The organism is Streptomyces sp. NPDC101234, assembly GCF_044767525.1.
Classification (GTDB): domain Bacteria; phylum Actinomycetota; class Actinomycetes; order Streptomycetales; family Streptomycetaceae; genus Streptomyces; species Streptomyces sasae.
The window spans coordinates 1-113,517 of sequence record NZ_JBIWOA010000025.1; the positions used below are offsets into that span (position 1 = coordinate 1).

Annotated in this window: 95 protein-coding genes and 9 pseudogenes (1 of these 104 only partly in view); 47 read left to right on the top strand and 57 right to left on the bottom strand. The window is 70.5% G+C overall.

Features of this window, described 5'->3' with window-relative positions:
* Positions 1-131: 131 nt before the first annotated feature.
* The 6 genes from ACIRR9_RS36420 to ACIRR9_RS36445 all read right to left on the bottom strand — a co-directional run bounded on the left by ACIRR9_RS36420 (position 132) and on the right by ACIRR9_RS36445 (position 6,947).
* Positions 132-566 carry a hypothetical protein gene (locus tag ACIRR9_RS36420; protein ID WP_123972527.1) on the bottom strand — a complete coding sequence of 145 codons (435 nt, stop codon included), beginning with the start codon at positions 564-566 and terminating at the stop codon, positions 132-134.
* Between the two features lie 30 nt (positions 567-596).
* Entirely contained in the window at positions 597-1,091 is a 495-nt protein-coding gene (locus tag ACIRR9_RS36425; protein ID WP_403760968.1) for an SHOCT domain-containing protein, read from the bottom strand.
* A 172-nt stretch (positions 1,092-1,263) separates the two neighbouring features.
* Complete coding sequence (locus ACIRR9_RS36430) at positions 1,264-1,461, bottom strand: hypothetical protein (RefSeq protein WP_123972529.1); 198 nt, start codon at positions 1,459-1,461, stop codon at positions 1,264-1,266.
* A 125-nt stretch (positions 1,462-1,586) separates the two neighbouring features.
* Positions 1,587-4,259: a LuxR C-terminal-related transcriptional regulator gene (locus ACIRR9_RS36435; RefSeq protein WP_403760971.1), complete on the bottom strand. Its 2,673-nt coding sequence runs from the start codon at positions 4,257-4,259 to the stop codon at positions 1,587-1,589.
* A 331-nt stretch (positions 4,260-4,590) separates the two neighbouring features.
* On the bottom strand, positions 4,591-5,925 hold the full coding sequence (locus tag ACIRR9_RS36440; protein ID WP_403760973.1) for a hypothetical protein: 1,335 nt from the start codon (positions 5,923-5,925) through the stop codon (positions 4,591-4,593).
* A gap of 98 nt (positions 5,926-6,023) precedes the next feature.
* Entirely contained in the window at positions 6,024-6,947 is a 924-nt protein-coding gene (locus ACIRR9_RS36445; RefSeq protein ID WP_403760976.1) for a YhjD/YihY/BrkB family envelope integrity protein, read from the bottom strand.
* Between the two features lie 154 nt (positions 6,948-7,101).
* Here ACIRR9_RS36445 and ACIRR9_RS36450 point away from each other — a divergent pair, with 154 nt between their 5' ends.
* The 3 genes from ACIRR9_RS36450 to ACIRR9_RS36460 all read left to right on the top strand — a co-directional run bounded on the left by ACIRR9_RS36450 (position 7,102) and on the right by ACIRR9_RS36460 (position 8,761).
* Positions 7,102-7,800, top strand: coding sequence for a GAP family protein (locus ACIRR9_RS36450; protein WP_403760978.1), 699 nt, complete (start codon positions 7,102-7,104; stop codon positions 7,798-7,800).
* A 164-nt stretch (positions 7,801-7,964) separates the two neighbouring features.
* Positions 7,965-8,426, top strand: coding sequence for a DUF6325 family protein (locus ACIRR9_RS36455; RefSeq protein ID WP_365347008.1), 462 nt, complete (start codon positions 7,965-7,967; stop codon positions 8,424-8,426).
* Positions 8,427-8,473: 47 nt separating this feature from the next.
* Positions 8,474-8,761, top strand: a complete 288-nt coding sequence (locus ACIRR9_RS36460) for an SHOCT domain-containing protein (protein ID WP_403760981.1) — start codon at positions 8,474-8,476, stop codon at positions 8,759-8,761.
* 21 nt (positions 8,762-8,782) lie between these two features.
* On the opposite strand, the gene ACIRR9_RS36465 is transcribed toward ACIRR9_RS36460, so the two are convergent.
* From ACIRR9_RS36465 to ACIRR9_RS36480, 4 genes are all read right to left on the bottom strand, one after another.
* A complete protein-coding gene (locus tag ACIRR9_RS36465; RefSeq protein ID WP_403760984.1) occupies positions 8,783-9,292 on the bottom strand; it encodes an O-acetyl-ADP-ribose deacetylase in 510 nt (169 codons plus the stop codon).
* Positions 9,289-10,698, bottom strand: coding sequence for a phytoene desaturase family protein (locus ACIRR9_RS36470; protein ID WP_403760986.1), 1,410 nt, complete (start codon positions 10,696-10,698; stop codon positions 9,289-9,291). The genes ACIRR9_RS36465 and ACIRR9_RS36470 overlap by 4 nt, the downstream gene beginning before the upstream one ends.
* An 85-nt stretch (positions 10,699-10,783) precedes the next feature.
* Complete coding sequence (locus ACIRR9_RS36475) at positions 10,784-11,632, bottom strand: inositol monophosphatase family protein (RefSeq protein WP_403760989.1); 849 nt, start codon at positions 11,630-11,632, stop codon at positions 10,784-10,786.
* An 86-nt stretch (positions 11,633-11,718) separates the two neighbouring features.
* Positions 11,719-13,515, bottom strand: a complete 1,797-nt coding sequence (locus ACIRR9_RS36480) for a gamma-glutamyltransferase family protein (protein ID WP_403760992.1) — start codon at positions 13,513-13,515, stop codon at positions 11,719-11,721.
* A gap of 181 nt (positions 13,516-13,696) precedes the next feature.
* Between ACIRR9_RS36480 and ACIRR9_RS36485 the strand changes: the two genes are divergently transcribed.
* From ACIRR9_RS36485 to ACIRR9_RS36495, 3 genes are all read left to right on the top strand, one after another.
* Positions 13,697-15,196: an MDR family MFS transporter gene (locus ACIRR9_RS36485; protein WP_403760995.1), complete on the top strand. Its 1,500-nt coding sequence runs from the start codon at positions 13,697-13,699 to the stop codon at positions 15,194-15,196.
* 62 nt (positions 15,197-15,258) lie between these two features.
* Positions 15,259-16,422: an FAD-dependent oxidoreductase gene (locus ACIRR9_RS36490; RefSeq protein ID WP_403760997.1), complete on the top strand. Its 1,164-nt coding sequence runs from the start codon at positions 15,259-15,261 to the stop codon at positions 16,420-16,422.
* Positions 16,423-16,484: 62 nt separating this feature from the next.
* Positions 16,485-17,099 (top strand): TetR/AcrR family transcriptional regulator, encoded by a 615-nt coding sequence (locus ACIRR9_RS36495; protein WP_403761000.1) that lies wholly within the window; start codon positions 16,485-16,487, stop codon positions 17,097-17,099.
* 224 nt (positions 17,100-17,323) lie between these two features.
* Here the strand turns inward: ACIRR9_RS36495 and ACIRR9_RS36500 are convergent, their stop codons facing one another.
* Positions 17,324-17,932, bottom strand: coding sequence for a flavodoxin family protein (locus tag ACIRR9_RS36500; protein WP_403761003.1), 609 nt, complete (start codon positions 17,930-17,932; stop codon positions 17,324-17,326).
* 94 nt (positions 17,933-18,026) lie between these two features.
* On the opposite strand from ACIRR9_RS36500, the gene ACIRR9_RS36505 reads away from it, so the two are divergent.
* Positions 18,027-18,437, top strand: coding sequence for a winged helix-turn-helix transcriptional regulator (locus ACIRR9_RS36505; protein WP_403761006.1), 411 nt, complete (start codon positions 18,027-18,029; stop codon positions 18,435-18,437).
* A gap of 252 nt (positions 18,438-18,689) precedes the next feature.
* Here the strand turns inward: ACIRR9_RS36505 and ACIRR9_RS36510 are convergent, their stop codons facing one another.
* A complete protein-coding gene (locus ACIRR9_RS36510; RefSeq protein ID WP_403761009.1) occupies positions 18,690-20,390 on the bottom strand; it encodes an LCP family protein in 1,701 nt (566 codons plus the stop codon).
* A gap of 229 nt (positions 20,391-20,619) precedes the next feature.
* The gene (locus tag ACIRR9_RS36515; RefSeq protein WP_403761012.1) at positions 20,620-20,982 is read right to left on the bottom strand and encodes an ArsR/SmtB family transcription factor; all 363 of its coding nucleotides are present in this window, start codon (positions 20,980-20,982) and stop codon (positions 20,620-20,622) included.
* Between the two features lie 250 nt (positions 20,983-21,232).
* Between ACIRR9_RS36515 and ACIRR9_RS36520 the strand changes: the two genes are divergently transcribed.
* Positions 21,233-21,499: a GlsB/YeaQ/YmgE family stress response membrane protein gene (locus tag ACIRR9_RS36520; protein ID WP_365352873.1), complete on the top strand. Its 267-nt coding sequence runs from the start codon at positions 21,233-21,235 to the stop codon at positions 21,497-21,499.
* On the opposite strand, the gene ACIRR9_RS36525 is transcribed toward ACIRR9_RS36520, so the two are convergent.
* A complete protein-coding gene (locus tag ACIRR9_RS36525; protein ID WP_403761016.1) occupies positions 21,488-22,342 on the bottom strand; it encodes a class I SAM-dependent methyltransferase in 855 nt (284 codons plus the stop codon). The genes ACIRR9_RS36520 and ACIRR9_RS36525 overlap by 12 nt on opposite strands.
* A 305-nt stretch (positions 22,343-22,647) precedes the next feature.
* Here ACIRR9_RS36525 and ACIRR9_RS36530 point away from each other — a divergent pair, with 305 nt between their 5' ends.
* Entirely contained in the window at positions 22,648-23,331 is a 684-nt protein-coding gene (locus ACIRR9_RS36530) for a hypothetical protein (protein ID WP_403761019.1), read from the top strand.
* Positions 23,332-23,371: 40 nt separating this feature from the next.
* Here ACIRR9_RS36530 and ACIRR9_RS36535 read toward each other — a convergent pair whose 3' ends face one another.
* The 9 genes from ACIRR9_RS36535 to ACIRR9_RS36575 form a co-directional block, all read right to left on the bottom strand.
* Positions 23,372-24,892 carry an NCS1 family nucleobase:cation symporter-1 gene (locus ACIRR9_RS36535; RefSeq protein WP_384562789.1) on the bottom strand — a complete coding sequence of 507 codons (1,521 nt, stop codon included), beginning with the start codon at positions 24,890-24,892 and terminating at the stop codon, positions 23,372-23,374.
* 134 nt (positions 24,893-25,026) lie between these two features.
* Positions 25,027-26,046, bottom strand: a complete 1,020-nt coding sequence (locus ACIRR9_RS36540) for a TIGR03842 family LLM class F420-dependent oxidoreductase (RefSeq protein WP_403761021.1) — start codon at positions 26,044-26,046, stop codon at positions 25,027-25,029.
* Positions 26,047-26,057: 11 nt separating this feature from the next.
* Complete coding sequence (gene hydA / locus ACIRR9_RS36545; RefSeq protein WP_403761024.1) at positions 26,058-27,461, bottom strand: dihydropyrimidinase; 1,404 nt, start codon at positions 27,459-27,461, stop codon at positions 26,058-26,060.
* Positions 27,462-27,579: 118 nt separating this feature from the next.
* Positions 27,580-28,422, bottom strand: coding sequence for a nitrilase-related carbon-nitrogen hydrolase (locus ACIRR9_RS36550; protein ID WP_384562797.1), 843 nt, complete (start codon positions 28,420-28,422; stop codon positions 27,580-27,582).
* Positions 28,423-28,592: 170 nt separating this feature from the next.
* Positions 28,593-30,173: a PucR family transcriptional regulator gene (locus tag ACIRR9_RS36555; RefSeq protein WP_403761027.1), complete on the bottom strand. Its 1,581-nt coding sequence runs from the start codon at positions 30,171-30,173 to the stop codon at positions 28,593-28,595.
* A gap of 217 nt (positions 30,174-30,390) precedes the next feature.
* Positions 30,391-31,674: an aspartate aminotransferase family protein gene (locus tag ACIRR9_RS36560; protein ID WP_403761030.1), complete on the bottom strand. Its 1,284-nt coding sequence runs from the start codon at positions 31,672-31,674 to the stop codon at positions 30,391-30,393.
* Positions 31,671-32,513: a nitrilase-related carbon-nitrogen hydrolase gene (locus ACIRR9_RS36565; RefSeq protein ID WP_403761033.1), complete on the bottom strand. Its 843-nt coding sequence runs from the start codon at positions 32,511-32,513 to the stop codon at positions 31,671-31,673. The genes ACIRR9_RS36560 and ACIRR9_RS36565 overlap by 4 nt, the downstream gene beginning before the upstream one ends.
* Positions 32,514-32,762: 249 nt before the next feature.
* Complete coding sequence (locus tag ACIRR9_RS36570) at positions 32,763-34,442, bottom strand: hypothetical protein (RefSeq protein WP_403761036.1); 1,680 nt, start codon at positions 34,440-34,442, stop codon at positions 32,763-32,765.
* Positions 34,443-34,577: 135 nt separating this feature from the next.
* Positions 34,578-34,829 carry a helix-turn-helix domain-containing protein gene (locus ACIRR9_RS36575; RefSeq protein WP_403761039.1) on the bottom strand — a complete coding sequence of 84 codons (252 nt, stop codon included), beginning with the start codon at positions 34,827-34,829 and terminating at the stop codon, positions 34,578-34,580.
* Between the two features lie 44 nt (positions 34,830-34,873).
* Here ACIRR9_RS36575 and map point away from each other — a divergent pair, with 44 nt between their 5' ends.
* From map to ACIRR9_RS36600, 5 genes and pseudogenes are all read left to right on the top strand, one after another.
* Positions 34,874-35,653: a type I methionyl aminopeptidase gene (gene map / locus ACIRR9_RS36580; protein WP_365351782.1), complete on the top strand. Its 780-nt coding sequence runs from the start codon at positions 34,874-34,876 to the stop codon at positions 35,651-35,653.
* 365 nt (positions 35,654-36,018) lie between these two features.
* Positions 36,019-36,648: pseudogene (locus tag ACIRR9_RS36585) on the top strand (ABC transporter transmembrane domain-containing protein); the annotation flags it as partial.
* Positions 36,649-36,737: 89 nt separating this feature from the next.
* Positions 36,738-36,809: pseudogene (locus ACIRR9_RS36590) on the top strand (hypothetical protein); the annotation flags it as partial.
* A gap of 87 nt (positions 36,810-36,896) precedes the next feature.
* Positions 36,897-37,055: a hypothetical protein gene (locus tag ACIRR9_RS36595; protein ID WP_385682105.1), complete on the top strand. Its 159-nt coding sequence runs from the start codon at positions 36,897-36,899 to the stop codon at positions 37,053-37,055.
* Between the two features lie 92 nt (positions 37,056-37,147).
* Positions 37,148-39,691 carry an ATP-dependent Clp protease ATP-binding subunit gene (locus ACIRR9_RS36600; protein WP_403761042.1) on the top strand — a complete coding sequence of 848 codons (2,544 nt, stop codon included), beginning with the start codon at positions 37,148-37,150 and terminating at the stop codon, positions 39,689-39,691.
* Positions 39,692-39,739: 48 nt separating this feature from the next.
* On the opposite strand, the gene ggt is transcribed toward ACIRR9_RS36600, so the two are convergent.
* Complete coding sequence (gene ggt / locus ACIRR9_RS36605) at positions 39,740-41,536, bottom strand: gamma-glutamyltransferase (protein WP_403761045.1); 1,797 nt, start codon at positions 41,534-41,536, stop codon at positions 39,740-39,742.
* A 143-nt stretch (positions 41,537-41,679) separates the two neighbouring features.
* On the opposite strand from ggt, the gene ACIRR9_RS36610 reads away from it, so the two are divergent.
* Together ACIRR9_RS36610 and ACIRR9_RS36615 are read left to right on the top strand one after the other, a co-directional pair.
* Positions 41,680-42,444 (top strand): hypothetical protein, encoded by a 765-nt coding sequence (locus ACIRR9_RS36610; RefSeq protein ID WP_403761047.1) that lies wholly within the window; start codon positions 41,680-41,682, stop codon positions 42,442-42,444.
* A gap of 116 nt (positions 42,445-42,560) precedes the next feature.
* A complete protein-coding gene (locus ACIRR9_RS36615) occupies positions 42,561-44,132 on the top strand; it encodes a CocE/NonD family hydrolase (protein WP_403761050.1) in 1,572 nt (523 codons plus the stop codon).
* 42 nt (positions 44,133-44,174) lie between these two features.
* Here the strand turns inward: ACIRR9_RS36615 and ACIRR9_RS36620 are convergent, their stop codons facing one another.
* From ACIRR9_RS36620 to ACIRR9_RS36660, 9 genes are all read right to left on the bottom strand, one after another.
* On the bottom strand, positions 44,175-45,056 hold the full coding sequence (locus tag ACIRR9_RS36620; protein WP_403761053.1) for an amino acid ABC transporter permease: 882 nt from the start codon (positions 45,054-45,056) through the stop codon (positions 44,175-44,177).
* Complete coding sequence (locus ACIRR9_RS36625) at positions 45,053-45,697, bottom strand: amino acid ABC transporter permease (protein WP_403761056.1); 645 nt, start codon at positions 45,695-45,697, stop codon at positions 45,053-45,055. The genes ACIRR9_RS36620 and ACIRR9_RS36625 overlap by 4 nt, the downstream gene beginning before the upstream one ends.
* Positions 45,698-45,708: 11 nt before the next feature.
* Entirely contained in the window at positions 45,709-46,638 is a 930-nt protein-coding gene (locus tag ACIRR9_RS36630) for a glutamate ABC transporter substrate-binding protein (protein ID WP_403761059.1), read from the bottom strand.
* A 16-nt stretch (positions 46,639-46,654) separates the two neighbouring features.
* Positions 46,655-47,398, bottom strand: a complete 744-nt coding sequence (locus ACIRR9_RS36635) for an amino acid ABC transporter ATP-binding protein (RefSeq protein ID WP_403761062.1) — start codon at positions 47,396-47,398, stop codon at positions 46,655-46,657.
* Between the two features lie 147 nt (positions 47,399-47,545).
* Entirely contained in the window at positions 47,546-47,953 is a 408-nt protein-coding gene (locus ACIRR9_RS36640) for a DUF6278 family protein (RefSeq protein ID WP_403761065.1), read from the bottom strand.
* A gap of 16 nt (positions 47,954-47,969) precedes the next feature.
* Positions 47,970-48,749: an exodeoxyribonuclease III gene (locus tag ACIRR9_RS36645; protein WP_365351799.1), complete on the bottom strand. Its 780-nt coding sequence runs from the start codon at positions 48,747-48,749 to the stop codon at positions 47,970-47,972.
* Positions 48,750-48,785: 36 nt separating this feature from the next.
* The gene (locus ACIRR9_RS36650; protein ID WP_403761068.1) at positions 48,786-49,421 is read right to left on the bottom strand and encodes an MBL fold metallo-hydrolase; all 636 of its coding nucleotides are present in this window, start codon (positions 49,419-49,421) and stop codon (positions 48,786-48,788) included.
* A 66-nt stretch (positions 49,422-49,487) separates the two neighbouring features.
* Positions 49,488-50,825, bottom strand: coding sequence for a 4-carboxymuconolactone decarboxylase (gene pcaC / locus ACIRR9_RS36655; protein WP_403761071.1), 1,338 nt, complete (start codon positions 50,823-50,825; stop codon positions 49,488-49,490).
* 8 nt (positions 50,826-50,833) lie between these two features.
* A complete protein-coding gene (locus ACIRR9_RS36660) occupies positions 50,834-52,030 on the bottom strand; it encodes a tyrosine-type recombinase/integrase (protein WP_403761074.1) in 1,197 nt (398 codons plus the stop codon).
* Positions 52,031-52,528: 498 nt separating this feature from the next.
* On the opposite strand from ACIRR9_RS36660, the gene ACIRR9_RS36665 reads away from it, so the two are divergent.
* Positions 52,529-52,678 (top strand): hypothetical protein, encoded by a 150-nt coding sequence (locus ACIRR9_RS36665; protein ID WP_403761076.1) that lies wholly within the window; start codon positions 52,529-52,531, stop codon positions 52,676-52,678.
* 466 nt (positions 52,679-53,144) lie between these two features.
* Here the strand turns inward: ACIRR9_RS36665 and ACIRR9_RS36670 are convergent, their stop codons facing one another.
* Positions 53,145-55,451 carry a SpoIIE family protein phosphatase gene (locus ACIRR9_RS36670; protein WP_403761078.1) on the bottom strand — a complete coding sequence of 769 codons (2,307 nt, stop codon included), beginning with the start codon at positions 55,449-55,451 and terminating at the stop codon, positions 53,145-53,147.
* 625 nt (positions 55,452-56,076) lie between these two features.
* Between ACIRR9_RS36670 and ACIRR9_RS36675 the strand changes: the two genes are divergently transcribed.
* On the top strand, positions 56,077-56,505 hold the full coding sequence (locus ACIRR9_RS36675; RefSeq protein WP_403761079.1) for a DUF2267 domain-containing protein: 429 nt from the start codon (positions 56,077-56,079) through the stop codon (positions 56,503-56,505).
* 623 nt (positions 56,506-57,128) lie between these two features.
* Here ACIRR9_RS36675 and ACIRR9_RS36680 read toward each other — a convergent pair.
* From ACIRR9_RS36680 to ACIRR9_RS36690, 3 genes and pseudogenes are all read right to left on the bottom strand, one after another.
* On the bottom strand, positions 57,129-59,306 hold the full coding sequence (locus ACIRR9_RS36680; RefSeq protein WP_403761080.1) for an FUSC family protein: 2,178 nt from the start codon (positions 59,304-59,306) through the stop codon (positions 57,129-57,131).
* 271 nt (positions 59,307-59,577) lie between these two features.
* The gene (locus tag ACIRR9_RS36685) at positions 59,578-60,753 is read right to left on the bottom strand and encodes a glutathione-independent formaldehyde dehydrogenase (RefSeq protein ID WP_403761083.1); all 1,176 of its coding nucleotides are present in this window, start codon (positions 60,751-60,753) and stop codon (positions 59,578-59,580) included.
* Positions 60,754-61,063: 310 nt separating this feature from the next.
* Positions 61,064-62,035: pseudogene (locus tag ACIRR9_RS36690) on the bottom strand (hypothetical protein).
* A 760-nt stretch (positions 62,036-62,795) separates the two neighbouring features.
* On the opposite strand from ACIRR9_RS36690, the pseudogene uvrA reads away from it, so the two are divergent.
* A pseudogene (gene uvrA / locus ACIRR9_RS36695) lies at positions 62,796-65,266 on the top strand (excinuclease ABC subunit UvrA).
* 127 nt (positions 65,267-65,393) lie between these two features.
* Here the strand turns inward: uvrA and ACIRR9_RS36700 are convergent.
* The 4 genes from ACIRR9_RS36700 to ACIRR9_RS36715 all read right to left on the bottom strand — a co-directional run bounded on the left by ACIRR9_RS36700 (position 65,394) and on the right by ACIRR9_RS36715 (position 69,178).
* Positions 65,394-65,957, bottom strand: a complete 564-nt coding sequence (locus ACIRR9_RS36700) for a type 1 glutamine amidotransferase domain-containing protein (RefSeq protein WP_403761086.1) — start codon at positions 65,955-65,957, stop codon at positions 65,394-65,396.
* A 326-nt stretch (positions 65,958-66,283) separates the two neighbouring features.
* Entirely contained in the window at positions 66,284-66,733 is a 450-nt protein-coding gene (locus ACIRR9_RS36705; protein ID WP_403761088.1) for a DUF1931 family protein, read from the bottom strand.
* 303 nt (positions 66,734-67,036) lie between these two features.
* The gene (locus ACIRR9_RS36710; protein ID WP_403761091.1) at positions 67,037-67,882 is read right to left on the bottom strand and encodes an aldo/keto reductase; all 846 of its coding nucleotides are present in this window, start codon (positions 67,880-67,882) and stop codon (positions 67,037-67,039) included.
* A 102-nt stretch (positions 67,883-67,984) separates the two neighbouring features.
* Positions 67,985-69,178 (bottom strand): MFS transporter, encoded by a 1,194-nt coding sequence (locus ACIRR9_RS36715; protein ID WP_403761094.1) that lies wholly within the window; start codon positions 69,176-69,178, stop codon positions 67,985-67,987.
* A 260-nt stretch (positions 69,179-69,438) separates the two neighbouring features.
* On the opposite strand from ACIRR9_RS36715, the gene ACIRR9_RS36720 reads away from it, so the two are divergent.
* On the top strand, positions 69,439-70,338 hold the full coding sequence (locus tag ACIRR9_RS36720; protein ID WP_403761097.1) for a LysR family transcriptional regulator: 900 nt from the start codon (positions 69,439-69,441) through the stop codon (positions 70,336-70,338).
* A gap of 320 nt (positions 70,339-70,658) precedes the next feature.
* On the opposite strand, the gene ACIRR9_RS36725 is transcribed toward ACIRR9_RS36720, so the two are convergent.
* On the bottom strand, positions 70,659-72,452 hold the full coding sequence (locus ACIRR9_RS36725; RefSeq protein WP_403761100.1) for a PucR family transcriptional regulator: 1,794 nt from the start codon (positions 72,450-72,452) through the stop codon (positions 70,659-70,661).
* A gap of 284 nt (positions 72,453-72,736) precedes the next feature.
* Here ACIRR9_RS36725 and dnaK point away from each other — a divergent pair, with 284 nt between their 5' ends.
* From dnaK to ACIRR9_RS36765, 8 genes are read left to right on the top strand one after another with little or no spacing between them, the layout of a single operon-like run.
* Complete coding sequence (dnaK, locus tag ACIRR9_RS36730; protein WP_403761102.1) at positions 72,737-74,638, top strand: molecular chaperone DnaK; 1,902 nt, start codon at positions 72,737-72,739, stop codon at positions 74,636-74,638.
* A gap of 8 nt (positions 74,639-74,646) precedes the next feature.
* Complete coding sequence (locus ACIRR9_RS36735) at positions 74,647-75,255, top strand: nucleotide exchange factor GrpE (RefSeq protein ID WP_403761107.1); 609 nt, start codon at positions 74,647-74,649, stop codon at positions 75,253-75,255.
* 6 nt (positions 75,256-75,261) lie between these two features.
* Positions 75,262-76,212 carry a DnaJ C-terminal domain-containing protein gene (locus tag ACIRR9_RS36740; RefSeq protein WP_403761110.1) on the top strand — a complete coding sequence of 317 codons (951 nt, stop codon included), beginning with the start codon at positions 75,262-75,264 and terminating at the stop codon, positions 76,210-76,212.
* Complete coding sequence (locus tag ACIRR9_RS36745; RefSeq protein ID WP_403761113.1) at positions 76,212-76,619, top strand: chaperone modulator CbpM; 408 nt, start codon at positions 76,212-76,214, stop codon at positions 76,617-76,619. The genes ACIRR9_RS36740 and ACIRR9_RS36745 overlap by 1 nt, the downstream gene beginning before the upstream one ends.
* Complete coding sequence (gene clpB, locus ACIRR9_RS36750; RefSeq protein ID WP_403761116.1) at positions 76,610-79,249, top strand: ATP-dependent chaperone ClpB; 2,640 nt, start codon at positions 76,610-76,612, stop codon at positions 79,247-79,249. The genes ACIRR9_RS36745 and clpB overlap by 10 nt, the downstream gene beginning before the upstream one ends.
* Positions 79,246-79,692 carry a thioredoxin gene (trxA, locus tag ACIRR9_RS36755; RefSeq protein WP_403761118.1) on the top strand — a complete coding sequence of 149 codons (447 nt, stop codon included), beginning with the start codon at positions 79,246-79,248 and terminating at the stop codon, positions 79,690-79,692. The genes clpB and trxA overlap by 4 nt, the downstream gene beginning before the upstream one ends.
* Positions 79,693-79,697: 5 nt before the next feature.
* Complete coding sequence (locus ACIRR9_RS36760; RefSeq protein ID WP_403761120.1) at positions 79,698-79,961, top strand: UBP-type zinc finger domain-containing protein; 264 nt, start codon at positions 79,698-79,700, stop codon at positions 79,959-79,961.
* Positions 79,961-81,748 carry an FAD-dependent oxidoreductase gene (locus ACIRR9_RS36765; protein WP_403761122.1) on the top strand — a complete coding sequence of 596 codons (1,788 nt, stop codon included), beginning with the start codon at positions 79,961-79,963 and terminating at the stop codon, positions 81,746-81,748. The genes ACIRR9_RS36760 and ACIRR9_RS36765 overlap by 1 nt, the downstream gene beginning before the upstream one ends.
* 225 nt (positions 81,749-81,973) lie before the next feature.
* Here the strand turns inward: ACIRR9_RS36765 and ACIRR9_RS36770 are convergent, their stop codons facing one another.
* On the bottom strand, positions 81,974-82,177 hold the full coding sequence (locus tag ACIRR9_RS36770) for a cold-shock protein (RefSeq protein ID WP_030052720.1): 204 nt from the start codon (positions 82,175-82,177) through the stop codon (positions 81,974-81,976).
* A gap of 241 nt (positions 82,178-82,418) precedes the next feature.
* Entirely contained in the window at positions 82,419-82,757 is a 339-nt protein-coding gene (locus tag ACIRR9_RS36775; RefSeq protein WP_403761125.1) for a MerR family transcriptional regulator, read from the bottom strand.
* 719 nt (positions 82,758-83,476) lie between these two features.
* Here ACIRR9_RS36775 and ACIRR9_RS36780 point away from each other — a divergent pair.
* Positions 83,477-83,818: a hypothetical protein gene (locus tag ACIRR9_RS36780; RefSeq protein WP_403761392.1), complete on the top strand. Its 342-nt coding sequence runs from the start codon at positions 83,477-83,479 to the stop codon at positions 83,816-83,818.
* Between the two features lie 95 nt (positions 83,819-83,913).
* Here ACIRR9_RS36780 and ACIRR9_RS36785 read toward each other — a convergent pair whose 3' ends face one another.
* The 5 genes from ACIRR9_RS36785 to ACIRR9_RS36805 form a co-directional block, all read right to left on the bottom strand.
* Entirely contained in the window at positions 83,914-84,222 is a 309-nt protein-coding gene (locus ACIRR9_RS36785; protein ID WP_403761127.1) for an SCO5918 family protein, read from the bottom strand.
* 50 nt (positions 84,223-84,272) lie between these two features.
* Entirely contained in the window at positions 84,273-84,677 is a 405-nt protein-coding gene (locus ACIRR9_RS36790; RefSeq protein ID WP_403761130.1) for a CBS domain-containing protein, read from the bottom strand.
* Between the two features lie 35 nt (positions 84,678-84,712).
* The gene (locus ACIRR9_RS36795; protein WP_403761133.1) at positions 84,713-86,215 is read right to left on the bottom strand and encodes a DEAD/DEAH box helicase; all 1,503 of its coding nucleotides are present in this window, start codon (positions 86,213-86,215) and stop codon (positions 84,713-84,715) included.
* A gap of 341 nt (positions 86,216-86,556) precedes the next feature.
* Positions 86,557-86,760: a cold-shock protein gene (locus tag ACIRR9_RS36800; RefSeq protein WP_403761136.1), complete on the bottom strand. Its 204-nt coding sequence runs from the start codon at positions 86,758-86,760 to the stop codon at positions 86,557-86,559.
* A 775-nt stretch (positions 86,761-87,535) separates the two neighbouring features.
* On the bottom strand, positions 87,536-88,651 hold the full coding sequence (locus ACIRR9_RS36805) for an IS110 family transposase (RefSeq protein WP_403761139.1): 1,116 nt from the start codon (positions 88,649-88,651) through the stop codon (positions 87,536-87,538).
* A 384-nt stretch (positions 88,652-89,035) separates the two neighbouring features.
* On the opposite strand from ACIRR9_RS36805, the pseudogene ACIRR9_RS36810 reads away from it, so the two are divergent.
* Positions 89,036-89,463 (top strand): annotated as a pseudogene (locus tag ACIRR9_RS36810) (transposase); the annotation flags it as partial.
* A gap of 301 nt (positions 89,464-89,764) precedes the next feature.
* On the opposite strand, the pseudogene ACIRR9_RS36815 reads toward ACIRR9_RS36810, so the two are convergent.
* Both ACIRR9_RS36815 and ACIRR9_RS36820 read right to left on the bottom strand, forming a co-directional pair.
* Positions 89,765-90,059 (bottom strand): annotated as a pseudogene (locus ACIRR9_RS36815) (ISL3 family transposase); the annotation flags it as partial.
* 42 nt (positions 90,060-90,101) lie between these two features.
* Positions 90,102-91,823, bottom strand: coding sequence for a SpoIIE family protein phosphatase (locus ACIRR9_RS36820; protein ID WP_403761142.1), 1,722 nt, complete (start codon positions 91,821-91,823; stop codon positions 90,102-90,104).
* A gap of 357 nt (positions 91,824-92,180) precedes the next feature.
* On the opposite strand from ACIRR9_RS36820, the gene ACIRR9_RS36825 reads away from it, so the two are divergent.
* The 5 genes and pseudogenes from ACIRR9_RS36825 to ACIRR9_RS36845 all read left to right on the top strand — a co-directional run.
* Positions 92,181-92,408 (top strand): DUF5133 domain-containing protein, encoded by a 228-nt coding sequence (locus ACIRR9_RS36825; protein WP_403761145.1) that lies wholly within the window; start codon positions 92,181-92,183, stop codon positions 92,406-92,408.
* Between the two features lie 146 nt (positions 92,409-92,554).
* Positions 92,555-92,794, top strand: a pseudogene (locus tag ACIRR9_RS36830) (aldehyde dehydrogenase); the annotation flags it as partial.
* A 139-nt stretch (positions 92,795-92,933) separates the two neighbouring features.
* Positions 92,934-93,461, top strand: coding sequence for a hypothetical protein (locus tag ACIRR9_RS36835; RefSeq protein ID WP_403761148.1), 528 nt, complete (start codon positions 92,934-92,936; stop codon positions 93,459-93,461).
* A 223-nt stretch (positions 93,462-93,684) separates the two neighbouring features.
* Positions 93,685-94,011 (top strand): plasmid stabilization protein, encoded by a 327-nt coding sequence (locus ACIRR9_RS36840; protein ID WP_403761151.1) that lies wholly within the window; start codon positions 93,685-93,687, stop codon positions 94,009-94,011.
* An 11-nt stretch (positions 94,012-94,022) separates the two neighbouring features.
* A pseudogene (locus ACIRR9_RS36845) lies at positions 94,023-94,558 on the top strand (molybdopterin-dependent oxidoreductase); the annotation flags it as partial.
* Positions 94,559-94,824: 266 nt separating this feature from the next.
* Here ACIRR9_RS36845 and ACIRR9_RS36850 read toward each other — a convergent pair.
* Entirely contained in the window at positions 94,825-95,514 is a 690-nt protein-coding gene (locus ACIRR9_RS36850; protein WP_403761154.1) for a GAF and ANTAR domain-containing protein, read from the bottom strand.
* Between the two features lie 973 nt (positions 95,515-96,487).
* Between ACIRR9_RS36850 and ACIRR9_RS36855 the strand changes: the two genes are divergently transcribed.
* From ACIRR9_RS36855 to ACIRR9_RS36875, 5 genes are all read left to right on the top strand, one after another.
* Positions 96,488-96,862, top strand: coding sequence for an STAS domain-containing protein (locus tag ACIRR9_RS36855; RefSeq protein WP_403761157.1), 375 nt, complete (start codon positions 96,488-96,490; stop codon positions 96,860-96,862).
* 53 nt (positions 96,863-96,915) lie between these two features.
* Positions 96,916-98,130 (top strand): PP2C family protein-serine/threonine phosphatase, encoded by a 1,215-nt coding sequence (locus ACIRR9_RS36860; protein ID WP_403761160.1) that lies wholly within the window; start codon positions 96,916-96,918, stop codon positions 98,128-98,130.
* Between the two features lie 135 nt (positions 98,131-98,265).
* Positions 98,266-98,439, top strand: coding sequence for a hypothetical protein (locus ACIRR9_RS36865; RefSeq protein ID WP_403761162.1), 174 nt, complete (start codon positions 98,266-98,268; stop codon positions 98,437-98,439).
* Positions 98,440-98,659: 220 nt separating this feature from the next.
* A complete protein-coding gene (locus tag ACIRR9_RS36870; protein WP_403761165.1) occupies positions 98,660-99,220 on the top strand; it encodes a hemerythrin domain-containing protein in 561 nt (186 codons plus the stop codon).
* Positions 99,221-99,428: 208 nt separating this feature from the next.
* Positions 99,429-99,938, top strand: a complete 510-nt coding sequence (locus ACIRR9_RS36875) for a hypothetical protein (protein ID WP_403761167.1) — start codon at positions 99,429-99,431, stop codon at positions 99,936-99,938.
* 2 nt (positions 99,939-99,940) lie between these two features.
* Here the strand turns inward: ACIRR9_RS36875 and ACIRR9_RS36880 are convergent, their stop codons facing one another.
* Together ACIRR9_RS36880 and ACIRR9_RS36885 are read right to left on the bottom strand one after the other, a co-directional pair.
* Entirely contained in the window at positions 99,941-100,165 is a 225-nt protein-coding gene (locus ACIRR9_RS36880) for a DUF5133 domain-containing protein (RefSeq protein WP_403761169.1), read from the bottom strand.
* Positions 100,166-100,303: 138 nt separating this feature from the next.
* Positions 100,304-100,693, bottom strand: a complete 390-nt coding sequence (locus ACIRR9_RS36885; protein ID WP_403761171.1) for a hypothetical protein — start codon at positions 100,691-100,693, stop codon at positions 100,304-100,306.
* A gap of 194 nt (positions 100,694-100,887) precedes the next feature.
* Between ACIRR9_RS36885 and ACIRR9_RS36890 the strand changes: the two genes are divergently transcribed.
* Positions 100,888-101,133, top strand: coding sequence for a hypothetical protein (locus tag ACIRR9_RS36890; protein WP_403761174.1), 246 nt, complete (start codon positions 100,888-100,890; stop codon positions 101,131-101,133).
* A gap of 15 nt (positions 101,134-101,148) precedes the next feature.
* On the opposite strand, the gene ACIRR9_RS36895 is transcribed toward ACIRR9_RS36890, so the two are convergent.
* Positions 101,149-101,421, bottom strand: a complete 273-nt coding sequence (locus tag ACIRR9_RS36895; protein ID WP_403761176.1) for a hypothetical protein — start codon at positions 101,419-101,421, stop codon at positions 101,149-101,151.
* A 201-nt stretch (positions 101,422-101,622) separates the two neighbouring features.
* Here ACIRR9_RS36895 and ACIRR9_RS36900 point away from each other — a divergent pair, with 201 nt between their 5' ends.
* The 5 genes from ACIRR9_RS36900 to ACIRR9_RS36920 are packed head-to-tail and all read left to right on the top strand — an operon-like array spanning position 101,623 to position 110,466.
* Complete coding sequence (locus ACIRR9_RS36900; RefSeq protein ID WP_403761178.1) at positions 101,623-104,700, top strand: FAD-binding and (Fe-S)-binding domain-containing protein; 3,078 nt, start codon at positions 101,623-101,625, stop codon at positions 104,698-104,700.
* A gap of 48 nt (positions 104,701-104,748) precedes the next feature.
* Entirely contained in the window at positions 104,749-106,581 is a 1,833-nt protein-coding gene (locus ACIRR9_RS36905; RefSeq protein WP_403761181.1) for a thiamine pyrophosphate-requiring protein, read from the top strand.
* A complete protein-coding gene (locus ACIRR9_RS36910; protein ID WP_403761184.1) occupies positions 106,578-107,687 on the top strand; it encodes an enolase C-terminal domain-like protein in 1,110 nt (369 codons plus the stop codon). Before ACIRR9_RS36905 ends, ACIRR9_RS36910 begins: the two co-directional genes overlap by 4 nt.
* 19 nt (positions 107,688-107,706) lie before the next feature.
* The gene (locus ACIRR9_RS36915; RefSeq protein WP_403761187.1) at positions 107,707-109,443 is read left to right on the top strand and encodes a glycoside hydrolase family 15 protein; all 1,737 of its coding nucleotides are present in this window, start codon (positions 107,707-107,709) and stop codon (positions 109,441-109,443) included.
* Positions 109,444-109,455: 12 nt separating this feature from the next.
* Positions 109,456-110,466, top strand: coding sequence for an SDR family oxidoreductase (locus ACIRR9_RS36920; protein WP_403761190.1), 1,011 nt, complete (start codon positions 109,456-109,458; stop codon positions 110,464-110,466).
* 154 nt (positions 110,467-110,620) lie between these two features.
* Here ACIRR9_RS36920 and ACIRR9_RS36925 read toward each other — a convergent pair.
* Together ACIRR9_RS36925 and ACIRR9_RS36930 are read right to left on the bottom strand one after the other, a co-directional pair.
* A pseudogene (locus ACIRR9_RS36925) lies at positions 110,621-111,546 on the bottom strand (LLM class F420-dependent oxidoreductase).
* 426 nt (positions 111,547-111,972) lie between these two features.
* Entirely contained in the window at positions 111,973-112,341 is a 369-nt protein-coding gene (locus ACIRR9_RS36930; RefSeq protein WP_403761193.1) for a DUF6479 family protein, read from the bottom strand.
* A 213-nt stretch (positions 112,342-112,554) separates the two neighbouring features.
* On the opposite strand from ACIRR9_RS36930, the gene ACIRR9_RS36935 reads away from it, so the two are divergent.
* A protein-coding gene (locus ACIRR9_RS36935) for an IS630 family transposase (RefSeq protein WP_403761196.1) crosses the window boundary here: on the top strand, positions 112,555-113,517 show its 5' portion. It continues 159 nt past the right edge of the window; 963 of the gene's 1,122 nt are visible here — the first part of the coding sequence; it begins with the start codon at positions 112,555-112,557; the stop codon falls past the right edge of the window.

A 113,517-nucleotide genomic window follows, 5' to 3' on the forward strand; every position in this document is an offset into this window, starting at 1 on the left:
CGGCCCTGCCCCCGGGGGCCCGCCACGCGCCCCACCCCCACCGGCGCCCCCCCGCCCCCGCCCGCTCACGGGCCGCCACCCCCACCGGGGTGGCCGCCGGCGGCGCCAACCCCTGTGGCGTTCGCGGACCGTCAGACCCGCTCCTCGGAGTCGTCGCGCTGCACCACGCACAGCGCCCAGATGATGAATCCGGACAGTGCGATCATCACGACGGACCAGACGGGGTAGTACGGCAGGGACAGGAAGTTGGCGATGATCACCAGCGCGGCGATGGCCACACCCGCGCCGCGTGCCCACGCGGCCGGCTGGAACAGGCCGATGCTGACGGCCACCGCGATCACGCCCAGTACCAGGTGGATCCAGCCCCAGCTGGTGAGGTCGAACTTGAACACGTAGTTGGGCGTGGTGACGAAGACGTCGTCCTGGGCGATCGCCATGATGCCCCGGAAGACCGCGAGCAGTCCGGCGATCATGAGCATCACGGCTGCGAAGGCCGTCAGTCCGCCGGCCCACTGCATCCGGGCGGTGTGTGCGTGCGGGTGCTGCGCGGGGTGTGTCGCTGTCATACGACTGCCTCGATTCGTTCTCTGAGGGGCTCAGCGCCTCGGTGCACCGGCCACGGTCCCGGGGGCACCGGCCACGGTGCCGGGGCGGCCGGCGGCCGGCCCGAGGTCACTCAGGACCAGTTCCTTGGCCCTGCGGAACTCGTCGTCCGAGATGTCGCCGCGGGCCTTCATCTCGGAGAGCTTGGTCAGCTCGTCGACGCTGCTGGTCCCGCCGGTGCCGCCCCTGGCGGTCTCCCGGACGTAGGACTCGAACGCCTTCTGCTGGTCGCGGGCCTGGGCGATCTCCCGCTGCCCCATGCCCTTGCCACGGGCGATCACGTAGACGAGGACGCCCAGGAACGGGACCACGATGCAGAGGGCCAGCCAGCCGGCCTTGGCCCAGCCGCCCATCGAGTCGTCGCGGAAGATGTCCAGGACGACCCGGAACAGCAGGACCAGCCACATGATCCACAGGAAGAGCCACAGCATGGTCCAGAAGGCGCTCAGCAACGGATAGTCGTACGCGAGGTAGGTCTGCGCGCTCATTTGTGTCCTCCGTCCACGGCACCGGCTGTCGAGCCGGGCTCAGGTTGTCAGCGTGCGCACCGCACCCGGTGGAAGGCCTCACCCCGTGCGGGTGATCGTGGGCCCGGGAACGGCCGGTGGCACCGGGCGCTCCCGGACCGCCCCGACCGGGTCGGCGTGGTGCTGGCGGTTGTCACTCGGGCACCGGCCTCATCTCGACGACCCGCAGTCCGAGCGACAGGCAGCGGTTCAGGAGCCCGTAGAGGTGCGCCTCGTCGACGACATGGCCGAACAGGATCGTCTGACCGGACATCATCACGTGATCCATTTCGGGGAATGCCTTGGTCAGCGTCTCCGACATGATCCCTTCGAGGCGGATCTCGTAGCGCATGGGACGTCTCCCGCCGCGGGGCTGCTGCGGTCCATCCATCGAGCCTGCGCCGCGCGACGGCGTCCGGCCTCACCCGGCAGAGGTGAACCGTCGCCGAGCCGGCGTTCCGGTGGGCAGGGGGCGGGTCACAGCAGGCCGCGGTCGCGGGCCCGGCGTACCGCGTCGCCGCGCCGGCCCACGCCGAGTTTCCGGTAGACGCCCTTGAGGTGCGTCTTGACCGTGTTCACGGAGACATACAGATCGGCGGCGATCTCCTGCGTGGACATCAGCTGGGCCAGCCGGGTGAGCACCTCGCGCTCGCGGGCGCTCAGCTCCTCCACCACCGGTACCGGCGGCTCCTCGCCCGCTCCCCGTCCGCCGCCGGGCGCGCAGCCGTCGCCGAGGAGCCAGCCCGCGGTCAGGCCGTGCAGCGGCGGGGCCTCCAGCAGGCGCCGGATCCGCGGTCCGGCGTCCAGGAACGGGCGCCGCAACCGGTCCCGGCGGGCGTCCAGGAGCGCCCTGGCGAGCAGTTTGCCGGCGGCACCGGTGTCCCCCACCTCCGCCGCGGCGCGGGCGCGCACCAGCGTGGCCCGGACCGTCACTCCGGGTCCGGCCCGGTCCGTGGTGCCCAGCCGCTCGGCCGCCGCGACGGCCTCCTCCTGGCGGCCGGCGGCGAACCGGGCCCATGCCAGTTCCGCGGCGTACCCGGGCTCGTCCTGGCAGGGCAGGTCGTCCAGCGCCTTGGCGGCCGTCTCCGGCCTGCCCTCGGCGAGGTGGGCGGCCGAGGCGGCCAGGGCCGTGTGGGCCTCGGCCCAGGGCGAGGGCGTCAGGGCCGGTACGGCAGGGCCGGCGGCGGTCGCCGCGGCCCGCGGGTCGCCGAGCGCCAGCAGGAGCCGTGCGGTCGCCAGGGCCCGGGCCGCCTCGGTCACCGGGTCGGGCAGGCCGGAGCCGGGTCCGGCCACCTCGTCGAGCAGGCTCCGGGCCCGCTCCGGCTCGTCGCGGTCGACGGCGACGGCGGCCAGCACCAGCTGCGCGAGCCCGGCGCCGGGGGCGTGCTCCCCGCCGGGACAGCGTGCCGCGGCCGCCGCCAGCGCCTGGCTCTCCGCCCTGCCGATCCAGCCGCCTAGATAGTCGATCAGGGCGAGATGGGCGAGGGCGTCCTCCCGGGGCAGGGCCGACGCCGTGTCGCAGGGGGTGGCGAGCACCTCGGTCAGCACCGCGCGCGCGTCGTCGAAACGTCCGGCCCATACCCGCGCCGAGCCCACATGGCAGAGCAGCAGGGCGGTGAGTTCGGGGTGCTTCGCCAGCAGCTGGGCGGGCACCTCGCGGCGCAGCCGCAGAGCCGCGGACATCGCCTGCTCGGCCCGGCCGGGGGAACCGGTCAGCCGGGCCGCCAGGGCCTCCAGCAGCGCTCCGCTCAGGCGACGCGCGGCGGACGTCCCGTCGGACAGGTTCTCCTCGGCGTGCCCCAGGTGGGCCAGGCCGAGACCGAGATCGGGCCCGGACAGCTCGCGAGCCGCGCGCACCAGGTCCGCCGCCGCGCCCGTGGCGGCGGAGTCCATACGGGAGAACAACTCGGTGACGTCGTCCGCGGGCAGGCCGGCGATGAGCCGGCCGAGCGCCAGGTCGTCCACGAGCGCGCCGGCGGTGAACTCCCAGTCACCCGCCGCCGCGCCGTGTGCCAGTGCCTCCGGTATCGCGCCGGAGTCCCGCAGCCAGCGGGCGGCCCGCAGATGGAGTTCCGGTTCGAGTCCCGGGGAGCGTGCCCGCAGATGGACCCGGAGGATCTCCGCGAACAGCGGGTGCAGCCGGTACCAGGAGTGTCCGAGGTCCTCGACGAACGCGTTCTGGCCGTGCAGCTCGGCCAGCCGGGCCTCGACACCGCCGCAGTCCGCCAGCGCCTCCGCGAGTCCGGGGCAGAAGCAGTCCAGCACGCTGACGCGCAGCAGCAGGTCCTGGGTCTCGGCCGGCTGGGCCTTCAGCACCTCGGCGAGCAGGAACTCGGCGACCATGCTGTGGCCGGCCTCGAACTCCTTCAGGTACGTCTCCGGGTCCGCGTTCTGCTGGGCGGCCAGGGCGCACAGGCGCAGCCCGGCCGCCCAGCCCCCGGTGCGTTCGACCAGGCCCCGCACCGCCTCCGTGGGCAGCCGCAGTCCGTGCCGCGCCAGCAGCTCGGCCGCCTCCTCGGTGGTGAAGGCCAGCTCGGCGTTCCTGATCTCGGTGACGGCGCCCGCGCTCCGGTAGCGGTGCAGGGGCAGCAGGGGCTCGGAACGGGTGACCAGGACCAGCCGCAGCCCGTCCCCGGCGTGGTGCAGGACGAACTCCAGCTGCTCGGCCGCATCGGGGGCGGCCAGCCGGTCGAAATCGTCGAGCACGAGGATCGCGGGGCGCTCCCGCCGGTTCAGGGTGTCGGCGATGCGGGTCAGCAGCCGGTGGTCGACCCGGGCCGCGTCCCCGGGGCCGGAGACTCCGGCGGGCAGCGGTGTCCCGGTCTCGTGGAGGGCGTGCAGCACATAGGCCCAGAACCTGCCCGAGCCCTGGTCCGCGGCCTCCACGGTGAGCCAGGCGACGGGCTGCCCGAGTCCGGCGGCCCAGTCGGCGACCAGCAGGGTCTTGCCGGCGCCCGCGGCACCGTCGACGATCGTCAGCGGCCGGTCGAGGGCCTGGTCCAGGTGGTCGGCGAGCCGGGGGCGGCGCAGGAAGGTGGGCGGCCTGGCCGGCACGGCGAACCGCGTCCGCAGAAACGGCTCGGCCAGCGGACCGGCCGGTACGGCGACCGGTCGGCGCGGGAACTCGTTCTCGACGGCCACAGAGATCACCGCCCCTGTCGGTCAGGGCGCTGTCGGCGCTTCACACCTTCAGAATCCCAGCCTTGCCGCCACCCCGCAGACCACGACCGACCACCCCCACCACAGCCCCACCACCCGCGCACGGACGACTGGAGCCCGCACCCATCACAGCCCCGCCCCTCACACACAACGCACCGTCGACGACCTGACCCACCACACCCCCGCCACCCAGCCACAGCCGACCGCCGACCACACCCACCATGGCCCCGCCACCCAGCCACAGCACACAACCGACCCGCCCCACGACAGCCCCACCGCCCACGCACCGGGCGCGGTCCGTCGAGGGTGGCCGGGCGTGGGGTCATGTCCGGTCGCCGGGGTGGGCCGGGGCGGCTGCCGGGGGCGTGTCGGCGTCGACGCGGCCGGCGGCCGCCAGCAGGCAGAGCACCGCGAGGACGGCCAGCAGCACGAGCACCAGCAGCAGGACCGTGAGCACGGTGGGATGGTTCCAGAGCGCGAAGACCAGAGCGATGATCAGCAGTGCGGCAAGGGTGATCCACCGCCGGTACGCGAGCGCCCAGGTGCCGGCCCGTCCGGTGCGGACGTGGTGCCCGGCCGCCCAGCGGGCGGCCGAGTCCGCCGTACGTTCCGACGTGCCCCGGACAGCCACCGGGAGGCGTCCCGGCCCGATGAAGTACGCGCCGAGGGCGATGACCACGCCCAGGACGACGGCCGTACGCAGGCTGACCCGCAGGAAGCGCACCAGCGTGTCGAAGACGGCTGCGGCCGCCGCCTTGGACTGCACCTGGGACGGCAGGTGGTCCAGGTAGTAGCGGCGGGCGACGACCAGGCCGACGGCGACCACCAGGCAGGCGAAGGCGGCGCCCAGCGCGGTGCGCGCCAGGGCCCGGCGCCGGCCGCGGGCGAGGAGGACACCGGCCGCGCCGAAGAGCACGACGAGGACCGGGAACCAGTTCCCGACGATGTCGAGCAGGCGGGCGCCCTTGCGGAACTTCGCCAGCTCGTCGGACTGGAACAGCACCAGCTGCTTGTTCACCTGGGGGATCTTGTCGGCGGGTTTCAGGCCCGCGTCGACCAGGTCCTGCTTGACGCGGTCGACGGCGGTGCCCACGTCCAGGGTGACCGTACCTTCGCTGACCCCGATGGCGCCGCGGCCCTTGCCGGTCAGGGCGTGCACGACGGCCTGGTGGGCGGCACGGTTGGCGGTGCGCCAGAGACCGGCGAAGGCATCGCTGCGTACCACGCGGGTGGCGGCCTTGGTCACCGTCTGGTCGACGGCGTTGTCGATCTGCGGCCCCAGTCCTCTGAGCGCGTCGGCGGCCCGGGGCGGCAGTCCCTGCGACTGCAGCCAGCCGGCGATGTCCCCGGCGACCTGGGGACCGTCCACGTGGGCGCCCACGGCCTCGGTGATCCGGTGCACGGCCGCGTCCTGGACGGCGGGCTCCGTCGCGAGGGGAGCGACGGTGGACACGTACCGGTCGGTGTCGAGGACGATGTCGTGCACCCAGGTCGCCAGCAGGGCGACGGGCACCAGGATGCAGGTCAGCACGATGAGGACGGCCGAGGAGGTGCTGCGCGCGATCCGGCCGGCGGCGCCGGCCGGGTGACCGTTCGGCCCGGCCCCGCTCCCGGTGGTGTCCGGGTCCGGGGGCTGTGGAGGGGGCGGTTCGGCCACGGGACCTCCGGCGTGCTGGGAGTCTGATCACCCCATTGCCTCAGTCCTGCCGCCCCGTCGCCCGCCCGGGCGGGCCGAACGGGCGACGGGTACCGCCGTCAGATCGTCCCCGCGTCCCGGTCCCGGCTCGGTGGCGGGCTGCCGAGCCGGTCGGCGAGGAACGGTTCCTGGGCGAGGACCGCGCCGCAGCTGACGCTGACGGTGGCGGCCAGGCAGACCACGATCAGCCAGGACAGGAGCACGAAGACCGATCCCAGGGCGCCGTATCCGGCCAGGGCTCGGTTGAGTGCCCTCGGCATGTAGAAGCGCGCGGTGGCCGTCAGGGCGGTGAGGGTGATCGCCGTGATCAGAGCACCGGGAAGCAGGGGTTTCCAGGCGACACAGCCACCGAGCAACAGGTGCTGGGTCCACCACCACAGGCCCACCTCGGCGACGAGGGTGACCGGGACGCCCAGCCAGGCTCCCAGGCCGAAGCCGTCGTGCAACGAGCCCTGCAGGACCAGCGCGGTGATCCACAAGGCGAGCCAGGCCACCCAGCGCCACGGAGCGACCCGGCCGCCCCGGGGGATCTCCCAGGAGCGTTTGCACAGCCGTTGCACGGCCCGGCTGACGGCGGTGGCCGAGATCAGCACCATGAGCACGCCGATCACGCCGGTGGTCTGCCGCAGACTCTCCCCCTGGGGCTGCATCAGCTGCTGGATCTCGGCGTCGGCCGGACCGGTCAGCCCGAACACCGAGCGCATGGAACGGATCAGCTGGTCCCGGATGGCCGGCGGGGCGTAGGCGGCGAAGACGAAGAGCAGCGGAACGGCGGCCAGGAAGCACAGGGAGGCCAGTCGGGTGGCGGTGTCGAAGATGTTCACGGACACCATGCGGTCCGCGAGGTGGATGACGACCGGGTACCGGACCTCCGCCCGCCGGTGCACCTCCTGTGCCCAGGCGACCAGCCGCGCGGTCCGCGCGCGCCACCTGGACGGAACGGGCCGGGAGCCGGTGCTCGGCACCCGCCCGCTGGTCTGCATGGCATCGCTCCTTCCTGCGTCCAGAGTGCGGGGCGGTCGCCCCGGCGGCACTCCGGAGGGCTTCGCCGGGAACCGCCCCGGATGTCGTACGGACAACTCCTGCCTACGCTCGTGGTGTCCGAGACGCCGGGGGTCGCCGACGCTGGGGGTCGCCATGGTGCTCGATCTGGTGCTCATCGGCCTGGCGATCACCCTCGAACCGCTGCCTCTCATGGCCTTCGTCCTGGTGGTGGCGTCGGCGAGGGGGGTGTGGAAGGGCCTGGTCTTCATCCTGAGCTGGCTGGCGTGCCTGACCCTGGTGATCGCGATCGTCCTGGTGGTGACCGGCGGCGAGCCGCCACCGCCGAGGTCCCCGCCCTCCACCGCCGTCCTCGCGGCGAAGCTGTTCATCGGGGTGTCGCTCATCCTGTACGGCGAGCACCGGCGCCGGCGGCGCGGCGGTCTCCGCGGCCGACGGCCCGGGAGCGGGCCGACCGGGCCCGAGCAGTCGCCGTCCGCGTCGCCGTCCGCGTCCCTGACCTCGCACATGGATCACAGCACGGTCTGGAGCGCGGCCGGCCTGGCCGTCCTGCTGCAGCCCTGGGGGCTGGTCGCGGCCGGGGCGACGACGGTGGTGGAGGCGGACACCTCGCACTTCACGACCTGGCTCACCCTGGTCGGTTTCTGTGTCCTGGCCACCGCGAGCCTGCTCGCCGTCGAGTTGTACGTGGTGTTCGCCCCGACCGCGGCACGGGCCCGCCTGCTGCGGCTGCGGGCCTGGCTGGCAGCTCACCAGGAGCAGGCGCTGGTGACGCTGTGTCTGCTCCTGGGTTTCTGGCTGGTGGGCAGGAGCCTTTACCAGCTGACCAGCTGACGAACCGACGAACCGACGACCGAGCGGGGACGGTGGCCACGCCACGGACGGTGGCCGAGCCGGCCCGCTGGAGTGCGGTGATCCGGTGCCGGTGCTGGAATGGAGCGTGCGGCCTGACGACCGCACCGCCCCGCACACTCCCGCGTCGCACAGGAGGAGTGGCCATGGACAGCGTCGAGGACATGGGCCCCGTCGACTACCTGGTGATCGAGTTCCCGGGCAACCGCCTGACGGGCGAGGCCCTGCCCCTGCTGGTCGATCTCGCCGACCGCCGCGTCGTACGGATCCTCGACCTCGCCTTTCTGCGCAAGGACGCCGACGGCTCGGTCTCCGCGCTGGAGTTGCGGGATCTCGGCGACGAGGAGGCCGATCTCACCGTCTTCGAGGGGGCCTCGTCCGGGCTGCTGGACGAGGGTGACCTCGCCGAGGCGGGCAACGCCCTGGAGCCCGGCAACTCCGCCGCGGTCCTGGTGTACGAGAACCTGTGGGCCGCTCCCCTGGCACGCGCACTGCGGCGCAGCGGGGCCGAGTTGGTCGCGAGCGGCCGGATTCCCGTGCAGGCCCTGCTGGCTTCGCTCGACGCCGTCGAGGAGCCGACGCCGCCCGACGGATCCGCCGCCGCCTGAGGGATCCGCCGCCTGAGGGATCCGCCGTCCGAGGGGAGATGAGGGACATGCCCGGACTGCTGCGGGGAATCGCCCGCACCGCTGTCGTCGCCGGCACCGCCACAGCGGTGTCCAACCGGGTCTCGCGACGCCAAGCGGGCCGCTGGGCCCAGCAGGACTACGAACAGCAGGAGCCGCAACCGCAGGCCGCGTATCAGCCACCGCCGTCGACGCAGCCCGTCGAGGACGAGATGACGGCTCGGATCGGCCAGCTCAAGGAGCTGGCCGAGCTGAAGGCGCAGGGCGTTCTGACCGACGAGGAGTTCGCGGCCCAGAAGCGCCGGCTCCTGGGCTGACGCGGGTGTTCCCTCGGTCTCTCAGGGGAGCTGCGCGGCGAAGGCCTCGTACGCCTGTTCGTCGAAGAGTACGAAGCGGACCTCCTCGACGGCCGTGTCCGCCTCCCGGACCGTCGCCACGGCGATCCGGGCACCGTCGTCCATCGGCCAGCCGTAGATACCGGTGGAGACCGCCGGGAACGCGACCGTGCGGGCGCCGACTTCGTCGGCGCGTTTCAGGGACTCGCGGTAGCAGGAGGCCAGCAGGTCGGAGCGGTCCTCGCTCGTGGAGTGGACGGGGCCGACCGTGTGGATGACCCAGCTCGCGTCGAGTTCCCCGGCCGTGGTGGCGACCGCCTGGCCGGTGGGCAGGCCCTTGCCGTAGTGCCCGGCGCGCAGTTTCCGGCAGTCCTCCAGGATCGCGGGGCCGCCGCGCCGGTGGATGGCGCCGTCGACGCCTCCGCCGCCGAGCAGGGAGGAGTTGGCCGCGTTGACGATCGCGTCGGCGGTCTGCCGGGTGATGTCGCCCCGGACGAGCGTGATGCGGGTCATGACTGTCTCAGCCTCCTCCACACGGCCTTCGCCGCGTTGTGCCCCGACATGCCGTGCACACCCGGGCCCGGCGGGGTGGCCGACGAGCAGATGAAGACGGCGGGGTGCGGGGTGCCGTACGGGAACAGCGAGAGCTTGGGGCGCAGCAGGATCTGCAGGCCTGAGACCGCGCCGGTGCCGATGTCACCGCCGACGTAGTTGGCGTTGCGGGCGGCGAGTTCGGCCGGGCCGGCGGTGGCGCGGGCCAGCACGCGGTCGCGGAACCCCGGGGCGAAGCGCTCCAGTTGACGCTCCATCACCTCGGTGAGGTCGCCGGTCCAGCCGCTGGGGACGTGGGCGTACGCCCAGAACACCTGCTTGCCCTCGGGGGCGCGGGACGGGTCCACGACACTGGGCTGCACGGTGATCATGAACGGCCGGTCGGGGGCGCGGCCCTCGCGCGAGGCGGCACGCAGGGCGGTGCCGATCTCCGCGCTGTCCGCGCCGATCTGCACGGTCCCGGCGCGGCGGGCCTCGGAGGCCGTCCACGGGACCGGGCCGTCCAGCGCGTAATCGATCTTGAAGACGCCCGGGCCGTAACGGTAGTCCCGGTAGTAGTCGCCGAAGCCGGCGATACGGGCGAGCGCGGTGGGCGAGGTGTCGAAGATGTACGACCGTGCGGGCGGCAGGTCGTCGAGACGCTTGACCTGGTAGTCGGTGTGGATCGCGCCGCCGAGGTCCTTCAGATAGGCGGCGAGGGCGTCGGAGATGGCCTGGGAACCGCCCCTGGCGACCGGCCAGCCGCGGGCGTGCGCGGCGAGGGCGAAGACCATGCCGATGGCGCCGGTCGCGAACCCGCTGAGCGGGGCCATGACATGGGCGACGAGACCGGCGAAGAGGGTTCTGGCCCGCTCGTCGCGGAAGCGGCGCAGCAGCAGGGAGGAGGGCGGCAGCCCGACCAGGCCGAAACGGGCGAGGGTGACCGGGTCACGCGGCAGCGCGGTCAGCGGCAGGGACATGAAGTCCCTGGCGAGGGTGTCCCACTTGGGCAGGAACGGCTCGACCAGCCTGCGGTACGTGCCCGCGTCGCGTGGTCCGAACGAGGCCGCCGTCTCCGCGACGGAGCGGGCCAGTACGGCGGCGCGGCCGTCGGGGAAGGGGTGCGCCATCGGCAGTTCGGCGTGCAGCCACTCCAGGCCGTAGCGCTCCAGCGGCAGGGCGCGGAACGCGGGCGAGTTGATGCCGAGCGGGTGCGCGGCGGAGCACGGGTCGTGCCGGAAGCCGGGAAGTGTCAGCTCCTCGGTGCGGGCGCCGCCGCCGACGGTCTCCTTCGCCTCGAAGAGCGCGACCGAGAAACCGCGGCGGGCCAGCTCCACGGCGGCCGTCAGTCCGTTCGGCCCCGCACCCACCACGACCGCATCGAGCATCGACGGCACCTTCGGACCCCTTCGTCAGCCGATGGCCACTCGGCTTCAGGATATGCCGGAGGACTGACACTCTCCTCGCTCGGGGTTACCAGTGCGGGTTCTGCAGCAGGTCCACCACGCGTCGGGCGGTGGCCGCGTCGCGGGCCGCGGTGAACGGCAGGGTGTTGCCGCCGGTGATGCGGAACGGTTCGCCGTCGAGGGTGAGGTGGGCGCCGCCCGCCTCCTCGACCAGCAGCAGCCCGGCCGCGTGATCCCAGGCCGCCTCCCAGGAGAAGGCTGTGGCATCCAACTCGCCCCGGGCGATGGCGAGATACTCCAGACCCGCCGAGCCGCAGGCGCGCGGGGCGATGCCGTCGGCCCACAGGGCGTGCAGCGCGCGCTTCTGCGCGTCGGTCGTGTAGTCCGGGTGGGAGGTGGCGATTTCGAGGTCCCGGCCCTCGGCGGGCGACCCGGCGAGCAGCCGTACGCCGTCGAGGAAGGCGCCCTTCCCCCGTACCGCCGTGGCCAGTTGCTCGCGGGCCGGGGCGTAGGTCCAGGAGGCGAGCAGGACACCGCGGTGGGCGAGCGCGACCAGGGTGCAGAAGCCGTCCTCGCCGCGCACGAACTGGCGGGTGCCGTCGACCGGGTCGACGATCCACACCGGCGCGTCGCCCTGGATCGCCTCGTAGGTGTACGGGTCCGCGTGCACCGCTTCCTCGCCGACCACGACGGAGCCGGGCAGCAGGGCGCCGAGCGCCCCGGTGAGGTACTTCTCGGCCAGCCGGTCGGCGTCCGTCACCAGATCGTGCGGCCCGGCCTTCTGGTCGATCTCGTCGTCGGCGAGCCGCCGCCAGCGGGGCAGGATCTCGGTGCGCGCGGCCTTGCGGACGGCATCCTCGACGTCACCGGCGTGCTGAAGGAGAAACTCGTCGATGGTCTCCGTTGCTTCGATCATGCCCCCATGAGAGCACGCGCCACTGACAATCCCCGCCGCCCGGGTGTACTACCGATGGAATCCGGCCGAACAGACAGTGCCGACGATCAACGTCCCACCGCGTACCCCTGCATCCCGCGTGGATTCGCCGCTGCCGACAGCACGCCGGTCTCCGGGTCCCGTGCCACGGCGCACAGCCGTCCCTCCGACCAGTCCGGCGCGACCGTCACGTCATGGCCGCGCCGCCGCAGCTCCTCCACCACCCGGGGGTCCGTCCGCGATTCGACGGTCACGCTCCCGGGTCGGCGCCCGCGCGGGTAGAAGGAGCTGGGGAAGCTGTCGTTGTGCCAGTTCGGGGCATCGATCGCGCCCTGGAGGTCGAGGCCGCCGCGGACCCGGTCGCGCAGGACGGCGGCCAGGAAGAAGTGCAGCTGCCACTGGTCCTGCTGGTCGCCACCGGGCGTGCCGAAGGCCAGCACCGGAACCCCGCCGCGCAGCGCGATCGACGGGGTGAGCGTGGTGCGGGGGCGCCGGCCGGGCGTGAGGGAGTTCGGCAGGCCCTCCTCCAGCCAGGCCATCTGGAGCCGGGTGCCGAGCGGGAAGCCCAGCTCGGGGACGACCGGGTTGGACTGGAGCCAGCCGCCGCTGGGGGTGGCCGCGACCATGTTGCCCCAGCGGTCGACGACGTCCAGGTGGCAGGTGTCGCCCCGGGTGGTGCCGTCGGCGGCGACCTGCGCGACCGTCGGCTCACCGGCGCCCAGCGGGTCGAAGGCGGTGCTCCTCCCGGCCTCCACGCGCGCGTACCCGGGCAGTCGCGGCTCGCGTCCGCCGGGGCTGCCGGGGCGTAGCTCCTCGGAGGCCTTGGCGCCGATCAGGTCCCGCCGTCCGGCGTTGTAGGCGTCGGAGAGCAGCTCGGCCAGCGGCACCTCGGCCGCGTCCCCGTACCAGGCCTCGCGGTCGGCCATGGCGAGCTTGCAGCCCTCGACCAGGAGGTGGACGTAGTCCGCGGAGCCGTAGGCGGGCAGTTCGGGCGGCAGCAGGGCGAGCTGCTGGAGGAGGACGGGGCCCTGGCTCCAGGGGCCCGCCTTGCACACGGTCCAGCCGTTCCAGTCGTACGACACCGGGCGCTCGTAGGCCGCGGACCAGCCGGCCAGGTCGGCGGCGGTGAGGGTGCCGGTGTGCCGCTCCCCGCTGGTGTCCATGGTGGGGCGGGCGGCCTGCCGGACCAGGGCCTCGGCGATGAAGCCCGAGCGCCACACCTCGCGGGCCGCGTCGATCCGTGCCTCCCGGTCCCCGGCGCCCGCGGTCTCGGCGAGCAGCCGCTTCCAGGTCGCGGCGAGGGCGGGGTTGCGGAACAGCTCGCCGGGGCGGGGCGGCCGTCCGCCGCGCAGGTAGAGCTCCGCCGACGAGGTCCACTCCGTCTCGAACAGCTCCCGGACGCTGTCCACCGTCGCGCCGACGTTCTCCACCGGCGCGTGTCCGTGCTCGGCGTATCCGACGGCGTACTTCAGGACCTCGTCGAGCGGCTTGGTGCCGTGGTCGCGCAGGAGGAGCAGCCAGGCGTCGAAGGCGCCGGGGACGGCGGCGGCCAGCGGGCCGGTGCCGGGGACGAGGTCCAGGCCGAGCCCCCGGTAGTGGGCGACGGTGGCGCCGGCCGGGGCCACGCCCTGTCCGCACAGCACCCGCACCTCGCCGCCGGCCGGGGCGAGCAGGATCGGCACCTCGCCGGCGGGCCCGTTGAGGTGGGGTTCGACGACGTGCAGCACGAACGCTCCCGCGACGGCGGCGTCGTACGCGTTACCGCCGGCCTCCAGGACCGCCATCGCCGACTGGGAGGCCAGCCAGTGCGTGGACGACACCATGCCGAAGGTGCCCTGAAGGGTGGGACGGGTAGTGAACAGCATCTCTCACCTCGGCGTTCGCGTTCGTCGGCCAACCTCCCCAGGACACTACCGCAGGTTGTACGACTTCAAAAGTGCATCGGTTGCACTTATTTAGTCGTTGTGCTCTTCTGGAGTGGCGGTCGCGGATCGCCGCCTCCGTCCTCCTTCCTCGCTCCTCCCCTTCAGAAAGGGGTGATCAGCCATGTCCGCCGTCGTAGCGAAGAACGTGCGCCGGGTCCTGCTCGGCGTGATGCTCGCGATGCTGCTCTCCATGCTCGACAACATGGTCGTGAGCACGGCGATGCCGACGATCGTCGGCGACCTGGGCGGCCTGGAGCACATCTCCTGGGTCGTCACCGCCTACGCCCTGGTCACCGCCGTCACCACCCCGGTCTGGGGCAAGCTCGGCGACCTGGTCGGCCGCAAGCCCATGTATCTGGCGTCGATCGCCGTGTTCATCGTCGGTTCGGCGCTGTGCGGCGCCGCTCGGTCCATGCCCCAGCTGATCGCCTTCCGTGTCGTGCAGGGCGTCGGCGCGGGCGGCATCGGCGCGGGCGCCCTCGCCCTGATCGGCGCTCTCGTGCCGCCGCGCGAACGCGGCAGGTACCAGGGCATGACCGCGTCCGTCATGGCGATCGGCACGATCGGCGGCCCGCTGCTGGGCGGCTTCGTCACCGGCCACTTCAGCTGGCGCTGGGCCTTCTACCTCAATCTGCCGCTCGGCCTGCTGTCCCTGGTGTGGCTGTGGCTGATGCTGGACGTGCCCGTCAAGCGCATCGAGGCGAGGATCGACTGGGCGGGCATCGCCCTGCTGACCGTCTCCATCAGCGCGATCGTGCTGGCCGCCACCTGGGCGGGCACCACCTACGCCTGGGGCTCCTGGCAGATCTTCGCGCTCGGCGCGGTGACCGTGCTCGGGCTGCGCGCGTTCATCGCCGTGGAGCGGCGGGCCGACGAGCCGCTGCTGCCGCTGAGCGTGTTCACGAACCACCGCAACTACCCGCTCGCGATGGTGCTGATCCTCGTCGCCGGTGTCGTCATGTTCGGCGCGGGCCTGTATCTGCCGCTGTTCCAGCAGACCGTGCAGGGCGCCTCCGCGACCAACTCCGGGCTGCTCATGCTGCCCATGATGATCCCCGTCGTCATCGTCTCGACCATCGCCGGCAAGATCATGTCGACCACCGGGAAGTACCGGATCCTCCCGGTCGTCGGGGCCCTGTTCCTCACCGCCGGCCTCGGCCTCCTGGCCACCATGGACACCGCCACCTCACACCTGCTGACCAGCCTGTACATGGTCCTCGTCGGCATCGGTCCGGGCTTCACCCTGCAGATGTCCGGGACCATCGCGCAGAACAGCGTGTCGCTGCGCGACATGGGCGCCGCGATGAGTTCGGTCAACCTCTTCCGCACCCTCGGTGGATCCCTCGGCGTCGCGGTCTTCGGCTCGCTGTTCACCCGCGCCGTCCGGTCCGCGCTGCCCGCCGGCGGCGAGGCCGACCCCAACGCCCTGCACGAGCTGCCCGCCGCGGCCAGGAACGCCTACCTCGACGCGGTCACGACCGGCACCGGCCACATCTTCCTGACCGCCGCCGTCCTGTGCGCCCTGGCCTTCCTCGCCGCGCTGTTCGTCATCGAAGTCCCCCTGAAGAAGGCCGGCCCGCCCGCCCCCGCGGCCGACACCCCCGCCCACGCGACCAGTTGATCCCCTCTCCCGCATACAGCGCACCGCACGGCGTTGCCGTGCCTCACGAACGGAGCACCACCATGACCGTCACCCACACCCCGCGCATCGCGATCATCGGCGCCGGCCCCGGCGGCCTCACCTGCGCCCGCATCCTGCAGCAGTACGGCATCAGCGCCACCGTCTACGACCACGAAGCCGGCCCCGACATGCGCAACCAGGGCGGCACCCTCGACCTGCACGAGGACAACGGCCAGATCGCCCTGCGCGAAGCCGGGCTGCTGGAGGACTTCTTCCGGCTCTCCCGCCCCGAGGGCCAGGAGATGCGCCAGATGGACCCCGCAGGCACCGTCCTCCTCCACCACACCCCCGAAGAAGGCGAGAGCTTCAAGCCGGAGATCGACCGCGGACAGCTGCGCGACCTCCTGCTGAACTCGCTCCGGCCCGGCACCGTGCGCTGGAGCCACACGCTGAGCTCCGTCGAAGGACCCGCCGCCGGCCCCCGGCAGCTGTACTTCGCCGACGGCACCATCATCGAGGCCGACCTCGTCATCGGCGCCGACGGAGCCTGGTCCAAGGTCCGCCGCGCCGTCTCCGACGCCACCCCCCGCTACACCGGCGTCAGCTTCCTCGAAGCCTGGTTCGACGACGTCGAGAACGAACACCCCGAGATCGCCGCACTCGTCGGCCAGGGCAGCGCCGCGGCAGCCGACGGCGACCGCGGCCTGTTCGCCCAGCGCAGCAGCGGCGATCACATCCGCGTCTACATCATCCAGCGCGTCCCCGCCGACTGGATCGCCGCCGCCGGCCTGACCGTCCAGGACACCGACGGCATCCGCACCCTGCTCCTGGACCGCTACCGCGACTGGTCACCGAACCTGCGCCGACAGCTGACCGACAACGACGGCCGCTACGTCGACCGTCCCATCCACGCCCTGCCCGTCCCCCACACCTGGGAGCACAACCCCACGGTCACCCTGCTGGGAGACGCCGCCCACCTCATGCCCCCGGTCGGCGTGGGCGTCAACCTCGCCATGCTGGACGCCTGCGAACTCGCCCTCGCCCTCGTGAACAACAACACCGTCGCCGACGCCGTCCTCGCCTACGAGAAGACCATGCTGCCCCGCGCCGCCCAGATGCAGCAGCTGCTCGAGAACGGGGCCGAGGGACTGCTGTCCACCGAACTGCCGGACTTCGACCACGGCGACGACGCCGACGCCGACGCCGACGACCGCAACGACCACTGACACCAGATAAGTGCAACAGCTCAACTTCCGAAGTTGAACAACCAAGGGAGTAGGGTCATGTCATGACCGACATCCAGGCCTCCGCCGCGCCGGCGCCCACGGGACGCCGTGAACGCAAGAAGGCCGCCACCCGGCAGGCCATCGCCGACGCCGCACTGCGTCTGTTCCTGGAGCGCGGCTACGACGACGTGGGCATCCGTGAGATCGCGGATGCCGCGGACGTGTCCACGACCACGCTGTTCAAGCACTTCCCGGTCAAGGAGGCGCTCGTCTTCGACCAGGACGCCGACCAGGAGGCCCGGCTCCTGGCCGCGGTCCGCGAACGGCCGACGGGACAGTCGATCCCCGAGGCGCTCCGCGAGCACGCGCTGCGCCACCGCCTCGGTGCGGCGCGCCGGGACCCCGCCTTCGTCGCCTTCTTCGAGCTGGTGAACAGCACCCCGGCCCTGCGCGACTACCAGCAGGCCATGTGGCTGCGCCACTCGTCCGCGCTGGCCGGCGTCATCGCCGAGGAGAGCGGCCTGCCCGCCGACGATCCCGCCTGCGCGGCGCTGGCCCACTTCGCCCTCGAAGCCCCCCGCGTGGCGCACGACCGGGCCGACTTCCGCCAGGCCGTCACCCGCGCCTTCGAGCTGCTGGAGAACGGCTGGACCACGCTCGCCTCCCCCGGCCACTGAAACCCGGCCCGTCCCGCGGTCCAGGTTCACCGCCCACCCCAACGCCGGTGAGGAACACCATAGTCGAGCCGCGACCCGTCGCCCTGACGGCTCCGGCGGTCCAGTCGGTCTCGGACCGGCCGGCACCGACAGCGGTCACCGCGAGGCGGGCGGTGAAGTCCCGGACCGGACTGGACTGGACCGGACTGGACCGGACTGGACCGGTTCACGGGACCGTGTGGACGTCATCGACGGGCGAGGGCGTTCTTGCCCGCGATGTTGATCTCGGCCTGCCGGGCGACTCGTGCGCCGAGGTGCTCTGCGGTGGCGATGTCGGCGGCGTGGACGGTGTCGATGCCGCCGTCCTGGGGGGGGGGCGAGGCGGCGACACCGATCCAGAAAACCGGGCGGTCGAGGTCGTCCTCGGCTGCGGTCAGGGCGTTCCAGCCGGGAGGCAGGCCCAGGCCGACCCAGATCATGTGGTGCTGGGCGGCGAGCGCGGCCATGAAGTTGAGGGAGTAGAGCTTGTCGCCGCTCTTGGAGGCGGAGTTGGTGAAGCCGGCGGCGATCTTGTCGGCCCAGGCGTTCCCGAGGTAGCGGCCGCTGGTGGCCTCGGCGAAGGCGTGGAAGGCCGCGGAGGCGCCACCCATGTAGGTGGGGGCGCCGAAGATGATCGCGTCGGCCTCGTCCAGCCGCTGCCAGTCGGCGTCGGTGATGGCGTCCACCGGGATGAAGGCGACCTCGGCTCCGGCCTTCTCGGCACCGCGCCTGCCCCCTTCGGCCAGCACAGCGGTGTGTCCGTAGCCGGAGTGGTAGGCGACGGCGACCAGGGGGCGCTTGACGGTCTCGCTCACGGGTGTACTCCTTCGGCAGGTCTTGGCTCGAATACAGGCCAGCCCTCTAAAAGAGGTCAACCTCCTGAAGGAGTGCTGGTGTAGTCTCAGGGGTATGCCAGAACAGGAGCAGCCACCGCTCGGCATCGATCCCGAGCGGCCGATGGACATCCTCGACGCGGCCTGCCCCAGCCGTGATGTGTTCGTGGACCTGGCCGACAAATGGGCCCTGCTGATGCTGCTGAGCCTGCGCGAGCGCGACGTCCAGCGGTTCTCCGAACTGCAGCGCTCCATCGGCGGAATCAGCCGCAAGATGTTCTCGCAGACCCTGCGCACCCTGGAACGCGACGGACTCGTCTCCAGGACGGTGGACCCCAACGCCACCCCGCCCCTGGTCCACTACGGGCTCACCGGCCTCGGCACCGAGATCGCCGAGGAGGCCCGCGTCCTGTGCACCTGGACCGCCGACCGCGCCGCCCAGGTCTACGCCGCCCGCGCCGCCTACGACCAGCGCACCACCGCCTGACCGGCCCCCAGTCGAAGGGGGCCGGGCCGATGCGGATCCACGCCGACGGTCAGACGGCGTGCGGATCACGTTCTGTTGCGGCAGGCGATCCGAGGAAGGTCGGGTCCGCCATGTCCGGTAGCACGCCGCCTGGGCATCGCGGTCATCACGGCAACAGCCCGGAAGGCGGCGGACGCCGTGGCCGGCGATGCGCTCGCCGGCCACGGCGTCCGTGAGCCCCCTCCGCGACCATCGTCGCGGAGGGGGCTCACCTCACTTGTCCGAGTCGGGCTTGCTGCTCGCCGCCGCGTAGGCCTGGCCCGGGGTCATCGGCACCCCGTTGAGGCTGACCGTCTTGTACTGGCTGACCTTGGCGCAGGTCTTGGCGTCGCTGGCGGTCGAGGCGTTGGCGTTGGAGACCGCGGCCTTGGTGTCGCCGGAGCTGGCCGGGTAGGAGCTGCCGCTCGTCCAGTCGCTCCCGATCACCAGGACCACACCGGTTCCGGAGCCCGACTTGATGTGCGAGCTGGGGATGTCCAGGGCCTTGGCGACGGTCTGGGCCTCGCCCTTGTCACCGCTGCCGTAGGTCAGGGTGGTCGAGGTCGCCGAGGTCGGGGCGTTGGCCGTGCTGGTGCCGGTGCTGAAGCCCTGCGAGATCAGGGAGTTCGCGATGACGGAGGCACGGCCGGTGACGTCGGTGCCGTTCTCGACCGTCACGGCGATCTGGGCCGCGGGGACGGCCGCGACGGTGGGCGTCGGCTTCGCGGTCGCCGAGGCGGCCGACGACTTCTTGCCCGAACTGGTGGTCAGCGACTGGTCGTTCGCCATGGTGGCGAAGAGGTCCTTGGCGCCGGCGCCCACGACCACGCGGTTGCTGTTGGTGGGGTCGGGGGCGGTCTGCATGGTGGTGAAGGTCATCCGCTTGGTGGGGACCTTGTTCACGTCCGCCGCCAGCGAGATCAGCTTCTTCACGGTGCCGAGGTCGTCGTCCACGGTGAGCGCCTTGGTGGCGGCGTCGGCCAGGCTGTAGACGGCGGTGGGGTCGGTGAGCGTGCCCGCGCTCTTGAACTTGCGGATCATCGCGCTGAGGAAGAGGTGCTGGGAGACCGTACGGCCCAGGTCGCTGCCGTCGCCGAAGCCGTGCCGGGAGCGGACGAACTCCAGCGCCGCCTCACCCTTGAGGGTGTGGGTGCCCTTGGACAGCTTCAGATGCGAGTAGGTGTCGTACACATTGCCGTTGACGCACACGGAGACACCGCCGACCGCGTCGGACATCTTGACCACACCGGAGAAGTCCAGCTTCACGAAGTGGTCGATGGTGATACCGGTGAGCTGGTGGATCGTGGACACCTGGCAGGCCGGACCGTACTGGAGGGCACTGTTGACCTGCCCGTAGTAGCCGGACGTGGACTGGCCGCTCTTGGCGTCCTTGCAGGCGGGGACGTTGACCATGGTGTCCCGGGGGATGCTCATCACCGTCGCGTTGGAACGGTCGGCGGATATGTGGACGACCATCTCCACGTCCGCGTTGCCGTTGCCGGTCTGTACACCGGTCGTCCTGCAGCCGCCGCCGAGTTTGCAGTCCGCCGAGCTGGTCCGGCCGTCCGAGCCGATCACCAGGATGTTGATCGGGGTCCGGCCGAACGCGTCGGCCTTCTCCGTGCCGCCCTTGCCGTCGAGGGAGACGCTGTTGATGTTGCCGTTCAGGTGCTCGTAGAACCACCAGCCCGCACCGGCCGTGACAAGCACCATCACAGCCGTGACCAGGCCGAAGACCTTCAGGAACCGTTTGCCGCGGCCCACCGGTCTGGCCCGCCGGGACCGTCTGCCACCGTGCGACTTGGCCGCCTGCCGGGCCGCGGCCCGGCCACCGGTCGGCCCGGCCCCGTCGGGCAGGGCACCACGCTGTCCCGGCACCCGGTCGGTGCGGCTACGCGTGGCCTGGCCCCCCGGGCCGTCCCACGGGTCGGTCATCTTCCACTCCCATGAACGGTCGGGCCCCCAGGCGATACGGCCGGCCCGTACTCGGCGGGGTACGGGCAGGCGTGTGGTGGACCCACTTAGGTTGCGTGATTGCGCAATCTAACAAACCCACAGCCCCGGCAGCACAGACCCCACCCGAATTCACAGGTGAGGCATGTCATGTGAACCTCCGGCGCGCTCCCGCCATCTAAGCACCGCGCGCGTGCCAGGCCCAGCGTCTTCAGACTCCGACCCCGCGCAACCGGCCCGCCGGTGCGGGCACTTCGTGCGAGCGTGCGGTCAGCTGGCCGACGGTCGCCCGCACCACGGTCACGATGTCCGGATCGTCCACGTAGTAGATCTGCCGCCGCCCCTCCCGGCGGGAGCTCACCAGACCCGCCAGCTTGAGCTTGGCCAGGTGCTGGCTGACGGCGGGCAGGGCGCCGCCGACCCGGTCGGCGAGCCGCGTCACATCGCTCTCGCCCCGGGACAGCGCCCACACCAGGTGCAGCCGGGCCGGCGAAGCCAGCAGCCCGAACACCGCGGCCGCCTCCGCCAGTACCCCGTCGGAGGGGTCCGCGAAGTCTTCGGCACTCTCCCCCACAGCCTGCTCCCTCCCATCACAGTCGCCGCACAGATGCCCACTCAGTGTAGGCGTGCGGTCACCGGGCCCCGCACGGCCTCCGACCACTTCCTCCCGCCGTTTCCTCCACGTCTTGCCCGCATTGTCATGAACGGGTGACAGATCATCGACGGCTCGACGTCAGCCGCCGCCGAAGGCCGCCGTCGTTCATAAGCTTGCGCAACAAGGCAACTCAGCTTGGCAACACCCCCGTACCAGGAGGACAACGAACGTGGGCATCATCGGCTGGATCATCCTCGGCCTCCTCGCCGGAGGCATCGCCAAGATCCTGCTGCCCGGCCGCGACCCGGGTGGCCTGATCGGCACCACCCTCATCGGTATCGCCGGCGCCTTCGTCGGCGGCTGGCTCTCCGCCCGCTTCCTCGACCGCCCGGTGCAGAGCCATTTCTTCGACCTGTACACCTGGGGTGCCGCGATCGCCGGCTCCCTGGTCCTCCTCGTCGGCTACCGGGTGCTGTTCGGCAACTCACGCGACTGAGCGTCCCGCGGTCAGCAGATGGCCGCTGGCGCCGAGCAGCGACGGCTCGGACTCGATACGCCGGGTGGCCGCGAGGACGGCCGCCCGGCGCTCGGGGTCGGCCAGCCACTCCTCCACCCCGCCCATGAGCCAGGCGATGCCCTCGACGCCGTACTGCCCGTCGACGGCGAGACCGGCCTCGGCGAACTCCGCCGGGGTCTCGGCCGGCTGGGCCAGATAGGCGGTGGTGAAGAGGCTGCCGTCCCACTGGGAGGCGAGCCTGCCGTCCTCGGACACGGCGTCGGCGACGGCCCGCTGGCCCGGCTCGAAGTAACGCTCCTCGTGGAGGAGGTCGTGCAGCGCCGCGTACCGGTTGATGGTGGCCGCGACGACCACTCCTTGGGGCCGCACCGCCCGCCGCGCCTCGGTCAGCGCCCTTACCCGGTCGGCCCGCTCGGGCAGGTGGTAGAGCGGCCCCAACAGCAGTACGACGTCGTAGGCGGCGTCGCCGACGGGCAGCTCCCGGGCGTCCCCCGGCCGGGCCGTGACGCCGGGCAGCCGGGCCGCCTGGGCCACGTGCAGCGGCACCGGGTCCACGAGGTCGACGGCATACCCGTCCGCGGCCAGCCACTCGGCGTGCACCCCGCTGCCGCCGCCCACGTCCAGCACCCGCGCGGGTGCCGCCGGCAGCAGCCGTCGCAGCACGTCCTGGGTGCGCCAGAACTCCAGGAGTCCGACGCCGTCCCGCAACCGGGCGTCCTCCTTGCCCTCGTTGTAGTAGGCGAGGACGTCCTCGCGCAGTGTGGTGGCGGACTCGTCCCCGGCGGTCGACACGGGCTCTTCGGGCGTTGACGTCGCGGTCATACGAAAAGGCTGGCGGCCGGAAAATCGGGTGCGCAAACGACTTTGCCGGCCCCCGGCGGGCTCGACGGTGACACACGTCACCTTCGGGGGTCGGCTGCAGTCACGACATTCCGGATGTACAGGGACCGCGGACGCACGACATTCCGGATGTAGAGGGACGGCCCGCGACGAGGGTCGACCCGGCGCACCCCCTGCCTCACAGGCAAGGCGCCGATTCCACTTCCGCCCCACAGGGTCTCGTGTGAAACTGGCGTCCCGTCCGCAGTGCGGACTCCTCCGCACACCGCCCCCACGAGAAGTGCGACTTGCGACGCTCCCTGCCACTGCCGCTCGCCCTCACCGCGCGCCTGACGCCGGTCGCCGTGCTCGCCTGTGCGGGCTGGGCCATGGCGTCCGGTCCGGACAAGACGTCCGAGACCGCCTCGGGCAACACCTCGTCCCAGCAGACGACCACCCAGGCCTCCGGCGGCGCCCCGTCGTCGTCCTCGTCGACGGACGCCGCCACGAAGACGTACTCCGCCTCGCCCGCCCCCTGCGGCAGCATCCCCGTGGCCACCGTCAAGTCGCTGGTGCCCGGCGCGAAGACGGCCGGCAAGGAGATCCCCTCCACGGACACCAAGCTGCGCCGCACCTGCTCCTGGAACGCGCTCAAGGGGTACGACTACCGCTGGCTCGACGTCTCCTTCGAGATCATGGACACGGACGCGGCGGCGGCGAAGGAGTACAAGGACCGGGTCGCGGAGAAGAGCGGCGGCGGGGCCGTACCGGGGCTCGGTGACAACGGCTACTCGGTCGTGAACCTCACCACCGAGGACAAGCAGCAGACCCGCGAGGGCGTGGTCATGGCCCAGGTCTCCAACGCGCTGGTGGTCGTCACCTACAACGGCAGCGACTTCGAGACCAAGAAGGCGCCCAGCACGGACGTGATCAACAAGGGTGCCATCCAGGCGGCGAAGGCCGCGGTGACCGCGCTGAAGGGCAGCCAGTAGCCGTACCGGCTGCCCTTCGTACGCGCGCCGCGCCTCCTGCTCAGGCCTCCTTGGGCCGTACCAGCGTCGTCAGCCCCAGGTACAGCACCAGGGACGTGCCGAGGCCGACCGCCCAGCCGTAGTCGGCGAGCGAGGACAGGGCCGGGATGGGCCGGCCGTCGATCAGCGGTTTGAAGCTGGCGCCGCCGATCGCGAGGACGCCGCCGGTGAGGAAGGCGACGACCGCCCGCCAGTTCCAGCCGCCGTCGTACCAGTAGCGGCCGCCCGTGCGGTACAGGTCGGTCAGGTCGAGGCGGGTGCGGCGCAGGATCCAGTAGTCGGCGATGAGGATGCCGGCGACCGTGCCGAGCAGACCGCCGACCAGGCCGAGCCAGGTGAAGATGTAGCCCTGCGGGTCGGAGTACAGCTTCCACGGGAAGATCAGCACCGCGAGGACCGAGGTGATCAGGGCGCCGGTGCGGAAACTGATCTTCCGGGGCGCGATGTTGGAGAAGTCGAAGGCGGGCGAGACCAGGTTGGCCGCGATGTTCACGGACAGGGTCGCGACGAGCACGGTGACCAGGGCGTAGAGCAGGCCGACCACGTTGTCCGTCTTGGCGGCGAGCTGGACCGGGTCCCAGACCGGCTGTCCGTAGACGGCCTGCGAGCCGGAGGTCACCAGGACGGAGAGGAACGCGAAGAGCGTCATGGTGGTCGGCAGACCGAGCGCCTGCCCCCATGTCTGGGCCTTCTGGCTCTTCCCGTACCGGGTGAAGTCGGGGATGTTCAGCGACAGCGTCGACCAGAAGCCGATCATGCCCATCAGGGAGGGCCAGAAGATCTTCCAGAAGCCGCCGCCCCAGCCGAGCTTGGAGGGCTGGTCGAAGAGCGGGCCGAGACCCCCGGCCTTGTTGCTCATCCAGACCAGCATCACGATCGCGCCGACCAGGACGAAGGGCGCGGCCCAGTTCTCGAAGCGGCGGATCGTCTCCATGCCCCGGTAGATGATCGCGACCTGGAGCACCCAGAAGAGCGCGAACGACAGCCACATGGTCCAGGCGTAGCCGCCGATGTGCGAGGCGTTCGCCCAGCTGTCGCCGATCAGCTTGCCGGCGAGGAAGAAGATCGCCTCACCGCCGATCCAGGTCTGGATGCCGAACCAGCCGCAGGCCACCAACGCCCGTACGACCGCGGGGAGGTTGGCGCCGCGCACGCCGAAGGAGGCGCGGGCGAAGACCGGGAAGGGGATGCCGTACTTGGGTCCGGCGTGCCCGGTGAGCAGCATCGGGACGAGGACGATCAGGTTGGCCAGGGCGATGGTGAACACGGCCTGTTTCCAGTCCATGCCGACCGCGATCAGCCCGGAGGCCAGGGTCCAGGACGCCGTGTTGTGGGCCATGCCGACCCAGAGGGCGGAGAAGTTGTACGTGGTCCAGGTGCGCTTGGCGACGGGGACCGGGAGCAGGTCCTCGTTGGCGTACGGACCGCTCGGCGGCGGGGAGCCCGGGGTGAGCTCGACGCGCCCGTCGGGGAGGGCGACTTGACCGGACAGAGGTATGGCTGAGGGAGCGGTGTCGGTCATGGGCAGGCCAATCGGGATGAGGTGGGACGGGAGAGAGGCCGTGCGGGGGGCTTGGGGGGGGGTACGCGAGTGGGGTGCGCCCTGACCCCCTTCCCGGGACGGCGGGAAGGGGGAGACCAACTGCGGAATGGGGGCTAACCGTTGACGGCCGGGATGACCTTCGTCCCGTACGCGTCGATGGTGGCCTCCTGCGCGTCGTGCATGTCGTAGACCGCGAACTGGTCGACGCCCAGCTCACGCAGCGCGTTCAGCTTCTCGATGTGCTTCTCGGCCGGGCCGATGACACAGAAGCGGTCGACGATCTCATCGGGCACGAACTCGGTGTCGGGGTTGCCGCTGCGCCCGTGGTGCGAGTAGTCGTACCCCTCGCGGGCCTTGATGTAGTCGGTGAGTTCGTCGGGTACGGCGGCCGAGTGCTCGCCGTACTTGGAGACGAGGTCGGCGACGTGGTTGCCGACCATGCCGCCGAACCAGCGGCACTGGTCGCGGGCGTGCGCGAGGGCCTCGGGCGAGTCGTCCTCGGTGACATAGGCGGGGGCGGCGACGCAGATGGTCACCTCGGACGGGTCGCGTCCGGCGGCCGCGGCCGCGTCCTTCACCGCCTTGACCATGTACTCGGTGAGGTAGAGGTCGGAGAGCTGGAGGATGAAGCCGTCCGCCTCCTCGCCGGTCATCTTCAGGGCCTTCGGGCCGTACGCGGCCATCCAGACGGGGAGTTCGGCGCCGGGCTTGATCCACGGGAACCTGACGACGGTACCGCCGAGGTCGGCCTCGTCGCCCCGGCCGAGGGCGCGGATGACCTTCATGGCCTCGCTGATCCGGGCGAGGGTGTTGGGCTTGCGGCCGGCCACCCGCATCGCGGAGTCGCCGCGGCCGATGCCACAGACGGTCCGGTTGCCGAACATGTCGTTGAGGGTGGCGAAGGTGGAGGCGGTGACCTCCCAGGTGCGGGTGCCCGGGTTGGTGACCATCGGGCCGACCGTCAGCTTCGTTGTGTTGGACAGAATCTGACTGTAGATCACGAACGGCTCCTGCCAGAGCACGGCGGAGTCGAAGGTCCAGCCGTACGAGAAGTCGTTGCGTTCGGCCCGTTTCATCAGGCTGATGACCCGGGAGGCGGGCGGGTCGGTTTGCAGGACGAGTCCGAAGTCCATCGGCGCCACTCCTAGTTGAGGTACTGACAGGTGGAGCGCGGGGTGTAGACGCCGTGCCCGGCGTGTCCGGTGTACTCCCGCTCGGTGATGACGGGTTCGCCGCGCGAGAGGACCGTGTCCACCCGGCCGGTGAGGCGCTTGCCCTCGTACGCCGAGTAGTCGACGTTCATGTGGTGGGTCTCGGCGGAGACGACCTGCTCGGCGTGCGGGTCGTAGATGACGATGTCGGCGTCGGCACCCGGGGTGATGGTGCCCTTCTTCGGATACATGCCGAACATCCGCGCCGGGGTGGCGCAGGCGATCTCGATCCAGCGGCGGCGGGAGATGTGCCCGTCCACGACGGCCTGGTGGAGCAGGTCCATCCGGTTCTCGACGCCGGGCAGGCCGTTGGGGATCTTCGAGAAGTCGCCGCGGCCGAGCTCCTTCTGGCCGACGAAGCAGAAGGGGCAGTGGTCGGTGGAGACGACCTGGAGGTCGTTCGTCCGCAGGCCCTGCCAGAGCTTGGCCTGGTGCTCCTTGGGGCGCAGAGGGGTGCTGCACACGTACTTCGAGCCCTCGAAGTCCGGTTCGGCGAGGTTGTCCGTCGACAGGAAGAGGTACTGCGGACAGGTCTCGCCGAAGACGGGAAGCCCCTCGTCACGGGCCCGCGCCAGCTCCGCCACCGCCTCCATCGCCGAGACGTGCACGACGTACAGCGGCGCGCCGGCGACCTGGGCGAGCCTGATGGCCCGGTGCGTGGCCTCCGCTTCGAGCAGCGCCTTGCGCACCTCGCCGTGGTACCTCGGGTCCGTCTCCCCGCGCGCCAGCGCCTGTTCCACCAGCACGTCGATGGCGATGCCGTTCTCGGCGTGCATCATGATCAGGCCGCCGTTCTCGGCGGAGCGCTGCATGGCGCGCAGGATCTGGCCGTCGTCGGAGTAGAAGACGCCGGGGTAGGCCATGAACTGCTTGAAGGAGGTCACTCCTTCCTCGACCAGCAGGTCCATCTCCTTGAGCGTCTCCTGGTTCACATCGGAGACGATCATGTGGAAGCCGTAGTCGATGGCGCAGTTGCTCTCGGCCTTGGCGTGCCAGGCGTCGAGACCCTCGCGCAGGCTGTGCCCGACGCTCTGCACGGCGAAGTCGACGATGGTCGTCGTACCGCCCCAGGCGGCGGCCCGGGTGCCGGTCTCGAAGGTGTCGGAGGCGAAGGTGCCGCCGAACGGCAGCTCCATGTGGGTGTGGGCGTCCACGCCGCCCGGGATGACGTACTTGCCGGTGGCGTCGATGGTCCGCTCGGCGGTGAAGGCCTCGGCGGCCGGGGTGCCGGAGGCGGCGAGGGCGGCGACACGGCCGTCCTCGATCAGGACGTCGGCGTGGATCTCGTCGGACGCGGTGATGACGAGTCCGCCGCGGATTACTGTACGGCCGGTCATGGGGTCCTCTCGTTCGTGGTCACGTGCGGGTCCGACGTGGCTGGTCGCGCAGTTCCTCCCCCAGCCTTCGGCCGGGGGTACCCCCAGCGCCCCTGACGGGGTGCTGTGAACGCCGGTTCTACGGTGCGGTCAGCGGGCCGTACGCGTCGGGGCGGCGGTCCCGGAAGAACTGCCAGCGGTCGCGGACCTCGCGCAGCTTGTTCAGGTCCAGGTCGCGGACGACGAGTTCGGTCTCCTTGTCGGAGGCCACCTCGCCGGCGAACTGGCCCTCCGGATCCACGAAGTACGAGGTCCCGTAGAAGTCGTTGTCGCCCAGGTCCTCCACACCGACCCGGTTGATCGCACCGACGAAGTACTCGTTGGCGACGGCCGCCGCCGGCTGCTCCAACTGCCAGAGGTAGCGGGAGAGTCCGCGCGAGGTGGCCGACGGGTTGAAGACGATCTCGGCACCGGCGAGGCCCAACGCCCGCCAGCCCTCGGGGAAGTGGCGGTCGTAGCAGATGTAGACGCCGATCTTCCCGACGGCGGTGTCGAAGACCGGCCAGCCGGCGTTGCCCGGACGGAAGTAGAACTTCTCCCAGAAGCCGGGGACCTGGGGGATGTGGTGCTTGCGGTACTTGCCGAGGTACGAGCCGTCGGCGTCGATCACGGCCGCGGTGTTGTAGAGGACGCCGGGCTGCTCCTCCTCGTACACCGGCAGGATCAGGACGAGGCCCAGTTCGCGGGCGAGGGCCTGGAAGCGCTGGACGATCGGTCCGTCCGGGACCTGCTCGGCGTACTCGTAGAACGCCTTGTCCTGGACCTGGCAGAAGTAGGGCCCGTAGAACAGCTCCTGGAAGCACAGGACCTGGGCACCCTGCGCGGCCGCGTCGCGGGCCGCCTGCTCGTGGACCTGGATCATGGATTCCTTGTCGCCGGTCCAGGCGGTCTGGAAGAGGGCGGCACGAATCACTCGGCTCATCGGGACCTCCGGTCGCTCGGGCGTGTGTCGCTCGATGTGCGAGGAGCTTAGGAAGTCCGAAAGCGGGCTTCGATTGCCACGGTGTCACGTCTGCGGGCGCCCGGCGTGCCACCGTGTCACGCTGCCGATGGCCCATGTTTCACCGCCGTTTTCCCAGCTCGTCGCATGTTTCACCCCTGTTGCGCGTCATGCGCGAGGAGCGCGATGTGCACGGAGGCCGCCTGCTCGAAGTCGTCGAGGTCGACACCGAGCCGGGCCTGTATCGCCTCCAGACGCCGGTACAGGGCGGGCCGGGAGACGTGGTGGAGCTGGGCGGTGCGGGACTTGTTGCGGCCGGTGGCGAGGTAGGTCCGCAGGACGCCCAGCAGATCGTGGTCGGTGCCCGTCCCGCAGAGCAGCCCGTCCAGCTCGCGCTCGGCGAAGGACTGGACGTGCGGGTCGTCGCGGAGCAGCCGGATCAGGCCGCGCAGGTGTACGTCCCTGAGCCGTACGACGACCGGCAGGTCGAGGGCGGCGGTCGTGTCGGCGACCGCGTCGGCGACATGCTGGGCCTCCCGCAGCCCGGCGGGCACGTCGTCCCAGGCGGTGCGGGGGCCCGCGGCGGCGACCACGGCCCGGGACCCCGCCGACTCGCCGTGCAGCCGGGCGGCGAAGTGCGCGGCGAGGGCGTCGGCGTCCTGGTCGCGGGCGAGGCTGAGGAGGACGGCCGTGGTGCGCTCGGTGAGTTCGGCGACGAGTCCGGGCAGGCCCAACAGGCGCAGGACTCTCTCCAGTTGGGTCGGCTCGATGTCCCGTACGACGAGGGGTACGAAGGTCCGCCGGTTGACCGGCAGCCCGGCCGCCCGCGCCCTGGGCAGCAGTTGGCGTGCCGGTACGACCCCGGAGACCAGGTCGGTCAGCAGGCTCTGCGCGGACTGCTCCTCCCAGGTGTGGGCGGAGCCGCCGCCGAGCATGCGGTGCAGTACCAGGGCCTCGGCGGCGCGGTCCGCGAGGAGCCGTCCGGTGGCGGTGTCGCCGCGGTACCCGCACAGCATGATCTGGCCCCAGCGCTCGCCGCGGCCGCCCAGTTCGGCGCGGGTCCAGCCGTCGCCCTCGCGGCCGCCGGCCTGCCGGGCGATGCGTTCCCAGTCGCGCAGCACGTCGTCGACGGCCGACCGCTCCCCCGCGGTGGCGAGGACCCGGTGGGCGAGGTTGGTGACGACGACCGGGCAGGCGCTGTGCACGGCGACCTCGTCGAGGAGGCGTTGGAGGGGGGCGCCGGCCGTGATGAGGCCGGTGAGGGCGGTACGGACCGACTCGGAGAGGCTGACGGCGGCGAACTTGCTGCGGACCAGCCGGGACTGGACCTCCTCCGTCAGCTCGGCGAAGGGGAAGGGGCGGTGCAGGACCACCAGGGGGAGGCCGCAGCGGTCCGCCGCGCGGCGCATGGCGTCGGGCGGTGTCGGGAAGGCGCGGCCGAGACCGAGGACGACCGCGGCGGCCTCGGCCCGGTGCAGGGACTGGATGTACTCGGCCTGTTTGCCGTCGTCTCCGGCGAGCAGCACGCCGGTGGTGAGGACCATTTCGCCGCCGGTGAGCATGACGCCGACGTCGGGGGCCTCGGCGACGTGCACCCAGCGGACCGGGCGGTCGAGGTGGGCGGCGCCGGCGACCACCTCGGGGTCGCCGGCGAGGACCCGTTCCAGGGACAGGATCTGACGGACCGACAGTATGGGGTCGGTGGACTTCGGGGGATCCCAAGTGGCGGTCATCTTGCGTGGTCCCTTGGTCTGGATCGGTGCGTTCGGAGCTGCGGGCCCGGTGGAGGCTTGTCGCGCAGTTCCCCGCGCCCCTTACGGGGCCTCAGGCAGCGCCCCTTCAGGGGCGCTGGGGGTACCCCCGGCCGAAGGCTGGGGGAGGAACTGCGCGACCGGCCACGACGGCGCCGCAGTCGACACACGGCAGGCCGCGGCGCTTCCTGCAGAGCGCCTAGTAGGCGCTCCTCAAGGCCTGTTCGAGAATCGTCGCGCCCTCCTCCGCCTCCGCCACCGTCAGGGACAGCGGCGGCGCGATGCGCAACGCGCTCGTGTTGTGGCCGCCGCCCTTGCCGATCAGGAGGCCGGCCTCCCTGGCCGCTTCCAGGACGGCGGACGCGGACTTGGGGTCGGCCTCGTCCGTGCCGGGCTTGACCAGTTCGATGCCGATCATCAGGCCGCGTCCCCGGACCTCCCGCACGCCGGGCAGTTGGGCGGCGACGGCGCGGAGGCGTTCGATGAGGAGGCCTCCGACGCGGCGGGCGTTGCCCTGGAGGTCGTGTTCCAGGAGGTACGACAGGTTGGCGAGGCCGGCCGCCATGGTGATCTGGGTGCCGCCGAACGTCGAGATGCTGTTGGAGTCCAGGCAGTTCATGATCTCGGCGCGGGCCACCACACCGCCGATGGAACTGCCGTTGCCGATGCCCTTGGCGAAGGTGAGGATGTCCGGCGGGCCGCTCTGGCCGTGCGCCTGCCAGCCCCAGAAATGCTCGCCGGTGCGGCCCCAGCCGGTCTGCACCTCGTCGGCGATCCAGAGGATGCCCTGCTCCTGGAGGACCTTGCGGAAGGCCGCGTACAGCCCGTCGGGCGGGGAGGTGAAGCCGCCGACGCCCTGGATGGGCTCGGCGATCAGCGCGGCCGGCGCACGGGTGTGGCCGAGGAGGTCGCGCAGGTCGTCGACGCAGGCGGCGATGAAGTCACGGTCGTTCAGCTCGGCGAACGGGCCGCGGGTGCGGACGCCGCCGTGGACGTACAGCGTCTGGAGCGGGGACAGGGAGGTCGGGGACCAGCCCTTGTTGCCGGTGATGCCGACCGAGCTGAAGGAGCGGCCGTGGTAGCTGTTGCGCATCGCCAGGATCGTGTTGGTCCTGCGGTACGTCGTCGCGAGCAGCAGCGCCGTGTCGTTGGCCTCGGTACCGGAGGTGGTGAAGAAGACCCGGGCGTCCGGGATGCCACTCAACTGGGCGATGCGCTCTGCTAGTTCGACCATCGGGCGGTTGAGGTAGAGCGTGGAGGAGTGGAGGATCCGGCCGGCCTGCTCGGTCACCGCCTTCGTCACCTCGGGGAGCGCGTGCGCGGTCATCGTGGTGAGGATGCCGCCGAAGAAGTCCAGGTAGCGGTTGCCCTCCGCGTCCCAGACGTGCCGGCCCTCGCCGTGCGTGATCTCCAGCGGCTCGTCGTAGTAGAGCGCCAGCCAGTCGGGCAGGACCTGGCGGTGGCGGGCGAAGAGGTCGTTCACGGCTGTACCAGCCCTTCGTAGGCATCGGGACGGCGGTCGCGGTAGAAGGCCCACTGTTGCCGCACTTCTTCGATCAGATCGAAGTCGAGGTCGCGAACGACGAGTTCCTCGCCCTTGTCGCTCGCCACCTCCCCCACGAACTGCCCACGTGGATCAACGAAATAGCTTGTCCCGTAGAAATCGTTGTCCCCGTACTCCTCCTGACCCACCCGGTTGATGGCGGCGATGAAGTACTCGTTGGCGACGGCGGCGGCCGGCTGCTCCAGCTGCCAGAGGTAGGCCGACAGACCGCGCGAGGTGGCCGACGGGTTGTAGACCAGCTGGGCGCCGTTGAGGCCGAGTTGGCGCCAGCCCTCCGGGAAGTGGCGGTCGTAGCAGATGTACACGCCGACCTTGCCGACGGCGGTGTCGAAGACCGGCCACCCGACGTTGCCGGGCTTGAAGTAGTACTTCTCCCAGAAGCCCTTGACCTGCGGGATGTGGTGCTTGCGGTATTTGCCGAGGAAGGTGCCGTCGGCGTCGATCACGGCGGCGGTGTTGTAGTAGAAGCCTGACTGCTCGACCTCGAAGACCGGCACGACGACCACCATGCCGGTCTCGCGGGCCAGTTCCTGCATACGGCCGACCGTCGGACCGTCCGGGACCGGCTCGGCCCAGCGGTAGTGCTCGGGTTCCTGGACCTGGCAGAAGTAGGGGGCGTTGAAGACTTCCTGAAATCCGATGATCTTCGCACCCTGGCGGGCCGCCTCGCGGGCGTACACCTCGTGTTTCGCCACCATGGACTCGGTGTCACCGGTCCAGGTGGCCTGGACCAGAGCGGCGCGTACGACGTTGGCCATGAGCTGCTCCTTCTACGCCCGTAGAGGGTCGAACGTAAGCCTCCTCGGAGTCCTTGCCAAGACCATCGTCGTTAAGCCGCCGAGTCGATCGCGTTTCCTACCCTGGTGGAGGAGTCAGAGGTCTGCGCCGTGGGGCTTCAAGACGCCGGCCGGATGCGGGTACGCCGTGGTTGATCGCGCAGTTCCTCCCCCAGCCTTCGGCCGGGGGTACCCCCGGCGCCCCTGGAGGGGCGCCCGAGCCCAAGCCCCTCAAGAGGCGAAGCCCGCCACCCTGAGCGCGTGCAGCAGGTCCCAGTGGCGTTGCTCCGAGATCGTCTGTGCCGAGTCGAGGAGCAGCGGGACCAGACGGTGCGGGTCCGGCTCCGCACAGTGGGCCGCCTCCTCCGGGGTGCGGACCTGGACGTAGGCGTCCAGCAGAGCCCGGGCCTCGCGGTGGCGGCCCTCCGTGTCCAGGGCGAGGACCGCCTCGCCCATCTCCGTGGCGGGGCGGACCACGCCCTGACGCAGTATCTGGCTGCCGTCGGCGGTCCGGCCCGCGGCGGACAGGGCGTCGGCGACCGCCACCAGCCGGGCGGGCGGCAGCGAGGCCGCCTCCCACAGCAGCGTGGCCCAGTCGGCGCCGAGTCCGGCCCGCCGAAGGGCGTCCGCGAGCCGCGGGAGCCGGGCGGCGGGCCACTGCGCGACCTCGGCCAGGAGTGCGTGCGCCTCGCCGGTGCGGCCCTCCGCACGCAGCCGTACCAGCTGCTCCACGGCCTCGGCCACGGCCTGCCCCGCCTCCTGGTCGGGCCGCTCGACCACGGGCTCCGGCTGCACCGGCGCCTCGGCGGCCCCTGCGAACCTGGCCCCGCGCGGGGTGCGGCGGCCGGTGGGGGCGGTGGGCACGGGCACTTCGGGGGTCTGCGGTACGGCCGAGGGCTCGGCCTCGTCCGTCGCCATACCCGCGAACCGGGCGCTGCCCCGCCGCCGCTTGCGCTGCTTGGCGGGAGCGGGGGCAGGGACGGGGGCCGATGCGGGTGTGCCGTCGTCAGCGGTGGGCTCGACCCGACGGCCGTACCTCGTGGCGCCGGTCCCGGACGCCGCCGCCGAGTGGCCGGCCGCCGGTTCGGCTGCGGCGAAGTCGGCCCGCGGATCGTAGGACGCGTGGCCGGGGGCAGCGGGCCCACGCGGCGGAGAGCCGAACACGGTGGCCTCGTCCGCCATGGACTCGAACGCGAGCGATCCACCGGCCGCGGAATCATCGGCCACCGACCGGTTCGCCGCGGCCCCGAACACCGACGCCCCATCCGGCACGGGCTCGCCGGCCGCCGCTCCGCTCACCGGAGTCACGCTCGTCGGGAACTCGTCGTCGGCGCGGAGTACGGCCCTGCCTGCTCGGCCCTGAGGTAGCCGCGGCGCGCTCCCCCGCAGGTCCCCGACGTCGGCCCGTGTGTCCAGTCGCTCCAGCCGCGCCCGGAGTTCGGCGCACCGGGCGGAGGCCCGTTCGTGGTCGTCGCGGGCCCAGGCGAGGTCGACGGTGAGGGCCTCGGCCGCCTCGTGGGAGTGCGCGGAGCCGAGCGCGCGGCCGAGCCGGTCCAGCCGTTCGGCGGCGTACCGCTGTTCGCGGAGCGTGCCGTCGAGGCGGTCGCTCAGGTCCTCCCGGGCGCCGGGTCGGGCGTCGTGTGCGGTGAGGGCGCTCGCGTGCAGCGGCCGGGCCTGTTCGGCCTCGTGTGCGGCGGCCTCGGTGCCGTAGGCGATCGCGAGGTCCTGGAGGAGCGCCTCCACGACGTCCCAGGGCGGCACCTCACGCCCGCCGAGGCAGGCCTGCATACCGTCCGGGTCGCGCTGCCAGAACACCGCGCACCAGCCGCCGCCCTGGTCCAGGCGCGCCAGCAGGCCGTTCAGGTAGTTCGCGAACTCCCTTATTCTGCCCGGGAGCTGATTCACCGCCATCGCTCACCTCCCGCAACTCCCGCCGGCCCGGAACACTCCGGCTCCGTAGGCAACACCAGTCGTGTTACGGGGCTGCTACGGGGAGTTTTCAGCGGGCGTGCAGAGCCCTCATTGCGGGATCTTGACCGATGCGCGTCAGGCGGCGACCAGGGCGCAGCGCCGGACCAGCTCGTCCATGGACAGGCCGAGGGCGCGGGCCAGTGCGGCGACGGTGAAGAACGCCGGGGTCGGCGCCCGGCCGGTCTCGATCTTGCGGAGGGTCTCGGCCGAGATGCCGGCCTCGGCCGCCACCTCCGTCATGCTCCGGCCACCGCGCGCCTCGCGCAGCAACCGCCCGAGCCGTTCGCCGCGTTCACGCTCTTCCGGGGTGAGAGGGGTGCGTACCATGCCGTCATTCTAACCCGGTCGAGTAAGCCGGTATATTAATTGGCATGGTGGAACTGAAGACAGACACATCGATCGACGCCATGTACGAGGCCGGGCAGGTGGTCGGGCGGGCCCTGACGGCCGTGCGGGAGGCCGCCGACGTCGGCGTCTCCCTGCTCGAACTGGACGAGGTGGCCCGGGAGGTGCTGCGTACGGCCGGAGCCTCCTCCCCCTTCCTCGGCTACCGGCCCTCCTTCGCGCCCACCCCGTTCCCGGCGGTCATCTGCGCCTCCGTGAACGACGCGATCGTGCACGGCATCCCGACCGCGTACCGGCTGCGCGACGGCGACCTGGTCTCCATCGACTGCGGCGCGGTACTGGACGGCTGGGCAGGCGACTCGGCGATCAGCTTCACGGTCGGCAGACCGCGCCCCGCGGACGTCCGGCTGATCGAGACGGCCGAGCGGGCGCTGGCGGCGGGCATCGCGGCGGCGGTCGTCGGCAACCGCATCGGCGACATCGCGCACGCGATCGGCCGGGTGTGCCGGGAGGCCGGCTACGGCATCCCGCAGGACTTCGGCGGACACGGCATCGGCCGCCGTATGCACGAGGACCCGGGGGTACCGAACGAGGGCCGCCCCGGCCGCGGTCTCCCGCTCCGCCAGGGCCTGGTCATCGCGATCGAGCCCATGCTGATCGGCAGCGGCCGCGACGGCTACCACGCGGCCCCCGACGGCTGGACACTGCGCACGGACGACGGCTCCCGCGCCGCCCACGCCGAGCACACGGTGGCGGTCACGGAGGCCGGGCCGCGGGTCCTCACCGAGCGGAATTCAAAGGCGTGACACAGCCCGTCCCCGAGCGTCTCCAATAACCGCGTGCCGACCCATGAATTCCCTATGTCACCGAGCAGCCGCCGTAATGCGCCCGTATACATATCCGTGGCGGGCGGAGAAAAGGCCGCCCAAATCAGCGAAGGAGTTCTCATGGAAAACGTGCGCATGCGAGTACCGGTCCCCCGGCCCACGCGGCGGCGCCCGGTACCTCCGCCGCCTCCGCCCCAGGGTCAGCGGCCGCCCCGGCCGAATACCAACGGCCGCTGATCTCCTGACGTAACACCGTCCGTGGCAGGCTGACCGGCGGAGGAACACTCTCCTCCGCCGGTCCGTGCCCGAGGCGACTCGGGGTGACCCGGGGTGGAAGGAAGGCGATGTTCCGGCGGCACGCGAAGATCTCCCCGGCCACCGCATTTCGCAGACTGTGGCCGCTCACCCGGCCCGAAAGAATTCACCTCCGGACCGCCGTACCGTGCCAGACGATTTCCGTCGCATGTGGCACGGCGGCCATTCAGGTTTTCTCCTATCTCACCGACAAAGTACTCACCTCGGCCGATCCGACGAAATTCTGGAGACCGGCCGGGCTGTGGCTCACGGTGGCCCTGCTGGGCGCGGCCGTGACATTCGCGGCCCATCAGCTGACCACCCGTGCCGAGGAGGGGTTCCGGCTCCGCTGCCGCGACGAGGTGTTCCAGCACGCCCAGCGGCTGCCCCCGCACTACTACGAGAACAATCCGCCGGGCGACCTGCTGGCCCGGTTCACCGGGGACATCGACGAGGCGGAGCACGTGGTCGCCTCCGGCCCGGTAAAGCTGCTCAACACCGCCGTCAGCCTGCTCTTCTTCGCCGGAGCCGCGCTGTGGCTGCGCTGGGAGCTGGCCCTGCTCACCTTCGCCGCGGCCCCGGTGCTGTGGCTGGGCACGCGCCGGCTGTCCCGGCCGATCCGGACGCTGTCGCGCGCGGAGCGCGACCGGTACGGGGAACTGGTCGACGCGCTCGACGAGAACCTCGCGAACATGCCCGTCGTCCAGGCGTACAACCGGCACGACACCGAACGCGACCGGGTGCCGACGTGGCCGGCTTCGCCCACCGTATGCCCGACGGCTACGACACCGCCGTGGGCCCCGGCGGACGGCAGCTGTCCGGCGGCCAGCAGCGGCGGGTGGCCATCGCGCGGGCGCTGGTGCGCGACACCCCGGTCCTCGTCCTGGACGAGCCGACGACGGGCCTGGACGCCGAGTCCGCCCGCCGTGTGATGGAGCCGCTGCGCCGGCTGATGGCGTCCCGCACCACGTTCCTCATCACGCACGACCCGCAACTCGCCGTCCAGGCCGATGCCGTCCTGCCCGTCGGGCCGCTGCCCGAACTGCTGGACGTGCCCCCCTCCGGCGGGCGTGCGAAGGTGGTGTGACCGAGCCCTGCAGGGGCACCCGCGTGGGCCGGCACGTCGACCAGCGAGCGCGTCCCCCAAGGCGCCGGGACGCCGGAACGGAACGAACGCTCATGACCAGCGGCTACCCCGGACCGGGCGACTACGGACAGGACCCCTTCGGCGACTTCCTCGCACGCTTCTTCGGCGGCGGCGGAGCACGGCAGGGTCCCCGCCAGATCGACATCGGCAGGCTGCTGAGCCAGCCGGCCAGGGAACTGGTCAAAGGCGCCGCCCAGTACGCCGCCGAGCACGGCAGCCGGGACCTCGACACCGAGCATCTGCTGCGCGCGGCCCTCTCCGCGGAGCCGACCCGCTCCCTGCTGAGCAGGTCCGGCGCGGATCCGGACTCGCTGGCGACGGAGATCGACGACCGCGCGGGGCCGGTCCAGCACTCGCCCGGCCAGGCTCCCCCGCCGACCTCCCTCTCGCTGACCCCCGCCGTGAAGCGGGCGCTGCTGGACGCGCACGAATTGGCCCGGGCCAGCGGCACCGGGTACATCGGCCCCGAGCACGTGCTGGGCGCGCTCGCCGCGAACCCCGACTCGGCCGCCGGGCACATCCTGAACGCCGCCCGCTACGCCGCAGGGCTGCCGCAGGACACCGCGGAGACCGACCGTGCCCTGCCCGGAACGGACCATCGGCGCCGTACGAACACGCCGACGCTCGACAAGTACGGCCGCGACCTGACCGAGCAGGCCGGGCAGGGCCGGATCGACCCGGTCATCGGCCGCGACGACGAGATCGAGCAGACCATCGAGGTGCTCTCCCGGCGCGGCAAGAACAACCCGGTGCTGATCGGCGACGCGGGCGTCGGCAAGACGGCGATCGTCGAGGGGCTGGCCCAGCGGATCGCCGACGGGGACGTGCCGGACGTGCTGTCGTGCCGCCGGGTGGTCGCCCTCGACCTGCCGGCCGTGGTCGCGGGCACCCGCTTCCGGGGCGACTTCGAGGAACGGCTCACCAACATCGTGACCGAGATCCGCACCCACTCCGACCAGCTGATCGTCTTCATCGACGAACTGCACACCGTGGTCGGCGCCGGGGGCGGTGGCGAGGGCGGCGCGATGGACGCGGGCAACATCCTCAAGCCTGCCCTCGCCCGGGGCGAGCTGCACATCGTGGGCGCGACCACACTGGAGGAGTTCCGCAAGATCGAGAAGGACGCGGCACTGGCCCGCCGCTTCCAGCCGATCCTGGTGCCCGAACCCACGGTCCCGGACGCCATCGAGATCCTGCGCGGCCTGCGCGACCGCTACGAGGCCCACCACCAGGTCCGCTACACGGACGAGGCGCTGGTCGCCGCCGTGGAGCTCTCCGACCGCTACCTCACCGACCGCCGGCTGCCCGACAAGGCGATCGACCTGATCGACCAGGCGGGCGCCCGGGTCCGGCTGGGCGCCCGTACCAAGGGCAGCGACGTACGGACGATGGAGCGCGAGATCGAGCAGCTCACCCGGGACAAGGACCAGGCGGTCGCGGACGAGCAGTACGAGCGCGCCACCCAACTGCGCGACCGCATCGGCGGGCTGAAGGCCCGCATCACCGAGGCCTCCGGCGAGGACGAGGCGGACGAGGGCCAGCACCTGGAGGTGACGGCCGAGGCGATCGCCGAGGTGGTGTCCCGCCAGACCGGTATCCCGGTCAGCAGCCTCACCCAGGAGGAGAAGGAACGGCTGCTCGGCCTGGAGGCACATCTGCACCAGCGGGTCGTCGGCCAGAACGAGGCGGTCGGCGTCGTCTCCGAGGCGGTCATGCGCTCCCGCGCCGGGCTCGCGAGCCCGAACCGGCCGATCGGCAGCTTCCTCTTCCTGGGCCCGACCGGCGTCGGCAAGACCGAACTGGCCCGCGCGCTCGCCGAGGTGCTGTTCGGCAGCGAGGACCGCATGGTCCGCCTGGACATGAGCGAGTACCAGGAGCGCCACACGGTCTCCCGCCTGGTCGGCGCCCCGCCCGGCTACGTCGGCCACGAGGAGGCGGGCCAGCTCACCGAGGTCGTCCGCCGCCACCCCTACTCGCTCCTCCTCCTCGACGAGGTCGAGAAGGCCCACCCGGACGTCTTCAACATCCTGCTCCAGGTCCTGGACGACGGCCGCCTCACCGACTCCCAGGGCCGCACGGTGGACTTCACCAACACGGTCATCGTGATGACGAGCAACCTGGGCTCGGACGCGATCACCAGGCGCGGCGCCGGTATCGGCTTCGGCCCCGGCGGGGAGGAGGCGACGGAGGAGGCCCGCCGCGAACAGGTCCTGCGCCCGCTCCGCGAACACTTCCGCCCGGAGTTCCTGAACCGGATCGACGAGATCGTCGTCTTCCGCCAGCTCACCAGCGACCAGCTGCGCCAGATCACCGAACTCCTGCTGGAACACACCCGCCGCATGCTGCACGCCCAGGGCATCACCGCACACTTCACGGACAAGGCGGTCAACTGGCTGGCGGAACACGGCTACCAGCCGGAGTACGGCGCCCGCCCCCTGCGCCGCACCATCCAACGGGAGGTCGACAACCAGCTGTCGCGCCTCCTCCTGGACGGCACGATCACGGAAGGCAGCCAGGTGACGGTGGAGGAATCAAGCGGCCACTTGGAGTTCCGCCCGGCGAAAGCGCCCCTTTAGGGGCGCGGGGAACTGCGCGACCAGCCCCCACGCACCCGCAGTCGGCAACTACGGCGCGGGATCCACCACCTGCGCCGACCCTCCACCCCGCCGCACAGCCTCAGCAGCCGCCAGCCACTTCCCACCAGGCAACCGCTGCACTCCCGTAGCAGCACCGATCTCCGGATTCAGGCTGAACGAGTGCCCAATCGCCTCCAACTTCCCCCTCAACACGGGGTCGTTGTACAGCGCCGGCTCAAGCTCGGTCTTGGCAGCGTTCCGCTGCGATGCACGGGGCGCCGCGATCGCGTCCACCAACGGCAGATGCCGGTCGATGAACTCGGTCAGCACCTGGAGCACGGTGGTGATGATGGTCGCCCCACCGGGCGAACCCACGGCCACCACGGGCCGGTTCGCCTTGTCCAGCACGATCGTCGGCGAGATGGAAGACCGCGGCCGCTTCCCGGGCCCGGGCAGGTTCGGGTCGTGCACCGCGGGGTTCGCCGGGGTGAACGAGAAGTCGGTCAGCTCGTTGTTGAGCAGGAACCCCCGCCCGGGAACGGTGATCGCGCTGCCGCCGGTCTGCTCGATGGTGAGCGTGTAGGAGACGACGTTCCCCCACTTGTCGGCGACGGTGAGGTGGGTCGTGTTCTCCCCCTCGTACGTGGTCGGCGCCGCCGTACCGGTCGAGCCCGGGTCATTGGGGTCGCCCGGTGCGACCGGACTCGTCAGCACCGAGTCGTCGTGGATGAGCGCCGCCCGCTCGTCGGCGTACCGCTGCGACAGCAGCCCCTTCGTCGGCACGTCCTCGAACGCGGGGTCGCCCACCCAGCGCCCGCGGTCGGCGAAGGAGATCCGGCTCGCCTCGATGTAGTGGTGCAGATACTGCACCTCGCTGGCCTTGGAGAGGTCGGTGTTCTCAAGGATGTTGAGCGCTTCCCCGACCGTCGTGCCACCCGACGACGAGGGCGCTATCGAGTACACCTTGAGCCCGCGGTACGCGGTCTCGGTGGGCGCCTGCAGCTTCGCCCGGTAGGCGGCCAGATCCTTCGCGGACAGCTTGCCCGCACGTGCCTTCCACCCCGAACTCGGGTCCACCGGTGGATTGTTGACCGTGGAGAGGATGTCCTTGCCCAGGTCGCCCCGGTAGATCGCCCCGATCCCCTTCTTCCCCAGCTCCTCATAGGTGCGGGCGAGATCGGGGTTCTTGAAGGTGGAACCGACCGCCGGCAGCTGGCCGCCCGGCAGGAACAGCTTCGCGGTGTCCGGGAAGTACCGGAACCGTGTCTCGTTCGCGGCGGTCTGCGATCGGAACGTGTCGTCGACGACGAAGCCGTTGCGGGCGATCCGCTCGGCCGGCTTCAGCACCGTACCGAGCCGTTCGCTGCCCCACTGGTCCAGCGCCGTCTGCCAGGTGGCGGGTGTTCCGGGTGTCCCGACGCTCAGCCCGCTGCTGACCGCGTCCGCGAAGGCCAGCGGCCGGCCGTTCTCCACGAACAGGTTGGAGTCGGCCGTGAGGGGTGCCGTCTCACGGCCGTCGATCGTGTGCACCGTACGGGACTTGGCGTCGTAGTAGACGAAGTAGCCGCCTCCGCCGACGCCGGAGGAGTAGGGCTCGGTGACGCCGAGCGCGGCGGCGGTCGCGACGGCCGCGTCGACCGCGTTGCCGCCCTTGCGCAGTACCTCTATACCGGCCGCGGAGGCGTCCTGGTCGACGCTGGCGACCGCACCTCCGTAGCCGACGGCCACCGGGACCTTCGCGGCGGTCGCACCGCCGGAGGCGGCAGGCGGTGCCGCCGCCCCCACCGACACCACGGCGGCCGAGACCGCCAGGACCGTCAGTTTCCGCGCGACAGGGCGACGCATCCGCACCTCCAGTTCACGAATGTCAGCGCAGCGTATCCATAGGGCCGGGGCCTCGACAGGCGCATTCAGGGCACTGTCATATGACTGCCACACTTCGAACACGGGTACGTTCCGGCCACCTGTGCCCGCTAGCATGCGCGCCCATGAATGACGACCTGCGCAACATTGTCCTCGGTGTGGTGGCCGCCGGCATCAGCGCCGCTCTCGGCTGGCTGGCCCGCACCTACATCTGGCGGCGGAAGCTGCGCCGCAAGCAGGCCTTCTTCGGGCTGCCGGAGAACTCGGAGTCGCTGCTGGTCGTCAACCGCGATCCGGCCACCTCCGAACCGGCGGTCCACCGTTTCGACGTGTTCGCGCTCCTGGAACTGGCCGCGCTGATCAAGGACTGCGGGGCGAACCTGCAGATGGTGACGCAGGACAACGTCCAGCAGGGCTTCGGCGAGCGCACCGAGTTCTGTGTGGGCGGTCCCGGGTCGAACCGCCGCATGCTCGCGCACATGTCGGCGATGCTGCCCGGTGTACGCGTCAACATCGACCCGGAGCCGGGCCCGGACCGCGGCGCCTTCCAGATCGGCTCCGAGCGCTACCGTCTGGATCCGGGCATCACCGAGTACGTACTGCTCGCGCGGCTCACCGTCGGCCAACGACCCGACGCCCGCCCGGTGTTCCTCTTCTGCGGGCAGCGGGCGATCACCAACCAGGCGGCCACCCGCTATCTCGCCCGCAACCACGAGCGGCTCGCCCGCAAGCACGGCAACCACTCCTTTGTGCTACTCCTCAAGGTCGTCAACTCGCAGGCGTACGGCCCTGACGTGGTCGAACTCGTCGCGGACGTCACCCGGGCAGCCCAGGCACCGCTGCCGGCGGCGGCGACCGAAACCGCACCCTCCTCGCACCGCGCCTCCTGAATGCCTGCACGCTTCAACAATCTTTACCGGCACGTAACTTACCGACGGGTTACTTACGGTAAGGCGTCGAGGTTACCGTCTGGTCACTTTGCACTGACACGAGTGAGGAGTGGCCGATGGGACACGGTCGTCGCACCACCGCTTTGCGTAACTCCGCCGTAGGAGCCGCCGCCGCGGCCCTGATCGCCGGTTCCGTCGTCGGCCTGGCTCCGGCCGCACAGGCCGCCGCCCCGGTCCGCTTCGTCGACATCACCGGCTACGGCGGCACGGTGCTGAAGGCGAACGTCGCCGCACCCGCGGACGCCGACGCCACGCACCGCTACCCGCTGATCGTGCTGCCCACGAGCTGGTCGCTGCCCCAGGTCGAGTATCTGGCCCAGGCCCAGAAGCTCGCCGACTCCGGCTACATCGTGGTCAGTTACAACGTGCGCGGGTTCTATCAGTCCGGCGGGCAGATAGAAGTGGCCGGTCCGCCGGACGTGGCGGACGTATCCAAGGTCATCGACTGGGCCCTCGCCAACACCGGCGCCGATCCCCGGCACATCGGCATCGCGGGGGTGTCGTACGGCGCCGGGATCAGCCTGCTGGCCGCCGCGCACGACAAGCGGATCAAGGCGGTCGGCGCGCTCAGCGGCTGGGCGGACCTGATCGACTCGATCTACTCGGGCCGTACCCAGCACGTCGAGGCGACCGCGCTCCTGGACGGCACGGCGACCCTGACCGGCCGCGAGAGCCCGGAGGCCAAGCAGGTCTTCAAGGACTTCTACGCCTCGAACCTGGACCGGGAACAGGCCATGATCGACTGGGGGGAGAAACGTTCCCCCGCGACCTATCTCGACCAGCTGAACAAGAACGGCGCGGCCGTCTTCATGGCCAACGCCTGGAGCGACTCCATCTTCCCGGCCAACCAGTACGCCGACTTCTACGACAGGCTGACGGTCCCGAAGCGCCTGGAGCTGCGCCCCGGCGACCACGCCACCGCCGAGCTGTCCGGCCTGCTCGGGCTGCCCAACGACGTGTGGACCGACACCGAGCGCTGGTTCGACCACTATCTCAAGGGCGCGGACAACGGCATCGACCGCGAGCAGCCGGTGCAGCTCAAGTCCCGTACCAGCGGCGGCTACGAGGGCTACCCGGACTGGAAGTCGGTGGGCGCCACCCGGAAGAAGCTCGCCCTCGCCGGTGCGACGACCATCCACGCCAACGTCGACTCGGGCGCGGACGGCGGGGTGGTGCTTCTCTCCGGCCTCCTCGACCAGGTCGCCCAGCTGCCGCCGGTCGCCTCGATCCCGCTGCTGCCCCGCCGCTGGGCCGCAGTCTGGCAGTCCGAGCGGTACGGCAGTACACAGCAGGTGCGCGGCACCGCCCGGCTGCACACCACCCTCACCCCGACGAAGGAGAGCGGCACCCTCGTCGCCTACCTCTACGACGTGGGCCCGCTCGGCCTCGGCAAGCTGGTCACCCACGCGCCGTACACCTGGTACGACCGCACGCCCGGCAAGGCGTTCGACGTGGACCTCGACCTGTTCTCCACCGCCTACGACGTACCGGCCGGGCACCGGCTCGCGCTGGTGATCGACACGGTCGACCCGCTCTACATCGAGCACAACCCGTCCGGCGCGCAGCTGACCTTCTCCTCGCCGGTGGACGACCCGTCGTACGTGTCCGTCCCGCTGCGCGAGCAGTGATCTCCGGCTGCCGCCGGCCGGGCCTGGCCCTGGCTGCTGCTCCTACGGTCGAGGGGCCGTGGGGGCACCCCCACCGGGCAGCAGCGTCCCTGGTTCGGCCGGGGCCGCCTCGACGGCCTCGGTCTTGGGACTGCGCTGCTCCCGTCGGGCCACCCAGCCGGCGGACCACGAGAGCAACATGCACATCCCGATGTAGATCGGCGAGATCACCATCACCACAGGGATGAACGGCAAATCGTAGTCGAGGTTCGACGCGATCAGTTTCCCGGCATGGAGGAACTCCTCGTAGGTGATGAGATAGCCGAGCGAGGTGTCCTTCAGGGCCACCACCAGCTGGCTGATGATGGCGGGCAGCATGGCCCGGACGGCCTGGGGCACCAGGACATGGGCCATGACCTGGGACTTGCGCATGCCGAGCGCGAACGCGGCCTCCCGCTGGCCGCGTTCGACGCTCTCGACGCCGGAGCGGAAGACCTCGGCGAGCACCGAGCCGTTGTAGAGGGTGAGTCCGGCGACCAGGGCGGGCAGCGGCTGGACCTTCAGCGCCACGAAGATGAAGAAGATCATCACGAGGACGGGCATGGCGCGGAAGAACTCCACGACGACGGTGGCCGCCCAGCGCACCGGACGGTGCTCCGAGAGCCGTCCGGTGGCCAGCAGGCCGCCCAGGGCGAGGGAGAGGACGGCCGCCACGGCGAAGGCCTTGAGCGTGTTGCCGAGGCCTCGCAGGAGGAGTTCCTGGATCCCCTTGTACTCGAAGGGCATCCACTTCGTGTAGGTGAACTGCTCGGTGTCGAACAGGAGATAAAGGATCCAGGCGAGCAGGACGAGGATCAGGACGGTGGCCAGGACTCCGTAGAGGCGGTGCCGTCGGCGGGTCCTGGGGCCGGGGACGTCGTAGAGCGCGGCGGCGGCCCCGGTCACCGGGCGACTCCCCACTCGCGCTCCATCAGATGGAACAGGGCGCTGATCGCGAGGGTGATGACGAGGTAGCCGACGGCGATCCAGACGAACGTCCAGACGACGTTGTAGCCGAGCTCGCCCAACGTCTTGTAGGTGCCGAGGAGTTCGGTGACGCTGAAGGCGCCCGCGATGGCGGAGTTCTTGGCGAGCGCGATGAGGGTGGAGCCGATCGGCGGGATGACCGAGCGGAACGCCTGGGGCAGGATCACCAGGTTGAGTGTCTGTCCGAAGGTCATGCCGAGGCTGCGGGCCGCCTCGCCCTGTCCTCTGGGCACGGTGTTGATGCCGGAGCGCAGGGCCTCGCAGATGAACGCGGAGGTGTAGCAGCCGAGCGCGATGACCGCGAACACCTTGAAGGGCAGCACCAGTCCGAACCGGGGCAGGCCGAGCAGGACCGCGAAGAACAGCAGGGTGAGCGGGGTGTTGCGGAGCACGGTGACCCAGGCGGTGCCGAAGACGCGGAGGGAGCCGACGGGTGCGACCCGGAAGGAGGCCATCGGGAAGCCCAGGACGAGGGCCAGCACCGAGGAGTAGACGGTGAGTTCGACGGTGCCGAGGAAACCCTCGGCGTAGGTGTGGAAGTTCTCTGTGAGTACGTTCATGCCGTCCTCGCTCAGCTCGCGGGATAGCGGTCGATCGGGGGCGGCTCGGGTGCGGGTACGCCGGACAGGCCCAGCGTCGCCTCGTACGCCCTCTTCCAGTCGCCGTTCTTCTGACGGGCCTCCAGTGCGTCGTTCATCGCGAAGCGCAAGGCGTTGTCGTCCCGGGGGACACCGATGCCGTACGGCTCCTTCGAGAAGGGTCTGCCGACGACCTTGAGTTCGCCGGGGGCCTTCGCCGCGTAGCCGATGAGGATGGCGTCGTCGGTGGTGACGGCGTCGACCTGGTAGGTGAGCAGGTTGTCGACGCAGACGGAGTAGGTGTCGTAGGCGACCAGGATCGCCTTCGGATAGTCGGCCTTGATCCGCTGGTACGGCGTCGAACCGGCCGCCGAGCAGACGCGTTTGCCGTCGAGGTCCTCGGGGCCGTGGATGTCGTTCTCGTCCCGGCGCACCAGCAGGGACTGGCCGGCCATGTAGTACGGGCCGGCGAAGCCGACGAGTTTCTTGCGGTTGTCGTTGATGGTGTAGGTGCCGACGTAGTAGTCGATCTGGCCGTTCTGCAGTGCGGTCTCGCGGTTGGCGGAGGCGATGGTCTTGAAACGGATCGTCTTCGGGTCGAGGCCGAGGGAGGCGGAGATCATCTTGGCGATCTCGATGTCGAAGCCCGAGTAGACGCCGGTGGCCGGGTCCCTCTCCCCCAGGTAGGGCTGGTCCTCCTTGGCGCCGACGACGAAGTAGCCGCGCTTCTTCGCCCGGGTCCAGGTCGGTGAGTCGGGCAGCCGGAAGCCCTGCGCGACCTGGTAGGTGGGGAGCTTGTCGGCCGCCGGGCCCTTGCCGGGCGGGCTGCCCTCCTTCCCGCAGCCGGTGAGGCCCGCGCCCACGACGGTTAGCAGCGCGGTGAGCAGGGCCGGGGCGGCGGGCACACGGGGGGTACGGAACATGGTCGGCGCTCCCCGCTCAGTGCTTGAGGATCTTGGAGAGGAAGTCCTTGGCGCGCTCGCTGCGCGGGTTGGTGAAGAACTCCTCCGGGGCCCGGTCCTCGACGATCCGGCCGTCGGCCATGAAGACGACACGGTTGGCCGCGGAGCGGGCGAAGCCCATCTCATGGGTGACGACGATCATGGTCATGCCGTCCCGGGCGAGCTGCCGCATGACTTCGAGGACCTCGTTGATCATCTCGGGGTCGAGGGCGGAGGTGGGCTCGTCGAAGAGAAGGACCTTGGGTTCCATGGCGAGGGCGCGGGCGATGGCCACGCGCTGCTGCTGGCCGCCGGAGAGCTGTGCGGGGTACTTCCCGGCGTGCGCCGACAGGCCGACCCGGTCGAGGAGCTCACGCGAGCGCTGGTCGGCCTCGTCCCTCTTGCGCCTGCGGACCTTGACCTGGGCGAGGGAGACGTTCTGCAGGACCGTCTTGTGGGCGAACAGGTTGAAGGACTGGAAGACCATGCCGACCTCGGCGCGGAGCCTCGCGAGGGCCTTGCCCTCCTGGGGAAGCGGCTGCCCGTCGAGCACGATCGTCCCGGACTCGACGGTCTCCAGGCGGTTGATGGCCCGGCACAGCGTCGACTTTCCCGACCCCGAGGGGCCGATGACCACGACCACCTCTCCCCTGCCGACGGTGAGATCGATGTCGCGCAGGACATGGAGCTGTCCGTAGTGCTTGTTGACGTTCCGCAGTTCGATCAGAGGATCGACGGCCATACGCAGCCCTACCCACTCTCAGCCGTGTCGTGGTCGCCGCAAACTATCCAGCCCTGAGAGGACTCATGGCACGACACGCACTTTTCGGGCATTAGCCGTATTTACACCGCATATGCGGCTGCTTCACGCCGTATGCGAGGCCGCCGATCAGGCCTCGGCGACCTCGGCATAGAGCTGTGAGAGCTCGGGGGCGCCGCTGGCGGCCCAGTCCTGGCCGGATGCGACGACCTCGAACTCCCGCCCCGACGCCAGTCGCACCACCGGCTCGCCGTCCGGCCGGATCTCCCATTCCGCACCCGGCACGGTCCGGATCAGCACGGTGCCCAGATACAGGCCCGCGTCGGTGCCCAGCCAGGTCAGGGTCTCCTCGTCGTCGCGCCAGCGCGGCAGCAGCTGGTCGAGGGCCTCCAGCGAGGCCGGGGAGTCGTCGAGCGCGACGCCCTCCTCGGCCGCCTGGGCACGCAGCAGCTCGCACTCGGCGAGCAGATCGGGGTCGGCGGTGTGGGGGGCGTCTCCGGTCCTGCCGTGCCTGTTACCCAGAAATGGGATGTTCATGGACCCAGACTGACACTCACACGTCCAGGTCCACCACCACCGGCGCGTGATCGGACGCACCCTTGCCCTTGCGCTCCTCACGGTCGACGTAGGCGTCCTGGACGGCCTTGGCGAACGGCTCGTTGCCGTACACCAGGTCGATGCGCATGCCTCGGTTCTTGGGGAAGGCGAGCTGGCGGTAGTCCCAGTAGGTGTACGGGTGGTCGTACTTCAGCGGGCGCGGGACGACGTCGGACAGGCCGGTCTCGCGCAGGGCGGTCAGCGCGGCACGCTCGGCCGGGGTGACATGGGTGAGGCCCTCGAAGGCAGCCGTGTCGAAGACGTCGTCGTCGGTCGGCGCCACGTTGTAGTCACCGAGGACCGCGAACGGACGGCTGCCGCCCGCGTCGCCGGCGACGGCGGCCTTCAGCGCCTCGAACCACTGGAGCTTGTAGGCGTAGTGCGGGTGGTCCACCTCGCGGCCGTTGGGCACGTACACCGACCAGACGCGGACCGGGCCGCAGGTCGCCGAGATCGCGCGGGGCTCCTGGGCCCCGTCGTAGCCGGGGTCGCCGGGCAGGCCCTTGACGACGTCCTGAAGGCCGACCTTCGACAGCACCGCCACGCCGTTCCACCGCCCGGTCGCGTTCACCGCGGCCTCGTAGCCCAGCTCGCGCAGCGGCTCGAACGGGAACTGCTCCTCGGCGAGCTTGGCCTCCTGGAGGCAGAGCACGTCGGTGCCGCTGCTCTCCAGCCAGGCCAGGAGCCTCGGCAGGCGGGCGGTGATCGAGTTCACGTTCCAGGTCGCGATGCGCATGCCTCACAACCTACCGGGCCCCTCTGACAACCTGCTTCAGACGTCCGCCGAGCCTCCCGCGGCCAGCCGCAGGTGTTCCGCGCCGCCCAGGGCGCCGATCTGGCGGTCGTAGATCGGGCGCGCGAGGTCGGTGAGGAGAGCGTCGTGGATGTCGTAGGCGCGCCGCGGCTTCACCTCGCGGACGTAGTCGATGACCTCGGAGATCTTGTTCCAGGGGGCCATCACCGGGAGCATCAGCGTCTCGACCGGGTGGTCGGGGACGGTGAGGGCGTCGCCGGGGTGGAAGACCTTGCCGCCGTCGATCAGGTAGCCGACGTTGGTGATGCGCGGGATGTCCGGGTGGATCACCGCGTGCAGCTCTCCGTGCACCTGGACGTCGAAGCCGGCCGCGGTGAACGTGTCGCCGTGGCCGACGGTGTGCACCCGGCCCGGGAAGGCCGCCGCGAGCTGGTCGGCGACGGCCTTCAGGGTCCAGATCTCGGTGGCCGGGTCGGCCTCCATGGCGGCCCGCAGCCGCCCCTCGTCGAAGTGGTCGCCGTGCTCGTGCGTGACCAGGATGGCGTCCGCGCCGACGGCCGCGTCCGCCTCGCTGAACCCTCCGGGGTCGAGGACGAGCGTGCGCCCGTCCTTCTCCAGGCGCACGCACGAGTGGGACTTCTTGGTGAGCTTCATGGTCACCATCCTGCCCTCGGAGGCGGACCCGGCGCGTGCCGAAGCCTGGTGCTGCACGTACCCGGCTCACTCCTCGGGAGTGGTCTCCTCCCGGATGATCTGCTGGGCGACCCGGAACGCGCTGTTCGCCGCCGGCACCCCGCAGTAGACCGCCGTCTGCAGCAGCACTTCCTTGATCTCGTCCGGGGTGAGGCCGTTGCGCAGGGCCGCCCGGACATGGAAGCCGAGCTCCTCCAGGTGGCCGCCCGCGACCAGCGCGGTGATCGTGACACAGCTGCGCGAGCGCCGGTCGAGTCCGGGCCGGTCCCAGATCTCGCCCCAGGCGTAGCGGGTGATGAACTCCTGGAAGTCCCCGGAGAAGTCGTCGGCCTGCGCAAGTGCCCGGTCCACATGCGCGTCCCCGAGCACCTCCCGGCGGACCTTGAGCCCCGTGTCGTACGGGTCGGGCCGGCCGAGCGGCTGCGGTGGTACGACGGCCGGAGCGATCTCGGCGATCGGCGTGACCTGGGGAGCGACCTGCGGCACGGCGAGGGGCGCGGCCGGCAGGACCGGCTTGACCGGGGCGGCCGGGATGGCCATCTGGCCGGTGGTCGAGTCGTAGGCGGGCTGCCAGGCGGTGGAGAAGTGCCGGACCAGGAGGTCGGTGACGGCGGCGGGCTGTTCGACGGGGACCAGGTGGGAGGCGCCGGGTACCACCGCGAGCCGGGCGTCCGGGATCCCGGCGACCAGGGTGCGGGCCTCGGCGGGGCCGGTGACCTGGTCGTCGGAGCCGACGAGGACGAGCGTCGGGACGCCGACCATGGCCAGTTCGTGCCGTACGTCGAAGCCGGCCAGGGCCTCGCAGGCGGCGATGTAGCAACCGGGGTCGGTGGTGCGGACCATCTGGACGGCCCACTCGGTGATCGCGGGCTGTGCAGCGGCGAACCCACTGGTGAACCAGCGGTCGGGCGAGGTTCTGGCGATCGGGTCGAGGCCGTTGCTCCGCACGATCACCCCGCGCTGGCGGAACTCGTCCGCCGTCCCGAACCGGGGCGAGGCGGCGACCAGCGCGAGGGAGGCGATCCGTTCCGGGTGCCGCAGCGCCAGTTCCATGCCGACGGCACCGCCGAGCGCGCAGCCCGCGTAGCCGAAGCGCTGCACGCCGAAGGAGTCGAGCGTGAGCAGCAGCCGGGCGGTCAGCTCGGCCACGGAACCGGCCGGATGCGCCGGGGCGCCGCCGTGCCCCGGCAGGTCGTAGCGGAAGACCCGCCACTGCTGGATCAGCTCCGGGATCTGCCGGTCCCACATGTGCCATGTAGCACCGAGGGAGGTTCCCATGACCAGGACCGGAGCGTCTTCTGGCCCGTCAAAGCGGTATTGCAGGGTTTCGGCGTTCTTCTCACTCACGCACTCACGCTCCCACATCTCACACTCTATGCAGGAGCGGGGGTGGAGACGCTCGCCAGACCTCCCCAGGTATCCGCTGCCTTACGAAGATCCTCCACGTCCGGCTTCACATACCAGCACTTCGTGGTCTTGACGTTGGTGTGCCCGGCCCAGCGGGCCAGGAGGTGATCCGGCACCCCGTTGTTCGCGAGGTACGTGAAGCAACTCGCGCGAGCGTCGTACAAGCGGACCCGCCGCAGCCCGTGCTCGTCCATGACCCTGTACACCCGCTCACGCAACTGCCGCCCGTTGAGTACCCTGCCGAGTTCGTCGACGAGCACATACCCGCTGTCCTCATACCTCTCCCCCGCCGCCAGCTTCTCGGCCACCTGCATGGCCCTGAAACACGTCAGCGCCTCCCTGACCAGATCGGGCAGGGGAAGCTGCCGCTCAGCGGCGAGAGACTTCGTGTCCTTCTCCACCACGGTCCTGTTCCCCATCAGGGTCCGCGTGTTGGAAACGGCCAGGGCGGCCCTGCCCAGGTCGACATCGGCCCAGCGCATGCCGCAGATCTCAGCCGGCCGCAGACCCATCAGGGAAAGAAGGAAAGCGCCATAGAGTCGGTTGTCCTTCACCACGCGCACGAAGGCATGAATCTCCTCGACATTCCAGGGCTGCACCATTGCCTTGGCCCTGCGCTCCGCCTTTCGTACGTTCCGAGGGATCGCGACCTCCTGGGCAACGTTCACGGCGACCAGGCGCCGGGCCACCGCCCGGTTCAGTGCCTCCTTCAGCCGCGCCAGGGACATCTCAACCGAGGTCACCCCCAGCCCCGTGCCCGCCTTGCCACCACGAACGCGGCCCTCCCCAAGCGCCCACCTCATCCACGCCTCGACGTGGTCCTCGGTCAGTTCCTGAAGCCGGATGTGCCCAAGCTTCCCCCGGACACGACCCAGGGTCATCGTGTAGCTGTAGACGGTGCTCTCCTCCAGGTCCCCCGCCTTCCTGTCGAGCCACTGGTCGAGCCACTCGTCCACCGTGATCTTGTTGGGCTCGACGAACCTCCCCTCGTAGCGACGGTTCGTGATGCAGGCGTACTCGACCTTCGCTTCCCTCAGCGTGCCGAAGGTACGGGTCAACTGCTTGCGCTTCCCGGTAGCGGGATCGCTCCCTACATCGACCACAAACCGATACCGGACCTGCCCCTTCGCATTCGGGGGGAGCTTCTTGATCGGAACGGACAAAATCTCTCACTCTCCTTGAGGGCGTGGAACACTTCCGCGCAGGCATGGGCGCCGCTGCGTTTCGGCGAAGGGCGCCGCGGTCATCAGGCCAGCAGGCGACAGGACCGTTCGCTTCTCCCATGGGCCCGCGGCTCTGTCCACCCTGTCCGGTACGCCTCCCCCGCCGAGCTCAGCCGAATGCGAACACCTTCAATGGTCGTCACCATCGCCGGTTTGGCCAACCGGCGATCATGGTCTATGTTCCGCTCGCCGCCGGCTGGGATCCGGTCTCACCATCCCCGATGTGACCTCGATCGCCAGCCCACCCCGGAGGACGGAAATACAGCGTCACGCCATCGGGGACGAGCACCGACACCCATCCCGTGAGGCAGCCGAGGTTGCGGGCACCGTGCACCAACGAGGAAGTACGGCGCGGTCACCGGAGACCGTGTCGCCCGTACCCCTCGTGGCGTCTACGGCGTCACCTAGGGGGCGCCAAACCACTGGAGACAGCACCCCGTGCTGATTACTCAGCGTCCGGCCCTGGCCGAAGAGGTCGTCGACGAGTTCGGTGCCGCGGTGGACGGCGCTCTAGTCGCCCGGGGCACGCTGACAGGTACGAATGTCAAGGTCGTCGGCGACGCAGGCGCTGACGGCCTCGTTTCCTGAGTTCAGCGAGGCTCCGATGACGGCGGCAGAAGCGAACAGGACCACGGCGCGACGACGCCCAGTGCTGCTTTCGGCGTAAGCCCTCCGGTGGCCGGGCGGCTGGGAGGGCGCGGCGCGCGGATCCGATGGAGGCGGCCGTGCTGGTGCGGGGACAACCGGCGCGGGCAGGGGGCGGTGCTCTGCGGCTCGGCGAGGGCTGGAGTCTGCTGCGGCGCATGGAGCCAGTTGGCTGCCTGCTCGGCGCTGAGTCGGTGCGGGGGGGCCTTGGCAAGCAGGTGCAGCAGGTAGCAGGAGAGAGGCTGGGGGTCTGGGGCGCAGTTGGGCGGGCGGCAGCGGGACGGCGTTGAAGTGCTGTTGCACGACGGCGATCGAGGAAGTGCCTCGGAACGGGGGTCGGCCGGTGAGCAGTTCGTACAGAACCTTGCGGTCATGCCAAAGCCGCGCTGGGTTGGCAGCCTGGGTCCTGTCAGGACAGTGCCCCCATGGGCGTCCTCCCTTTTGGTTGCTCTGCCCAGACGGTCTTCCCCTGATCCCAGTAGCGGGTACCCCACTGCTCCGCGAGGGTGGCGACGATGAACAGTCCTCGGCCAGTCTCGTCGACGGTGCGGGCGTGTTTCACGTGTGGAGCGCAGGTCGAGGCGTCACTGACCTCGCTGGTCAGCATCTCGTCAAGGATCAGGCGTAGTTGCAGGGGCGGAGCGCCGTGGCGGACCGCGTTGCCTACGAGTTCGCTGACGATGAGCTCATTGGTGAACGCAATCTCCTCGTCCACACCCCAGGCATCCAGTTGGCACCGGGCAGCCGCACGGGCGATCGGGGCGGCTTCGGGGCCCGGCGGCAGGGAGAGGGCCCGTACCTGGTCCGAGGGCAGCGCTTTCGTACGGGCGAGCAGCATCAGTGTCTCGTCGGTCGGGTGGCCGTGGGTGAGCGCATGCGTGATGTCCTCACGCAGCTCGGGAAGACTCCGCATGCTGCCGCGGTCCAGGAGCGGGCGCAGTGGACCTGCCAGGACCTTGTCTGCGAGTGGGGCCGTGGCCATGGCCAGGGTGGTGCCTTCGGGGAGGCTGACCGTGGTCGCGGGAAACGGGGCGCGGCCCGCTCCGGCGAGCAGGGGGCCTGGAGGCACGGCCACGGTGGACGAACTGCCGTCGGGGAGGAGAACGACTGGCTCCGGGAGACCGGCACGGGCAAGGGTGCACGTGAGAGTGACCGGGTCGTAGATCGCGATGGCGCAGCCGGCAGTGAGCGGCTCATGGCGCAGGGGATCCCCACGGGGCAGTGCGGCCCGTTCGGCTGCGAGACGGATCGCGGTGTCGCTCAACCGGGCCAGTAGCTCGTCGGGCCCCAGGTCAAGTGGGGCCAGCGAGTGGAGGGCCGTCCGAAGCTGTCCCATGGTGGCCGCCGCGGCGACGCCTCGTCCGGCGACGTCGCCGACGACCAGCGCGGTCCGTGCGCCGGGCAGCGCGATCGCGTCGAACCATACGCCGCCGCCCTCGGGACCGGGAAAGTGCAGGTGGCAGACCTCCACGGAGCTTGGCGTGGCTGGATGCTGGGGCAGAAGCCTGCGCTGGAGAGTCGCTGCGATGGTCCGCTCGCGGGTGTACCGGCGGGCGTTGTCGATGCACAGAGCGGCGTGCGCGCATACGTCGGACGCGAGCCGGAGGTCCTCCTCCTCGAAGGGATCTTCTTGCTGGTGGCGGTAGAAGCTGACTGCGCCCAGGGCATGTCCGCGCAATGCCAGCGGTGCCACGATCAGAGAGTGGACATCGGACCGCCTGATGGAGTCCGCTCGGGCTGGGTCGGCGGCGAGCCACGCGCTGTCGGCGTCGATCGGGACGAGCCGCGGGCGGAGGTCGGACAGTACGCGCGAGTAGGGGGTGCCGGACGGCAGCGGGCACACGTCTCCGACCGGGTATGCCGAGATCCGTCCCCGGAAGGCTGTTCGGCGTAGGGGAACGTCCTGGTGGACGGGGACCGGTGGAGGGTCCTCACCGCGGACGACGTCGTCGATGACTTCGACGACGGCGATGCCGGTGAAGGCAGGCACTACGGCGTCCACCAGTTCTCGGCACACAGCCAGCACGTCCAGCCGCCGCCCCACCCGCGCGCGGACCGCGTCCAGGAGGGCCAGGCGTTTCAGCGCGTTCTCACGCTCGGTGACGTCGACCGCGGACGCCAGCAGACCGAGCACGTCCCCGCGGCCGCTCTCCAAGCGGGCGAAGGAGACGGAGTAGATGCGGCGTCTGTGCAGGCCAGGCGCCTCGCCGGCCCGGACGAGCAGGTTCAGTACCGGCACTCCGCTCTCCAAGACCCTGCGAGCCACCGCGAGCGTTTCGTCAGGGTCTTCGAGTTCGAACGCCTCGGTGAACCGCTTGCCGAGCAGGTCTGCCACGGGCGTGTCGCGCAGCCAACGGGTGCCGGTGTTCATGCGGACCACGCGGAGTTGGCTGTCCAGGACGTGCAGTCCCACCGGGGACTGGGTGAACATGGCCTTCAAGACCGCCACGTCCTGCTGGGAAACGGCGTCCGCTGCAGCACGTACCTGCCAGACAACGGAAGTGCCGCGCAGCTCCGGCGTGACCAGTACCGGGGCTCCGCCGAAGAGGCTGCCTCGGCGCCCTTCGTCCCCCGCGCTGATCTCGCGCATCAGCGCGAGGACGGACTGGCCGACGGCCTCCTCGGCGGACCATCCGAACAGCTCCTCAGCGAGACGCCGCCACTCGATCACCCGCCCGTCCTCAGCGATGATCATGAGCACGTCGCGGTCGGGCACCGAAAACACCTCCCGCTCTCATCCCGGGTCCATGCACCCCCGATCTGCGCAGTGCACCCCTCCACCAGTTCAAGCGCGTGGCGGTCCCCCAGCAACCCGACCCGGGTGTTTCAAACTGTCACGACAAGCTGATCGAACTCCTGAAGAGGATGCCGCGAAAGCCGCCCTCCCCTGCTCCGCAGACGCCGGACGCACTGCGTCAGCAGGTGCGGCGTGCAGACGCTGCCGCACGGGCGCTGCCTTGGGCTTCGACCCGCGAGGCGCCGGCACACCGCCCGCTCTTGGCCACGGTCCAGCAAGCTCCATGTGCACGGCGACCGCGTTGTTCTCGTTCAAGCTCCGCTCAGCTCCCGCCCACCGCTGATCCACTGGCTACCGGGCACGTTGGGGGTATCAAGCCGACCGACCGTTCAGCTCACCCAGGACACCCGGACGGCGGCGGAGCTTACGCTGTGGCGAAAAGGACTTGGGCAAGGCCGGTCAGCCTGCTGGCTGCGGCCAGCCTCATCGTCGACTACGTCCTCACCGTCGCCGTCAGTCTCGCCGCCGGCGCCGCGAGCCTCGCACCTGGTCGGCGAGGTGCGCGCCCAGCTCGCGGCGCGGCTGCCGAAGGAAACCACAGCAAGTGTTCCCCGACCCGCGCATCCCGCTGCAGCCTGCGCCCGCGACGTCGTACGAACAGGTGGTGGTGAACGTCCGCTACGAAGGCGCCTATCCCACCCGCGAGCGGGCCGAGGAGGCCATCCGTCTGGTCGTCGCAGGACCCGGGCGCCAGCTGACGGGCGACGAGCGCGCCGCCCGTCTGCCCCTCGAAGCCGCACGCCTCCTCACCGCTCAGATCCCCGACACCCGGCCCTTGACCGGCTGGGCCTTCATCAAGGACCTCACCGCACGCGCCGAAGCCTCCCTGGCCACCACCCGCTGGGACACCGGAGCCGTCTTCGCCGCCATCGCCGCCCTGGCCGGCCCCGACCTCCTCACCCGCATCCTGCACCAGCTCCCTTCCGGGTTCGCGCTGTTGTTCGGCCGCGCCGAACTCACCCCCGCCGCCTGAGCGCACCGTGCCCATCCGGCGCCGGGCGCGTTCGTCACGGTGACGCGTACACGGGTTGCAAAGACCCCACGGGACTCGTGCCACGGGCGCCGGGGCCGCGGATACCCGTTCCCCCTTCCTGGCCGTCGATCAAGGCCCTGGTCCGCCCTGGCCCAGGGCTTCGTGCCGCCCCCGCGCCGCTGGGACGCGGTGTGGGCAGGCCGGGTGCGGACGTGACACTGCCGGGCCGGCGGCAGCCCGGGACGCGGCGCCCGCACCGCCCGGTCAGCGACCAGGCCAGGGATGACCGCTCGCAAGGATCGCCCACTCCTCATCCGGCCGGCCCGGTACGAGACGGCCATCCGTCTCCCACCGCAGGGCGAGTTCGGTGAAGGTCGGCCTTCGACACGATGAACCTGACAGGAAACGCATCCGGTCCACGACACCACCCACGCGATCCGCGCATCACAGACCCTGCGTATCGAGCGCGTCCACGAAGCCGGAACGTCGAGGGCATCGAACTGCTCATCCTGGCGGGTCTGATCCTCGTGAGGGCGACAGCGGCCCACGTGTTGCGGCGCTCGACGCGGCCGGGAGGCTATTTCCCGCGCCAGGAGGCGCGGCGCTCCCCGTCGCCGGAGCCGTCACCCGCCCCGGTGCGCGGTGCCTGATCCGTCACCTTCCGCCGCCACGGCAGCCCGCACCCGCTGCTCCTCGCGAGCAGAGCCGACGTCCCGTTCCAGGGGGGTGCGGCTCACGGCCGTCGCGAGGTCTTCCAAGGCCCGCTTCTGCAGTTCCGCCTCGCGCCGCCCGACCTGGCTGCGGTCCTCGGCGGTGGCGTCCTCCCACGCGTGGAGCGCCTCCTCCACGCGCCCCCAGTCCGGATTCCTGTGCTCGCGCACATCGACTGCCGCCTGCGCGGTGTCCGCCTCCAGGGCCTCGGCGAGCCGCTCCGCCTCGGGGACGAGACGGCTGTCAGCCTGCGGGACGTGGCTCTCCATGAGCATCGCCGCCCGGCCGAAACCCTTGAGCGCCTCCTGCGCCTCCTCCGCCTCGCGTGACGTCAGACCCCTGGGGCGGACCGGTTCCCGCCTCGCCCGGTCGTATGCCTCCTGCCAGGCGGCACGTGCCTCCCTGCTCGCCAGCAGTGCCCTGCGCATGTCGGCGTGATGCTCCCGGGTCGGTTCGGCGTAGTTGCGGAGCACCGCGGCCGCGTAGCGGCCGTTGGCGGCGAGCCAGTCCGCGAGCCGGCCCGGCAGCCGGGGCGTCTCCCATGCGGGGAACACCACGTACGCCAGCATGGCCAGGGCCCCGCCGAGCAGGGTGAGCACCACCCGCTCCGGGACCGTCTGCTCCCATGCCTGGCCGCCCATGCCGAGCAGGAAGACGACGTACGCGGCGGTGAAGCACTGGGAGTAGGCGTAGCCGGTACGGTTCAGCGTGTACGACAGGCCCGCCGAGACCACCGCCAGGGCGCCGAATACATGGGCGTCCGGGCCCAGGGCCCGCACCATCCCGGTGGCGAGTGCGACCCCCGCCAGGGTCCCGGCGAGACGGGCCACCGCACGGGCGTACGTCCGGTGGAAGTCCGGCCGCATCACCATCACCGAGGCGATGGGCGCCCAGTAGCCGTGGCCCAGGGGCAGCCGGGCGGCGATCAGATAGCCGAGCGTGGCCACCGCCGCCAGGCGGACGGCGTGCCGGAACACGGGCGAGTCCCGGCGGAGCTCACGGCGGACCGCCCGGACGGCGACCGGGACCAGCCGGAACATGGTCGGGCGCACCAGGAACTGGGCGCCCGCCGGGCCGGGCGGCATGGGCGTCATCCCGCGCGCGCCACCGCACCCGGCGATCTCCAACGCCTCGCCGAGCAGTTCCACGAGCCGCTCGGCGGTCTGTCGCGCGGGGCCCTCCAGCACCTCGTGCTCCTCGTCGACGCGCAGGACGTCCGTGCTCCCGGGCCGCACTTCGGCGGGAGTGCCGCGGCGGATCGAACGAGCGGCCGCGTCCAGGACGTCGGCGGCCGCGTCGAGCAGCTCCCGCGCGCGGTCCCGCCCGGGTCCCTCCGCCGGGGCGCCGACGTCCGGGTCGGCGAGCGCGGCGACGACCGGCCGAATGCGCTCGGCGAGGCCCCGGGGGCCGTGGAGGACGGGGGGACGGGTGCGGGCCTGTGACGGCGTCACGGCGGCCGCGTCCCGGGCCGTCATCAGCGGCTCCGGGTCGAACGGGGCGGTCGGGTCGTGCCGCAACCGGCGGGCGTAGTCCGCCACGGCGGCAAGGGCGTCGGCAAGCGCGTCACGATGCGCCCCCCAACGCCGGATCGGGAACAGCAGGATCAGCACGGCCTGTGTCACGCCCCCGAGCGCGATGACCCCGGCGTGCTCCAGGGCCCGCCCGACGCTCGTGGGTAGGGTGATGGTCACCAGCATGCTGCCGACCGTCGTCCCTGCGACGATCCCGGCGGTGGATCCGACGGCCCACGCCATCCCCGCCACAAAGGCCCATACGGCCAGCAGAGGGAGGAACGTCACGAGTCGCCCCGCCGCCAGGTAGCCCACGAAGGTGCTGAGCGCCAGACCCGCGCCCGCGCCGAGCGCGACCACCTTGCGTGGACGCCAGGTGCGTTGGAAGGTGGCCCCACCCGCGGAGTAGGCACCGAGGGCGGCGGACGCGGCATACGCAGGGGAGACCAGCCACAGCGCTGGCCCGACGACGATCGCCACCCCAGCGGCCGTGCGCAGCGCGAGCAGGGGCTCCAGCCGCGTCTCCTCGATCGTGAGCCCGGATCGCACGACCTCCCCGAAGGCCCGCAGCCACGTCACGGGTGTGAGCCTAGCCGGAACACTCTGCGGGGTCGCGTCGGCCTGGTCGAGGTGCGACAGCCGTCGGGAAGGGAAGCCCCCGCACGCCCCGCGAACATGCCGGAGGCCGCAGCCGCTGGACGGGGTGCAGCCACTGCGGACACCACTGGGCGTCCGCCGTCCGTCCTACCGGGCCGGAGCGCGGGCGATCGCCGCTGGATCAGGTCCGACCGGAGCGCGGGCGACTGCCCCTGGCCCCGGCCGGAAAAGGCGGGACGGCGGCCCGGGTCGCCTACCGCTTGTGGCCGTTCCCGTGTCCGTTGGGATGCAGGACCACCTTGGTCCAGCCCTCGTCACGGGCGTCGAAGTGCTCGTAGGCGGTGGGGGCCTCGTCCAGGCTGAGTTCGTGGGAGACGACGAAGCTCGGCTTCGCCTTCTCGCCGGCGATCAGATCCCGCAGCGCCCGGTTGTACCTCTTCACCGGCGCCTGCCCGGTGCCCATGTGCTGGCCCTTGAACCACATCATGCCGAAGTCGATCGGGACCTTGCCCTGTGCCTCCAGCTCGCCCTGGGCCTCCGCGCCGCCGGGGTCCTGGGGCAGGAACACGCCCACCACGCCGATGTCGCCGGTGAACCTGACCGAGTCGATCAGGCCGTTGAGCGTGAGGCTGGCGTCCTCGTGTCCCTCGGGGTCGTGCGCCTGATAGCCGACGCACTCACAGCCGTTGTCGGCGCCCAGACCGAGGGTGGCCTCCTTGACGACCTCCGCCGGCTTCTGCTCGGCGGTGTTGATCGGGATGGCCCCGATCTGCTCCGCCTTGCGCAGTCGGTCGGGCTGGTAGTCGGCCACCCAGACGCGCCCGGCGCCCTTGAGGAGGGCGGAGTAGGCCGCCATCAGTCCGACGGGGCCGGCCCCGAAGACGATCGTCTGGTCACCTGGTTTGACGTGGGCCATCTCGGTGGCGTGATAGCCGGTGGGGAAGATGTCGGAGAGCATCACGTAGTCGGTCTGCCGCTCGGCGGCGTCCTGACTCAGACGCAGCGCGTTGAAGTCGCCGTAGGGCACGCGCAGCAGTTCCGCCTGGCCGCCCTGGTAGGGGCCCATGTCGGCGAATCCGTAGGCGGCTCCGGCGAGGGCCGGTTCCGGCTGCATGGTCAGGCAGTAGTTGGTCAAACCCCGCTCGCACTGCTTGCAGAAGCCGCAGGCGATGTTGAAGGGCAGAACCACATACTCGCCGACCTGGACCTTGCGGACGGCCGAGCCGACCTCCACGACCTGGCCCATGTTCTCGTGTCCCAGGGTGCGGCCGGACTCGAACGAGGTGCGGCCCTCGTACATGTGCAGGTCCGAACCGCAGATGTTGGTAGTGGTGATCTTGACGATGATGTCGCAGGGGTGTTCTATCTTCGCGTCCGGTACGTCCTTCACGGTCACCGTTCGCGGGCCTTCGTATACCGCTGCTTTCATGATCGCTTCCTTCGGTGCCGCGGCATGACCGCAGCACGGGTGCGATGGAGACGGCGTACCGAGTCTGACTCCGGGAGTTGGTGCGACGACGTCCATGGCTCCGGCACGCCGCTGTAGGCCGTTCACCCGGTTCAGGTGGAACGGTGGTGCCGCCACGGTCCTGCCCGTCAGAGCTTCGGCGCTCAGGCGGCGTACCGTCCGGGTCCCCGTCGGCCCCCGACGCGAAACAGCCCGCACCGATCGATCAGCGAAATCTTCATACGTGGACCACCACCGGCCACCGATCACCAACCACCGACGAATCTTTGGCTCAGGTCGCCAGCTGGTCACCGTCGTCGTCCTGGAGCATGTGGCGGCGTTCCTGTTCCCGTTTGGAGTAGGCGGCTGCCCGGACCGCCTCGTCGCTCTCCAGGCCCGTTCCCAGCGCGCCACCCACCGTGGCGACCGAAGCGACGAACCAGGACAACGTCCAGTATTCCGCGGCGTGAAGCGGGTTTCGTGTCGTGGAGGCGAAGACTTGGCCGTTGAGGATGAACAGGGCCCACACCAAGTTGATGACGATCAACCCAGGTAGCAGACAAGCACCCCGATACCCACCGTCACGACCGTCGAGGCGTTGTAGAGCCTCGCCTTCTGCCTCGCCTCCCGCGAGACCTCTGCTGATCGATGCCACAGCTTCGCGTCCACGATCAGCCAGCCGATCATGAGCGCGACGGACCCGACCGTGGCGATCACGAGACGTGGCGTGCTCAGGGACTCGGCCAGGTTCCAGATGGTGGAGTTCACGGTGGCGACCGCTCCCGTGGCCAGTGCGGCCGCCAGGGCTTTCGACAGACCCGGCACCAACCGCCACGGCCGGTTGGCACGGACCATACCGACGAGCACCCTCAGGTAACCGCGCGGCCCGCTGACGACATACCGAAGATCAGCGGTCTCCTCCTCACCGACCGGGCCCGGGTGAATAGGCGCGAGACGACTGACGAAGGGCTCCAGTAGCGGCTGACCCTGCGGAGGCCCCTCAGCCAAGGTCGGTGAGGGCCACGACGATGTCCCACCTCTCCGCTCTTCCGCGGTCCATGATCGGGCGCATCAAGGTGGGCGGATCCTCGGTCCCTGAGGTGAAGGGCTCACTGACCACCTCGACGACGAACCGTCGGCCCTGGCCTGACTTGTCGGCGAGCCGAGAGGGAAGTATCCGGGCCATCCGCTGCGCGATCTCCGTGGGCGCGTCGGGATCCGCCAGGAGAGCCACGACCGTAACGTCCTGGGACGACACCCGCATGACTCCTTCTCGTCTGCTGCCCCGCGATCGCCCGTGCCACAGGATGCCCCGAGGTACCGCCGACGTCGCGTGACACGCTGGCCCCTGCCGGCAGGTGGCGGAACGGTTGCGTGCGCCACCGCGAACATCCGCTCCGCGCCACCCCGGTCGGCACCGCACGCCGCGCCACCAGCCACCCCGCTTCGGTGTCCGGCCAGGAGTGACGGCTCGGTCCGCGCCCACGGCGCATCGGTCAACGGCGCGCCCGGACCAGCGATGCGATGATCCGAACGAAGCGGCTAGCCTCAATGTAGGTCGTGGCCTTGGGCTTTCGCCTGGTCGAGGCGGTTTTGGACGCGGGAACGATAGTGACGGCATCGGCCGGGGGCGGCGGGCTGCGACCTGGGGGTGAGCCGCCGGGGCGAGTGCGCCACCGGGAGGCGAACCATGGCGTTCGCCGAAGGGCGCCGGCAAGGGGCAGACGAAGGCCCCGACTGGTTCGGGGGGATCCCCAGCCGGGGCCGATCGAGAGTGGGCACGAAGGGCGGTCGCCTCGCGGCGGGGGCTCCATAAGGCTTCAGCCGAACGATCGTCCTCATGGGCAAAGGGTGAGGCCCGGGGACACAGTTCCCTTCACGCCCACGTATGCGTCAACGGTGAAGCACCCTCGAATGTTCCCTGGAAGTGGCTCATACCGGGATTCTCCGGATGCTCGTGTGAGCGGGGCCCGGTGACGGCGCCTGATCGCGCGGTTCCCGGCGCGATCAGGTAATCAGGAACGGTGGACAAGGACGCGACCGACCCCTTCGTGCATGTCCGGGGCGCCAGTGAGAACAACCTGCGGAACATCGATGTCGACGTTCCGCGGGACGCGATGGTCGCCTTCACCGGCGTCTCCGGTTCGGGCAAGTCCTCGCTCGCTTTCGGTACGCTCTACGCGGAGGCCCAGCGGCGCTACTTCGAGTCAGTGGCACCGTACGCCCGGAGGCTGTTGCAACAGGTCGGCGCACCGCACGTGCAGGAAATCACGGGACTGCCACCGGCCGTGGCCCTGCAGCAGCGACGCGGGTCGCCCAGCTCGCGCTCGACGGTCGGCACCCTCACCACGCTGTCCAATCTGCTGCGCATGCTGTACTCCCGCGCCGGCACCTATCCGCCCCGGGCCGCACGGCTGGAGGCCGAGTCGTTCTCACCCAACACCGCGGCCGGCGCCTGCCCGGAGTGCCACGGGCTGGGCGTCGTGCACGACGTCGCCGAGGACCTGCTCGTCCCGGACCCCTCGCTGAGTATCCGCGAGGGGGCGATCGCCGCGTGGCCGGGCGCCTGGCAGGGCGCCAACCTGCGCAGTGTCGTGAGCGGCCTGGGGATCGACACCGACCGGCCGTGGCGCAGGCTCAGGAAGAAGGACCGGGACTGGCTGCTGTACACGGACGAGCAGCCCTCCGTGTACATCGAGCCGGAGGAGGACCGCGTCGACTACGGCTACCAGGGCACGTTCTGGAGCGCCCGCAAGCACGTCATGCACGTCCTCGCCGACTCCAAGAGCGAGAAGATGCGCGAACGGGCGCTCCGGTTCGTCAGGAGTGTGCCCTGCCCCGCCTGTCACGGCAGCGGACTGCGGCCCGAGGCGCTCGCCGTGACCTTCGCCGGACGTTCCATCGCCGAGATCAACGCGATGCCGCTCACCGAGGTCGTGGCGCTGCTGCGGCCCGTCGCGGGGCGGTCCGAGGCCGACGCCACCACCTCGACCGCCCGATCCGGGGAGACCACCGAGGTCGCGGTCCGGATCTGCGGCGATCTGGTCGCGCGGATCGACGTACTGCTCGACCTGGGCCTCGGATATCTCAGCCTCGGGCGCCGCTCGACGACCCTGTCGCCGGGCGAGGCGCAGCGTCTGCGGATCGCCACCCAGCTGCGCTCGGGGCTGTTCGGCGTCGTCTACGTCCTCGACGAACCCTCCGCGGGCCTGCACCCGGCTGACGCGGAACCGCTGCTGGAGGTGCTGGACCGCCTCAAGGCGGCGGGCAACTCGCTGTTCGTCGTGGAGCACGACATGGACGTCGTACGGCGGGCGGACTGGGTGGTCGACATCGGCCCCGGTGCGGGCGAGGGCGGCGGACGCGTACTGTACAGCGGCCCGGTCGCCGGTCTCGAGCGGGTCGGGGAGTCGGCCACGAGCCAGTACCTGTTCGGGCGCGCCCAGCCGCTCGATCACCGCCCGCGCACACCGCACGGCTGGCTGCACCTGCGCGGCGTCTCCCGCCACAATCTGCACGACGTGTCCGTCGACGTACCACTCTGTGTACTGACGGCGGTCACGGGCGTGTCCGGTTCCGGGAAGTCGACGCTGGTGACGCAGGTGCTCGCCGAGGTCGTCCGCGGCCACCTCGGACTCGTACCCGAGGAGCCGGACGAGGCGCAGCTGGAGGTCGACGTCCAGGACGCCTCGGGGGTCGAGTCGTTCGACCGGCTGGTCCGGGTCGACCAACGGCCCATCGGCCGAACTCCCCGGTCCAACCTGGCCACGTATACGGGGATGTTCGACGCGGTGCGCAAGCTGTACGCGGCGACGGACGAGGCCCGGGCACGCGGCTACTCGGCCGGGCGGTTCTCCTTCAACGTGCCCGAGGGGCGGTGCGAGACCTGTCAGGGGGAGGGATTCGTCGCGGTGGAACTGCTGTTCCTGCCCGGCACCTACGCGCCGTGCCCGACCTGCCAGGGCGCCCGGTACAACGCCGAAACGCTGGAAGTCACCTACCGCGGCAAGAACATCGCGGACGTGCTGGCGCTGTCCGTCGACGCCGCCGCCGAGTTCCTGTCCGCCGTCCCGGCGGCCTCCCGCAGTCTGGAGACGTTGCGCGAGGTGGGACTCGGGTACCTGCGGCTGGGCCAGCCCGCGACGGAACTCAGCGGGGGTGAGGCGCAACGCATCAAAAACTGGCCACCGAACTGCAGCGAGCCCGCCGCGGGCACGCGCTCTACCTGCTCGACGAGCCGACGGCGGGGCTGCACCCCTCGGACATCGCGCTGCTGCTGCGACAGCTGCACCGGCTCGTCGACGCCGGCAACACGGTCGTCCTCGTCGAGCACGACCTGGACACGATCGCCACCGCCGACTGGGTCATCGACCTCGGGCCGGGAGGCGGCGACGCGGGCGGGCGGGTGGTCGCGGCCGGGCCGCCGGCCAAGGTGGCGAGGGCCCGCCGCAGCGCCACCGCGCCCTATCTCGCGGCCCGGCTCGCTCGCTCCTGACGACGACGCGAAGGGCTGAGCACGTCAGCCGGGTTCGGGGCGCAGGGTCGCGCGCGACGCCATGCTGCATTCCAGTTTGTGGCGGACATTGCTCGCGAGGTGTCCCGTCCGGGCCCATTCCGCCGGGTCAGCCGGGCACGGGGTGGTGTGCCCGGGCGAACTGTTCCACAATGGCGGCGCAGAAGGCGGGCAGGTCGGCCGGGCTGCGGCTGGTGACCAGCTGCCCGTCGACGACCACCTCCTGGTCGACGACCTCCGCGCCGGCGTTGCGCAGGTCGGTGCGGATGCTGGGCCAGGACGTCAGACGGCGGCCGCGCACGGCGTCGGCTTCCGCTAGGGTCCACGGGCCGTGGCAGATCGATGCGACCGGTTTCCCGCTGGCCATGAAGTCCTTGACGAACCGCACCGCGTCGCGGTCCATGCGCAGCTGGTCGGGGTTCATGGTACCGCCGGGCAGGAGCAGCGCGTGGTAGTCGTCGACGGAGGCATCGGCGACCAGGCGGTCCACGGGGAAGGTTCCGGCCGCGTTGAGGTCGAACTGGCGGGCTTGGATCTCGCCGGGGTGGAGCGAGACGATCTCGGTCTTCGCCCCTGCGCCCTGCAGCGCACCGCGCGGCTGGTCGAGTTCCACGCGCTCGACGCCGTCGGTGGCCAGAATCCCCACCCGCATCCCCTGGAGTTCCTGTGTCATGGTTCGGCTCCCTTCACGAGTCGCTGTCCGCACCCCTCTTTCCGGACCGGCGACTGCCAGGCCCGGCCGAAGGCGCCCCGACTTTCCCTCGGGTCAGAGCATCGCGGGACGAGACGGACCCTCGAAACCTTCCGAGTCAGGGGCCGTTACGTGAAGGCGAGGGGTGTGATTTTCCTGGCCGGGCGACCAGCCGCGCTGAAACCGCGATCGCGCATCCCCGAGCACGTGCGGCGCGCCCTGAGCCTCGGCGAAGGATCCCGGTCTCCACCTTCCGCCCCCGTCCGGCATGTCGGTTCAGTCCGCCGACATGCACAGGGGCGCGACTGCTACAGCAGCCGGTCGAACACCGCGGTCACGCCCTCCCAGTGATTGGTCTGGGGATTCTTGACATCCGGATACATGATTTTGAACGTCTCGGCAAGGGCCACGCTGAGACCGCCGATGATCTCGGGGAAGCGGTCTTCGGCCTCCTGGGTGGGTGTCCTGTCGAGGGGAGGGCGCGCGGCGAGCTGTTCCAGGATCGGCTTCAGCTCGACCTCCTCGTCGAGCCGCCGGAACCGGTGGATGCTCTCCTGGAGGCCCTTGGTGATCGGTAGGTCCCACGGTTCGACGGTATCCCTGCCGTTGGCCTTGGCCGACGCCTGGCCTACGACCAGAAGGTCGTAGAGCTTGGCGTCGACGAAGTCGCCGTACCGCTTGAGGTCGTTCCTGTCCACGTCGAGGCTCGCGGCGGCGCGGAAGAACCTCTCGAACTTCGACACACCCATCACGGTCATGCCTCTCGCCTCCTCACGGGGAACGGACGGCGTCGTTCCCTCGCGCCCGCGCCGCCATCGGCTGTTACCCGGTCGAGATTCGCAGAGCCCCCTGCTGAGCGCCTCCGCACCCCAGGCCGAAAAAGGCCACCCCCTCTTCCCCTGGCAGAGCAGCATGAAGTGCGCAGGCATCCCTTGGCCAGCCGTACGGCCAGCCGTCCGTCCGCAGGACGGCTTGCACGCCGTTGCAACGCCGTGAACGAGAATTGCTGACCGGACGAGACGACCAGCTCGGGGAAGCGGGACTGTATGGGGGCACCCCTCTCAGAGCATCTCCAGGGGCGTGGGCCCGCTGGGCGGCGGGAACGCCTCGTCGAGAGCGTCGAGCGCCTCGGTGGGAAGGTGGAGGTCCAACGCGCCGCGGTTCTCCCGAACGTGGTCGGGTGATCCGGAACGCGGGATCGCGGTCACCCCCTGTGCCAGCACCCAGGCGAGTGCCACCTGGGCCGGCGTAGCTCCGAGGGCCCGGGCCACGGCGCCCAAAGCCTCCACCATCATCAGCCGCCCCTGCTCGATCGGGGAGTAGGACATGACCGTCACCCCGGCCTCGCGGCACCACGGGAGCAGATCCCACTCGATGCCGCGCCGGGAGAGGTTGTACAGCACCTGGTCGACGGCCACGGCGTCGCCGCCGGGGAAGGCGGTCAGCTCGACCATGTCGGCGACGTCCAGGTTGCTCACGCCCCAGTAACGGATCTTCCCCGCCTCCATCAGGTCGGTGAATCCCGCAAGGGTCTCCTCGAGTGGCCACCGTCCCCGCCAGTGCAGCAGGTAGAGGTCCAGCCGTTCCGCACGGAGCCGCCGCAGACTGCCCTCGCAGGCGGCGACGGTGCCCTTCCGGTCGGCGTGGCCGGGCAGCACCTTGCTGACGAGGAAGACCTCCTCCCGGCGTCCCCGGAGGGCCTCCCCGACGAGCTCCTCGGCTGCGCCGTCGCCGTACATCTCCGCCGTGTCGACGACGGTCATGCCCAGGTCCACGCCCAGCCGCAGCGCGGCGATCTCCTGTTCACGCCGGGCCGGATCCTCGCCCAGGTACCAGGTGCCCTGTCCGAGCGCCGCGATCTCCTCACCGGAGGGGAGCGCGATCGTTCTGGCCGATTCCGTAGACATCTCGGGCCTCCCGCCCGCCGTGGATCCGTGTCACGCGCGCCCGCACCGAGTGCCCAGGTCCGCGCCTCCCAGACAACCGGTGCCGCATGCGCCGCAGGGAGGTCAGGAGGGACGAGCGGACTGCGCCGAGCGCGTGCCGGGACCGGGTGCGCGATCGCGCAACGCGACGGCGACCGACACGACGGCGCCGCAGGAGAGGACCGCCGCGAAGCCGATCATCGCGGTCTGCACGGCGAAGTGCCGCAAGGCGATGCTGAACAGGACGGAGGGCAGGCCCATTCCGAGGTACGCGACGACGAAGAAGACGGCGAGGACCCCCGCGCGTGAGGCGGGCTCGGCCACCGAAACGGCACGTTCGACGCCTCCCTTGAACAGCAGCCCGGAGCCGGCTCCCGACAGGGACACGGCGACCAGGTAGAGCCAGAGCGCCGGGTGGTAGAGGGCGACGGCGCACAGGACCAGGCCGAGCGGGAAGACCACTGCTCCCACGGTCAGGACCCGGGGCAGTGGGAGGCGGCCCAGCACCAGCTGGGCGGCCGCCGCGGAACCGAACATGAGGAAGGCCGCCAGGCCTACCAGGAGGTGTGAGTCGGTGTGCAGGGTGCCGTGGAGCACGCTCGCCCCGAGGGAGGAGATCAGGCCGAGGATCGCGAAGGCGAAGGCGCCCAGCGCGCCGGCCGCGCCGAAAGCCCGCCGGCCGCCGGGGCGCAGGACGAACCTGCTGGGCGGTTCGGCCGCGGGCAGCTCCAGGTCCACGGTCTCCGGGGTGGACAGCACCAGCACCAGGCACACCGCCATGGCGAGCGTGAAGATCGCCTGGGTGGTGATCAGGGGCATGGGAAGCCACTCGGCGGCGGCTCCGGCGACCAGGGGGCCTGAGGCCAGGCCGCCGAGGTTGGCGGCGGTGGCCACGATGCCGGGCAGCACCGAACCCGTCCGTTCCGGACGGGCCTCGTGGTGGAGGTCGTGCAGGTACGTCGTCGCGGTCGAGGCCATCAGCCCCAGCCCGACGCCGTTCAGGATCCTGCCCACGATCAGCCCCGGCAGGTCCCGCCACGCGATCAGTACGACCGACGCGACGATGCCGACCAGCAGCGCCGGGACGATGATGCGCCGCCGGCCGAACCGGTCCGACAGGTGTCCCAGTCCGAGGAAGGCGGCCGCCGCGCCCACGACCATCGAGGCGTACGCGACCGTGACCGTGGTCACGCCGAAGTTGTCCCGCGCCTCGTACAGCGGCCACAGCGGGGTCGGCGCGGTGCCGAAGGCCATCAGCACGGTGAAGGCCACCGCCACGAACCAGAAGCCGGTCGTGTGCGAGGCACGGCGCCGGGCGGGGGCGCGGGGCGGCAGGTCGGCGGGAGCGGGTGCTGGGATCCGGTGGGTCGGGTCGCCGGGAGTGCCAGCTGTGGGACGGCTCAGCGGCTTGGGAACGGCAGGCAGGGATACCCCTCCTCGGGCGGAATCGGATGGTGCTTTCCATCCTCCTCACCAGCCTGGATCAAAGCCAACGAATGTTTCTGCTGGGCTCGAGCAATGAGAGAGATACTTCTCGTGTGGAGCTACGTCAGCTGGAGCACTTCATCGCCGTCGCCGAGGAGCTCAGTTTCACGCGTGCCGCACGTCGGCTGCACATGGTGCAGTCGGGCGTGTCCGCCGCGATCCGCTCCCTGGAGCGCGAGCTCGGCTGCGCGCTGTTCGAGCGCACATCGCAGCAGGTCCGGCTCACCGGGGCGGGCGCGGCGCTGCTGCCGGAGGCGCGGGCCACCCTGCACGCCGCCCAGGCGGCGCAGGACGTCGTGCGCGAGGCACAGGACACGCTGCGCGGCACGGTGAACGTGGGCGCCATGGCCTCGGTCGAGGTGGTGGACCTGCCTGCGCTCCTCGGGCAGCTGCACGCGCGGCATCCGGCGATCGACGTCCGGCTGCGGCTGGCGACGACCGGATCGGCGGGACTGGCGCACGCGTTGCTCAGCGGGGACCTGGACGTGGCCTTCCTGTCGCTGCCCGAGCACAAACCCGCCGGGATCGACGCACGGGAGCTGGCCACCGTGCCGCTCCTCCTGGTGGTGAGCGCCGCCCATCCGCTCGCGCAGCGGGGGGAGGCGGCACTTGCGGACCTCGCGGGCGAGCCATTCGTCGACTTCCCGCCGGGCTACGGCAACCGCGAGGTGGTCGACCGGGCGTTCGCGGTGGCGGGCGTCGCACGCCGGGTGGCCCTGGAAGTGCCCGACATCGACATGGGGGCGGCACTGGTCCGGCACGGTCTGGGCATCGCCTTCCTGCCCGCCTTCGCCGTTGCCCGCACTCCCGGCCTGCACGTCCTGGACGTCCTGGACGTCCACGGCACCACGCTCCGCTGGAGCATGCATCTCGGCACGTCGTCGGCCCGGCGGCCCAGCTCGGCCCTGCGAGCGCTGCTCGACCTGGTCGACCTCCACGTCATCGCCCTGTGACGCCCGGGCGTCTCCCGGCGGTGGTGTCCGGCCCCCTGCGTAGGCTCCGGCCGCGACATCTGCCGCAGCATCCGCTGACGCTCAGGCGCCGTCGTCCACAGGCGGCGTCGGACACCTTCTCGGCCCCGTCGAGGCTGGTGCCGAAAGCCCCCGCCGATCGTCGCGATGGCGGTGATGAACCAAGGCGCCCGTCTTCTGGCGCGACGCGCCCTCCCTGGATCAACCGAAGAACGGCCACCCACCCAGCAACTTCAGCTCTGTGACGGAGCAGCAGGCCCAACTGCTGCTCACGGCGATCACACGAAAGCACCAGCGAGGCATCAGCCGGGGCCGCCCAGCACGATCTTCCACACTCGGGTCGCCACCTGGAGGTTCAGCCGGTCCTCGACGTTCGCGAGGTCGTTGCCGCTGATGTCGCGGATGCGCTGGAGACGATAGCGCAGCGTGCTGCGGTGGATCGCGAGGGATTCCGCGGTCTCGTCGTAGTTGCCGCCGCAGTCGAAGTACCGGGAGAGGGTCTCCACCATGGCCGTTTGGTGCCGGGAGTCGTAGTCGATGAGCTGCCCGAGCCACTCGTGGACGAACGTCTCCAGTTCCTGGTAATCGTTGCCGGGTCCCAGGATGCGGTAGAGGCCGAGTTCGTCGAAGAACGTCGTGCCGTAGTGCTCGCGGGAGTGGCGGCGCACTTCCAGGGCACGCTGCGCCTCCTGGTAGTGGTGGGGGATGTCGGTCAGGGAGTCGCAGGGGGCGCTCACCCCGATCGTCCCGGACCGTGTCCCGGTCTCCCGGGCGAGCGTCTCATACAACGCGCGGGCGTGCGGCCTGTCGTCGGCGACCAGGACCACGTGGTCGGAACGTCGGGTCAGCAGCGAGCGCATGCCCACGGCAGAGGCCGCCCGTCCCACGGTCTGCGCGAAGGAGTCGTCCGCAGTCCGGTTCGGCCACTGCACCACGACGATGTAGTGGCTTCGGTGCAGGTCGTGTCCGACTGCCTCGGACCGGGCGTAGGCGCTCGCCTCGTCCGTCCCCGTCAGGAGGTCGTCGACCAGCTCGCGGTGCAGCCTCAGCTCCACTTCGGCCAGATTGCGCAGATGCGTCAGCTCCGGGGCGAGCAACGCGGCGGCGTGTTCCAGCGCGAGCACGGTGTGCTCGTCGGCCTCGCCCCGGGCATCGACCAGGGCCAGGACGCCCAGGATCTCGCCGTGCGGGCGGACCAGGGTGATCAGCCGGTCCTTTATCCGCACCGGTCCGGCCTGACGGGCGACGGCGTGCAGCATTTCGTCCTGGCGCACGGGGTCCGGTTCGGGATAGGGGTCGGGGCGGCTGGGGCCGGTCCAGGACCTCAGCCGACCGAAGCGGTCCTCGACCAGCGCGGGGAGTCCGGTGAGCCTGTGCAGTGCGCGGGTGATGGCTTCCTCGCCGCCGCTCGAGGCAGCGACGTCGGCCATGAGTCCCTGAACGGCTCGCTGGTATCCCAGCTCGGCAAGGACGGAGATCAGCTGCCGCTGGAGGGCTGTGCGTTCGTCTCTCAGCCGGTGCAGCTCCAGCGCGTCCTCGCGTAGGCGGCGATGCACGAAGGCGACTGACAGTGCGGCAGCGGTGTGCCGGACGAGCGTGGCGAGCAGGAATCGCTCGGGCTCGGTGGGCTGGGAGCGGGATGTCACCACGAGGTAGCCGTGGAGTCTCCCGAGTCCGCGTAGCCCCAGGGCCCTGCCCCAGGGCCTGCCGGGTACGGTCAAAGGGCCGTCCTGCCCGGCCAGCTCCCGCACCCTCCGGCCCACGGCCAGAGCGTGCGGCTGCCCGTTCCTCGGGCTGGGGACCAGGTCGGCGTCCATCTTGAGGTATCCGGCCTCGGCGCGGTATGGCCCCGCGGCGGTTATGTAGTCCATAGCCAGGCGCAGGATCTCGTCTTCGTCCGGGGTGTCGAACAGGGTGCCGGAGAGCACCATCAGGTCGCGGGGGCCGTGGTCGGCCGGAGTGCGAGCGCGTGGGCGGGGGCGGGGGCGGGGCTGTCTGCGCGCGGCAGTCGAGTGCCCTCGGGCGCTGCCCCGCGAAAGGCCGCCCACCCGGTCGGGGCAGCGGTGGTACAGGCTGTGCGTCCGACTGCCGGCCATGGGATCACTCCGTTCTCCCCGAGCCTTCAGGGAGGCGAGTGGTATTTCGCGTACCCGCTCCGGGGTGACTTATCCGAGATGTCCGGATTCTTTCTCTCGTACTCGTGGGGCGACCGGGTCCGTGCACTCCTGACCCGCCAGGCGCAGGCGTGGAGCCACCCGGTTCCGCACCCTGGGGAGTGCTCGAGACCCTCCGTGCGCACCGGTGGGCGGAGGTGCCACCCCTACTTGAACGAACGTGATCCGGAGAGTCGACGCAGGCGCCGCACCGGGAGGAGTTCCTCATGGCCAAGGCAGTGGGCATCGACCTGGGCACCACCAACTCGGTGATCGCCGTGTGGGAGGGCGGCGAGCCGTCCGTCGTGCCCAACAGCGAGGGCAACCGCACGACACCGTCCGTGGTGGCCTTCACCGACACCGGGGAACGTCTGGTGGGCCAACTGGCCCGGCGCCAGGCGATCCTCAACCCGAAGGGCACCATCTACTCGGCCAAGCGGTTCATCGGCCGGCACTTCGACGAGATCTCCGAGGAGGCCAGGGCGGTCGCGTACGACGTCGTCGAGGGCGACGGCGGGGCGGCTCGCTTCAAGGTGCGCGACAAGCTCTACGCGCCTGAGGAGATCAGCGCACAGGTGCTGCGCAAACTCGCCGACGACGCCTCCAAGCAACTGGGGGAACGGGTCACGGAGGCGGTCATCACGGTGCCCGCCTACTTCAACGACGCTCAGCGCACCGCCACCAAGGACGCCGGACGGATCGCGGGACTGGAGGTGCTGCGGATCATCAACGAGCCGACGGCGGCCGCCCTCGCGTACGGCATGGACAAGAAGCAGCACGAGACCGTCCTCGTCTTCGACCTGGGCGGCGGCACCTTCGACGTGAGCATCCTCGACGTCGGCGACGGCGTGGTGGAGGTGCGCTCCACCGCCGGCGACAGCCACCTGGGCGGCGACGACTTCGACCGGCGTCTGGTGGATTACCTCGCGGACGACTTCCAGAAGGCGAACGGCATCGACCTGCGCAAGGACCCGCAGGCGCTGCAACGACTGTTCGAGGCGGCGGAGAAGGCCAAGACCGAGCTCAGTTCGGTGACGCAGACGCAGGTCAGCCTGCCGTTCATCACCGCCGACGCCTCGGGCCCCAAGCACCTCACCGACTCGATCATGCGGTCCACGTTCGAGCAGATCACCGGCGACCTGGTGGAGCGCTGCCTGGAACCGGTCCAGCAGGCGATGGCCGACGCCAAGGTCGGCGAGAGCGACATCGACGAGGTCATCCTCGTCGGCGGTTCCACGCGTATCCCGGCGGTCCAGTCTCTGGTCCGCCGACTGACCGGCGGCAAGGAACCCAACATGAGCGTCAACCCCGACGAGGTCGTGGCCCTGGGCGCCGCGATCCAGGCCGGGGTGCTCAAGGGCGAGGTCAAGGACGTCCTGCTGCTCGACGTCACACCCTTGTCGCTGGGCGTGGAGACGCGCGGCGGAGTGATGACGAAGATCGTCGAGCGGAACACCACCATCCCCGTGCGCCGCGCCGAGACCTTCTCCACCGCCGAGGACAACCAGCCGGCCGTCGATGTGGTGGTCCTCCAGGGCGAGCGCGAGCGGGCCGCCGACAACCGCGCGCTGGGCCGGTTCCAGCTCACCGACATCCGGCCGGCGCCCCGGGGCGAACCCCAGGTCGAGGTCACCTTCGACATCGACGCCAACGGCATCCTCAACGTCAAGGCCCGCGACCGGGACACCGGCAAGGAACAGGGCATCACCATCAGCGAGAGCTCCAACCTGGACCGCAGTGAGGTCGAACGCATGGTCCAGGAGGCCGAGCGCAACCAGGGCCAGGACCATGCACTCCGCGAGGCCGTCGACGCCCGCAACGAACTCGACGCCGTCGCGTACCAGGTCGAGAAGCGCCTCGCCGAACTGGGCGACGCGGCGCCGGCGCACGAGAAGGCACGCGCCGAGATGCTCGTGTCCGACGCCCGGGCGGCGGTCAAGGAGGAGGCGGGCGTGGAGCGCGTGCGGCCTCTGACCTCCGAACTCCAGCAGGTGCTCGCCGGGCTGGCGGCCCATCAGGGCGCCGCCACCGCGGATGGCGGGCCCGGCCAGGACGCCGCCACCGGTGGTCCCACGAGTGGCGGTGGCGGTGACGATGATGTCATCGACGCCGAGTTCGACAAGGGCTGAGGCGCGCCATGCCCACCTACCCCCAGGAACCCGGCCGGGCCGCGTCGGATCCGGTCGAACCGGTCTCGGACGGCACCGGAAGCCCTCCTCGCGGGGATCTGCCCCAACCGGACTCGCCCCGGCCGGTAGCGGCGAACGGCGAACCGGGACCCGACGCCGCCGGCCCCGCGACTGCCGAGGACGAGTACACGACCGCGATCCAGGAACTGGAGGACCGCTGGCGGCGCGCACTCGCCGACCTCGACAACCTTCGCAAGCGTCACGCCAGGGAACTGGAGCGCGAACGGGCGGTCGAGCGGTCCCGCACAGCGTCCGCCTTCCTGCCCGTCCTCGACAACCTCGAACTCGCCCTGACTCATGCCGGCGCCGATCAGGGCGCGATCGTGGAGGGCATCCGGGCCGTACGTGACCAGGCGGTGAACGTCCTCGAACTGCTCGGCTACCCGCGGCACGCGGAGACCGGCGTCGCCTTCGACCCGGCCCGGCACGAGGTGGTCGGCGTCGTCCAGGACCCCGACGCCCCACCGGGCACGGTCGTCGAGGTGCTGCGCCCCGGCTACGGGGACGGCGAGCGGCAGCTGCGGCCGGCCGCCGTGACCGTCGCCAAGCGGGAGTGACCGGCGATGGCACGGGACTTCTACGAGGTACTGGGTGTGTCGCGGAGCGCGAGCCAGGACGAGATCCAGCAGGCGTATCGCAAACTCGCCCGCAGGTACCACCCCGACGTCAACAAGGACCCCGAGGCGGAGGAGCGTTTCAAGGACCTCAACGAGGCATACAGCGTCCTGTCCGATCCCAAGACCCGGGCCCGCTACGACCGCTTCGGCGAGGACTTCCGCAAGATCCCCGAGGACTTCGACGAACGGGTCGCGGCCGGAGCGGGCGGCGGCTTCCGCGGTCGGAGGACCGCGGGAGCGGGCGGCCCTCGCGTCCGGTACACCACCGGCTTCGGAGACGACTTCGGCGCGGAGGGCATCGACATCGAGGACCTGCTCGGCTCCATGTTCGGAGCCGGCGCCGCCCCGGGCGGCGTCCCTGGAGCGGACCAGGAGGCCGAACTGCCGCTCACCGTCGAGGAGGCGTACCGAGGCGGCCGGCGCACCGTCACGCTCGCCGGCCCCACCGGGCAGCCGCGGCGATACGAGGTGGACGTGCCGCCGGGCGTCACCGACGGGCAGCGCATCCGGCTGGCGGGTGAGGGCGGCCGGGGCAGTGGTGACGCCGCCGCGGGCGACCTGTACCTGCGGGTGCGTATCCGGCCCCACCCCCGGTTCCGGCTGGACGGCCGTGACGTGCACGTCCAGGTCCCGGTCGCCCCCTGGGAGGCGGCCCTGGGTGCGACCGTGCCGGTGCCCACGCCCGGCGGCGGCACGGCGAAGGTCACGGTGCCCGCGGGTTCGTCCAGCGGCCGGCGGCTGCGGCTGCGTGGCGAGGGCATGCCGAACCCGCGGGGTGCGAACGGCGACCTGTACGCCGAACTCCGCATCCTGGTGCCACCCACCCTCGGCGAGCGGGAGCGCGAACTGTTCGAGGATCTCGCCGCCACTTCCTCGTTCGACCCCAGGAGGACGTGATGACCGACCGACCCGTGGGAGCGGCAGGCATCGGCCGGGCCGGCGGGGGCGCCCGTCCGGTACGAACGGGCGCCGACATCACCGCCTCGACGGCTGTCCGGTACGCGCTCGTGCCCGCCCCGAGGCTCTCCCTCGACGCCGTGGCCCGTCGCTCGGGCCTCCACCCCGACCTGATTCGCCGGTTCGTCGCCCTCGGCCTTGTCGACGCCGAACGCGACGCCGCGGGACACCTGGTGTTCGACCCCACGGCCCCGGCGGTTCTCGCCCGCATCCAGCGGCTGCGCACCGGACTCTGCCTCAACTACGCATCCATCGGCCTGGTGCTCGACCTGCTCGACCGCATCAGCCTGCTCGAAGCCGCCCTGCGCGGCCGCGGCCTGAGGAGTGAAACACCCCCATGGACATGAACCGTCTCACCCAGAAGTCCCAGGAAGCCCTCCAGGAGGCCCAGACCGCGGCCGTCGGCATGGGGCACACCGAGGTCGACGGGGAACACCTGCTGCTCGCACTCCTCGATCAGGAGGACGGTCTGATCCCGCGGCTGCTGCAACAGGCCGGCACCGAGCCGAGGCAACTGCGCGCGGCCGTGGGCGAGGAACTCTCCCGCCGTCCGAAGGTCACCGGCCCCGGCGCGGCACCCGGCCAGGTCTTCGTCACACAGCGCCTCACCCGCCTGCTCGACGCCGCCGAACGGGAGGCCAGACGCCTCAAGGACGAGTACGTGTCCGTGGAGCACCTCCTGCTCGCCCTGGCCGAGGAGAGCTCTTCGACCGCCGCCGGACGCCTGCTCAAACAGGCCGGCGTCACCAGGGACTCGTTCCTGAGCGCGCTCACCCAGGTCCGCGGCAACCAGCGCGTCACCTCCGCCAACCCCGAAGCGGCCTACGAGGCTCTGGAGAAGTACGGCCGCGACCTGGTCCTCGAGGCCCGGTCCGGGCGGCTGGACCCGGTCATCGGCCGTGACGCGGAGATCCGCCGCGTCACCCAGATCCTCAGCCGCAAGACCAAGAACAACCCCGTCCTCATCGGCGACCCCGGCGTCGGCAAGACCGCCATCGTCGAGGGCCTGGCCCAGCGCATCGTTCGCGGCGACGTCCCCGAGGGGCTGCGCGACAAGACGGTGTTCGCCCTCGACATGGGCTCCCTGGTCGCCGGCGCCAAGTACCGCGGCGAGTTCGAGGAACGCCTCAAGGCCGTGCTGTCCGAGGTGAAGGCCGCCCAGGGGCGCATCCTGCTCTTCGTCGACGAACTCCACACCGTCGTAGGAGCGGGCGCCGCCGAAGGGGCCATGGACGCGGGCAACATGCTCAAGCCGATGCTCGCCCGCGGCGAACTCCACATGATCGGCGCCACCACCCTCGACGAGTACCGCAAGCACATCGAGAAGGACGCCGCCCTCGAACGCCGCTTCCAGCAGGTGCTGGTCGACGAGCCGAGCGTGGAGGACACCATCTCCATCCTGCGCGGACTGCGCGAACGCCTGGAGGTCTTCCACGGCGTGAAGATCCAGGACACGGCGCTGGTCTCCGCGGCCACCCTCAGCCACCGCTACATCACCGACCGGTTCCTGCCCGACAAGGCCATCGACCTCGTCGACGAGGCGTGCGCCCGGCTGCGTACCGAGATCGACTCGATGCCCGCCGAACTCGACGAGATCACCCGCCGCGTCACCCGCTTGGAAATCGAGGAAGCGGCCCTGTCCAAGGAGACCGACCCCGCCAGCAGAACCCGCCTGGAGGAACTGCGCAGGGAACTGGCCGACCTACGCGGCGAGGCGGATGCCAAACACGCCCAATGGGAGGCCGAACGGCAGGCGATCCGCCGCGTGCAGGAACTGCGCAAGGAACTGGAGCAGGTCCGCCACGAGGCGGAGGAGGCCGAACATGCCTACGACCTCAACCGCGCCGCCGAACTCCGCTACGGCCGCCTCCAGGAGCTGGAGCGCCGACTCGCCGCAGAGGAGGAGCAACTGGCCACCAAGCAAGGGCAGAACCGGCTGCTGCGCGAGGTCGTCACCGAAGAGGAGATCGCTGAGATCGTCGCCGCCTGGACCGGCATCCCCGTCGCCCGCCTCCAAGAGGGCGAGCGCGAGAAACTGCTGCGCCTCGACGAGATCCTGCGCGAACGCGTCATCGGCCAGGACGAGGCCGTCAAGCTCGTCGCCGACGCCATCATCCGCGCCCGCTCCGGCATCCGCGACCCTCGCCGCCCCATCGGCTCGTTCATCTTCCTCGGCCCCACCGGCGTCGGAAAGACCGAGCTCGCCAAAACCCTCGCCCGGACCCTGTTCGACACCGAGGAGAACATGGTCCGCCTCGACATGAGTGAGTACCAGGAGCGGCACACCGTCAGCCGGCTCATGGGCGCACCACCCGGATACGTCGGCTACGAGGAAGGCGGCCAGCTCACCGAGGCCGTACGCCGCAAGCCGTACTCGGTCGTGCTGTTCGACGAGATCGAGAAGGCGCACACCGATGTCTTCAACACCCTGCTGCAGATCCTCGACGACGGCCGCATCACCGATGCTCAGGGCCGCACCGTCGACTTCCGCAACACCGTGATCATCATGACGTCCAATATCGGCTCCGAGCACCTCCTCGACGGCGCCACCGCCGAAGGTGAGATCAAGCCCGACGCCCGTGCCCTGGTGATGGGCGAGCTGCGCGGGCACTTCCGCCCGGAGTTCCTCAACCGCGTCGACGACATCGTGCTGTTCAAACCGCTCGGCGAGCAGCAGATCGAGCGGATCGTGGAGCTGCAGTTCGACGAACTGAGGCGGCGGCTCGCCGAACGCCGCATCACCGTCGAACTCACCGACGCCGCCAGGGAAGCGATCGCCCACCAGGGCTACGACCCCGTGTACGGGGCCCGGCCACTGCGCCGCTACATCTCCCACGAGGTCGAGACGATGGTCGGACGCGCCCTCCTGCGCGGCGACGTCCAGGACGGCGCGACGGTCCGCGTCGACGCCGAACACGGAGAGCTGGTAGTCACCTACGACCAGCCCGAGGACATCAAGGGAGCGCGAGCGGCATGAGCACAATGCAGGCGACGACCGTCAGATGTCCCCACTGCGGGCGCACCAACCGGGTGCCCGTGGCCGCGGAGGGCCGCCCTAAGTGCGGCCACTGCAAGCAGCCCCTACCGTGGATGGTGGACGCGGGCGACGACGACTTCAGCGAGGTCGCCGAGCGGTCCGACGTCCCCGTCGTGGTCGACCTGTGGGCCACCTGGTGCGGCCCCTGCCGCATGGTAAGCCCCGCACTGGAGAAGGTCGCCACCGATCTCGCCGGCCGAATCAAACTCGTCAAGGTCGACGTCGACAAGAACCCGCGCCTGTCGCAGCGTTTCGAGGTCCAGGCCGTACCGACACTGCTGATCCTCGACCGGGGCGAGACAGTCGCCCGGCAGGCGGGGGCGGCACCCGCCCCCGCTCTGCGCCGATGGGTGGAGCAGTCGATCACCGCCCGGAAAGGGTGATCCGGATGACCCTGCACGCAGACCCCCACCTCGCGCTTGTCCGGCCGGTCCGGCCACTGACCCCGGAAGGGTGTCAGGAGTGTCTGCTGCTCGGCGCCCCGTGGGTCCACCTGAGGCTCTGCCTGACCTGCGGGCACGTCGGGTGCTGCGACTCCTCGCCGAACAAGCACGCGCGCAGGCACGCGGCTGCCGACGCCCATCCGATCGTGCAGTCGTTCCAGCCCGGTGAGGACTGGCGCTGGTGCTACGTTCACGAGGCGTTCGTCTGATGTCCGGCGACCAGCCGCTGCCGGGCGAAGAACCGGTGCCGGAGGAAGCGGACGAGGCCGCCTTCTGGGAGACCCAGGACATCTACGGTGCGTATCCGCGCCTTGCGGAGGACCAGATAGCACGTCTGGCGGAGCACGGGCAACGCCGGACCATGGCTCCGAACGACGTGCTGATCCGGGAGGGGGAGCGCTGCGAGACGTTCTTCGTCGTCCTCAGCGGTACCGTCGCCGTCGTCGAGGGACACGGCACCGAGGAGGAGCACGTGCTGCGCGTGCACGGTCCCGGTCGCTTCATCGGCGAACTCGGCCTGCTGTACGGGCAGGTGGCCTTCTACACCGCTGTCGCCAGGGAGCCGGGCGAGGTCCTCGTCGTCTCCTTGGACCGATTGCGCCACCTGGTGTCCCAGGACTCGGCCATCGGGGACGTCGTGCTGCGCGCCTGTCTGGGCCGTCGTGCGCTGCTCGTCGGACAGGGCGCCGGCTTCCGCATCATCGGCTCGCGCTACTCGCCCGACACCCGGCGGCTGCGCGAGTTCGCCATCCGCAACCGGCTGCCGCACCGCTGGATCGACCTGGAGACCGACGAGGAGGCCGAGGACCTGCTGCGCCGCTTCGGCGTCGGCCCGGAGCAGACACCACTCGTCATCTGGCGGGACACCAACCTGTTTCGCAACCCCAGCAACGCCGAACTGGCCCGGCTCATCGGCCTGCCGTCACTGCCCGCCGGAAACCGCCACGGCGACGTCCTCATCGTCGGCTCCGGACCCGCCGGCCTCGCTGCCGCCGTGTACGCCGCCTCCGAGGGCCTGAGTACCACGGTGGTGGAGGCGATGGCCACCGGCGGCCAGGCCGGCACGTCGTCCCGCATCGAGAATCTGCTCGGCTTCCCCGCCGGCATCTCAGGCGCCGAACTCACCGAACGCGCACTGCTCCAGGCCGACAAGTTCGGCGCCAGGATCAGCCTTCCGCTGGAGGCGACCGGTCTCCACCCCAAGGACGAGGACCACTACGTGGTGGCGTTCGCCGACGGCAGCGAGATCGCCGCCCGCGCCGTCGTCCTGGCCACGGGTGCCCGCTACCGCCGGCTCCAGGTGCCCGGCATCGAACGCCTGGAGGGAACGAGCGTGCACTACTCGGCGACCGTCTACGAGGCCCAGCAGTGCCGCACCGACCCGGTGGCCGTCGTCGGCGGAGGCAACTCGGCAGGCCAGGCGGTGCTGTTCCTCGCCGGGCACGCACCGAAGGTGCACCTGCTGGTCCGAGGACCCAGCCTTGAGGCCGGCATGTCCCGCTACCTGGTCGACCAGGTCGAGCGACATCCGCGGGTGGAGGTCATGCTGCACACCGAGGTCACCGAGGTCATCGGCCAGGAAGTGCTGGAGGAACTCGACCTGGTCGACAACCGCACGGGCGGGCACCGCCGACTCGCGGTACGGAGCCTGTTCGTCTTCACCGGCGCCGACCCCCACACCGAGTGGCTCGCCGACACCATCGCCCTCGACTCCCGCGGCTTCGTCCTCACCGGCCCGGAGGCCCAGGAAGCCTGCGCCTGCCCCGAGGTGTGGCAAGGCCGCGGGCGCTCGTGCATGACCCTGGAGACCAGCCTGCCCGGGGTCTTCGCGGTAGGGGACGTCCGCAGCGGCTCGGTGAAACGGGTAGCCTCCGCGGCCGGTGAGGGCGCGATGAGCATCCACTTCGTGCACCGCTACCTGGGCCGCACAGCCGCGCAAGGCGGCACCGACAGCTCACCGCACACCCGTCCGAAGGAGTCCGCTTGGCTCGCATGACGCCCAGGAGATGCGGGACCTGCGGGAACTGACGCGGCCACGGACAACGATGACGCGGGAACGGGCTCGGACGACCCAGGGACTGAGCTCAGGAAGTTCCGGGCCGAAGTCGCGCCACCCCGGGCCTCCACAGATCGGGCGACTTCGTCCAGGCGGGCGGCAGGGCCCGCACGGGTGGAGGCCACCGGACGCGGCGTGCGCGCTCCCTCGGACAGGTCTGCTAGGTCAGGCCAGGTTGATGTTCTCGGCCTGTGGACCCTTCTGGCCCTGGGTAACGTCGAACGTCACGGCCTGGCCCTCCTGGAGCTCACGAAAGCCTGTGGAGTTGATCGCTGAGTAGTGCGCGAAGACATCCGGGCCGCCGCCGTCCTGGGCGATGAAGCCGAAGCCCTTCTCCGCGTTGAACCACTTCACGGTTCCCGTAGCCATGGTCATGCCTTCCAGTCGATGAACGCCTCCCACTCCGTGTGGCAGACGGAGGTGATCGCCCTGGTCCCTGCGGCACAGCACAGCAAAACGCCCACACCAGAGGCGTGAGCAAGAGGGAATTCCGAACCACGACAGCTGACGCAGATGCTACACACCCACACGCCGCGTCACCAGATGAAATGATCACGCCGCACACGAGACCGTGCGTGCGTGCCCGCCGACGCTGACGGGCACGCTCATCTCATGTTGTTGACGTTGGGTTCGCTGATTCGGCAGCACGGCGATATTCGGCGTTGAGGCGCTGGGCTTCCTCCAGCTGGTCTTCGAGGATGACGATGCGGCAGGCGGCCTCGATGGGGGTGCCGTGGTCGACGAGTTCCCGGGCGCGGGCTGCGATGCGCAGCTGGTAGCGGGAGTAGCGGCGGTGGCCGCCCGCGGAGCGCAGCGGGGTGATGAGGCGGGCTTCGCCGATGGCGCGGAGGAAACCCTGTGTGGTGCCGAGAATCTCGGCGGCCCGGCCCATGGTGTAGGCGGGGTAGTCGTCGTCATCGAGACGGCCGAACGTGTCGTCTGCTGTCATTGCACCTCTCTGTGGAACGCGTGGAGGGGCCCTGGCGCCGTACTGGCACCAGGGCCCCGAAGGAACTACTACACCATCTGCCGGCCCTGATACTGCACCGGCCCTCTGTTTCCGCAGACCCAACCGACATGCTGTCGGGGGCGCGGGGATCGCGATTTCTTGACCGGAGACCACCTCACTATCGATGTCCTGCGGTACCCGGGTCCAAGACCTTTACCCGGGCGATCCTGATGGCGCTCGGCTCCTCCGTTCTTCCCTCTTGATCAACTACTCACTGACGGAACTGCGAACTGCTGGCGGCCTCGAACAGCGCCACTCCTCGGCAGCAGGCCCTGTCGCCCGTCGTGCGTCTGCTCGGGCTTGGAACCCCACTGCCGAACCTCCCGGTGCGCGCGTCCGCAGCTGACGCCTTCACCGAGGTACTGCGCACTGACTTCACTGCGGGGTACTGCGAACTGCAACTGCGTGCACTGCTGCCCGGCAGTTCATCTCTGCCGCGCTCGCTCGATCTCGGCTACGAGAGAAACCATAACCACACCGCCACCCAATGTCTACTTCAGCTGGCACAGATTTCCGCGCGCTCAAAGATGAGGTAATCCGTTTGGACCTGCCCGCTCGACCGGTCCTTGGATGGTTCAAGCAGCTCAGAGTCTCAGTCCGGCACTCGCAGTGACGCACCGCCGCGCAGCACGTCGGGTTTCAGGCCGAAGCCTGACAAGCTGCTCGTTGACGTCGCCGCCCTGGTGGAGTGCGCGCAGAGCAACCAGATGTCCCTGACCGTGGTCATCGGTGGCGCTGTCATCACCGGCCGCCTGGCTCCCGAAGCGTTGTGGAGGCAGAGAGTGTCGGAGGTGCTGACGGATTCCGCCCGCTTGGGCGAGTTCGCCGCCGTCTTCGGCGCCCCAGGAAGGAGGACGGGCCGCCCACGCATCTGGCACTTCCATGCCGCCCGGATCCTGCAGGGCACGGTCGGGATCCCGGAGACAGGCGGGATGTACCGGGTTGCGATCGAGGACGTCAGGGCCTGGACCATGGGCGACTTCAGCTATTCCGACCACTGAGCGACGACGACAGGAACCGGCCGCACGCAGTGTGGGCCCGACCGGCGTACCGGTAGGGCCCACAGTGCTGTTCAGAGTTCGTGCTGTTCCCCGAGTCAGACGGGAACGGGGGTGCCGAGCATCAAGGAGGCGTGCTGCATCGGGCTGAGAACGCCCAGGGGCGCGGCCTTGGGTACGGCGTGGCAGGTGAAACCGAGCTGAGTCATGGCCCGGAGGACTTCGAGGGCGCTGAAGTCACGGCGGTCCTGGCGGGTGATGACCTGGCCGACTTGCTTGACGGGGTAGTGACGACGGCCAATGATCACGGATTCGCCGGTGACCGGTTCGGGCTTGATGCCCTTCATCGATTCCAGCACGCCGTTCTTGGTGAGCTCGAAGGGGAAGCGGGCGATGACGCAGCGCATGGGGCCTCACAAGGGAGAAGGGGAGAACGGTCCGACCAGGGTGCGGCGGTTCAACGGGAGAGGGCGAGGACGCCCAGGGCGCTGTCTTGCCCGTCGACCACCGGCAGGACACCGAGCCCACGGGTGCGCGTCGAGTGCTCGGCTTCGGCCATCGTGGTCACGGGTGAGGTGAACGAGCCGTGGTCGCCGAGGATGTCGCGCAGGCGGACGCGGTCCGTGTAGGCGGAGCTGTCGCGGACGGTGGTGAGGTCGGTCCGGGTGACCAGGCCGGTGCGCTGGTCGTCCTGGTCGCAGACGACCAGTCGGCTCGTGCGGGCTGCGGCCATGACGGACAGCGCAACCTCGACGCTCATGTCGTCACAGACCTGTGGTCCGGCCGCGTCCATGACCTCTTCCGCCGTCCTGTGCACGGGGCCGGCGCTCGCCGGGCGGGGCTGCATCTGAACCAGCGTCAAAAGGTGCCTCCTGCAGAGATAGGTCAGCTTCTTGATCACGAAGGTCTAGGCCGCCGCGCCGAGACGGACTTGCGTGCGGGCGCGCGCCGGGTTGCCGAAGCGGGGCGGCGCCGGCCTCGGGAGGTGGCGCTGCGCTTGGGGCGTTCGACGACCGGTGCGGTGATGACGACCGGGATGCCGGAGGGGGCCTGGGCACCGGTGATCCGGCGCAGGGCCTCGTCGCCCGAGTGGATCTGGGTGGTCTGCGGCCGGATCCCGGCGTCCGACATGAGGCGCACCATATCGCGGCGCTGGTTCGGTGTGACGAGGGTGACGACACTGCCGGACTCGCCGGCGCGGGCGGTACGGCCGCCGCGATGGAGGTAGTCCTTGTGGTCGGTCGGCGGGTCCACGTTGACGACGAGGTCGAGGTTGTCGACGTGGATGCCGCGCGCCGCGACGTCGGTCGCTACCAGCACGCTGACGTGCCCCGTCTTGAACTGCGCCAGCGTGCGGGTGCGCTGCGGCTGCGACTTGCCACCGTGGAGCGCGGCGGCCCGTACCCCGCTGTTGAGGAGGTCCTGGGTCAGCCGGTCGACGGCATGCTTGGTGTCCAGGAACATGATCACCCGACCGTCGCGAGCGGCGATCTCGGTCGTGGCGGCATGCTTGTCAGCGCCGTGGACGTGCAGGACGTGGTGCTCCATCGTCGTGACCGCACCGGCCGAGGGATCGACCGAATGCACGACAGGGTCGGTCAGATAGCGGCGCACCAGCAGGTCGACGTTGCGGTCCAAGGTGGCGGAGAACAGCATCCGCTGCCCCTCCGGACACACCTGGTCGAGCAGCGCGGTGACCTGCGGCATGAAACCCATGTCGGCCATCTGGTCGGCCTCGTCCAGCACCGTGACGTCCACCTGGTTCAGCCGGCAGTCGCCACGGTCGATGAGGTCCTTGAGCCGGCCAGGGGTCGCGACGACGATCTCGGCCCCGCCACTCAGCGCGCCCGCCTGCCTGCCGATCGACATCCCACCCACCACCGTGGCCAGCCGCAGCCTGACGGATCGGGCGTACGGAGTGAGCGCGTCGGTCACCTGCTGCGCCAGCTCACGCGTCGGGACGAGGATCAGCCCCAGCGGCTGGCGGGGCTCAGCACGCCGTCCGGCCGTACGGGCGAGCAGGGCGAGGCCGAAGGCGAGGGTCTTGCCGGAACCGGTGCGTCCCCGGCCCAGGACGTCACGGCCCGCCAGGGAGTTCGGCAGCGTCGCGCTCTGGATCGGGAACGGCGCGCTCACGCCCTGCCTGCCGAGTTCGGCCAGCAGCTGCTCGGGCATGCCGAGATCGGCAAAGCCCTCAACGGCAGGCAGTGCGGGGGTGATCGTCCTGGGCAGCGCGAACTCCCGCTGCACCGCGGCAGGCCGACGGCCGTAACCACCGGAACGGGCAGGCCCGCCGGAACGGCGCGGTGCCGGCGAGCCGAAGCGACTGCCGCCCTTCCCCGCGTCGGCACCGCCCTTACGGGTGCGGGCGGAGCGGTCATTCGTACGTGTGCGGTTCATGCGGAACCTTCCTCGATGTGGCACATATCAAGGAATTCCCGCAGCGATGAGCGGCATGGAGAATTACAAGTATGGACCGGTAGCAAAAGAAAGAAATCTGGCCAGCGGAAATCTCCGGGGCGCACATGCTGAAATGAGTGACGCGATGGGGACGTAGGATCCGGGCGTCGGCCGCGGTGCAGCTCTTCAGGATGCGTCTGCCCCCTGAAGGAGGAGCCGCGCGTGGTGGGACTGCGGATTCCTCCGAGTCGTCCCGCGGGTGAAATCACCGCGGGAGATGCGTGTGGCTGGGCCCCACACCCCGAAGGATGCGGGGCCCAGCCACAGATGGTGCGTGAGCTTCAGGCGGGAACGATGTTCTCGGCAGTCGGGCCCTTCTGGCCCTGCCCGATGTCGAAGTTCACCTTCTGGCCTTCGAGCAGCTCACGGAAGCCCTGCGCCGCAATGTTCGAGTAGTGGGCGAACACGTCGGCGCCGCCACCGTCCTGCTCGATGAAGCCGAAGCCCTTTTCCGCGTTGAACCACTTCACAGTACCAGTAGCCATGTCATATCTCCTTCGGGGCAGTACATCGGCATCCGCACCGTGCGAACGCCGTGTCGCCGCGATGATTACCCCGCCGGGAAATGACCGGAAATACAGAAGCGCTCCCGACCGGCAGAAGCCTGGTGGGGGCACTTGAAGTTTTGGGAACCACAACTGCAACCGAGATCGACAGTAGCACGCCGGAACGGCCCGTGTACGTTGAATAATTCCACTCTGCTCTTCGCGACAAAAACTCCCACTGCGCGGTCCGCCGAAATCTGATCTCCCGGGCACAGAAATTGCTTCACTCGAAGTGCAACGTTTCAGGAAGAGTCGCCAACCGCACCAGGGCTCCCAGGAGCGGACGACGTACGCGGCTTTCCGCAAGACGCCGCTCGGAAGGGTCCAGCAGTTCGTGTCCCCGGAGCCAACGGCATCAGATCCGCCGCACGACGAGCGGGCGGAGCTACCGCAGCCCTCGCTGGCCCCCGTCTGCGAGGGCGACGGCGTAGCCCTCGGGGATGATGCGGGCCTGGCCGTCTGCGCCACGACGGGCCGGTCGAGGCCGGCGGGGTGGATACCGGTACGTTCGCCGCGTGCGAAGTGGACCGGCCAAGGGGGAGACAGGTCCAGGTGACATCGTCCCCCACGGCCTGAAAGGCGTCGGAGTGCCTGGTTCTCGCCTCGCCGAAACGGCGCAGAGCGACGGTACACCGGCGCAACCCACCACCCGCAGAACCCCCATCGGCATCGATCGACGGGGGCTCCTCACCTCTCACCTGCTATCACACAGCCCCTATGAGCAGGGTACTGGCTGAACCTGTTTGACCAGGTGGAAGACCTCCCTGGCAGCGTAGCGTTTGAGGCAACGGACGATTTCGCGCCGGGTCTTGCCTTCCTTGATGCGGCGCTCGTAGTAGTCCTGCGTGCGCGGGTCGACCCGCAAGCGGGTGAAGACGATGCGGTGGAGCGCGGCGTTGACCTGCCGGTCGCCACCGCGGTTGAGGCGACGGAACTGCCGGCGTCCCGAGGAGCGCTCGACGGGGCTCACGCCGCACAGCGCGGCGAAGGATGCCTCACTGTCCAGCCGTTCCGGGTTGTCCCCCACCGTGATCAACAACGTTACGGCCATGTCCGGACCGATCCCGACCACGTCCAGCAGCTGCGGGGCATGTCGCTCCACGAGCCGGGTCGGACGAGCGTCCACTTCCCGGATCTGTTCGGAGAGCCGGCCGATACGATGAGCCAGCAGGCCCAGTGTGATCCCGGTGGCCAGCAGCACCGACTCCCCACCCGCTTCCTCACCGCTGCTCGCGTCGGTGAACTGCACACAAGTACGCAGGAGTTCGGCATTGCCCAGGCCGGACAGCTCCTCCCGCAAGGCCGGATCGGCCGTGACGAGGACGGACTTGAGCTGATTGATGGCCTGGGTACGGGCTTTGACAGCCGACACCTTCGTGAGTTTGTACATCCTGGCGATCTGCACCGGCCCGTCGCCCGCCTTGGCCCGAGCACAGGCCCGTCCGCTCAACACGGCTCGCGCAGCATTCTGCGCATCGAGCGGATCCGACTTGCCCCGCCGACGACGATCCGCCCGGTCCATCCAGTTCACATCGAACACGTCGATGCCCTGGGCCAGCAAATAGCGGGACAGCGACGCTCCATAGGAACCGGTCCCCTCAACACCGGCCCGCCGCACGGTTCCCGACCTCCTGGCCCACTTCAGCAGAGCGCGGTACCCGGCCGCGGAGGCCGGGAACTCCTCAGTGCCGAGAACCGCCCCGGACAAGGACAGCACCGCAGCCATATGCGCATCGCGGTGCGTATCCACTCCCAGCACCACCTCCCTCACAGGGCGGCGGGTCCGCGGCGCCGACGACGCACCGGGCACAGTCTCACCGGACATGCCCATCCCGTTCCTCCTTCCGGTCCGATGGCCTGTCGCGTTGCCGGTGCCGGGCCGCGTAAGACAGTCGGAATCGTGAGAACGCCACAACATCAGGCAGGCCCCTATCGGGACACGCCCCGCCAGCACGGCACCGCCAACGCACCATCCCCGACCGACGGCCGACACCGTGTGACTCGGACACCTTGGTCAAGAGAGTCATGGGTCAGACCCCGGCCCCGGGACAGCACCCGCCGATCCTCCCGCCCCTCGCAACTCGTCTACCCCTGCTGTCCGAACCCGATCGCCAGTGGAGGCTTTCCGACAGCCGACGCCAAACGCCGACTGCGAGTGAGCGAAACAGGAAGCACACCGCAATGAGGCGACACCGGCGGCGTGGACACACTGACAATGAATCTTGCAGATCTGAGGAAGGGTGTCCTGGTAGGACAGAAGTCTCCGTATCCGGCGGAGTTCAGGAGCGACGCGGTGGCCCTGTACCGCGCGGCAGGCGGGAAGCGCACGTATGCGGCGGTCGCGGCGGACGTCGGGGTGACTGGCGAGACGCTGCGGAGCTGGGTGCGCCAAGCCGACGAGCACGCCGGTCGCGGTCACAGCCACGGCGAGCAGAACGCGGAGAGTCGAAATGAGGAATTGGCCCGGCTGAGAGCCGAGAACGGTCGGCTGGGCAAGGCGGAGAAGGAGTGGGAGCCCGAGCGGAAGATCCTGCGCCGGGCGGCGGCCTGTTTCACAAAGGAGATGGAGTGAAGACCCGCCGCTGGGACTTCGCCTCCGCCCACGCCAAGACCTTCGGCGTTCAGCGGATATGCCGAGTCCTTCAGCCTCGATTGTTCAGCAGCCTGAGCTTGGTAGTCGGCTCGGCGGGTTGCCCGGTTTGTCCTCAGCCGTTCGATGGCTGGCCGTCGCGTGTGACGCCGCGGGGTGCGCCCGGTTCCACGGGTCCGGTGTTCTGCTGGCTGCTCCTTCCTGGTCCTCGTCGGGATGATGGCCAGCCGTCAGGTGAGGGCCGGAAGCTCGGTCGCGCGCCGCCAGGCCGTGGTGAAGGCCACGGCCCAGGGCCAGGACCGGTCCAGGTGCAAAGTGCGGCGCCTGGCGTGGGCGGTGAGCCGGGCAGGGAAACCCGGGCCGGGCGGGATTCACGACGGTAGCCCAGCAGGCGGCGTGGGAACGGACCCCGGCCAGTGCCTTGCCGCACAGGTTGAACCAGGAGCGCCACCTGTCGCTGGCCTGGACCGCTTCGGGGAGGGCCTGGCGGATCGCCTCGCCGTAGGAGCCAGAGTCAGCCGTCGCGGTAGATGTATTCGGCCCCGGGACGCTCGCGCAGCCACGCGACCAGGGTCTGGACGGTGCGATCGGGCAGGACGTGGATCCGCTCGCCTGTCTCGGCGTCGATGATCACGGTGGCATAGCGGTGCGGCGTTCCGACGCCATGCGGCGGCCTCGACGACCGAGGTGGTCAGTTTCGGGCCGGTGTCCGCAAGCCGAGGAGGGCGATGTCGTCGTCGTTGGCGTGACGACGGACCCGGTGCAGCAACTCATCGGTGAAGGAGGCCAGAGGACGGTGGGCGAGCGCGGCGGCGTGTCGGCGCAGCCGGGACAGTCCCTCGTCGAGACTGCGGCCAGGCTGTTCGATCAGACCGTCGGTGTACAGCAGGAGGGTGGAACCCGGCGGCAACAGGACGGTCGCATCGGTGCGGGGTGCGCGGACCCCGGTTCCCAGGAGAAGGTTGTGGCCGTCGGTTAGGTAGTCGGCCAGGCCGTCGTGACTGATCAGGAGCGGCGGGGGGTGACCCGCGTTGCTCCACGACAGTCTCCAGTGGCCGTCGCCCATCTCCTCAATCCGGGCGAAGACGAGGGTGGCCATCGCGACGTCGGTGATGTGCTGGATCGCCTCGTCCAGCCGGTCGACGATGCCGCTGGGCGGCTCCTGCAGGGCCCAGGCGTAGGCACGGAGCATGTTGCGCAGCTGGGCCATGCCGGCTGCGGCCTCCAGGTCGTGGCCGACGACGTCTCCCACCGCCAGGGCGGTGGCGCCGTCGGACAGGGCGAAGGCGTCGTACCAGTCGCCGCCGACGCGTGAGGCATCGGGTGCGGGCAGATAGCGCACCGCCATCTGAAGTCCTGGCACGCGCGGCATCTGCGGCAGCAGATGGTTCTGCATGGTCTCGGCGACCTTGCGCTGACGTTGGTAGAGGCCCGCGTTGTCCAGTGCGAGTCCGGCCCGGCGGGCGATGTCCTCGATCAGAGGCAGATCGGCCGGGGTGAAGTCCCCTGGCGTCATCCCGCGTCCCAGTGTCAGTGCGCCAAGGACTCTGCGTGTGCTGCGCATGGGGACGATGGCCGCGGAGCGGATCCCGGTGGCGTCGAACAGGCGGCGCTGCTCGACCGCGATACCGGAATCCGGTTCCCGCTCGTATGTGTGCGGACCCGCCACGGTGGAAGCGGCACCGCGCAAGGCCCTGGACAGGGGCATGGGAGACTCTTGCGGAATCGGCGGCATGGGCCCCTGAAGGTCCTCGTGATGCACCAGGGTGCCGCCGTCCGCCTGGACCACTGCGGCACGCCAGACCTCGTCATGCTCGGTGATCAGATCGACGACGGCCCAGTCCGCCAGCCGAGGCACCACCAGGGCCACCAGACTGCGCACAGCCTCCTTGACGTCGAGCGTGGAGGTCAGCTGTGAGGTGGTCTCGGCCAGCAGCGCCAGGCGTTCGAGTTCCGACAAGTGCCGGATCGCCGGCTCCGGTCGCGGGTCGGCCCCCTGTTCGTCTTCCGGCGTGTGGAAGAGAACGAGGGTGCGAGGTGAGCGGTCACTTATGTCGTACGGGGTGATCAGCCAGGAGATGAGCAGCAAAGTGCCGTCGCCGCGCGCGAAGTACTCCTGCTCTCCCTGAGCGGTTCGCGCGGCGTGGAAATCCTGCCGCATGCTGCACCGAGTCGCCAGCACCGGTCGGCCGTGCACGTCCCGGTGCAACAGGTCGTGCGCATCGCGGCCGAGCAGATCCTCAGCAGGGCGGGCCAACAGCTCAACGGCGGCGGCGTTCACGGCCACGATCCGACCGTTGTCGTCCACCACGTAGGCTCCGGCCCCGATGGCTTGCAACATCTCGCCGAGCACAGGGAGACGCCCTTCAAGGAACTGCTTGCCCAAGGTCTCCGTATGCTCCGGCCCTGCCATGTCCTCTCCTCGCTGATCGGCCGTCCCGCGTCGGCCGCTCGACGGCATGTGCCTTCCCTGATGCCCGGTCCCGGTGAATCCAGCCTCGTCGTTGTCGGCTGTTCCGCGCTCCGTGGCTCCCGCACGGTCCGCCCTGACGGACATACGAACAGCGTCACAGGAGTGAGGAGGGGGCGCGACGGCCTCTACTTCTTGAGTACCCAGTCCGGCCCCGTACCCTCCCTGCTCCGCGTAGGCCACTATCGGCCGCCCGCTCACGCCCCGTGCTCCGGAACGGCGTGGGAATGACGTCCGGAAGGCGGGGCACGCGGATCGGTGCAGAGCTCATGTGAATGGTGACTGCAAGGGAGGCTCGCGATGCTCATGGCGCACCCCGCCGTGCTGAAGACCGTGATCGCGCAGTACGAGACCCTGCGGGTCCTGCATGCGGAAGAGGGAGACGAGGAGGTGCGTCGGCGTATGGAGGATGTCGGCTACGCGCTGTGCGTGTCGACCGGTACGAGTGACATCGACGCAGCCCTCATCGCAGCTCGGTACGGCCTGCCCGGTGCCCGTGTCGAGGACGACTCCCTCCTCGCCACGTGACGCTGGCCGCTCCACTCGGGTGCTCGGTGCGGAGAAGGGTGAAACGCACGTGCATTGTCGTTTTCCGGTGACCGGGCGGCACCCGGCGGGTGGCCGCCGTGACCGGTCCGGCGGTTCCCGCCGCTGCCTTCCAAGCGGCCTGAACGAGGATCCCGTTCGACTACGGCCGGATGTGGTTCAAGGGCCAGCGCATGGGCACCGGCCAGGCCCCGGTGAAACGGTACAACCGAGCCCTGCGCGACCTGATCGCCGGAGGCCGGGCCGAGCCGAGCTTCGTCGTCTCCCACGAACTGAGCCTCGACGAGGCGCCGTCGGCCTACGAGCACTTCGACAACCGGGACGAGGGCTGGACCAAGGTGGTCCTGCACCCCGCCGGCCACGGCTGAGCCAGACGAGTCGGACGGCTCCCGCCAGGAGCGGCGCCCGGAGGTTCTGTCCCCCGAAGCCGAGGGGCCGGACGGGCCCGTCCGGGTACTCGTGCAACGCCACCGCACGGGGGTGGAGAGAAGCGAGAGGGCACGAGCCATGAAGACACCGATACCGGGCACCCGCCCGCAGATCCACAGGGCCCGCACGGACCTGCTCGGGATCTACCTCAACGACCATCTGGCAGGTGCCACGATCGGAGCCGGACGCTCCCGGTTCGCGGCCCGCTCGCATCGCGACCCGCCCTACGCGGAACCGCTGCGGCATCTCGCCGACGAGATCGCCGAGGACCGCGCGAGCCTGCTGCTCATCATGGGAAGCCTGGGCGTGCCCAGGCGCCGCTACAAGGTCGCGGCATCCGGCGCGGCCGAGCGCCTGGGGCGTCTCAAGAGCAACGGGCGCCTCTGCAGCCGTTCGCCTCTGACGTTGGTGATCGAACTTGAGTTCCTCCGGCTGGGAGTGAAGGGCAAGGAACTCGGCTGGCGCACGCTCCGCACCCTCGCCGAGGCGGACGACCGCCTCGACGAGCAGGAGCTCGACGGACTGATCGCACGGGCCGAACGGCAGATGAACACGCTGGAGGAGCTGCGCGTCAGAGCGGTCCGGGAGGTGTTGCTCACCGGTTGACGCGGAGCGGGAGGGTTTGCGGGTCGAACGACGGCTTCGGGGAACTCGAAACGTTGACCTCGTCCCCCGATAGGTGGGGGAAGGGATCGCGCATGTCCAACCCTCAGCGGCCCCAGCAGTGGCGCAGCCGCACGGGCGGCGGAGTGCCTGCGGACCAGCGACCCGATCACCCCTGAGACGGCGGCGCCGACCAGTCTCTTCGAGAACGGCAAGGAGGAGCAGCATGCCTGCCGGATCGAGTTCCAAGCGGGAACGACAGTACGAACACATCAAGAAGAGCGCCCAGGACCGGGGTGAGTCCGCCGGACGGGCCAAGGAGATCGCCGCGCGGACGGTCAACAAGGAACGGGCAAGGTCCGGCGAGTCGAAGACCGCGAGCAAGACCTCGACCCGTGACCCCAAGTCCGCGTCCCAGCGCGGCGGGCAGCGCTCGCACAGCGGCGCGCAGGGACCGACCAAGGACCAGCTCTACGAGGAGGCGAAGAAGCGCAAGATCGGCGGCCGCTCCTCGATGACCAAGAAGCAGCTGCAGAACGCCCTCGGTCGTTGAGGGTGAGGCCGATGCGGCCCAAGGTGGACCGGATAGCGCGGCCCTGGGGCGACCGCGCCCCCTACGGTCGCGCTGAAGCCTGGGCGGTCCGGGGTCGACTCGTACCTCAAGCCCGACACCACGGCAGACGTCGTAGAGCGCTGGGTCCCCACCGCCTCCCTGCTGCACTCCCACGGGGATGCCATGGAGGTCGCGGCCGCCCATGACCGACCGGATCGTCGGGGTGCGTGGACGGCCCGCCGACCGGGTCAACCACGGCAGGCTCGGACCGAAGGACCTGTTCAGCCGGCAGGCCGACAGGCCGAGGACCGGCTGACCACTCCCCTGCTCCGGGACCTCGGCCGTCTGGTCCCTTGCGGCTGGGCTACCGCCATGGACCGGGTCGCCTACTGGAGCCGGCAGCTGCTGGACGAGAGCGGCCCCGGCGCCATCGGCTTATACACCACCGGTCAGTTGTTCCTGGAGGAGTACTACACGCTGGCGGTGATCGCGCACGCCCGGCATCGGCACCAACCACCTCGACGGCAACACCCGCCTGTGCACCACGAACACGCCGAACTCATCGCCCACGCCGCCGAACCGCGCGACGTGCGTCTACCCGGCCCCACGATCAAGACGCTGTCACCGCAACTGCTCGCAAGTCTGTGAGCCGGAGCAGGGCCGCCGTTCGGTCCGGTCCGCCGGTGCAGGTGTGGGCGCGGTTGTGCGGGGGACTTGGTGGACAAGCAGGGTTCAGCAGCGTTCCCCTGGGGACTGGCCCGGCCCAGGCTTCTCTGGTTCAGCCGAAGTGCCGGAGGAGCCGCTCGCCCGGGGTCACGACAGGGTGCCCTCCTCGCAGACCCGGCGGGCGACCTCGCGGAGCTTGATGTTGTTCTCCTGGGAGTAACGGCGCAGCACGTTGAACGCCTCCTCCTCGGTGAGGTGGTGGCTGCCCATGATGATGCCCATGGCCTCGCCGATGGTGTGACGGGTGGCGAGGGCTCCTTCCAGCTGGGCGTGGGTACGGGCGGCGGAGAAGGCGACCGCCGCGTGGGAGGCCAGCAGCCATCCGGCCAGCTCACTGGCCTCGGTGAACGCGCCGGGCTGGTGGGAGTAGAGGTTCAGCGCGCCGAGGTCTTCCTCTTCGGTGAACAGCAGGAAGCCCATCATGCTGCCGACGCCGAGCTTGCGTGCCTGTGGCGCGTAGGCGGGCCAGCGCTGGTGCTCGGCGGTGAGATCGGCGATGCGGAAGACCCGTTCGCCCTGCGAGGTGCGGGCGGCGTCGTAGCACGGCCCTTCCCGCAGCCCGTGCTGCAGCCGGTCGCTGTCGACAACCAGCTGATGGGTGGGGGCGAGCGTCTCCACCTGCGAGTCGTGCAGCACGAGGATGCCGGCCGCGTCACAGCCGTCGACCAGTTCGATGGCCGACGCGGTGATCCGCCCCAGTGTGCCATCGACCGAGTCCTGTGCCAGAAGATCCCGCGCCATCGACGCCATCTGCTCCGCGAACCGGCCCCAGTCCACGTCGTCCTCCGCTACTCGTCACGTCCGGACAAGCCTCATACCCAGCTTTTCACGCGAGGCTCGCGATCACATCGCAGACGGATACCCGTGACGGGCCGGAACATGACTCCGGTGCTGCTGGAATCCGGTGGCACAGGCCGACGACGGACAGGCGGACCGCCAGACCGAAGATCCAACGGCTGGGGTCGGCAGTCCGGATGAAGTACAAACGGGACCTAAGGTCAGCTGCAGAGCAGCCTCAATCAAGCCCCTCGATCCAGGTCGAAATCTTCCCGCTGACCGAGACACTCAGAGGAAAAAGCCGAGGCCCCGGTAGCCCGGAACCTCGGCTCCGGGGCCCTGGTTCTGCCCTCGGGCCGCCGTCAGCGTGGGCCGGATGGGCCCTGATGCCTCCGGTCTCTGTGGCACTGGCCATCGTCTCTTCACTCCGTTCCGTGGTGTCGAAGCGGGCGCTCAGCATCGAGGACCGCCTGGCCGCCAGGCTCCTCACAGCCTGGCGCGAGGGAGCCACCGCGCTGCGCGCAGACAAAACGCCGTGACTCCCAGCCGGATGCCGCGTTCAGGCCACGGCGCAAGGGTTTGTTCCCACGGCGCAAGGGCTTGTTCGCCCTCTTTGACTCGCCCGACCTGGCCCGCTCCTTTTTGACCGTGCGTGCCGCCACCTTGACGTGTTCGTGCTGGCGCTCCCACTCGGTGCTCGAACCGGCATGGCGCTGCTGCTTTCCCGTACCACACGCTCACGGGTGCTCCGGTGTTCATTCCGCCCGACAGGTTCCCCCCGCTGGAAAAACCCACACGCCACCGCCGCCACCTCTCGTACCTTCCAGCAGCTCACCCGGTTGTGCGGTGCCCCTCCGGGTCGTCCTGGCCCGATTGCCGAACGACTCCTGCACCGCCGCGACCTGCGGCGGCGCACGTACGCGACGCGAGCGGACGTCACCGCAGCTCGCGGAAGCTCGGGCATACTTCCGGCATGAGTCCGGTCGACAGCCAAGGCCAAGACCCGGCCCCGTCCGACGGGCACGGGCTGGAGCCGACGTCCGTGGTGCGATACGAGCGGGGCGGCGCCTGGGTGGTCGTGGCGAAGGGCGCCTATGACGCGAACACCTTGGGTCCCCTGGCCGACGCGCTGGAGGTGGCCGTCCCGGAACACCGCCGAGTCGTTCTGGACGCCTCCGGAATCACCTTCGCGGACTCGACCGTGCTGAACCTCCTGCTGGGCATCCATCGCGCCACGGCACTGCGCGTGGTCGCGCCGCCGCCCCAGTTGCTCCGGGTTCTCCAGATCACCGGAGCCGATGCCGTCCTGGACATACGGGAAACCGTGGACGACGCGGTCTCGGGCTGAGCCGACCCGGGTACCCGGCCGGTGTCGCATTCGGTGCGGCACCGGAGCGAACCATGTCGATCCCTACGAACAGCGGTCGGATGCTGCGTGAGCTGATGCAGGCGGCTCACCTGGCGACTCTCGACGACCTGCCCGGCCTCATCGCCTCGCACGCGGCGCGCGTCGGGCTGCGGGACGTCGCCGTCTTCGCGGTGGATCTTCAGGAGAAGGCACTACGGCAGCTCACGGGCCATGGAGACGACGCGGGCGCAGGCGGTGAACGGCTGAACATCGACACCACCGTGCCCGGCCGCGCCTACCAACGCGTCGCCATGGTCGCCGAAGCCGCTCACGAGGGGCGTCGGCGCTGGTGGGTCCCGGTGACCGACGGCGTCGCACGGATCGGTGTCCTGCGGGCGGACACGGCCGACGGCGATGGGGAAGACCTTCGGCTGGACCTTCGCGATCTGGCCTCGCTGGTGGCGTTGCTGCTGCTGAGCAAGCGGTCCTTCAGCGACTCCTTCGCCCGGCTGGTGCGGACGGAACCCATGGACGTGGCCGCGGAGCTGCAGTGGAACCTGATGCCGCCGTCCGCCTACGCAGGGCGTGAGGTGACCCTGGGCGCCATGATCGAGCCGGCCTACGAGGTGGGCGGCGACGCCTTCGACTACGCCGTCAGCAGCAGCACGCTGCACCTGTCCGTCTTCGACGCCATGGGACACGACACCACCGCCGGGATGACCGCCACCCTGGCCGTCGCGGCCTCGCGCAACGCCCGGCGCCAGGGCGCTTCGCTCGTCGAGACCAGCCAGGCCATCGAGGACCTGCTGACTTCACACTTCGGCGCCAGCCGCTACGTCACCGGCATCCTCGCCGACCTCGATCTCGGCACAGGCACGCTGACCTGGATCAACCGCGGGCACCATCTGCCGCTCGTGATCCGCGACGACCGCTGGGCCTTCGAGCTCTCCTGCCCGCCCGCCGCCCCGATGGGCACCGGGCTCGACCTGCCTGTCACCGTGCGCCACCACCAGCTCCAGCCCGGCGACCGGCTCCTCCTGTACACCGACGGCATCGTCGAAGCCCGGGACACGGAGGGACGCGAGTTCGGCCGGGACCGCTTCGTCGACTTCATCGTCCGACACCACTCCGGCCACCAGACGCTCCACGAGACCCTGCGCCGACTGATGCACGCGGTCGTCGAACACCACGCGGGGCATCTCGACGACGACGCGACCGTGCTCCTCGCGGAGTGGCGCACCGGTCAACAAGACCGGCTCACGCCATGACCCGCGGCGCGCCCCGCCGGACTCGAACCAGGTTTCACGCCGGGCCCGTCGGACACTCGGGACGAGAAGAGCAACGGGAACAGGTCGGATGAACCGGATCTCAACAGGTCTGAGTCAGAAGGAAGTTGAACCGCCGTGACCACGGAAGCCAGCAATCCGATCGTCGTTCGCCGAGCCGAGACCGGTTGGGCGAGGGCGCGTCGCCTGCGCGGGCAAGGCATACAAACCTGCGTGCGCGCGACGCTCGACAACAACTCGGCGCAGCTGCGGCAAGTAAGCGACTGGAACGTCGTACGAGACGAGGACTGACCGCCCTCGCACGCGCGCCTGTAGTGCTCTGCCACACCGTCGCACACACGGTCAGGGCACCGGTTCGCACCCGCCTTCCCGAATGACAGAGGCACCCGACCGGGTGGACATACGGGTGGACATCGCCCCGAGTGGCGCGGGGTCCGTCCGGATGGGGAACCACTGTCAGCTGGGCGGGACTGACCCGGCCCAGATATGACCAGCGAGAGGCGGACAGACGATGGGGCACGGCGGAGACGCGATCGCGGAGCTGATGACGGACCACCGGGAGGTCGAGGAGATGTTCGCCCGGATCCAGGCGATGCCGGGCGGCGGGCAGGAACTCCGTGACGTGGTGGACGAGGTCACGATCGAACTGGTACGGCACTCGATCGCCGAGGAGGAGTACCTGTACCCGGCGGTGCGCGAGCACATCGAGAGCGGAGACCGGATCGCGGACAAGGAGCTCGCGGACCACGGCAGGGTCGAGAAGCTCCTCAAGCAGCTGGAGAAGACCGACACCGACGATCCGAAAATGAGCCCGCTGCTGCAGGAGCTCATGGACGAGGTCTCCGCGCACGTCCAGGACGAGGAGGAGAACCTCTTCCCGATGCTGCGCCGGTCCTGCTCCCTGGAGGCACTGAACGACCTCGGGGACAAGGTCCGCCGGGCCAAGTCCATGGCCCCGACCCGCCCGCACCCCTCCGCCCCGAACACCCCGCCCGCCAACAAGCTCCTCGCCCCGGGCGCCGGCCTGGTGGACCGGGCTCGGGACCTCATCACAGGGCGCGGCAAGTCCTGACTCCGCAGGAGCAGGCTCCGGGCCGAGCGGCTGGCGCCCGGGTTCCTCGTCGGAACCCGGGCGCCTGGCTGTGACGCCGCTCATTCCCTCTTCGGGTCCGGCTGCCTACGCTGGTGGATCCCAAGCGGGGCAGCGCGGCCCCGCGACACAGCTCGCGGGACCGATCTGCCGGACACAGGCGAGCACGCTCCCCGAGGGACCGACCGCCGTGACCGACGACCTGACACCCGTCATAGCCGCCTCCACCCGCTGGCTTCTCGCCGCCTACCCCGCCCCCGGCGGGGCGCTCAGCCGGGCACTGGCCGAGGCCCAGGCCCGGCAGGCCGTCACGCTCGCCGCCACCCTGCGTTACCCCACCGACCTCGACGTTCAGCTGCTTCATCTGCTCGCACCCAGCGGATCCCACCGGCTGGACCGGCTCACCGGATGCGAGCCCCAGCCCGACGACACCGCCTGGCGCACCTGGATCGACGAAACCGTCGTCAGTTGGGCCGCCTGCCTCCTGGCCGACCCCGCTCTGGCCGCCCGCGCCGCCCACCAGGCCGTCACCGTGGACGAGCACCACGCCGCCGGCCTTCACCGGCTGACCAGCCCCGGCGGGCGGGACATCGAAGCCGCGCCTCTGCTACGCCATCCCGACCTGCTGGAGAACATCGCCGGCCTCCACCGGCCTCAGCTCATGGAACTGCTCAGCCTCGACAGCGCGGACCAGCCCTGAGCTCAGCGCCCGGGAGCCTGCTGCTCCGCCCGGGCATCGAGCAGCTGCCGACGAGCCTCGGAGAGCGCCTTGTCCAAACAGCGAGTGCCAGTGATCACGCACAGCGTGTACGTCACGTCCTCCAGGCGCCGCGCCGTTTCCACGCCTCCCTCGTATGCCAAACGCCACCGGAGCGTCTCACACTGTGCGACCAGCTCCCGCAAGAGCGAAGGATGCGCTGTCAGCATGGTGGCCTCCTCCGGCCGCGTCCACTGGGCCCCCTCCATTCACACGGTCGCAGGGACCCGCCCCCACCGCACCCCGGAGAGGACGAGAGCTCCAGCTCGAAAAGGATGCCTCCACCTGTGACGTCGAACGTCGAGCGATCAGGCCAGGGAATCGAGGTCCGGGAAGGACCTCGTACAGGCGGACCGGGTCTCGGCCATCGCGGTCTCCAGTGCCTGGCGAATGTCTTCAGGCGGTTGCCTGGTCACAGCCCGGTCGACGAGCTGTTCGGCGATCACAGGAACGACGAGGCCGGTGCGTTCGGACATGGCCATGAGGACTTCGATGCCGTGGTGGGGACGCAGCCCTCCGAGGACCAGGATCACGCCGATCGCCTGGTCGATCAGGGCCTGCGACACGACGGAATCCTGCAGCTGACCGATCTCTCGCCGCAAGGCGGTGACCTCGCTTCGGAGAGCCGCACAGCCTGGAAATGCGCTCACCTCGGCGAACGGCGAGTTGCTTTTCTGCGGGCAAACCATCGTATTCACGTCCCAGATTTCGTTCCGGGCTGCCGTCGTTCGCCCCGGGACAACGAGAACATGATCTGACTACCCGGGGAGGAAGTCCCTAAGCAGTCCATGCGTTTGGGTTCGGGTCCCCCGTAGATGCATGTGAGTGATTGCCCGGTCTTTGTGGCTGAGGGATGGGCGGAGCACTCGTTGCTCCCGACAGGAGGCGAGGCATGAGTCACTGGATCTACGAACTCTTGGGATGTCCCGAGGCAGGGAGCCATCAGCAATTCGCCGGCGAAACCGAACCGGGCCGGGTCTTGGTGTTCGAACGCGTCGAGAGACCGGTCATCGTGGACGGGTTCGTACGCGAAAGCGTCGATGACCTGATGATGGTGGCCCGTTTCCGTTGGGTGGCCAGCGGAGACCCCTCCACCGTGATGCCGGAGCTACTGCGCGCGGCAGCCCTTTCGCCATAGCCGGGTACGCGGGACTCACGTGTCCCTCACCAACGGGGCGGGTGCAGGCGCCGCCCAGCAGTTCGGTCCACCACCCTGACGCGGCCAGACCTCCGGGCCACCGCCGTGCCACTCGATGAGGTCCGACTCGGCCACGTCCAACTCGTCCCCGCGCACGAAACCGACGTGCCGCAGGAAGAGTGTCAACTCGTGCAATGAATAGGCCGTGCCCAGGAACTGGCCGTCCACGCACACGTGACGGCCGCCAGACCCGCCAGGCGCCTCCACGATCGCGGACCGCTCGACCATGAGCTCAGCTTCTCCCAACCGAAGGCTGACCGCATTCCCGGGCGATCTCAAGGAGGCGAACCTGCGCGGGTGACGGACCCCGAAGTGGGTGCCATTGCGCGTTCAGGGGTGGGTACCCGGGAGCTGCGGCATCGCGGAGATCCCCGGGAACGGCGCGACACCTCCCGCACGGTCCACGGCTGAGGAAGGCGGTTACACCTGATGACTCGCACCCCCTTCGGTACCTCCGCGGGCGTGGACGTGGCCGGGCTGGCGGCGGCCCTGGTCGAGGAGGTGGACGCCGAGGTCAGGTTCGACGCGGGCAGCAGGGGCGCCTACGCCACGGACGGCTCCAACTACCGGCAGGTGCCGATCGGCGTGGTGGTGCCCCGTACGGTGGAAGCCGGGATGGCGGCGGTGCGGGTGTGCGCCCGGTTCGGTGCCCCGGTCCTGTCGCGGGGCGGCGGTACCAGCCTCGCCGGACAGTCGACGAACACGGCCGTGGTGATCGACTGGAGCAAGTACTGCCACCGGCTCGTCGCCGTCGTTCCCGACGCCCGTACCTGCGTGGTCGAGCCGGGAATCGTGCTGGACGAGCTCAACCGGCGGCTGGCCGTCCAGCGGCTGCAGTTCGGCCCGAAGCCGTCGACGCACAGCCACTGCGCCCTGGGCGGCATGATCGGCAACAACTCGTGCGGCGCGTCCGCGCAGGCATACGGCAAGACCGTCGACAACGTGCGCCGCCTGGAGGTGCTCACCTGCGACGGCGTCCGGATGTGGGTCGGGCCGACGTCGAAGGCCGAGCGGGCGCGGATCGCCGCGGAGGGCGGCCGCCGCGCCGAGCTCTACGCGGGCCTGGACCACATCGTCACCGAGTACCTCGCCGACATCCGGCGCGGCTACCCGAAGATCCCGCGCCGGGTCTCCGGCTACAACCTCGACTCGCTCCTTCCGGAGAACGGCTTCGACGTGGCGCGGGCGCTGGTCGGCAGCGAGGGAACCCTGGTGACCGTGCTGCACGCCGAGCTGGACCTGGTGCCGGTGCCCGCGTACCAGTCGCTGCTGGTCCTCGGCTACGACGACATCTGCACCGCCGCCGACGACGTGCCCCGGCTGCTTGAGCACTGTTCGCCCGGGCAGTTGGAGGCGCTGGACGGCCGGATGGCCCAGCTGATGCGCGAGGAAGGCGCCTACCTGGCGTCTCTGAACGCCCTGCCGCAAGGTGACAGCTGGCTGATGCTTCAGTTCGGCGGGGACAGCCAGGAGGCAGTCGACGAGCAGGCGCACGCCCTGCTGCGCAGCGTCGGCCGCACCGAGAAAGACTCCGAGGTCGCGTTCTCCGACGATCCCGAGCGCGAGCAGCGGATGCTCAGGGCGCGCGAGGCCGGGCTCGGCGTCACCGCCCGCCCGCCCGACGACCGCGAGACATGGGAGGGCTGGGAGGACTCGGCCGTACCACCCGAGCGGCTCGGGGACTATCTGCGGGACCTGAAGGAGCTGTTCGAGGAGTTCGGCTACGACCATCCGTCCCTGTACGGGCACTTCGGGCAGGGCTGCGTCCACACCCGTATCCCGTTCGGGCTGAGGACCGCCGAAGGCGTGGCGAACTTCCGCCGCTTCCTGGAGCGGGCGGCCGACCTCGTCATCTCCTACGGCGGTTCCCTCTCGGGCGAGCACGGCGACGGCCAGTCCCGGGGAGAGCTGCTCAGTCGAATGTTCGGTGAGCGGCTCGTGGGCGCGTTCGGCAAGCTGAAGGCGCTGTTCGACCCGGACAACCGGATGAACCCAGGCAAGATCGTCCATCCCAACCCCGTCGACGGCCAGCTGCGTCTCGGTCCCGGCTGGCGCCCGAGGACCCCGGCAACGCACTTCGGCTTCCCCGAGGACGACCATTCCTTCAACCGGGCGGTGATGCGGTGTGTCGGCATCGGCAACTGCCGCGGTCACTCCGGCGGCGTCATGTGCCCCTCCTACCGGGCCACCAGGGAAGAGGAACACTCCACCCGCGGCCGCGCCAGGCTGCTGTTCGAGATGCTCGGCGGCCATGCCGACTCGGCCATCACGGACGGCTGGCGCTCCACCGAGGTGCGCGACGCACTGGACCTGTGCCTGGCCTGCAAGGGCTGCAAGTCGGACTGTCCGACCGGCGTCGACATGGCCACCCTCAAGGCGGAGTTCCTCTCCCACCACTACGAGGGGCGACTGCGCCCCGCAGCCCACTACTCCATGGGCTGGCTTCCCGTGTGGGCCCGGCTGTCCCGTATCGCGCCCGGGCTGGTCAACAGTGTCCTGCACGCGCCCGGTCTGGCACGGGCAGGCAAGCGCCTGGCCGGCGTGGACGAGGCCCGGTCGGCACCCGTCTTCGCCGAGCAGTCCTTCCAGCAGTGGTGGCAGGCCCGCGGCGGTGAGGAACCCGACCCGGCCGACCCGCGCACCGTCCTCCTGTGGCCGGACACCTTCAGCAACTCCTTCCATCCCTCGATCGCCGTCTCGGCCGTACGCGTCCTGGAGGACGCCGGCTTCCGCGTCGCCGTACCCACCCGGCCGGTGTGCTGCGGCCTGACCTGGATCTCCACCGGACAGTTGTCCCTCGCGCAGAAGGTCCTGCGCCGGACCCTCGCCGTGCTGCGCCCCTACCTGGAGGCGGGCACCCCGGTCGTCGGACTTGAACCGTCCTGCACCGCCGTCTTCCGCTCCGACGCCCCCGAGCTGATGCCCGCCGACCAGGACGTGCAGCGGCTGGCCGGACAGGTCCGCACCTTCGCCGAACACCTCGTCCACCATGCGCCCGACGACTGGCGGCCCCCGCAGCTCAGCAGGCGGGCGACCGTGCAGACCCACTGCCACCAGCACGCCATCATGAAGTTCGACGCGGACCGCGAGCTGATGCGCCGCGCTCACCTCGACGCCGACGTCCTCGACGAGGGCTGCTGCGGCCTGGCCGGCAACTTCGGCTTCGAACACGGCCACCACGAGGTCTCCATGGCCGTCGCCGAACAGGGCGTCCTGCCCGCCGTCCGCGCCACCGCACCGGACCACCTCGTCCTCGCCGACGGCTTCAGCTGCCGTACCCAGATCGACCAGGGCGGTACCGGACGGCGGGCCCTGCACCTGGCGGAGGTCCTGGCCCTCGGCCTGGAGGGCACGCTCCCGACCGACCACCCCGAACGCCTGGCCGCCCGCCCCGACCCGCCCTCCCGCACGTCACGCTGGGCGGCCACCGCCGGCGCGGCCACCCTGACGACGGCCGCCGCGGCAGTCGCTGGTCGAGCGGCGCTGCGCTCGCCGCACCACCTCTGACCCCTCTTCGCAAAGGCACTGAAGGCACTACCGGAAAGGTTGTCGAACATGTCGCAGAAGGTTTCCGACCATCTCCTCGAGCGCCTGCGCGAATGGGGGGTGGAGCACGTCTTCGCCTATCCCGGCGACGGCATCAACGGTCTGCTCGCGGCCTGGGGCCGTGCCGACGACAACCCCCGCTTCATCCAGTCCCGGCACGAGGAGATGTCGGCCTTCGAAGCCGTCGGCTACGCCAAGTTCTCCGGCAGGGTCGGGGTGTGCGCCGCCACGTCCGGGCCCGGCGCCATCCATCTGCTCAACGGGCTGTACGACGCCAAGCTCGACCACGTGCCCGTCGTCGCGATCGTCGGACAGACCAACCGCAGCGCCATGGGCGGCTCCTACCAGCAGGAGGTCGACCTGGTCAGCCTGTACAAGGACGTCGCCTCCGACTTCTGCGAGATGGTCACCGTCCCCGAGCAGCTGCCAGGCGTCCTGGACCGGGCGATCCGCACCGCCATGGCACGCCGCTCTCCGACGGCTCTGATCATCCCGGCCGACGTCCAGGAACTGGACTACTCGCCGCCCGGACACGCCTTCAAGATGGTGCCCTCCAGCCTCGGTATGTCGCAGTACGCGCCGGTGCCGGGCGACGAGGACCTCGCCCGGGCCGCCGAGGTGCTCAACGCGGGCGAGAAGGTCGCGCTCCTGGTCGGGCAGGGTGCCCGCGGGGCCCGGCAGGAGGTCATGGCGGTCGCCGACCGGCTCGGCGCCGGCGTGGCCAAGGCGCTGCTCGGCAAGGACGCCCTCGACGACGACCTGCCGTATGTCACCGGCTCCATCGGACTGCTGGGCACCCGGCCCTCGTACGAACTGATGATGCGCTGCGACACCCTCCTCGTCATCGGCTCCTCCTTCCCCTACACGCAGTTCCTGCCGGAGTTCGGGCAGGCGCGGGCCGTGCAGATCGACATCGACCCGCACATGGTCGGGATGCGCTACCCGTTCGACGTCAACCTCGTCGGCGACGCCCGGCAGACACTGGCCCGGCTGCTGCCGCTGCTCGACACGGCGAAGCACGGCAGCTGGCGCGAGCAGATCGAGAAGAACACCGGGCGCTGGTGGGAGGTCATGCAAAGGCGCGCCGCGGTCGACGCCGACCCGCTCAACCCCGAGTACGTGGTCCACGCGCTGGACGGCCTGCTGCCGGAGAACGTGATCCTGTCCTCCGACTCCGGCTCGGCCGCCAACTGGTACGCCCGCCATCTGCGGCTGCGCGGTGCCATGCGCGGTTCGCTGTCCGGCACGCTCGCCACGATGGGGCCCGGGGTGCCGTACGCGATCGGCGCCAAGTTCGCGCACGGCGACCGGCCCGCGATCGCGCTCGTCGGCGACGGGGCGATGCAGATGAACGGCATGGCCGAGCTGATCACCGTCGCGAAGTACTACCCCGAATGGGAGGACCCCCGGCTCATCGTGGCGGTATTGAACAACCAGGACCTCAACCAGGTCACCTGGGAGATGCGGGCCATGGAGGGCGCCCCGCAGTTCCTGCCCTCCCAGTCGATCCCCGACGTCGCCTACGCCGACTTCGCCCGCATGGTGGGCCTCAAGGGCATACGGGTCGAGAAGCCGGACGACGTCGTGGACGCCTGGCAGGCTGCACTGGCCGCCGACCGGCCCTGCGTCCTGGACTTCGTGACCGACCCCGCCGTCCCGCCGATCCCGCCGCACGCGACCCTCGACCAGATCGAGGCAGCGGCGACCTCGGTCCTCAAGGGCGACAGCGACCGGGCAGCCATGGTCCGCCAGGGCTTCAAGGCCAAGGTCCAGGAGTTCCTGCCCGGCCACCGCCACCGCACGGACCGGCCCGGGGCCGTGGACGAGAAGGGCGACGCATGAGCGAGAGCCCGGTCGTGGAGCGGGTGGGCACGGCCGTCTACACCGTGCCCACCGACGCCCCCGAGGCCGACGGCACCCTCGCCTGGGACAGCACGACCCTGGTCGTGGCGACCGTCGGCTGCGGGAGCGTCACGGGCCTCGGCTACACCTACGCGCCCGCCGCGACGGCACGTGTCATCGACGACCTGCTCGCCGACCTGGTCATCGGCTCTTCGGCCCTCGACGTGCCACGGGCGAACGAGGCCATGCGCCGGGCGGTGCGCAATGCCGGGCTGCCCGGCGTGGCCGCCCAGGCGATCTCGGCCGTGGACATCGCGCTGTGGGACTGCAAGGCCCGCCTTCTCGACCTGCCGCTCGTGCGCCTGCTGGGCTCAGCCCGCGACGAGGTGCCCGTCTACGGCAGCGGCGGCTTCACCACGTACGACGACGACCGGCTGGAACGGCAACTGCGCGGCTGGGTCGAGGGCGAGGGCATTCCCCGCGCCAAGATCAAGATCGCGGAGTCGTGGGGGCACCGGGAGGAACGCGACCGGCGGCGGATCGCCCGGGCCCGGGCCGTCATTGGCGACGCTGCCGAGCTCTACGTCGACGCCAACGGCGGCTACGGCGCCAAACAGGCCGTACGGCTGGGCCGGGCGTTTGCCGACGAGGGGGTGACCTGGTTCGAGGAGCCGGTCTCCTCCGACCATCTGTCCACCCTCGCCGCGATCCGCGACCAGGTGCCCCAGGAGGTGACGGCCGGCGAGTACGGCTACACCCTGCCGTACTTCGCGCACCTGCTCGCCGCCGGAGCGGTGGACTGCCTCCAGGCAGACGTCACCCGTTGCGGCGGCATCACCGTCTGGCTGCGCGCCGCCGCTCTCGCCGAGTCCCACGGCATCGACATCTCCGGACACTGCGCCCCGCACGCCCATGCGCACGCCGCCGCCGCGGTGCCCAACCTGCGCCACCTGGAGTGGTTCCACGACCACGTCCGCATCGAACGCACCCTTTTCGACGGCGTCCTCTCCCCCCAGGGCGGCGCGCTGACGCCCGGCGCCGACGGCGCGCCCGGCCTCGGCCTCGTCCTCGACCCGGAGCGGGCGCGGCCCTACCGGGTGGCCTGACAGCAGGAGGCATCCGCCCATGCAGCCCACGGACTTCCCGCCGCACGCCCTGCACGACTACGCGTTGCTGGCCGACGGCGAGCGCGGCGCCCTGATCGGAACCGACGGAGCCATCGCCTGGCTGTGCGCGCCCAGCTGGCACGACGACGCCGTCTTCGCCGCCCTCATCGGCGGCCGTGGTGTGTATGCAATCACCCCGCGCGGCCGCTACGTCGCCGGCGGCCACTATGAGGAGGGCACGCTGATCTGGCGCAGTCGCTGGGTCACCGCCGAGGGAGTGACCGAGTGGCGCGAGGCGCTCGCCTTCCCCGGCGAGCCGAACCGGCTGGTCCTGCTGCGGCAGCTGATCGCCGTCGACGGACCCGCCCGCGTCCGCGTCGTTCTCGACCCGCACGCCGAGTACGGCTGTGCCCAGGCCACCCACAGCCGCGCCGAGGACGGCGTGTGGCACCTCACCTCCGGCCACCGCCACCTGCGCTGGCAGGGCGCCCCGGCAGCTGTCCCCCGAACGCAGGGCCTCACCGCCGACCTGCAGCTCAGGCCCGGCGACAAGCACGACCTCATCCTGGAATGCTCCACCGCCCCGCTCCACCATCCACTCCCTCGGGCCGAGCAGGCATGGGCCGCGACCGAGCATGCGTGGCATGGGGCGGTGCCCCCGTTGAAGAACACCATCGCCACCCTCGACAGCCGACGCGCCTACGCCGTGCTGCGCGGCCTGACCGGCCACGGCGGCGGCATGGTCGCCGCGGCCACCACCAGCCTGCCCGAACGAGCGGAGACCGGCCGCAACTACGACTACCGGTACGTCTGGATCCGCGACCAGAGCTACGCCGGGCAGGCGGCGGCCTCCGCAGGAGCCCACGACCTGCTCGACGCGGCCGTCCGCTTCGTGAGCGAGCGGCTCCTCGCCGACGGCCCGCGCCTCGCCCCCGCCTACACCGTGCACGGCGACACGGTGCCTCAGCAGCAGGAACTCGAACTGCCCGGCTATCCCGGCGGCTTCAGCCGCATCGGCAACCACGTGTCCGAGCAGTTCCAGCTGGACTGCTTCGGCGAAGCCCTCCTGCTGTTCACCGCCGCCCGGCGCGCGGACCGTCTGAGTGCCGATGCCTTCAAGGCCGCCGACGTCGCGGTACGGGCCATCGCCGAACGATGGCGCGAACCGGACGCCGGAATCTGGGAACTGGAGGGCCGTGCGTGGACCCACAGCCGCCTCACCTGTGTAGCCAGTCTCCGCGCCCTGGCCGACACCGCCGGCCACCAACCCCTCACCGACACCTGCACCGACCTCGCGGACACACTGCTCGCCGACACGTCCGCCAACTGCCTGCATCCCTGCGGCCACTGGCAGCGCGCCCCCGACGACCCGTCCGCCGACGCGGCACTGCTCCTGCCCGCCGTCCGCGGGGCCCTGGCCGCCGACGACCCACGCACCCGTGCCACCCTCGCCGCCTGCCGCGACCAGTTGGCCCAGGACCACTTCCTCTACCGCTTCCGCCACGACGCCCGCCCCCTCGGAGAAGCCGAGGGAGCGTTCCTGATGTGCGGGTTCGTGATGGCCATGGCCGAACACCAGCAGGGCCACGCGATCGACGCACACCGGTGGTTCGAACGCGCCCGCGGCGCCTGCGGGGCGTCCGGCCTGTACGCCGAGGAGTTCGACATCGCCCAGCGGCAACTGCGCGGCAACCTCCGGCAGGGCTTCGTGCACGCCCTGCTGTTGAACAGCGCCGCCCACCTCGCCCACAACTGAAGGAGGCTGACCATGCCCGAAACCGTCGTCGTCACCGGAGCCAGCGCCGGCATAGGCCGCGCCATCGCCCGCCTCTACGGCGAACGCGGCGCCAACGTGGTGCTGATCGCTCGCGGCCGGGCCGGCCTCGATGCCGCCGCGAAGGAGGTGGAATCCCTCGGGGGCCATTCGCTCGTCCAGGTCACCGACACCGCCGACGCCCACCAGGTCGAGAGGGCCGCCGAGGCTGCCGAGCAGTTCTTCGGCCCCATCGACGTCTGGATCAACTCCGCGTTCACCAGCGTGTTCGCCGCCTTCGACGACATCACCGCCGAGGAGTACGACCGGGTCACCCAGGTGGCCTACCTCGGCTTCGTCAACGGCACCCGGACGGCGCTGAGGCGGATGCTGCCACGCGACCACGGCACCGTGGTGCAGGTCGGCTCAGCGCTCGGGGAGCGGGCCATCCCGCTGCAGTCGGCGTACTGCGGTGCCAAGCACGCCATCAACGGATTCACCTCCTCCCTGCGCACCGAACTGCTGCACCGTGGCAGCAACGTGCACATCACGGTCGTTCAGATGCCCGCGGTCAACACCCCGCAGTTCTCCTGGGTGCGCTCCCGCCTGCCCCGGCACCCGCAGCCCGTCCCGCCCATCTACCAGCCGGAGGTGGCCGCGCGGGGCGCGGTGTACGCGGCCGATCACCCGCGCCGCAAGCAGTACTACGTCGGCGCCACCACGGTGGCGACGATCTGGGCCAACCGCCTGGCCCCCGCCCTGCTCGACCGCTACCTGGCCCGCACCGGCTTCGAAGCCCAGCAGACCGACCGGCAGCCGCCGAGCGACGAGAACAACCTCTTCGAACCGGTCGACCGGCCGAAGGGTGCGGACCACGGCGCCCACGGCACCTTCGACGCAATGTCCCACAGCCGGTCCTTCGAAGCCGCACTGGCCCGCCACCCGGCCGCAGCCTCGGCCCTCACGGCCGCTGTGGCAGCAACGGCGACGGCCGTGTGGAAGAGGCGCGCCCGCACCTCGTCGTAAGACCGACCGCGAGCCATCGGGTCAGGGTGCACCCGCCCCACCTGAGCTGTCCAGCGGCATCAGCCCCACGGCACGGGGGGGATCTCCCGCTGGGGAAGGTGGTGGCCCGCCTACCAAAACGCCTCCCATCACGTGACCACAAGTCGTCGCCCTCTCACAGTTCACGGAGCGCGGGCAGCAACTTGTGCTCGGCCCATTCGAGGTACTGCTCTTGGTGGTCGCCGCCGATCTGGACGAGCGCGACCTCGGTGAACCCCGCGTCGACGTAGAGGCGTACGGCCTCGACGACCGCCTGCACATCGTCGCCGCAGGGAATGGACTCGGCCACGTCCTCAGGCCGTACGAACTGAGTGGCATGCTCGAACGCGGCAGGTCCGGACAGTTCGGAGTTGACCGGCCAGCCGCCGCCGAACCAGCGGAACTGGTCGTGGGCGCGAACGACAGCCGCGTCGCGGTCGGTGTCGTAACAGACGGGTAGCTGGCCGATCTTGGGCTTGCCCGCGCCGCCGTGGCGATCGCCAAATCGGCGAGGTGACCGGCGAGTTCGCAGGAGCGGTCACCCGAGACGGCGACACCGATCGGCGGCGGCGTGTCGGGCAGGTCCCACAACCTGGCGTTCGCCACGTCGAAGTGAAAGCCGTGGCGAGTGACGCTCTCCCCCGTGAAGAGCGAGCGGATGATCTCCACGGCCTCCTCCAGCTTCTCCAGCCGGACGTGCGCGGCGGGCCAACCCCCACCCATCACATGCTCGTTGAGGTTCTCCCCGGAGCCGAGCCCCAACCGGAACCGGCCCTGGGAAAGGATCTGCATCGTGGCGGCCTTCTGGGCGACGACCGCCGGGTGGTAGCGAGTCGTCGGGCACGTCACATAGGTCATCAGGGGAATGCGTTCGGTGGCCTGTGCTGCGGCACCCAGCACACTCCACGCGTAGGGGGCATGGCCCTGGGACTCCAACCAGGGAAAGTAGTGGTCGGACGTGACCGAGAAGTCGAAGCCGGCACGCTCGGCGCGCACCATATGATCCACCAGCTCCCGCGGACCGGCCTGCTCGGTCATCATCGTGTATCCGATCTGCACCATGCCGCTCATCTCCTCGTGGTTCGACCACACGCGTGGGGTCTCCTGGTGTACGGCGAACGCGACACCCAGGGTTTCGAACATCTGGTCGACGGCATTCTCGTTGGGTGGGTCGGAAGGCGACGGCCCTGGCGGGACGCGGATTCCGTGCCCGCCGGAGCCTCGGGCCTTTGGCAAGGCGACGGAACAATCTGTCAGCGATGTCGGCACGCGACATCGAGCGACCGAGGGACGCGCGGACCGTACGTCACGGTCGCGGATCGCCGGACGGCTCCCGTCGCCGATCGGCGGACGGCCGGTCGCCGACCCCGGTACGCGTACCCGTCTCGTGGCCTTTCAGCCAGCCAGAGTCGAACGGCGAACTACATGCCCTCGGCACGATGAGGTGGCCTCAGCGACCCTTCGTACACAGGTCGGCTGGAGGCCGGGTCACGTCGCGCCACCGCCTCCGCTGCCGAAGGACCCGCTGGAGCCGGTCCGCCAGCGCGGGCGAGTCTGGTCTTCGCCGGGCCTGGTGGATGCGTTGCCGAGCTGGTACGGAGTGAGACGATCGCCCTCGTCGGCAGCCCGTGGCACCTCGTTGGGCTCGCGCATCTGGCGCTCCTCCCGCACCGGTCCGGTACGGGGCAGCACCGGGTGATCCGAGCGCTGGGGCGGCGCGGACTCCTGCCGCCGTACCCCGATGCCGAGGCGGACGGCTCCCACCATCGCGGCCGTGACGAGCAGACCACAGACGACGATCACGATCGGTCCCGCCACCGAGCCGGCGGCGGCCAGTTGCTCAAGGGTCCTGTACATCGGCGCCGGGTACCCGGCGCGCCGCATCGAATGCCCGGAAGTCGAGGTGTGCCGGATGTTCGGGGCCGGCCGTGCCCTGTCGATCCCGGAGGTTCGTCTCGGAGAATTACCCGGACCGCTTACGGATCTAGTGCTCTGACCGCGTAGGTTCGCCGGGTTGGCGGTTGCAGCGGTTTGATGCGCGGTGACGTCCGTCCAACTGCTGGAGGCGCGGTGGCTGAGCCTGTCCGTGTGCGCAGACTGACCGACCAGGAGGGGCAGAAGCTGCAGCAGATCGTGCGCCGGGGCAGCACCAGCTCGGTGCGCTACCGGCGCGCGATGATGCTGCTGGCCTCGGCCGGCGGGAACCGGGTCCCGGTGATCGCCCAGTTGGTGCAGGCCGACGAGGACACCGTCCGGGATGTGATCCACCGGTTCAACGAGATCGGTCTGGCCTGCTTGGACCCTCGGTGGGCGGGAGGCCGTCCCCGCCTTCTCAGTCCTGACGACGAGGACTTCGTCGTCCAGATGGCCACCACCCGCCCGACCAAGCTCGGCCAGCCTTTCACCCGCTGGTCCATTCGTAAACTCGCTGCCTACCTGCGGAAAGTGCACGGCCGCGTGATCAGGATCGGCCGTGAGGCGTTACGGTGCCTGCTCGCCCGCCGCGGCATCACCTTCCAGCGCACCAAGACCTGGAAGGAGCCCCCGGACCCCGACCGCGACGTCAAGCTCGAACGCATCGAGCACGTGCTGGAGCGGTTCCCGGACCGGGTGTTCGCGTTCGACGAGTTCGGTCCGCTGGGCATCCGGCCCACGGGCGGGGCGTGCTGGGCCGAGCAGTGCCGGCCCGAGCGGCATCCCGCGACCTATAACCGCACCCACGGGGTGCGGTACTTCCACGGTTGCTACTCGGTCGGCGACGATATCCTCTGGGGCGTCAACCGACTGAAGAAGGGCGCCGGGAACACCCTGGCTGCGCTGAGGTCGATCCGCGCGGCCCGCCCGGACGGCGCCCCGATCTACGTCATCCTGGACAACCTGTCCGCCCACAAGGGCGAGACGATCCGGTGCTGGGCGAAGAGGAACCGGGTCGAGCTGTGCTTCACCCCGACCTACGCCTCCTGGGCCAACCCGATCGAGGCCCACTTCGGGCCTCTGTGGCAGTTCACCGTCGCCAACTCCAACCACAGCAAC

Excerpts from the sequence above, each read along its gene's own strand:
- ACIRR9_RS36420 (WP_123972527.1), bottom strand. The coding sequence starts at position 566 with ATGACAGCGACACACCCCGCGCAGCACCCGCACGCACACACCGCCCGG.
- ACIRR9_RS36425 (WP_403760968.1), bottom strand. The coding sequence starts at position 1,091 with ATGAGCGCGCAGACCTACCTCGCGTACGACTATCCGTTGCTGAGCGCC.
- ACIRR9_RS36430 (WP_123972529.1), bottom strand. The coding sequence starts at position 1,461 with ATGCGCTACGAGATCCGCCTCGAAGGGATCATGTCGGAGACGCTGACC.
- ACIRR9_RS36445 (WP_403760976.1), bottom strand. The coding sequence starts at position 6,947 with ATGCAGACCAGCGGGCGGGTGCCGAGCACCGGCTCCCGGCCCGTTCCG.
- ACIRR9_RS36450 (WP_403760978.1), top strand. The coding sequence starts at position 7,102 with ATGGTGCTCGATCTGGTGCTCATCGGCCTGGCGATCACCCTCGAACCG.
- ACIRR9_RS36455 (WP_365347008.1), top strand. The coding sequence starts at position 7,965 with ATGGACAGCGTCGAGGACATGGGCCCCGTCGACTACCTGGTGATCGAG.
- ACIRR9_RS36460 (WP_403760981.1), top strand. The coding sequence starts at position 8,474 with ATGCCCGGACTGCTGCGGGGAATCGCCCGCACCGCTGTCGTCGCCGGC.
- ACIRR9_RS36465 (WP_403760984.1), bottom strand. The coding sequence starts at position 9,292 with ATGACCCGCATCACGCTCGTCCGGGGCGACATCACCCGGCAGACCGCC.
- ACIRR9_RS36470 (WP_403760986.1), bottom strand. The coding sequence starts at position 10,698 with ATGCTCGATGCGGTCGTGGTGGGTGCGGGGCCGAACGGACTGACGGCC.
- ACIRR9_RS36475 (WP_403760989.1), bottom strand. The coding sequence starts at position 11,632 with ATGATCGAAGCAACGGAGACCATCGACGAGTTTCTCCTTCAGCACGCC.
- ACIRR9_RS36480 (WP_403760992.1), bottom strand. The coding sequence starts at position 13,515 with ATGCTGTTCACTACCCGTCCCACCCTTCAGGGCACCTTCGGCATGGTG.
- ACIRR9_RS36485 (WP_403760995.1), top strand. The coding sequence starts at position 13,697 with ATGTCCGCCGTCGTAGCGAAGAACGTGCGCCGGGTCCTGCTCGGCGTG.
- ACIRR9_RS36490 (WP_403760997.1), top strand. The coding sequence starts at position 15,259 with ATGACCGTCACCCACACCCCGCGCATCGCGATCATCGGCGCCGGCCCC.
- ACIRR9_RS36495 (WP_403761000.1), top strand. The coding sequence starts at position 16,485 with ATGACCGACATCCAGGCCTCCGCCGCGCCGGCGCCCACGGGACGCCGT.
- ACIRR9_RS36505 (WP_403761006.1), top strand. The coding sequence starts at position 18,027 with ATGCCAGAACAGGAGCAGCCACCGCTCGGCATCGATCCCGAGCGGCCG.
- ACIRR9_RS36510 (WP_403761009.1), bottom strand. The coding sequence starts at position 20,390 with ATGACCGACCCGTGGGACGGCCCGGGGGGCCAGGCCACGCGTAGCCGC.
- ACIRR9_RS36525 (WP_403761016.1), bottom strand. The coding sequence starts at position 22,342 with ATGACCGCGACGTCAACGCCCGAAGAGCCCGTGTCGACCGCCGGGGAC.
- ACIRR9_RS36535 (WP_384562789.1), bottom strand. The coding sequence starts at position 24,892 with ATGACCGACACCGCTCCCTCAGCCATACCTCTGTCCGGTCAAGTCGCC.
- ACIRR9_RS36540 (WP_403761021.1), bottom strand. The coding sequence starts at position 26,046 with ATGGACTTCGGACTCGTCCTGCAAACCGACCCGCCCGCCTCCCGGGTC.
- hydA (WP_403761024.1), bottom strand. The coding sequence starts at position 27,461 with ATGACCGGCCGTACAGTAATCCGCGGCGGACTCGTCATCACCGCGTCC.
- ACIRR9_RS36550 (WP_384562797.1), bottom strand. The coding sequence starts at position 28,422 with ATGAGCCGAGTGATTCGTGCCGCCCTCTTCCAGACCGCCTGGACCGGC.
- ACIRR9_RS36555 (WP_403761027.1), bottom strand. The coding sequence starts at position 30,173 with ATGACCGCCACTTGGGATCCCCCGAAGTCCACCGACCCCATACTGTCG.
- ACIRR9_RS36565 (WP_403761033.1), bottom strand. The coding sequence starts at position 32,513 with ATGGCCAACGTCGTACGCGCCGCTCTGGTCCAGGCCACCTGGACCGGT.
- ACIRR9_RS36570 (WP_403761036.1), bottom strand. The coding sequence starts at position 34,442 with ATGGCGGTGAATCAGCTCCCGGGCAGAATAAGGGAGTTCGCGAACTAC.
- ACIRR9_RS36575 (WP_403761039.1), bottom strand. The coding sequence starts at position 34,829 with ATGGTACGCACCCCTCTCACCCCGGAAGAGCGTGAACGCGGCGAACGG.
- map (WP_365351782.1), top strand. The coding sequence starts at position 34,874 with ATGGTGGAACTGAAGACAGACACATCGATCGACGCCATGTACGAGGCC.
- ACIRR9_RS36600 (WP_403761042.1), top strand. The coding sequence starts at position 37,148 with ATGACCAGCGGCTACCCCGGACCGGGCGACTACGGACAGGACCCCTTC.
- ggt (WP_403761045.1), bottom strand. The coding sequence starts at position 41,536 with ATGCGTCGCCCTGTCGCGCGGAAACTGACGGTCCTGGCGGTCTCGGCC.
- ACIRR9_RS36610 (WP_403761047.1), top strand. The coding sequence starts at position 41,680 with ATGAATGACGACCTGCGCAACATTGTCCTCGGTGTGGTGGCCGCCGGC.
- ACIRR9_RS36615 (WP_403761050.1), top strand. The coding sequence starts at position 42,561 with ATGGGACACGGTCGTCGCACCACCGCTTTGCGTAACTCCGCCGTAGGA.
- ACIRR9_RS36625 (WP_403761056.1), bottom strand. The coding sequence starts at position 45,697 with ATGAACGTACTCACAGAGAACTTCCACACCTACGCCGAGGGTTTCCTC.
- ACIRR9_RS36630 (WP_403761059.1), bottom strand. The coding sequence starts at position 46,638 with ATGTTCCGTACCCCCCGTGTGCCCGCCGCCCCGGCCCTGCTCACCGCG.
- ACIRR9_RS36635 (WP_403761062.1), bottom strand. The coding sequence starts at position 47,398 with ATGGCCGTCGATCCTCTGATCGAACTGCGGAACGTCAACAAGCACTAC.
- ACIRR9_RS36640 (WP_403761065.1), bottom strand. The coding sequence starts at position 47,953 with ATGAACATCCCATTTCTGGGTAACAGGCACGGCAGGACCGGAGACGCC.
- ACIRR9_RS36645 (WP_365351799.1), bottom strand. The coding sequence starts at position 48,749 with ATGCGCATCGCGACCTGGAACGTGAACTCGATCACCGCCCGCCTGCCG.
- ACIRR9_RS36650 (WP_403761068.1), bottom strand. The coding sequence starts at position 49,421 with ATGAAGCTCACCAAGAAGTCCCACTCGTGCGTGCGCCTGGAGAAGGAC.
- pcaC (WP_403761071.1), bottom strand. The coding sequence starts at position 50,825 with ATGTGGGAGCGTGAGTGCGTGAGTGAGAAGAACGCCGAAACCCTGCAA.
- ACIRR9_RS36685 (WP_403761083.1), bottom strand. The coding sequence starts at position 60,753 with ATGAAAGCAGCGGTATACGAAGGCCCGCGAACGGTGACCGTGAAGGAC.
- ACIRR9_RS36700 (WP_403761086.1), bottom strand. The coding sequence starts at position 65,957 with ATGACACAGGAACTCCAGGGGATGCGGGTGGGGATTCTGGCCACCGAC.
- ACIRR9_RS36705 (WP_403761088.1), bottom strand. The coding sequence starts at position 66,733 with ATGACCGTGATGGGTGTGTCGAAGTTCGAGAGGTTCTTCCGCGCCGCC.
- ACIRR9_RS36710 (WP_403761091.1), bottom strand. The coding sequence starts at position 67,882 with ATGTCTACGGAATCGGCCAGAACGATCGCGCTCCCCTCCGGTGAGGAG.
- ACIRR9_RS36725 (WP_403761100.1), bottom strand. The coding sequence starts at position 72,452 with ATGGCCGGCAGTCGGACGCACAGCCTGTACCACCGCTGCCCCGACCGG.
- dnaK (WP_403761102.1), top strand. The coding sequence starts at position 72,737 with ATGGCCAAGGCAGTGGGCATCGACCTGGGCACCACCAACTCGGTGATC.
- ACIRR9_RS36735 (WP_403761107.1), top strand. The coding sequence starts at position 74,647 with ATGCCCACCTACCCCCAGGAACCCGGCCGGGCCGCGTCGGATCCGGTC.
- ACIRR9_RS36740 (WP_403761110.1), top strand. The coding sequence starts at position 75,262 with ATGGCACGGGACTTCTACGAGGTACTGGGTGTGTCGCGGAGCGCGAGC.
- ACIRR9_RS36745 (WP_403761113.1), top strand. The coding sequence starts at position 76,212 with ATGACCGACCGACCCGTGGGAGCGGCAGGCATCGGCCGGGCCGGCGGG.
- clpB (WP_403761116.1), top strand. The coding sequence starts at position 76,610 with ATGGACATGAACCGTCTCACCCAGAAGTCCCAGGAAGCCCTCCAGGAG.
- trxA (WP_403761118.1), top strand. The coding sequence starts at position 79,246 with ATGAGCACAATGCAGGCGACGACCGTCAGATGTCCCCACTGCGGGCGC.
- ACIRR9_RS36760 (WP_403761120.1), top strand. The coding sequence starts at position 79,698 with ATGACCCTGCACGCAGACCCCCACCTCGCGCTTGTCCGGCCGGTCCGG.
- ACIRR9_RS36765 (WP_403761122.1), top strand. The coding sequence starts at position 79,961 with ATGTCCGGCGACCAGCCGCTGCCGGGCGAAGAACCGGTGCCGGAGGAA.
- ACIRR9_RS36770 (WP_030052720.1), bottom strand. The coding sequence starts at position 82,177 with ATGGCTACGGGAACCGTGAAGTGGTTCAACGCGGAGAAGGGCTTCGGC.
- ACIRR9_RS36775 (WP_403761125.1), bottom strand. The coding sequence starts at position 82,757 with ATGACAGCAGACGACACGTTCGGCCGTCTCGATGACGACGACTACCCC.
- ACIRR9_RS36785 (WP_403761127.1), bottom strand. The coding sequence starts at position 84,222 with ATGCGCTGCGTCATCGCCCGCTTCCCCTTCGAGCTCACCAAGAACGGC.
- ACIRR9_RS36795 (WP_403761133.1), bottom strand. The coding sequence starts at position 86,215 with ATGAACCGCACACGTACGAATGACCGCTCCGCCCGCACCCGTAAGGGC.
- ACIRR9_RS36800 (WP_403761136.1), bottom strand. The coding sequence starts at position 86,760 with ATGGCTACTGGTACTGTGAAGTGGTTCAACGCGGAAAAGGGCTTCGGC.
- ACIRR9_RS36805 (WP_403761139.1), bottom strand. The coding sequence starts at position 88,651 with ATGGGCATGTCCGGTGAGACTGTGCCCGGTGCGTCGTCGGCGCCGCGG.
- ACIRR9_RS36820 (WP_403761142.1), bottom strand. The coding sequence starts at position 91,823 with ATGGCAGGGCCGGAGCATACGGAGACCTTGGGCAAGCAGTTCCTTGAA.
- ACIRR9_RS36825 (WP_403761145.1), top strand. The coding sequence starts at position 92,181 with ATGCTCATGGCGCACCCCGCCGTGCTGAAGACCGTGATCGCGCAGTAC.
- ACIRR9_RS36835 (WP_403761148.1), top strand. The coding sequence starts at position 92,934 with ATGAAGACACCGATACCGGGCACCCGCCCGCAGATCCACAGGGCCCGC.
- ACIRR9_RS36840 (WP_403761151.1), top strand. The coding sequence starts at position 93,685 with ATGCCTGCCGGATCGAGTTCCAAGCGGGAACGACAGTACGAACACATC.
- ACIRR9_RS36855 (WP_403761157.1), top strand. The coding sequence starts at position 96,488 with ATGAGTCCGGTCGACAGCCAAGGCCAAGACCCGGCCCCGTCCGACGGG.
- ACIRR9_RS36860 (WP_403761160.1), top strand. The coding sequence starts at position 96,916 with ATGTCGATCCCTACGAACAGCGGTCGGATGCTGCGTGAGCTGATGCAG.
- ACIRR9_RS36870 (WP_403761165.1), top strand. The coding sequence starts at position 98,660 with ATGGGGCACGGCGGAGACGCGATCGCGGAGCTGATGACGGACCACCGG.
- ACIRR9_RS36880 (WP_403761169.1), bottom strand. The coding sequence starts at position 100,165 with ATGCTGACAGCGCATCCTTCGCTCTTGCGGGAGCTGGTCGCACAGTGT.
- ACIRR9_RS36890 (WP_403761174.1), top strand. The coding sequence starts at position 100,888 with ATGAGTCACTGGATCTACGAACTCTTGGGATGTCCCGAGGCAGGGAGC.
- ACIRR9_RS36895 (WP_403761176.1), bottom strand. The coding sequence starts at position 101,421 with ATGGTCGAGCGGTCCGCGATCGTGGAGGCGCCTGGCGGGTCTGGCGGC.
- ACIRR9_RS36900 (WP_403761178.1), top strand. The coding sequence starts at position 101,623 with ATGACTCGCACCCCCTTCGGTACCTCCGCGGGCGTGGACGTGGCCGGG.
- ACIRR9_RS36905 (WP_403761181.1), top strand. The coding sequence starts at position 104,749 with ATGTCGCAGAAGGTTTCCGACCATCTCCTCGAGCGCCTGCGCGAATGG.
- ACIRR9_RS36910 (WP_403761184.1), top strand. The coding sequence starts at position 106,578 with ATGAGCGAGAGCCCGGTCGTGGAGCGGGTGGGCACGGCCGTCTACACC.
- ACIRR9_RS36915 (WP_403761187.1), top strand. The coding sequence starts at position 107,707 with ATGCAGCCCACGGACTTCCCGCCGCACGCCCTGCACGACTACGCGTTG.
- ACIRR9_RS36920 (WP_403761190.1), top strand. The coding sequence starts at position 109,456 with ATGCCCGAAACCGTCGTCGTCACCGGAGCCAGCGCCGGCATAGGCCGC.
- ACIRR9_RS36930 (WP_403761193.1), bottom strand. The coding sequence starts at position 112,341 with ATGTACAGGACCCTTGAGCAACTGGCCGCCGCCGGCTCGGTGGCGGGA.